We start from the raw sequence: 115343 nt of genomic DNA on the forward strand, positions 1-115343 counted from the left end.
AGAGTGCGGCTCAAGAACTATCCCTCTGATGCACGTTCTATTTGATATTTTCGAGTAAGGCTTTAGGAGGCGAGTGAACATGCGGTGATCTAGCCGTTATATTAGGCTAGCGGTTGTTTTGTGCTGTTTTAATTTTGGCAAAGTGGCGCGATTTGTCGCCTTAGTGGAGAGGAAGAATGGTGGCTATGCCTGTCCCTCTTACGCATAACTGCAAGAGGCGTCTCCCGCTTTCTTTTGCCCAACGCCGTCTATGGCTGCTTGATCGAAATGACGCGGCGCGCGCGATCTGTAAGCTTCCTCTTGCTTTGCGGCTGACCGGTCATCTGGATCCGGAAGCGTTGTGGAAGGCCCTCTGCGATTTGGTCGAGCGCCATGAGAGCTTGCGCACGATCTTCATCGAGGAGAACGGAACCCCGTTGCAGATGATCTTGGCGCCGGATGCTGCTCGTCCAGTGTTGACTGTAAGCCAGTGTACGGCCGACGAGCTTTGTGCAGCGCTGGCTCAGAGAGCGCAGCATGCGTTCGATCTCGCCAGCGAGCTTCCCATCCGGGCTTGGCTGCTGCAGCTCGACGAAGAGCAGCATATCCTTTTGCTTCTCATCCATCATATAGCGTGCGACGACTGGTCGCTCGCGCCGTTAGCGCGCGATTTTAATGCGGCCTATGGGGCGCGCTGCCAGGACCTAGTGCCGGACTGGCCAATGCTCGGCGTTAAATATGCGGATTACACTTTATGGCAACGTGAGCTTTTGGGTGATGAGGGAGACGAGCAGAGCTTGATCAGCCGTCAGCTTGATTACTGGAAGCAGGCTCTTGCAGGTCTTCCTGAGCAGCTTGATCTACCGGTTGATCGGGCTCGTCCGGCGGTAGCGAGCTATCGCGGTGCGAGCGTGCCGCTATGGATCGATGCGGAGCTCCACGGCAAGCTGCTGGGTCTGGCGCGTACCAGTCAGGCGAGCCTGTTCATGGTGCTGCAGGCTGGGTTGGCAGCGTTGCTGACGCGGGTGGGTTGCGGCACGGATATTCCGTTGGGGAGCCCGGTTGCGGGGCGCACGGATGATGCGCTCGACGATCTGGTCGGGTTCTTCGTGAACACCTTGGTGCTGCGCACCGACACCTCGGGCAATCCGCGCTTTGGCGAGCTTGTGGGGCGGGTTCGCGCGAGCGACCTGGAGGTCTATGAGCATCAGGACCTGCCGTTCGAGCGCCTGGTGGATGAGCTGAACCCGGCACGTTCACTGGCGCGGCACCCTCTGTTCCAGGTGATGCTGGTTCTACAGAACAATGTGCGGGCACATTTTGAGTTACCCGGGCTTGAGGCGAAGCCGGTGCCGGTAGGCATGGAGAGTGCCAAATTCGACCTTCAGTTTACGTTCAGCGAGCGGCGTGGGGAGGGTGGTGAGCCACAGGGTCTGCAAGGCGCGCTGGACTATGCGAGTGACCTGTTTGATCGAGAGACGGTGGAGCAGCTGGGAGCGCGACTGATCCGCCTTCTGGAAGCTGTTGCATCTGATCCCGAGCTTCGGATCGGCGAGATCGAAATCCTTGATGCTTCGGAGCGCCATCAGATCCTTGAGGCGTGGAACGCCACGGCTCATGCGGTTCCAGAGGCGACGTTGCCTGTGCTGTTCGAGGCTCAGGTGGAGAGGACGCCGGATGCGATCGCTCTGGTGTTCGAGGACACCTCCCTCACTTATGGTGAGCTCAACGACCGGGTCAATCGTTTGGCGCATCTGCTGATCGCGCGTGGCGTGGGTCCCGAGGACATCGTCGGTCTTGCCTTGCCGCGTTCGCTGGAGATGGTGATCGGGCTCTTGGGAATCCTCAAGGCCGGAGCGGCGTATCTGCCGCTTGATACCGACTATCCCAAGGACCGGCTCGCCTTCATGGTGGAGGACGCACGGCCTGCTTGCCTGCTGAGCACGAGCGAGGTAGCGGCCCGGCTGCCCGAGGCGGAGCTGCTGCAGCTCGATGATGCCAGCACTCTTGCCGCACTCGCCGCGGCTCCCGCCGGCAATCCGACCGATCGAGACCGCATCCGGCCGCTCAGGCCGAGCAACCCTGCCTATGTCATCTACACATCAGGCTCTACCGGTAGACCTAAGGGGGTGCTGGTGCCACATGCAGGCCTTCAGAACTACATCGCCTGGGCTCTAAATACCTATCCAGTCAACTACGGCTCCGGCGCGGCGATCAATACGTCGTTATCGTTCGACGCAACCGTTACCAGCCTTTTCATCCCTCTTGTATCGGGACGGATCGTCAATCTTCTGCCGGACGAGAAGGAGTTCGCAGCTCTGATAGAGCGGCTAGTGAGAGAATTGAGGGATTTTAGCTTTCTCAAGGTGACACCAGCCCACGTCGAGCTTTTTAATCAAATAGTTGCTCAGAATTCCCTTGCCAGTATTGCTCACTGCCTAGTCATCGGCGGGGAGGCCTTGAAGATGTCAACTCTGGCACCTTGGCGCAGTCATGCACCACAAACCCGCTTATTCAATGAATACGGGCCGACAGAAACTGTCGTTGGCTGTACCATCCACGAAATTGGACTGGAGGACGATGCCGGTGACAACGCCCCAATAGGCCGACCGATCTGGAACACGCAGGTTTATGTTCTGGACGGAGGCTTGCGTGTTGTCCCGGCTGGTGTTGCGGGCGAGCTCTATATTGCGGGAGCTGGCCTGGCGCGCGGCTATCTCAACCGTCCTGGGTTGAGTGCGGAGCGTTTTGTCGCGAATCCGTTTGGTCCTGCCGGGAGCCGGATGTATCGGACGGGAGACCTGGCGAAGTGGCGGGCGGACGGTGTTCTGGACTTCCTGGGTCGCGCCGACGACCAGGTGAAGATCCGTGGCTTCCGCATCGAGCCTGGCGAAGTGGAAGCGGTGCTGACCCGTCATTCGAACGTAGCACAGGCAGCCGTCATCGTACGCGAGGACGAGCCGGGTCGCCAACAATTAGTCGGTTATGTTGTGGCCTCAGGCGCTGCTGTTATCGAGGGGGCTGAGCTACGCCGGCATGCGGCAAGTGCATTGCCTGACTACATGGTGCCAACCGCCATCACTATGCTCCCGGCCTTGCCGCTGACGCCGAACGGCAAGCTTGACCGGCAATCACTGCCCGCGCCCAACTTCGCACCATCGAGTATCGGGGCACCGCGCACATCGCAAGAGGAGTTTCTAACTACTCTGTTCGCTGAAGTCCTCGAGCTCGAGCGCGTCGGCATCGACGACAACTTCTTCGATCTCGGCGGACACTCCTTACTAATCACCCGCTTGATAAGCCGTATCCGAACCACGCTTGGCGTTGAGCTGACGATCCGCTCGCTGTTCGAAGCGCCCACCGTTGCTCAATTGACGCATTACCTAGCCGGTGCCGGACAAGCCCGCCCGGCACTGCGGCTCATGGCTAGCTCACATAGGAATCAGCACTAAATAGATGGTCGCTGATCCTTCGGAATTATACCAACGGTCTTGAGGATTTGACTCAGACTTAGGATTCTCAATCAATGATTTCCGAATCGAGGATTGCTATTGAGGATCTGCATTGCAGGGTCGCGGCAGAGATCAGCTGCTTTTGAAATGGAATTTTGCCCCGCCGTAGGCTTCTGAATCTAGGGAGTTCGCTACGAATGAGCGAGGATCTCTTGCCGAGGGCCGCTGATATCTCTCGGGTAGTTTCTGATTTGCTACCTTCTAATGTATTCTTCTCTGGTGGCGTTAAGCGAGCCGGCACTGACCAGTTATGGCCACCGGAGTATAGGATAGTCCAAAACGCGGTAAAGAAACGCCAAGAAGAGTTTGCGACTGGCCGATTTTACGCGAGAAGCGCCTTACGAGGATTGGGGCTGATACCCGCACCGATCTTGGCTGATAAGAACCGCGTTCCAATCTGGCCATCTGGCATTGTCGGTAGTATTTCGCATTGCGATGCATTCTGCGGCGCGATCGTTGCTTATGCGAGGAACGTGAGGACCTTAGGATTTGACGTTGAAGACGCGTCTCCTCTTGAATCCGATCTCATTCCAATAATCTCTTCTACGAATGAACTCACCCAAGCCGAGGCAGGCTCAAGCTACGACAGAGGAAACGTTGCAAAGTGCTTATTCTCTATAAAAGAGAGCATCTTCAAAGCCTATTTTCCTGTAACGCGGCGTTTTTTGGATTTTAAGGACGTGCACGTCGAGCTCGATTGGGCTTCAATGACCTTCGCAGGATATTTTGCCGGTGAGAAGTCATTACTAGGTTCCTCTGTGGTAAGCGGCGGCTTCAATTTGAGCGCGGGCGTAGTTATCGCGACCACAGTGGTACCGGCGTCTGGAAGCGGGGAGCGTCCGCCAAATGTTCCTCATTGAGTTCGCTAAGACCGCCAAACGTCAGCGACTTCACAGTGAGTGCGACTTTTTTTGCAGACGACGTGCCTTGAGTACTCTGGCGCACAAAGTCCCACCGAAATAGGAGGATACTTTGTGATGGTCGACGATGACCAGTGCGGATTCCGACGAAGTCGCCCAGGCGTACCGATATGAAGTCGCCCGTGGATTCCCAGACGATGTCGCCCACCATTCCGATTTGATCTCGCCCGGCGGCGAGGCGTTCTGGCCGGCTGGTTCTCTGGCATCGGTCAAGCCGCGTGGTCAATCTGGAATCGCGACTTCAACCTGTTTTTCTTCTTCTGCGGTTGCTGTGGGCATGGTAAGCGCTGTTCAGCGGCCACCTACCGGATGACAGGGTGATCTGCGAGTCTGCGGTTCGGTTCGACCGTTAGGCTTAGAATGAACACAGTGCATACTGCTATCACGGAGCCGGTGCGGCGGCTTGAGGTCTTCACCGGAGCCGGTCGTCGGCGGAAGTGGAGCAACGAGGACAAGGCGCGGATTGTCGCGGAGATCGTGTCGAGTGGCGACTCGGTGTGTTCCGTGGCACGACGGCATGGCTTGTCACCGCAGCAGCTGTTTGGCTGGCAGCGGCAGTTGCGAGAAGCCGCAGGCGGTCATTTCGAGGCGGACGAAGTACAGTTTGTGCCGGCGGTGGTGGACGCCGTGGTGCCGGCGCCCGCTCTTGGCCGTGAGCGCAAAGGAATGCGGTGCAAGGCCAAGCCGGATACCGGGGTCATCGAGATCGAAGTTGACGGCATCACGATCCGTGCCGGTCGTGGTGCGGACCCAACGATGATTGCATCGATTGTCCGTAACCGGCATGAGGGCCTCACCTCGCAGTGACGAAGCTTGTCTGCGATACAGGCTGGCAAGAGCTGATCGGTGGAGGTGGCGCGATGGCAAATGCCATGCTTGATGCCAGGCAGGAAGGTGACTCTTATCGCCGCGTTGAGGTGATCACTGGGGAGCGCCGGCGGCGACGGTGGACGAGCGAGGAGAAGGCCCGGATCGCGGCAGAGAGCTTTGAGGAGGGGGCGAACATCTCCGAGGTGGCGCGGCGCAATGGCGTTTCTCGCGGACTGCTCACGGTGTGGCGACGCCAGGTAGCGGCGGCGCTGGCCGGCAAAGCCCAGAACTTCGTGCCTATCCAAATTGGCGCCGAGAGCGATGGCGGGAGGGTTGGCAAGTCCGAGTGTATTTCGCCGGTACAGACGAAGCCCGTGGAGATTGCCACGCCGCCGGCCAAGGTCTGTGGAGTGGTCGAGATCGAGGTGAACGGGGCGCGCATCCGGGTCGAGCCGGGGGTGGAACTGGCGACGCTTTCGGTGGTGCTATCGGCGCTTCGAGGGATCCGGTGATTGCTCTACGGTCAGACCTCAAGGTGGTGCTGGCGGCCCAGCCGGTCGACTTTCGTAAGTCGGTGCATACGCTGTCGGCGCTGGTGAGCGAAGCACTGCGCGCGAACCCATATTGCGGCGACGTCTTCGTGTTCCGCAGCAAGCGCATGGACAGAGTGAAGCTTCTGGCGTGGGACGGCAGCGGCATGGTGTTGGTAACGAAGTGGTTGCACCAGGGGCGTTTCACCTGGCCGCCGATCCGCGACGGCGTTGTGCATCTCAGTGCGACGCAGCTTGCGATGCTACTCGACGGGCTCGAGTGGACGCGTGTGTCGCCCAAGCCTGTGAAGCAGCCGGCCATTGTCGGCTGAGAAGTGAGGATTTCACTGGAGCATGGGTCGCACGGATGTATCGTCTGGTCATGGCGATTCGCCCCGACACTCTCCCGACCGATCCGGCAGCTCTGACCGAGATGGTGCTCGCGCTTGACGCTGAGAACGAGACGCTGCGCGTAGCAATGCAGACGTTCAAGGACATGATCTTCGGGAAGCGCTCGGAGCGGCTTGCCGCGCTCGTGGCCGAGCAGCTCGCGCTTGAGCTTGGCGATCTTGAGACCGACGTCACGCCGCCTGCAGCTGCCAACGACGATGCAGCTGCGGCAAAGCCGCCCGGCAAGCCACTGCGGAAGAAGGCGCGCCGCAACATCGGCGCGCTTCCAAAGCACCTGCCGCGCTGCGAGCATGTGCTGGAGCCGGAGGCGACCGCATGCCCGTGTTGCCAGGGCCAGCTTCACAAGATCGGCGAGGACGTCAGCGAGGTGCTGGACATCATCCCGGCGATCCTGCGGGTGCTGCGGACGGTCCGTCCCAAGTACGGCTGCCGCCGCTGCACCGATGGTGTGATCCAGGCGAAGGTGCTGCCGCGCCTGATCGAGAGCGGCATGGCTTCGACCGCACTCGTGAGCCACGTGGTAGTCTCGAAGTTCGCCTGGTATCTGCCGCTGTACCGACAGGTGCAAATTCTGGCCGGCCAGGGTGTCCATCTCGACCGGGCGACGCTTGCCGGCTGGGTGAAGCGTGCGGCCTGGTGGCTCAGGAGCCTCTATGCGCTTCAGCTGCGCACGATCCAGACCGCGCCGCGCCTGTTCTGCGACGAGACGCCGATGCCGGTGCTCGATCCCGGACGACATCGCCCGCGCATCTGCCAGTTCTGGGCGCATGCCATGGATGACCGGCCATGGGGCGGTCCCTCGCCGCCGGCGGTGGCCTACGTGTTCGCCGACGGCCGCGGCACGGCGGAGATCGCCAGACAGTTGATGGGCTTTTCCGGCATTCTGCAGGTCGACGGTTATGCCGCCTACAAAGCGCTCGCCCGCGATCATGGCGGCGCGATCCAACTCGCCTTTTGTCTCGCCCACGCCCGCCGCAAATTCGTCGAGGTGTATAAGACGACCCAGTCGCCGTTCGCGCGCGAAGTGATCGAGCGCCTGCAGGCGATCTATGCCATCGAAGCAGAGATCCGTGGCAGCAGTGCCGAGCAGCGGCTGGCCACCCGCGGCACCAGGTCCGCTCCATTGATGGAGGCGCTCAGGACGCGCCTGACCGCAATGGTCGGCCAGCTCTTCTCCCAATCGAAGCTGGCGGAGGCCATCAACTACGCACTCAATCACTGGGACGGGTTGACGCTGTTTCTCCGCGACGGCCGTGTCGAAGTTGACAGCAACACAGTCGAGCGTTCCATGCGCCCGATTGCGATGGGAAGACGCAACTCATTGTTCAGCGGCAGCGAAGGCGGCGCCGAGAGCTGGGCGATCCTGGCGTCGCTCGTGAACACGGCAAAACTCCATGAGCTCGACCCGCAGGCCTACCTGACCGATGTGCTGGAGCGCATCGTGTCCGGGCGAACCAAGAGCCATCAGCTGCACGAGCTGCTCGCCTGGAACTGGAAGGCGGCGCGCCGGCACACACCGCAGGCAGCGGCATGAGCCCACGTCGCCATAAGGCAGGATCGTCGATGGCGTCAGCCGCGATGTCGCTTGCGGAGCTCGAGCGATGGCTCCAGGATCGCGTCGATCGCCATCCTGCCGCCACCAGCATTCCCATGCTCGACGGCTATACCGCCGCGATCGTGGCCGGACCGGTGTCAATGAGCCCGCTCGATTGGATCTGCCCGCTGCTCGCGATCGATGCCGACGCTTTCAACCATGGCGGCACGCCGGAGTTCGCCGCGATCTCCGCCGTCGCGCTGCGCCACAACGACATCAGCAACACCCTCTCGACTGCCCCCGATCGGTTCGAGCCGATGCACCGGCGCGACCCCAGCGGCAACATCGATGCGCATCCCTGGTGCCAGGGTTTCTATGCCGCGATGCGGCTCAGACTGTCGGCGTGGGCGCCGTTGCTCGACGTCAACAACGTCAATCACGGCCTGCTGCTGCCCATCCTGCTGCATTGTCGCGACGATCAGGCCCGTCCGCTGCTCGGACCGCCACGAAACGGTCGCAAAACCGAGGATTTCCTCCGTAACGCCTACCTCGATATCCCAACCGTCGTCGAGGCGCTGCGCCAGCACTGGATGCCCATCCGCTACGCACGCGACCGCTAATCATCGCGGACGTGGGAGCTCATACCGGTTACGATTGTCCAAGCGCTGAAGGCGAGCCGGTGATCGGTCCGTCGGGTGCTGTCCGGGTGATGGTGGCGACCAAACCGGTAGACTTCCGCAAGGGCATGGACGGTCTTGCGCCCCTGGTGCGCGAGAGCATGGGAGCTAACCCGTTCTCGGGTGCGCATTCCAGGGATGATGATCAGTGGTTCCAGGCGATGGTGATCACGGATTCCAGACGATGGTGATCACTTGCGGAGGCGAACACGACTGACTGGTTTAATGTGTGCTGGAAATGATCCTCCTGGTCAAGACGGGCGGGAGGGTTTGAAGATCGTCCCAGCGGTCCATGGGAGGGCCCCGTGCGCGGCGCGGAGTGCCCCACGAGCGACGCAGCGGCGCGCGCGGGAGGGCCTGTGGGCCGGTGGGACGATCGGGCGCACGGTGGTCACGCTTTTGTCCTATCATCGGCCCGACGCCGCAGGCTGTCGCCTTTGAGCTCGATGCGGTGAGCGTTGTGAATGATGCGATCCAAGATGGCATCGCCAAGCGTGGGATCGCCGAACACGTCAGAGTACCCCTATTCTTGAGCGGGTCGTGTCTCACGTCACGATCACTGACCCGCATCATTTTCTTTTTGGGCACCGGCTTGAGGTGCTGAAGGAGCGGTCGGGGCGCGGTCCCGCCTACGTCGTTGTCGCGCTGCCGGACGGCCGGCCGCGGGCGATTCGGATCGCGTCGACGGATCTTGCCGAGACGATCACTTCCCGCCCGAACGCCGCCGATCTGCCGCGCATCAGTGCACGTACGCTGATCCCATTGATGCATTGATGCAACATTTGAGCGCGAGTCTGAGCCTTCTCGACGAGAAGGTGATTCGCGATGACCCACCGACCGCTTCCAGGTCGCGTTGCGTATCGACCCCTACCGACGTTGGCAAATCCACCTGGCCGTCCGGCCGACATTCCGCGCCTGTGGCCGAATCTATCGACCGCGACACAAACGCAGATTGCTCAAACCATCGCCGCGCTGATGCGGCGAATGCAAGCGGTTCCCGGCACGCCCGGAAGAGGACTGGGTCGTGCTGATCAGCTTGAACGTCGCTGACGAGCGGCTCACGACTGCGCACCGAGCCAAGTTGGCCTATGTCTACGTGCGGCAGTCATCCGTGAACCAGGTGCGCCAGCACCAGGAGAGCACGGAGCTGCAGTACCGGCTCGTCGATCGCGCCGTCGGTCTGGGCTGGCCGCCGGAGCGCGTCCAGGTCATTGACGAGGATCTGGGTAAATCCGGTGCTGGCGGTGTGGATCGTCATGGTTTCCAGAAGCTCATTGCCGAGATCGGCCTTGGCAACGCCGGTCTTGTGGTGAGCCTCGACGCTTCTCGCCTGGCCCGCAATAACCGGGACTGGCATCAGCTTCTCGAACTGTGCTCGGTGTTCGGCGTCCTCATTGCGGATGGTGAGCGGCTTTACGATCCGCGAGCCTACCACGACCGCCTGCTGTTGGGATTGTCCGGTATCATGAGCGAGGCGGAGTTGCATCAGCTTCGGATGCGTCTTCACCAAGGGGAGCGTCAGAAGGCGGCACGGGGCGAACTGCGGCTGCCCCTGCCGGCCGGGCTCGCCTACGATCGGGCGGGTACGATTGTTCTCAATCCCGACGAGGAGGTGCAGGCCCGTCTTCATCTTGTATTTGCCAAATTTCGGGAACTGCAAAGCGCTCGCCGTGTGATGCGTTACCTGGGCAGGAACGGATTGTCCTTGCCGGTTCGACCGCTGCTTGGGCCATCTCCACACGAGGTCGTCTGGCGTGCGTCAGAGAGTGGACGCGTCCTTAGTATCCTGCAAAATCCAGCCTATGCTGCGGCGTATGTTTATGGTCGCCGGCAAAAGGATCTGAGCCGATGCCAGCCGGGATCACTGACGGGAACGGTCAAGGTGGCGATCGGGGATTGGGCGGTTTGCCTCCACGCCGCTCACCCAGGCTATATCAGCTGGGAGGAGTTCATGGCCAACCAGGGGCGACTGGCAGATAACGTCTTCCGCTATGAGGCAGGACATTCTGGCGTACCGCGCAAGGGGGCAGCCCTGTTACAAGGAATTGCGATCTGCGGCCGTTGCGGACGGCGCATGAGCATGCGCTACACTGGCCCGAATGCCGACTATCCGGTCTATTGCTGCCGCTCGGATCGGGACCAGCAAGGCAGTGCACTGTGTCAGGAAGTCCGGGCCTTGGCGGTTGACGCGCTGGTCGAGCGGGTGGTCCTCGATGCCCTGGTGCCGGATCAGATTGAGATCGCACTCGCGGCGGCGGGCCAACTGGAGCAGGAGAGCCGTCAGCTCGAGCGCCAGTGGGCGCTTCGCGTGGAGCGCGCCCGCTACGAGGCCGAGCGCGCTCGGCGTCAGTATGACGCCGTAGAACCCGAGAACCGTCTTGTGGCGCGCTCACTTGAGCGGGCTTGGGAAGAGAAGCTGCGTGTCGTCGAGGCGGTCGAGCAGCAGCATGCGCGTTGGCGCGTACAAGAGCCGCTTCTGATTGGCCCGGCGGAACGCGCTGGGCTACAAGCGCTCGGCGAGAACCTGCCGCGGATTTGGAATACGGCCACCACGTCGGCAGCCGATCGCAAGCGCATTCTGCGATTTGTCATCCGCGAAGTCGTTCTTGATCAGAAGCGGACCCGAGGTCAAGTGTGGCTCAAGATCGTCTGGCACACCGGCGCAACCAGCGAGCATCACGTACAACGGCGCGTTCACACCTACCGCGATTACATCGACATTGATCGGTTGCGGCAACGGATCGTCGAGTTGAATGCTGAACACAAAATGGATGGCGAGATCGCGGCGATACTCAATCGGGAAGGCTTCGTCGCGGCCCGAGGCTGCGCCTTCAAAGGCGAGAACGTCTGGGTGTTACGCACCCGCTGGGGCATTCCCACCGTCAAAATCAACGGCATGGTCAAGAACCCAATGCGCTGGCCCGACGGTAGCTTCTCGATTCAGGGCGCAGCGGCTGAGCTTGGAGTAACCCCGCAGACGGTGTTCGATTATCTCGCGCGCGGATTGCTGGCAGGTCATCAGTTGGCCAAGGGCCAGCCATGGCAGATCGAGCTCTCAGACAAACAAATTACTCAGCTTCGCAACCGGGTACGACGCACCAAGCGTTCGAAGAAGGAGGCATCATGAAGTCATCGGCTCGGCAATCACGTCATGCCATTGCGGCACGGGGAGCTGACTTGTGATCAATAATGATCCCTTGTCGTAGCGATCATCGACGATCTCGAGCAGGTCACGGCGCTGGTCGGCGGTGAGCGGTTCGGGTCCCCAATCGTCAAGAACCAGAAGATTGACGCGCTCCAGCGCGGCGATCAGGCGAGCGAGACGGCCTTCGCCGCGCGCCTGCGCGAGATCGGCGAACAGGCGGGACACGCGCTTGTAGAGGACGGAGAAGCCATCGCGGCAGGCTTTGTTGCCGAGCGCGCAAGCCAGCCAGGACTTGCCGGTGCCGGTCGGGCCGACAATCACCAGATGATTGTGATCGCGGATCCATTGGCCGGAGGCGAGGGTCTGGAAGAGCGAACGGTCGAGACCGCGCGCCGTGCGATAGTCGACGTTCTCGATGGTGGCGGCCTGGCGGAGCTTGGCATTGCTCAAGCGGCGCGTGAGGCGACGGTTGTCGCGGGCGGTGACCTCGCGATCAACGAGGAGGCCGAGCCAATCGGGGTGCGGCATCTCGGCGGCCTCGGGATTGTTCTGCAGTTCGATGACGGTATCGGCCATGGCAGTGAGGCCGAGTGCGCGCAGGCGTTCGACGGTCGGATGAATGAGCACGATGATCTCCTGATCAGTTGTAGTAACCGCGGCCGCGGATGTTGGTGTGGAAGAGGATGGGTGCGTCCTGGGTCGGAGGCGCAGTTTTGTCGGTGCCGTTCTTGAGGATGGCAGCGACCGATTTGTAGGAACGGGCATTGAGCAAAAGGGCACGGGCGCAGGCGGCGTCGACGCGCTCCTGGCCATAGCGTTTGACCAGCCCGAGAATGCCGATGGCCGAGCGGAAGCCCTGCTCCGGATGCGGCCGCGAGCGCAGGATGACGTCGATCAGGGTCTCGGCGTCGGGCCCCACCTTGCCGGCTTCGGAGCGGATGCGCTCGTGGGTCCAGTCGCGGTAGCGGCGATGCGAGCTTGGCATATGCTCGCGGATCGTCGTCGGACGGTGCGGTAGGGTGCTGCGCAGATGCGAGGCGACACGCTTGCCGCGCAGGAAAATCTCGATGGTCTTGAGGGTGATCCGTGCCTCGACCTCCTGATGCACGAGGTGGTGAGGCACGCTGTAATAATGTTTGGCAATCTCGATATGATAGTCGAGATTGACCCGGCAGCGCTTCCACTCGGCATACTCGTAGGGCTCGTCCGGCAAGGGGGTCAGCGCCGGGCGATCGAGCTCCTCGAACAAGTCGCGCCGGCTTCGTCCCCAACTCCGGAGAGGTCGATCGTTCAGCTCGACAAGGAGCGCGTAAATTGCCTCGTTGAGGGCGGCGAGCGAGAAGAAGCGGCGGTTGCGCAGGCGCGCCAGGATCCATCGCCCGACGATCTGGACCCCCACTTCGACCTTGGCCTTGTCAAAAGTCGTCGACTGCAGGTCATGCGGGTACGGCCCGGCAAAAGGTGCGGATCACGCATCCGTTCCATCCGCTTTGCGGTCGCAAGTTCGAGCTGATCTGCCGACGCCGTCATTGGGGCGAAGACCGGGTGGTCTATGAGGGCCAGAACGGTCGACTTTGCACGATCGCGAGCGCGTGGACCGATATCGATCCACCCGATGAGTTCCGGCTGATCGCTACGGGCAGAGCAGCCTTTTGCGTGGCTGACCTGTTGGCGCTTTGTGACGCGCTGGACCGACTTGCCGAGAGCATAGGCGCCAGCGATGCGTAAATATAAATACGCCGCCTATGTAAAGATAATAATGCCATGCCGTCGACGCGATGCGGCGTATTACTTCGCGATTATTAGCGCAAAATCCTCATATAGCGTTGACGTTTCCATTGACGCCCAACATATAGAGGCGTATTTATATTTACGTCAGATTGAGACCGAGCATGGCCACGGCGAAGAAGCGGGATCCGAAGAGCGAGGCGTTGGCGCAAGACGGCGTTCTCAATCCAAATCCGGAAGCAGTCCGCGACACCTCGTTCGTCAGCAACCCATTCTTCGATGCGAAGGACCTGGTGCAGGTGCGCTACGAGATGGTGCGACGCCACCAGGTCGACGGCGTTGCGATCAGCGAGGCCGCCGAGACATTCGGCGTCACACGGCCGACCTTCTACAAGGCGCAGAGCGCCCTGCAGACCGTCGGGCTTGCCGGCCTGTTGCCGAACCGGCGAGGCCCCAAAGGCGGCCACAAGGTCTCCGCCGAGGTCGTTGCGTTCGTCGCCGCTCTCAAAGCTGCAAGGCCCGAACTGACCACGTCGCACTGCCTCGATGCGATCGAGGCGCGATTCGGCGTCAAGGTGCACCGACGCAGCCTGGAGCGGGCGCTGGCGCGCAAAAAAAAACGACTCAACCCAGCCTGATTGTCGCGCCGGACGCAACAGACAGCTACGAGAAGCTGCGCGCCGCCGCATTGCGTGCCGAGTTCACGGCCTGCCCGGGTCTCGCCATTCTTCGTCGACGGGGATTGGCAGCGTGGATCCGAGCACGCGGACAGGAGGTCGATGCCGAGGAGGCCTACCGCGACCATCGGCTCGCACACTCGGCCCTGGACGATCCGTCGCCTGCAACAAGCGACGTCACGCGCCTCATCGCCGGCATCCTCGTCGCCATCGCAATGGAGCCCTTCCATGCCTGAGCTTAAAGTCACCGCCGACCATCTCAAGCGCGACGCCTACCTCTATGTCCGCCAATCGACCCTTCGCCAGGTCGCCGAGCACGGCGAGAGTACCCAGCGCCAATATGGGTTGCGGGACCGAGCAGTTGTGGCCGGCTGGCCGGTCGAGCGCGTCCACGTCATCGATCGCGATCTCGGCAAGTCCGGATCAAGTATGACAGCACGCGACGGCTTCCAGCGACTGGTGAGCGAGGTGGCGCTCGGCAAGGCCGGTATCGTCATGGGACTGGAGGTCTCGCGCCTTGCGCGCAACTCGGCTGACTGGCACCGGCTCATCGAGCTTTGCGCATTGACGGCGACGCTCATCCTTGACGAAGACGGTATCTACGATCCAGCCAGCTTCAACGACCGCCTCCTGCTCGGCCTCAAAGGTACGATGAGCGAGGCCGAGCTGCACATCCTCAAAGCGCGCATGCGTGGCGGTCAGCTCAACAAGGCCCGGCGCGGCGAGCTCGAGATGTGCCCTCCGGTCGGGTTGGTTTACCGGAACGATCGGATCATCGGCCTCGATCCCGACCTCCAGGTGCAGAACGCAATCCGTCTGGTGTTCGATACCTTCGAGCAGACCGGAAGTGCGATGCAGACAGTCCGCTTCTTCCGGGAGCAAGGTTTGCTGTTCCCACGCCGGCTCCGGACAGGGCCGAACAAGGGTGACCTCCTATGGGCTGCGCCGCACCATGCGCGCGTCCTGCAGGTGCTCCACAATCCGCGCTACGCTGGCGCTTTTGCGTATGGCCGAACGCGCATACGGCACCGGCCCGATGGTGGCACCAGTGTCGTCAAGGTTGCCAGGGCCGATTGGCAGTTCGTCATGCCGGGAATGCACCAGGGCTACATCGACTGGGAGCGCTTCGAGGCCAACCAGCGGCGGCTCGCCGACAACGCTCGTGCCTTCGGTGGCGAGCGGCGGTCAGGGCCGGCGCGCGAGGGACCGGCGCTCCTCCAAGGTCGCGTAGTCTGTGGCCTATGTGGCGAACGCATGGGTGTGCGCTACAGCCAGGAGCACGGCCGCACCGTCCCAACCTATCTGTGCCAGGCGAACGTAATACGCTGCGCGGGAGCGACCTGCCAAACGGTTCCCGGGAAGATCGTCGATGCGGCGATCGCGAGCCTGATGATCGAGCTGATGACGCCGATGACGCTGGCCGTCACCCTTGAGGTGCAGCGCGAGCTTGAGGCGCGCGCCGCAGAGACCGACGCTGCGCGTCGCCAGCATGTCGAGCGGATGCGCTATGAAGCCGAGCTTGCGCGTCGACGCTACATGAAGGTCGATCCCGACAACCGACTCGTCGCCGATTCGCTCGAGGCCGAATGGAACGACAAGCTGCGCCGTCATGCCGATGCCGCTGAAGACTACGAGCGCCGGAGCAAACAGCAGGCTGCGGCACTCAGCGCAGAAGCCCAACGACGCATCCTTGACCTCGCCGAGCAGCTTCCGCGGATCTGGCAAGATCCGCGAGTTGACTCCCGTGAGCGCAAGCGCATCGTGCGTCTGCTCATCGACGACGTAACCTTGATCAAGTCGCAAATGATCACGGCCCATGTCCGCCTGTCGGGCGGCGCCACGCGTACCTTGGTGCTCGACCGGCCGCTACCCATCGCCCAGATCCGCAAGTTCAAACCTGAACTCGTCGCCGAGGTTGATCGTCTTCTTGACGATCATTGCGATCGCGAGGTCGCCGAGATTCTCAATAATCACGGCTGGCGTACATGGGAGGCGAAGGCGTTCAATCTGAAGAAGGTTGCCTTCATTCGCGGCGCCTACAAACTCGCGAGCCGATATGAGCGGCTGCGTCGACGTGGTATGCTTACGACGCGCGAGATCGCCGCCAAATTCTGCGTCTCCGAGACAGCCGTACACACGTGGGGTCGCCAGGGGCTCATCATAAAATGCTATACCGACAGTCTGAACCGTGGCCTGTGGGAGGTCCCGCCTGGCATGACGATCCGCAAGGGCTGTGGTGGGCGCGGCGCCCGCTCGGCGCAGCTCACCGCTATCACCGCGCCATCAAAGGAATGAGGTGCAGTATGAAGCGCTCGCCTTGTCGCGCGGACGATACGGCCGCGCCGGCACAATGGCGGTGCGGTAATGGCGGGCGAGATCGGCATAGGTCCGGTTCACCATCGGCTCGTGAAAGCAGGCCCGGGTGATGCCGGCCTTGAGATTGTCGCTGACCGTCTGCCGGGCCACGCCGCCGAAATAGGCAAAGGCGCGGACGTGCGAGGCGATCCAATCCGGCAGGCTCTGGCTGAGGCTGGCCTCGGCGTAGGTGTAGTTCGAGGCGCCGAGCACAGCGACGAAGATCTGCGCGCTGCGCACCTCGCCGGTGAGCCCGTCAACCACCTCCATGGTGTGGCCAGAATAGTCGACGAACAGCTTCTCGCCGGCGACATGAACCTGGCGCAGGGTCGGCTTGAGGCGGCTGGCCCACTCCCTGTAGCGTTCGCAGAACCACGAATAGCTGAAACTGTCGGAGTGGGAGCCGCAATACTCCTCCCACAACAACATCAGCGTGACGTTCCTCCGCCGCAGCTCGCGATGCACGAGCGCCCAATCCGGCTGCGGCCGCTCGTCGCTGGGCAAATCGGACGGTGGCGGAAACAGCCGGCTCTCGAGCCGGACATCGTCATCGAGCTCCGGCGGCAACGGCCAGGTCAGGCCGGCCCGGCGCGTTCGGTTGAGGTACTTGTTGACCGTGCCCTGGGCCAGGCCGAGGCTGCGGGCAATCGCGCGTTGCGACATGCCGACGCTGTGGTGCAGGCGCAAAACTTCGCGAATGTGGCGCATGGACAGTCTCTCTGTCGGCATCTCGATCCTCTGCTGCTGGGCAAAAGACCAAGCTACCTGGGTTGCAGACTGTCAGTGGTGTGCGCCTCGCTGTCCCTGATCACGATCCGCTGGAAATAGCGATCACAATCCCCTGGAATTGGCGATCACGATCCGCTGGAAACGGTGATCACGATGCTCTGGAATGAGTGATCACGATGGCCTGGAATTGGTGATCACGATCGTCTGGAACTCGCACTCGGGAGCTGTCTATGTGTTCCGGGCCAAGCGGGCGGATCGGATCAAGCTGGTGTTCTGGGATGGAACGGGCTTGTGCCTACACCTCCTTCAGCTTCAGTTGAGGGTTTTAGCACCAGTGACGTCGTGAGGGCGGCGGCTCGATCGACAAGACGATTCCATCGGCTGCATTGCTTGCGGGGCAGGTTCGATGTGGGAATCTCGTATAGGCAATAGTGTGCATTGTAGGCATGCCTGGTAACGAGTCCATGTTCAGCCCACCTTGCGAGGGTCGTTTCGTGGATGTTAAGGCGCGCCGCGGCTTCCCGTTTTGTCAGCATTCCGCGATCTCGCAGTCGGTCATAGCGCGAGCGCAAGCCATAGCGATGGACGAGATATGCGACCCGCAAGGCCGTGAAGCGGGTCTCGTGGCGGCCAGGGCGCGCTGATCCACCCGGGCGATATCCTTGCTGGTTGAGAAGTTCGGCAATCTCTGAATAGATGTGTTTGTCGAGGAGCTTGTCGACCAACTCGACGATACCGGGTTGCGTCTTGACCTGCTGCGCGGAAGATTTTGGGCTCATGGTGGTGAGCGTTTGGATTTTGCCGCCCTTGAAGCGAATATGAATTTTGGTGGTTCGTTCCGCCGGCATCTTGATGAGGGTGACATCTTCGATGATGTGGGCGAGCAGCCGTTTGCGTTCACGATCCGGCGTGTCTGGATCTGCCCAAAGCTTTTTGAAGTCGACGGTCATCGCGGTCAGCCGCTCGCGAACAGCTTCATCGAGGAAGAGCTGATCCTGCTCTCGCGCGCGCTCGCGATCGTCGCGGGCTTTGGCCAGCACGCGAAGCTTGTCATTCCATTCGCCGTCGAGCGTGTCGGCGACGAGACGATTATTGGGGTCGACCAACATGAAGCGGCGCTGAGCGAGATCCGCTTCGATTTGAGCCCGTTCGATCGCCCGACAGCGCAGCCGGTCTGCTTCCTCATACCTGGCTTCGATCTCCTTGCGGATGTCGAGCGTCAACTCGACGGCGGCCGGCGTCATCTGTTCGGCAATCAGCATGCCGATGGCTTTATCGATCTGAGGCCCGGCGATTGACTGGCAGTTTGGCTCGCCACGATAGCCGTGAGCGCGATCACAGACGTACCAGGCATCCAGCCGTCCGCGCCGGGCAGTGTAGCGGATGCGAAAATGTTTACCGCATTGCCCGCACACCGCCCGTCCTTGCAGCAGTGCCGTCCCCTCCCGAGGAGGCGATGCGCGCGCCACTTCATATCCTCGACCGTTGGTCTTGAGAATTTTGAGATTCTCCTGGAACTGCTCCCACGTGATGTAGCCGGGATGGGCATCCGGGATACAAGCCAGCCAGTCATCGTGGTCACGCCGCTGCAGAGTCTTCTTACCGTCGATGGTTCGTCGATAGCGCCGGCGTCCATAGGCGTAGGCGCCGGCATACCGCGGATTGTTCAAGACGCGTATCGCCGTTGACGCGGTCAGTGTCCGAAACACCGTGGTCTCGCTGTTGCGCAGACGCGAGGGAAACAGAAGGCCCTCCTTGCGAAAGGCCTTGACGGTCTGGCATGCGGAGCCCACGCGAGAGAACGTGTCGAAGAAATGGACGATTGTCTCCCTGATCTGCGAGTCGGGATCGAACGTCACGTTGCCGGACTGGTCATAGATCAGCCCGGTTGGCAAGACGCAGCGGTACTCGCCGCGCCTGACCTTGTTGAGGATTCCGCCGCGCAGCCTTGCTTTGATCACATGCAGCTCGGCTTCACTCATTGTGCCTTTGAGACCGAGCAGAAGGCGGTCATTGAAGCTTGTCGGATCGTACACGCCATCCTCATCGAGGATAAGGGTGTCGGCCAGTGCGCAGATCTCCAGCAAACGCTGCCAGTCAGCATTGTTCCGCGCCAGGCGGGAGACCTCCAGGCCGGACAAAAGAGGATTGGTGCGGCATTAATCACCTTACATTTGCGGCATAATCATCCTTACGGTTTGCGCGCGATCGCAACGCTGCCCCGTCGGAAAGGCGCTTCACCAGGCTGGCCAGCTCCATCAGGTCGAAAGTACGCAAAAGTGCCCGTCCATGACCCATGACGATCTCTGCGTCCGGGCTCACAAGGTCCGTCCATTGCGGAGGAACCGACCATACGGTCGCGCCGTCGCCCTGCAGCAAGAGGCGTTCGCCATACCGGTTGTATCGTTTGCCGACGCAGAGAAGCTGCCGCCCGAACAATGGGTGGAATGGATGCATCACCCGCACAAACTGCCGCGCTGCATCCGAAGAGTCTGCATTCTCAGTTGAGGTACAAGAGGCTTGAGGATGGGATCTTCCGCTGGCCGAAGATCGAGGACGGTGTGATGCGCCTGTCGGCGGCGCAATTGTCCGCGCTGCTGGAAGGACTCGACTGGCGCCTTGTGCACGAAGCACGGGAAACGCCGGCGCCAGCGCGGCCCGGATAGCTGTTGGCAGTGCTGCGGCGAAGTGAATCAGGAGCGTCGGGCGCGTCGCGAGATGGCGGCGAATATGCTCTGATTTGGGTGTGAAGGACACTCTGCCCGACGATCCCGAGACGCTGAAAGCGATGCTGCTCGCTGAACGGTGCGAGAGCGAACGGCTGCGTCAGATCATCAAGGAAATGCAGCGACACCGGTTTGGCCGTAAGCCTCCGAGGAAAACGCCTTGCGACGGGCTGGCCTGATGGTTGAGAACTGTACGTATGGACAGCCATACGATCAGTGCGCTGAATCGACTCGAAGTGGTGGAGACAGGCCGGCGGCGGCGTTGGTCTGAGGAGGAAAAGGCGCGGATTGTTTTGGAGAGCCTGTCCGAGCCGCGCCTGGTTGCGGCGACAGCGCGGCGATACGGCTTGTCGCGTTCTCTGCTGGTGACTTGGCGAAGAGCCTTCGCGGCGAACCGGACCAAATCCGAGGCTGCCTTCGTCAGGGCAGTTGTGGCCGAGGATGGGCCTGTAGCGTCGATGGCGACGTCATCGGATAGTGCGACAGCCCATTCGACGGAGCGTCGGATTGAGATCGAACTGACCGGCGGGCGGCGCGTCATTGTCGATGCGGGCGTCGACGTCGAGGCGCTTCGCCGGATCATCGAGGCTCTGGATCGGCGATGATCCCGGTTCCTACGGGAGTTCGGGTATGGCTGGCGACGGGCCATACCGACATGCGCAAAGGCTTCGCCTCTTTGGCGTTGCAGGTGCAAGAGCTGCTGCACCGCGATCCGCTGAGTGGTCATTTGTTCTGCTTCCGCGGGCGCCGAGGCGATCTCTTGAAGGTGATCTGGCATGATGGCCAGGGGGCCTGCCTGTTTACGAAGAAGCTGAAGAGAGGTCGTTTTATATAGCCATCGCTGGCGGACGGCGTGGTGTCGATCTCGCAGGCACAGATGAGCTATCTGTTGTCCGGCATCGATTGGCGCAATCCCCAAGAGTCCTGGCGCCCGACGAGCGTGGGCTGAGACTTTGTCATTTGAGGTTGGCAGCGAATGTGATTCCATCTGGTTATGGACTCCAGCGCCGACCTGCCGCCCGATCTTGCTGCCGCGCATGCAATGATTCTGGCCGAGCGCACGGCCAGGCTTGCGGCGGAAGCCAGGCTTGCTGAAGCGGCCAATGCCCAGGCGAAGCAATCGAGCACCGAAGCGCTGATTGCCCATCTCAAGCTCGAGATCGAGAAGCTGCGACGGACGATATATGGGAGCGCGCTCAGAGCGGTCGGCGCGGCTGCTCGATCAGCTGGAGCTTGAGCTTGAGGAACTCGAGGCGGCCGCGACTGAAGATGAACTCGCTGCCGCGAAGGCGGCCGGGAAGACGCAGACGGTGCGTTCGTTTGAGCGCAAGCGGCCGGTGCGCCAGCCCTTTCCCGATGACATCGAGCGAGAGCGCGTGGTCCTGCCGGCCCCGACGCAATGTCCCTGCTGCGGATCGGCCCGGCTGTCGAAGCTCGGTGAAAGCGTGACGTCGACGCTGGAGGAGATCCCACGCCGGTTCAAGGTGATCGACACGGTGCGGGAGAAGTTCAGTTGCCGGGACTGCGAGGCGATCACGAGGACTCTCGCGGATCGGATAAAGCAGATCACAGGCCGTGGCTGAACAAATTCAAGTCGTTCAGAACGTGGTACTTCGCTTTAGATAGATCCTGAAGCCGGCTCTGGTTTCGGAGAAACTGACTCGCCGCTCCGCGATTCTAACCAATTATCAGTCGGCCAAGGTTCAGCCTGGGATCCAGTCGTTCCGGTGGCCGGAGTGCGTAAAAATCGGTGGGTCTTTGCACTTCGATGCGAATCTGACGGACACGTCGGTGTAGGATATGACGGGAAGGAGGTGTTAGTCGATAGGGAAAGCTTTTCGCTTCGATCTGGCCCGGTAGATGTGTGGTTGGCCTCGCTCGTGCAGATCGATGATAGTAGGCGTCAGGCGGTGTTCGCGTCTCCTGAACTCGCGGATTTTCATCGCGCTGAGTTAGAAGATCGGCGATTCCGCTACTTTTCTTATTGGACTCTGAAGGTCTAGCTCGGACGGACATCGCAAAACCTCGCTACCACGATCGTCAAGCGAAGATGAATCGGAGTAGCGCTTGCGGGCCTCTTCGCGTGGAAGAATCAGAGACAATTGGCTACAACTAAAGTCTTCGAAAGACTGGACAGTAGGGGAAAAATGCGTATTCCAAGTACCGCTTGGCCGAAGAGAAGCATTTGCAATCTGCCATCCAACACTGGCAAACGCAAGGGCTATACTGTGGCAAAGCAAGGAACCGCGCAAACACAGAGGCCAGTGGTCTTGGTGTGCCGGTTACACCCAGAAACAGGTCAGGAAGTGCAGACCCCAATGGGATGGGGACTGATACCGCACTACGCTGACGACCGTCCGAGCTTTCAGCCAATGTATGCCCCAGCTGAGATGGTGTCTCAGAAGCGCATATTCCGCGATGCGTACCACAAACGACGATGCATCGTACCCATGAAAGAGTTCTATCAAAAAGATAGACACCGCAAGCGCAAGATAATTGCGCATGAGAAGGGCGACCATTTGTGCTTTGCGGGCATCTGGGAAAACTGGCGCGATCCAGACACGGGCGAGTGGGAGCGTACATTCGCAATACTGACCGTCAAGGCCGACGAACTAATCGCTAGAGTCCACCATCGAATGCCGCTTTTTCTGGATAAGCTCAGTCTCTATCGCTGGATGAGTGCAGACGGTAACCCGCACGATCTCTTGAGCTCTCGACCAGCAACGATTCCTATCGTAGTCTACGATGCGTAATCCAAACTAGCTTGCAACAACCCGCTTTACGATAGTCGGCGACATACCAAACTGTCGAGAAATGGTTGTGATCTTCACGCCTGCCGCAAAGGAGGCTTTTATTGCATTTATTTGCCCCTGCTTCAACGTGAGAGGCTGTTCTTGCTGAGCTTTGCAGGTTGCCACTTCGTCGGTATTGTGCGGCTTATCAGACGTAACTATCCCGCGCTTATGGTCGTTGCCAATCTCTGAGGCTCGCTTTCTACGTCTCTTTTCTTCGGCGACACCGTTGATCAATGTCTCAAACTCTGCTGCAGACAAAAACTTGAGTAATCCTGACAGATTATCTGGCAAGACCACCTTGCTAGTTTGACGCACATCGGACCCAACTTTACCGTCGACCCTTGCGCGGGCGCGCGCATCTTCTGGCGGCGAAGCTCTCTTTGGCATATTCAACACCTCAATCTCTCATCGAGATGTCTAAAAAAAATATCTGCGAGCCCTGCAAAGCAGAATACGGGAGAAGGCACAGAACTCAATTTCATTGTTGTCTACACCGTTCGTTCGCGATTGAGTGCGCTCTGAGTCACCGCTTTTTGGCGTCCGCCTGCTTCGCATGTTCTGCCAGCCTCACTCCGCGAGAGGAGGCACCCACGCCGCGAGATTCATTGTATTCTATCTGTTCAACTTCTGAAGGTCTAGAAACGAGTATAATCTTGCTTGTGACGTAGCCGCGTGGACGAAGAACATCTCCTTGCGGGACGAGTGCGTTTGTCACTAAGCCTTTGCGCTGAAGCGGGTCGTATTGGTCGATCCGCCGGCCGATCCGCAATCAATAAGCAGAACGCTTGGCAGCTCTCCTCGGCCTAAAGCGGACGCTCCGGAGCGAATACGTCCCAGCTCTCATCGTGAAGCCTCGTGTTGCTGACTCCGCTCGATGTTGCCCACCATTCCGGAATGATGTCGCCCCGGTGACGAGACCTCTTCTGACTCCGATACGGTCCCGCCTAACCATGTTAGAGCGCTTACCTATTGATTTTGTTGTTGTTCGCATAATGAAGATTATGGAATACTTTTGAACTTCTTGGAATACGGACGAAGATAACTTCGAATTACTTTAATATACTTTCTTTGATCTTCCGTCCATCCTCGCCGTTTTACGCCGGGTCGCACGTTCGTTCCAAGCATGGCGAATGGCGCTGGACGTAACCACGACGGGTTTTTCGTCTGAGCCAGGTCTCAAGGGCCTCGACGGCCTGGACCATCGAACAGATCGAGCCGCCGACGACCGCGCCCACCGAGACGGCCCCATTCACGCACCAATGCCGTATCGCCAAAGAGGGTCGGCTCGATCGTGAGCACATAGAACCGCGCCATGTTACGAGCCGGATCGCGACGCTCAAGTACGAGATATTGCACGGTGAGTTCGGACATGCGCCAGAATCGCAATTACCGAATCGACCGTCCAATTAAATAAATGAATCGATCCGCGCCAACGATTCAAAAATTTTATGCAGGCAATGTGGCAGTCGCGGTCAGCCTCGCAGTAGGCGGCTTGAGCTGAAGCCCCAAGCTCCAGTCTGACTGAGTGGCAGCGTACTAACTTGCCGCGCGTGCTCGACGGAGATCCCCTCCTCCGACCTCAGGCATTGCGCAAGACTTTCTCGAGCTGCGCGACGAGCTTCGCCCTGTGCTCGGCAGAAAGCTTGTCCAGATTGATCTGCTTCCAGCGCACCGCCGGCAGGTCCGCGGCGCCAGGGACGCCCAGCAGGCTCCAATCGGGCTCGCCGCGCTTAAACCCCAAGAGGAAATCCTTGTGAGCTTGCGGCATTTTTCCCGCGATTTCGGCGATCAGCGTTTCCCGGGCTTCGAGCAACTCGTCCAGGCTTACTTCATCTGCGGTCATGCCCTCGAAGCCGTGCGTGAATTCGTGCTCGATATCCTTGCGACGAGGAACCACGACCTCGGAAATCGGCCTGTCATGGCTGATGAGGTAGACGATGAACGCCTTGCGGAGATCGTCCGTGATGCCTTCGTTGGCGAGCAGATCGCGGACATCGAAGAGGTCGCGCGGATGCTGCCGGTCGAGCGCCGCGACGAGCTTGCCGGCGTATAGATCGGCGAACGAAACGACTTTCATCTGTGCGAAGCCGAATGTTTCTTCGACGCTCGGCGACACGTCACGCGTCTCCGGCTCGAAGACGCGGCCCCTGATCACCGGCGTGACCTCGATCTTGATCTGCGCATCGCCTTTCTGGATGGTCAGCTTGGTGACGATCTTTTCACGAGCGTTGACGACTTCCGTCACCCGCGCGCCCGGCAATCCTTTCCTGATGGCCGCTGCCACGCGCTTCATCGCTGCATCGATCGCGGCAAGAGATTCGGGGCGCGGAGCTACCGGCAGATATGTCAGGTCGATATCGACCGACAGGCGCGGCATGTCGCGGTGGAAGAGATTAATGGCGGTGCCGCCCTTGAGCGCAAAATCGGGTTCCGCCGCGACGAACGGGATCGTCTCGATCAACAAGGCCACTTGATGCCGATATTTTTCAGACAGGGGCATTGAGGTCGTCTGGGATGGTTATGAGATATTTGGTGTCGAGTTTGCCGCCCTTGACGAGCATGCGCTTTCCCGTACCGAGATTGACTTTCGACTTGTCGATCTGTTTGAGCCAGGCGTGCTGATGCCGCTCCGCGAACCAAAAAAAGAGTCGTTTGACCTTGACGCTCTTGCAGTCGTTCAGAAGCGTTTGCAGTCGCCGGGGACTCAGGCTCCTCAAGCCTTCCGCCAGTGCATCGACCTGATGGAAGCTTTCGTGGCGGGGCAATTCGTCGAGCAGTTCGAGGAACGCGCGTTCGGGCGCCGATACCGTGAGAGGCCAGTCGGATGGTCCCGGTATTTCTCGCGTCGTTCCCGACTTTGATCCGGGCAGGCTCACGTGCGTTTTGAATAGACTTTGCGTGCGGTGAACGCGGAATTTCGGTTTGAGCGGCAATTTGCCGAGCCAGCCGGGAGCACGCCGCGTTCCATATAGATGTACGGTCGAAGGGCCCGTCTGGCTCAGGTAGTGGCCGAGGCCTTGCGCTTCGATGGCGGTACGTCCGCCGACGACAAGATCGGAGCCGAGCAGTTGCTGGAGTGAAACGACGACGCTCTGCCAGGAGAGTTCGCCGAGCGGGCGCTTGAAGGTTCCCCGTGCCGGCTGAACCAGCCAGCCAGCCGATACGTATTGGCTGCGCAGGCTGGTGGAATATCCATGCCGTTCCATCCAGGCAGCATCGACCAAAAGTCCCTGCGGGAGGGTTCTTTCGAGCTTGTTTAGCTTTCTTTCGTTTTGCTCAGCCATACTAAGTGAATTAGCATTTTATCAAACCAATCTCAAGGTTTCAGATATATCCATTTTTCGCAGTCAGACTAAGTAAAACTATCACAATACAAACTCACCCCGGATTCAAAATTGACATTCTGTTCCTATTTTGTTCTAATCCAGGTTACCCTCCCGCGAGGCAGCTCGCGCTAACTCGACGTGTCGGTGGAAAACCCGCCGGCGAAGTCGAAATCGACAACGCGTATGTGGACATGAAGCCGAGCGATATCGCAATCGCGCACAGATCATGTTGAATCCGGTTGCAGGGATGATGGGGAGTTCATGAGTTTCAAAGCAACCGGCGCTTCGCACGAGGCGACCCTAAATTGCCCCAACTGCAATCACGAGATCCGGCTGACGCAGTCGCTGGCCGCTCCCCTCCTCGCTGAAACCCGTCAGCGCTTTCAACAGCAGCTGGCCAGCAAAGATGCAGAGATGGAGCGCAAGACAGAGGCACTGCGGCTGGAACGCGAGCAGGTCGCCAAGGACCGCGAGCAAATCGAAGACCACGTTGCGAAGCGATTGACCGCCGAACGTGCCCAGCTGGTCGCGGCCGAAAGCAAGAAGGCGCGAGAGGCGGCCGCAGCCGAGCTGCAGGCGAAGGAAGCGGAAGCCGCGGAGCTGCGAGCCAACCTGCTTACCAACAACGCAAAGCTTGCCGAGGCCCAAAAACAGCAAGCCGAACTGATGCGACAGCAGCGCGAACTCGAAGACGAAAAGCGCGAGCTCGACCTGACAATAGAGAAGCGCGTGCAGGCTTCAATCAGCGAAATCCAGATCAAGGCCAGGCAGGAAGCCGACGAGGCTGCGCGCTTAACGGGCCGCTTCCGTTGTCGTTCAGTCAGGAGCGGCTGTGGATTCTGGACAAGCTGGGTTTGGTCGGGACGGCTTACAACATCCCGGTTTCGGTTCGGCTGAGCGGGGAGGTAAACGTCGACGCCCTGCGTCGAGCGTTGAGCGCATTGGTGGAACGGCACGAGTTGTTGCGGACGCGCTTCGTCCAGGATGAGACGGGTGGAAAGCAGACAATCGACGCCGCCTCTTCCGTGGAGCTTCCCATTGATGACTTGTCTGACCTGGAGCCGGTGCAGCAAGATATCGAAGCGCGGCGACTGATGTCGATCGCGGCGCAGGACAGCTTTGATCTTGCGAAAGGACCGATGTTGAGGAGCCGTTTGCTGCGGTTGACGGCAACCGAGCACATTCTCCTGGTGGTCGTACATCACATCATCTCGGACGGCTGGTCGATGGGCGTTCTGGTCCGGGAGATGGGGGCGCTATATGCGTCATTCTCGCATGGCAAGCCGTCGCAGCTTCCGGAGCTGCCGATTCAGTATGCCGACTACGCGGTTTGGCAGCGCGAGTGGTTGCGCGGCGACGTCCTGGAGCAGCAGGTATCCTACTGGACGAAGCAATTGTCGGGCTCGCCGGCGCTGCTCGAATTGCCGACGGACCGCGTACGGCCGCCGGTGCAGAGCTATCGTGGCGGACGCTGCACAGTCGAACTTTCCAAAGAACTGACGTCGTCGCTCGCCCATTTGGCGCAAGCCGAAGGAGCGACGCTGTTCATGGTGTTGCTGGCGGCGTTTCAGATGCTGCTTGGGCGGTGGGCCAATCAGGATGACGTGGTCGTAGGAACTCCGATCGCCGGCCGTACGCGGCGCGAAGTCGAGGGCTTGATCGGCTTCTTCGTCAACACATTGGCCCTGCGTGGCGATCTGTCGGGCGACCCGACCTTCGTCGAGTTGTTGGCTCGCGTGAAGGAGGTTGCGCTCGGGGCCTTCGCGCACCAAGATCTGCCGTTCGAACGTCTCGTCGAAGTGCTGCAACCCCCCCGCGACCTGAGCCGATCTGCGATCTTCCAGGCATTCTTTGCATTGCAGAACGTGCCGGTCGAGAAGATCAGTCTTCCCGGGCTTCAGCTCGAGGGGCTGCCATTTGACACCGCGACGGCCAAATTCGACCTGTCGCTAAAGGAGACGAAGCTGTGCTTCATCGGGCACGGGCTGATGGAGAACCGCCACGGCTTGCTGGTCGACGCCTGCCTGACGCAGGCCGGTGGGCATGCCGAACGGGTGGCCGCGCTGCACATGATCGAGCCTCGTGCCGATCGACCGACAGCGATCACGCTTGGTGCCGACAAAGCCTACGATGCAGAAGACTTCGTCAACGAGCTGCGCTCGATGAACGTGACGCCGCATGTTGCGCAGAACACCGGCGGCCGTAGCTCTGCGATCGACGGGCGTACGACCCGGCACGGCGGTTATGCTGTCAGCCAGCGCATCCGCAAGCGGATTGAGGAGGCATTCGGCTGGATCAAGACGGTCGCCGGGCAAGAGAAGACCAGATTCCGTGGCCGTGATCGGGTCGGATGGGCCTTTACCTTCGCTGCGGCCGCCTACAATCTGGTGCGGCTGCCCAAGCTGATCGCGGAGACCGGTTGATGGCCAAGGTGCCCGGCTTTGCCACGGCCTTTGCCGGCCGCTGGCGCATCGTCGAAATGGACAACTGGGACAGCGACTTCCTCGATCTTGTCGGAGAGGCGCATCTCACCTTCCGTGGCAAGTCCGATGGCGAAATAGCGTTTGGGGCTCTCAAGGGCTTCCTGGATGCTCGCTACGGCACCCGCGACGGATCGGCCTGCGCCGAGTTCTCATGGGAGGGGCACGACGAGAATGATCCGTCCTGTGGTCGCGGATGGGCCATGATCGGCACTGCGGGCAGGCTCGTTGGCCACTTCTACATCCACAATGGCGACGATTCAGCCTTCGTTTGCGAACGCGGCTGAGTTCTTCAACGGCCTGCTAGTCTTACTGCGTCACAAACGACGATCTGTGTAGTGGTCGAACTTGATCGCACAACAAGGACATCTCGACAGCGTTCGGACGAGCCCATGCTCGAGCCGCCGTCGCATCGTCGCGATCGAGTTTGGAATGTGACGTTGGGTCCGCAGCGGCAGATCCGCGGGGTCTATAATCTGCGGGAAGGCGAGCGAGCGGGATCGGCTGGGCGCGCCGCGCGCCTGAGGGGGGAATCGTCTCCCGCTCGGAGATCAGGAATCCGTAGGCCACAATGCACATCGTTGCGTGATGATGAAAGCCGCGCCAGCCGCGTCCCTGGAAGTGGCCGAGCCCGACCTCCTGCTTGAGGTCCTGATAGTCGCGTTCGATGCGCCAGCGCAATTTAGCCGTCTCAACGAGCGTCCGGAATGCCACATCCTCCGGCATTGTCGAGAGCCAGTATTTGGTAGGCTCGTCCTCGCCTTTCGGCCATTCGATCAGCAACCATTCCTCCAATCGCCGGGTGGTTTGCCAATAATCACGATGCGCGGCACGAACCCGCACGCGGGCAAAGCGCGAGGTCAGCTCTTCGTTCGTTCCTTGCCGCCACGTGATGGTGCGCCAAGCTTGGGCCGGCAGGCCGATCGCGAGCGCCTTCACGGCGGCTGGCTGATGCTGACGGTTGCGGCGCATCAGTTTCGGTGGACGGCCGCGGCCCGACCATGGCTTCGGCGGCAAGGGACCGGTGCCGGGCGCCCATACCGTTGTGCTCGACAGAAGACCCGCCACATAGGTCAATCCCAGCGCCGTGATCTCCGTGCGCAGGTCGCTGTTGTTGCCATAGCCCGCGTCCATCAGCACGACACCACGTGGAAGGTTGCTCGCACAGGCCCACCGCAACTGCTCCAGCGCGATCTCCGGCTTGGTCCGGAAGCCGACTTCGGCGGGAATGCCCACTTTACGCCGCCGATCGCAATCCTCAGTCCATTCCTTCGGAAGATAAAGGCAGTAGGCGACAGGCAGGCTGGCGTGGTGGTTGGCAATCGACAGCGACACCGCCACCTGGCAATTATCCTGCTTGCCGAGCTGCCCGCAATATTGCCGCGCAACTCCAACCGAATGTCGCCCCTGCTTGGGAAATCCGGTATCGTCGATGATCCAGCCTTCGATGGGGCCCTGGCGTTCAATCGCCGGCAGGACCATCTCGCGTACCTTGCTCAGCACCTTCTCATCCGACCAGGCGCCGCTGCCGACGAAATGCAGCAGCGATTGATGCTGGGCCGCCGTCCGCTCCGGAGCCGTCACCGCCGCCATCGGCTCCACGCTCTTGCGACCGCCGCAGGCCATCAGGCCGACGCAATAGTCGCGCAGCGGCGCCTTCCGATCAGCATGACCGATGACACTGGCAAGCCCTTCCAAATACGCCGCAAATCGCTTCTCGCTCGTCCTGGTGCCACGCCCGCTCATGTCGGCCTCATCGGCTAATGGTCCATGCTGCAACCATCGCTGATTCTGGCCGGCTAGAGCCTGCGGTTTTGTGACTCAGTCAGACTAGTGGCCCGGTGCCGCTACTGTTGTTCCCCTCGCTTCGGTGCTTGGACGTTGGCGCCTCGCGATCTTCTACACCAGCCGCCGATCGAGCTCTTCTATCGGCTCCGGTTGGATCGCCACCGTCACCCATACCGCACTCGAAGCACCGACCTCCGGCGGGCCATCGCGGAAGGATCGAAGCAATCATCGCCAAACCGGCACGACGAGCGGATCATCGTCCCGTCAACGTCGATCTCTTTGACTTCGTCTAATACGTTGCCCGCTCATCAGACACGAGAACGAGCATTCGTCTGAGCCGAGCCACGCGACCATCCCGGCGCCTCCTCAGGCCTGGCCGTTATGGCCAAGTGTTCTGAGATGCTGCAGCATCGGCATGCGGCGGGCCACGGGTTATCGCCGTCATTTTGCGGGAAGCCCCATGGAGAGCCCGAGTGATGCCATGTTTTTTACAAATTATATAGATATTTCAATTATATACGAGTTCGCTGTTTTATTCTCGGTCCCAAACCACGAACGTTTTGGAGCGGACTGGGTTTACCGAGGATGGCTGCTCTGAGGGCTTCCTTGCTACCGACGATTTTGACCGATTTGTCGCCGACGATGATCGCTCCGATAAGGGTACGCAAATATGCCTTGCGTGCGGGCGTTTCGCCATTGTCGAGCAGATCTGTCATGAGCTTGCTGAACGCCGCGACCTTGTCCGGGTCGATGTTGGCTGATGGTGAGGCCTGCGCCGCCGCGTGGTCATAGGCTGCCTGAGCCTTCTCGCGATCAGCTTTGAGTTCAACGATCCGCTCGCGAAGAAGATCGTCGAGTTCGACGATACCCTCCTCGATCCCACGATAGAGGCGCTTGAGGCGATCCTCGGCATCAACGACCAGGGATTTCAGCGAGGCAAGGCGACGGTCAACGGCAGCGGTGCGCTCCTGCCGCCGGGCGGCAATTGCGGAAAGCAGCTCGGTCAGGCGCTCGGGCGTGAACATGTTTTCCCGGAGCGCCGTCAGAACCAGATCATCCAGGAACGCCATCCGGATCGTGTTCCCCCCCGACAGGCCGTTGGTCCCTTCTGCGCCCGGCTGGCGCAGGTGTAATAGGCGTAGATGCGCCCCGTACTGGAGGTTCCAGTCCACTGCGTCATTCCCCCGCCGCAACGCGCACATTTGGCCAGTCCGGTCAGGAGGATCGGGCCGGTGACCACGCGCGGGGCTGTGACCTTGGGATTGTTGGCCACAAGGCGGGCCTGGACGCGATCGAACAGATCTTGCTCGACAATGGCGGGCGTTGCGATCTCGACGACTTCCGAGGCGGGCTTCAGTTCGCCGGTCTTGGCCGAACGGACGTTGTATTGCCAGCGGCCGACATAGACGGTGTTGGTCAGGATATGATGCATGGGGCCGACGCCGAAGGTCCCACCCGCCTTGGTCCGGTAGCCCTGGCCGTTGAGCCATTTGACCAGTTGCTTGATACCGAGCGGCGGGGTGCCGGTTTTGGAATCACCCTCCGCATAAAGACGAAAGATTAAGCGGACAGTCTCGGCCTCGACAGGATCAATGGCGAGATGCTTCTTGATCTTCTGCCCGCGTCGTTCAGCCTCGACAATGGTGTAACCGAGCGGAGGCGAGGCACCGTTCCAAAAACCCTGCTTGGCATTCTCCTTCATCGCCCTGGTTACGTTCTTGTCATTTTCCTTCGAGGTGTATTCATCGAAGATGCCGATGATCTGGCGCATCATCTCCTGCGACGGATCGGTGCCGGTCGGTTGCGTCATCGAGACGACCTCGACGCCGTGACGGCGAAGCTTACGGATCGTCAGTTCCATCGTGGCCCCGTCGCGAAAAAACCGCGAAAAGGAGTGCACGACGATCACGTCATAGGGATGATCTGCATCGCAGGCACGTTCCAGCATCGCCTGAAACACGGGCCGCCGATCGTCAGTCGCGCTTGCTCCAGGCTCCACATACTCATCGACGACAGTCCAACCGTTCGCCAGACAATGCCGCGTGGTCAGGTCGCGCTGCGAGGGGATCGAAACCTCGCCCTCCGCCTGCTTGCCGGTCGAGACACGCAAATAGACGGCGGCTCTCAATGGCGCGAGGCGTTCCGTTGCGGCAAGACTTGTTCTTGATTGCAACTTCCGAGTCATTGACGACTCTCTACGGTCCCGCGCGATTTTGTCTGATTGCGCTGTTTCAATCTTACTATTGATACGGGCGGCGACGTCACGCCGCCATCATGTCGAATTCGACATGCACGCGGTCATAGGGAAATTCCACGCCCCCACTTTCCGTCCGCTCCAAAATCCCCGCGCCCAGTAGCAGCGTCACGTCGGAGTGGACCCCCTTGAAGTCGCGATCGACCCGACGTGCGACTTCCCGGATCGTCAGCGGGCCGGCTCCGGTCATAACGCGCACAATTTCCATGCGCTTGGGCGCCAGCACCCGCCAAAGATCGCTGACGCTCTCGAACGAAATTCGGTCGTCACCAGCCTTACGCTGCCCGTGCGCAGTCGCCAGGATGCGGCGCGTCAGGTCGTTTTGTGTCTCGACACCCAGGATAACCGTCCGCATGCTCTATCTCCGTTTATTCACGTCGCGCCAAAAATCCGCCAGCAGCCGCTCCAGCCCACGAAACGCATAAGGGCTTTCCTTGCCATCCAGGTGGCGATGATCGCCCTTGCCGCGCTCATTGTCGTAACGCACGCGGCAGACGCCGTTGACCACATAGGCGAGCCGGTATTTGTAGCTGTGCGGACTGCCCGAGACGGGCTCGGGAACTTCCCACACAACCAGCTCTGCAAAGCCGGGGCTGACGACAAGCCGGGTTCGCGTGATTTTACGTGCTTTGGCCACTGATGGAATATTTTACATCAAACGGATCGTGATGTCAATGAATACATCAACGCCTGACAATTCCGACGGATTTGTTTGTTTTCCGCGAGTGGAAGCATCGCCGTCCTGGGTAGTCATGCTGACCATCGAGCATCATCCGCTCAGCGGCCATACTATTCTTACATATTTTTCCCAAAAATGGAAACGCCTTCTTCCATTTTTGGGAAGTCTGCGCTAGTATTCGCTCATGCTGGTGATCGGCACGGACATTGTTGAACGATATTTCGCCGAACGGTCCGGTCATCGGGGCATCGATGCGGCGCGCGCTCAATACAGGGCGTGGTTGGCGATTGCGGAAGCTTCGGAGTGGCGGACGCCGCAGGACGTGAAGCGTTCGCACCCCAAGGCAAGCATTCTGAAAGGCGGACACGTGGTATTCAACATCAAGGCCAATGACTATCGGCTCATCGCCCTGGTGCAATATCGTGATGGCGTGTTGATGATCCGCTTTTTCGGCAGTCATGAAGAGTATGACAGGGTGGATGTGGAGACGGTGTGATGAAGGCAACTTTGATCATTATCCAGAACCAGGCCGATCATGAGGCGGCCAAGGCGCTTGTCGGCAAATTGATGCAATCGAGCGAGACCGCCGATCGTGCGCGCATGGTGGCGCAGGTGCGCCTTATCGAGGCGTATGAGCGTGCGCGCTGGCCGCGCAAAGCGCCGCCACTGCCTGATTTGCTGACCTATCTTGTGGAACAACATGGTTTGACGCGTGCTGATCTTGTGCCGCTTCTGGGGACTGCGAGCCGCGTCAGTGAAGTCATGTCCGGCAAGCGCGAATTGAGCATGACGATGGTGAAGCGCCTGCGGGAGCGTTTCCATATTCCGGCAGATGTGTTGATTTCGGCAAGCGAGAGTGTCGCGGCCTAGGGGGACAGGGAAGCGGGCGCGCTTTGCCGAAGCAGAGCGTGCGCCGGCTTGATGGGACGTCGCGTTTCCCATTGGCATCATCCCCGCCTCCGTATCGGTGAGTTTATCGGCTCATCGGGCTTGGCGATGTCGCCTTGCGGTCGATGAGTCCCCTCAAACAGTCCATCCAGATGTCTGCCCAGATACGCCTCCAGTACCTGGACCTCGGCATCGGTTACGCGAAGGGCGCGGTCGATCGCGAGCTCGACCGACCAGTCGGCCTCCTTGTCCAGATTTCTTCGCCGCGCCGCCGCCGGCCGGCGCGGCGGACGTGTCACTTTCCGCTCAACGGCCATGGTCCAGTTCGCGGTCACGCGTACGCGTTCTGGACGGCGGGGCAGATCGAATGGCCTCCCGGGCTGTTAGCGATTTTGCGGGCGGCTGCGTCGCCTGATCCATCGCTTGCCGGCTAAGGGGGCGACCGACCTGCTTCGCAGGGAGAGCGGTCTGTTGGATCACGGCAAGCCCTGCAGCCGAACTTGGATTGTCCTGTGGGAGTGTACGTGGGCGCAATGTCAACCGGCCCCACCCCACTTGACGGTCACGCCCCTGAGACTACCGGATCATCCTTTTCGTTGCCGATTTCCGCGTTGGCGTATCATCAAGACCGAGAAGATCAACCCAAACATTGATCTTAATGGCTCCCCCTTCAAATTGCAGACTGAGAATGAAAAATGGACGAACCCTTCTATGCTTGACGGATATAAGCAAGAAGTGCCGCTACGCGCTCTAATAAGTTCGAGCGGCATGATGGGTTACTACGGGTGTGTAATCGTGTAATCGTCGAAGAATCGCCAACGTACCTAGCAAAGACCGAGCAGTCCGCACGCCCTGTGGAATCGCAACTAGTCGTGCTTTCGGCGCACGCGACGAAGGGGCTCCACGTTAGAGCTTACCAATTGCACCGTTTCTTGAGCCAGAATCCTCAAACGAATTTGGCTGATCTAGCCTATACGCTTCAAATCGGTCGGGAACCGATGCCCCTACGTTGGGCGACGATCGTAAATTCGGTCGATCAATTGTTGGAAATTCTAAACAGCTACTTGAACCCAAAAGATGGCTCCGGCGAATACCCAGCAGAAGTCTTGGTATCAAAATCCGTCTCGCCGTCACTCTCGCTAAGGACCTTTGTAGACAAAGACGCTGAGGCATTGATCCTTAACAAGTACCTCGTCGACAGGAATCTAGGTAGACTCGGGCTTCTTTGGGTACACGGAGTCACGATTCCATGGGCGAAACTGCACGCACTAGAGCATTTTCCACATGATGTGGATCATCTGGTGTATCCAGCATGCCTAAAGTAGTTGGCACACATCTGCGGCGCAAACGACTTGACGAGTTTGCCGATGAGTTTGAGCAGGGCTTGGACCGTGCGGGTGGCGCCTTTGCGCAGCGCAGCTTTCAACCGGGAGAAGGCCTGTTCGATCGGATTGAGGTCGGGCGAGTAGGCCGGCAGATAACGCACGCGGGCGCCGACAGCCTCGATCGCCTCGCGGACACCGGCGATCTTGTGAGTGCGCAAGTTGTCCATGAAGACGATGTCGCCCTTGCGCAAGGTCGGCGCCAGGACTTGCTCGACATAAGCCAGGAACGAGGGCCCATCCATTGCACCGTCGATGACATAGGGCGCCGTGAGGCCATCGATGCGCAGCGCGGCGACAAGCGTCAGCGTCTTCCAGTGACCATGGGGCACGCCAGAGACGAGGCGCTCACCGCGAGGAGAGCGCCCATAGTGCCGGACCATCTTCGTCGTGACCGCAGTCTCGTCGATAAAGATGAGGCGCGGTGCACGCAGCTTGGGCTGCTCGGCTTTCAGCGCGGCACGCTCGGCAGCGACGTCAGGTCGATCCTGCTCGGCGGCGTGCAGTGTTTTTTTTGAAGGTGATGCTGTGACGGTCGAAGAAACGCCAGATCGAACCGATGCCGGCCTTTTGCTTTCTCTGAGAGCGCAGACGCGCGCGGATCTCCTCGAGCGTCAGGTCCGGCTCCGCGGCGATCAGCTCGATCAGCCACTGCTTGTGCTGCTCCAACGGCGAGCGGCTGTGCCCGGTGCCGGGCTTGGCCTCAACGTTTCCGGTCTTCCTCCAACGATCCATCCATCGGATCGTAGTCGAAGCGCCGAGATTGAGAATGCGCGCAGCCTCACGTGCGCTTTCGCCGGACTCAACAAGCTCAACCGCACGCACCCTGAGGTCCTTGGAGTATCCCTTCGCCATCGCATGCCCCGCATGTTGTCGCGGGCAACACCGAATCTGATTTGCGTGCCCGTGGGAATCCCCTTTGACTGTTCCGATTCACCTCAACTGGAAACCGCTCTAGCTAGACAGTCCTGCGACCTTTAGCACCGAGGCACCTGGACATACGTCACAGGCCCCCGGCCAATAGGTCAGAGGATCCTGATGCCGTCTCGGCCGGCACCAACCGCTAGACAGAGGTTTCCACACCTCCGGGCAGTGCGTACTGCCCTGTGATTCCTTATAGATCGATCGGGGGCCTGACGCCAGCCGTAGAGAATATGGCGAATTCAATCAAACCGGCTCAGTCTGAGCCGGCCAACAGCCGACCGAGATGAAAGGCGAGCCGGATGATTGACGGCGTGCGACACATGCAGATGAGCATCGGAAAAGAGTCCCCCGCGCCGGAACAGAGTTGGCTGGATCGCCGAGCGCCTGCATCTGAGCATTACGGAGCTGACGGGCGATAACGCTGCTTTGCAGCTCCCCTACACCGGGCCTGGCTGTCCAGCCCCCGATCGTCGCGTCCGGAGGTCGGCCTATTTCGGTTTGCTGACACCAATGCCGCTCAGATCGATCCGGATGCCCGCCTTGTTTGGATTGTCCGGCTCCTGCGGGGTCCCATTGACCGGACCGCTCGCGGACCTCGCCGCGTCATTCCCGTCCACGGGCTCGTCCCCAGAGTCGGGCTGAGGCTTGCGGGCTGGCAGGCTGCCGGGATCGGGCTCGTCGAATATATACCGCCCGTCGAAATAACCGGTCTTCCAGGCGTCGATGGCATCGCCGAACGCCTCGTCGACCGGTCCGCCATACCACTTCGTAACGATGCGATAGACTTTGCCGAAGAGTGCGGTTCCCATCCTGAGATTGGCACAGGCATCGACCAGATCTGGTTTGAGTTCGGCGACATCGTTGATGCCGAGTCCGGCCGGATATTGGGTTACGCCGACCCGGACCATAGCCTGACCGACGTAACGGCGGACCAACTCCATGGCGTCATCTGGCGTCTTGGGCGGTGCCACGAGGATGACGCGGTTTCCGGCGCGGATGGTGACGGCGAGCGGATCGGGCGATCCGACCGCGCCGATGAACTTCTCGATGATCGCAGGCTTCAGACCCGGATCGGCACATTGATGAATGGTGGCGGCATCGATCATGATGAACCCCTTCAGGTGTTGAACGAGAGCACGAGCGGCAGGGCGAACAGGCGCGCCCAGGCCTGTGTGCTCGCTCTCTGAATCGCGAGGACGTTGGTGCCGGCGGTCCACCAATCGTTACCGATCGCGACAAGCAGGTCGGGCGAATGGAGCATCGACTGCAGGACGGGCCAGACGAGTAACTGCTCGTAGCAGATCAGCGGCGCGACGCGCCGGCCGGCCGACTCCACGATGGGGCTGCCGAAGAACGTGGCTCTGGCGCCTCCGCCCTGCCCCGTCCATGCGAGCCAAGGTTGCCACATCGAGACCGGCACCGGCATTCGTTCGCCATAGAGCTGGCGTGCGCGGCCGGCGGCGATCTCCACCATGGCGTTCTCATAGCCTTCACGATCGACGATCGCCGCGCCGGCGATCACCGCGACGTCGGTGCCGCGAAGGCCGTCCGTCCAGAAGCCGCTCGTGGTCGGCGTCCACGGCCCGGCCGCGCTCTCGGGAAGCACGACAACGCGCGCTCCGGCGGCGCCAGCCTCGCGCACGCGCTGGAGAAGCGCCTTGGATTGATCGAGGTCGGGAGCCCGGCCGAGCGCACTCCCAAGCCTCGTATCGAGGCCAGCCCATCCGTCTGGTTGCGACGGCCGGGTCCAGTGCGCGGCCGACCAGGCCCAGAAGCTGGCCGCGACGATCGCCGCGATGGGCCACTTGCCGGTCGTCATGGTGAGCAGGATGGCTGCGGTCGCGCCCAGTCCCCACCATCCCCATCCGGGAAACAAAATGCCGGCCGCCGTGATCGGCTGCGCCCATCCGACGACCCCGAAAGGCGGCAGGCTCATCAAGATCGCCCCGAGCCCGAACCAAAGCGCCCTCTCCCAACCCGGCCGCCTTTGCCACAGCCCGGCGTGGACCAGGGTGAAGATCGCCGCCGCGCCGATCCACAAGGCGATGCCGACACCGAAATCTGTATCGTAGAAATTGACGACGCCGAGCGGCAGCCCGCGCGAAGCCGCAAGGAAATAGGCCGCGCTCACTGCCGCTGAGATCAACCGCGACGGCGCGAGCGCCCAAAGCGTCGGGAAGGCGCAGGCGAGCGGCAGAGCGAGTGGGTGACCGCACCAGGCAGCAGCCCCGACTGCAGCCGCGGCGCCGGCCATCGCCGCGCCGCGCCAGGGGCTATGGGCCGATGGCGAGGACCGGCCGGGCGAGGCCGAGAATGCCCGATGACGGGATCGGGCCAAAGTAGCGGGAATCATAGGAGCCTGCGAAGTCGGAGTGGAGATAGAGCTCGCCGGCGGGAATGACGCCACCGGCAAACGGCGCGAGAGGACGGCCGGCGGCGTCGGTATGCCGGACATCGGAATCGGGGAGCGGACGGCCGTCGATCGAGACGTGATCAGCCACATCGAGGCGTTGGCCGCCGATAGCGGCGACGGTCTTGATGAGGGGGCTTAAGCCCCCGGCGCAAAGTCCGCGCCGGAGGTAGCCGCGCGCAAAGGCGCGCTCGAACTCGGCCGTGTCCGGCGGACAGATGAAGACGAGATCGCCGACGGCGGCCTCACGATCCAGCGGCTCGATCCGCCAGAGCCCCCGCGGATAGCTCGGCGTCATGTTGATGCGCAGTCCGGCGCACCAGCCAGCGCCCGTGAAGGCAGCGACGAGTCCGGCGCCCGCCGCCAGGATCAGCAAGGGGAGGTGCCGAATGCTCATTTCAGGGTCTGCCCCGGGCTTTCGGTCAGACGCTGTGCCTCGGCCTGCTTGAGGGCCTGCGCGGCACGCTCCTGGGCGGCGAGTTGCTGTGCCGCACGCATCGCAGGCCAGGCTTCCGTGAGCTGGTCGCGACGCGCTGGATCCATGCCGGCCGCCGCCTTCTCGAAGGCCTGCCCCTTCGCCTCTCCGGCCGCGTTCGGCAGGAATGTGCGATCGCCAAAACGCTCTGCGACAGCCTTGTTGAAGCCGTCGATTTCCGCTTTCACCATCCGATCTGCGAGCGCGAATTCGAGCGCGCTGGGCAGGTCGTTGCGGTCGATGGCATCGCGCACGCGCTCGAGTACGCGACGCGCGTCGCGTGACAAGGCGGGGATGTCGATCCCAACACGCTGCCGGGTCGCGCGTTCCTCGGCTTCATGCTTGTGCTCGGCCTCGGCCCGAAGACGCAAGTAACGCTCGATGTCGCGCTTGAGCGCCGGCACATTGGCCTCGGCGCGCTGGCGCTCCTGTTTGTCGGCCTTGCCCGCCAGCAGGCCGGTCTTGCCGCGCAGCGCCCCGAATGAGTCCGGGCTCGAGGCGAGCAGGGCGAGCGTCGAAGTCGCCGCGGCGGAGTCCTTCAGCACGGCGTCGAAGTTCGTCGCGCGGAACGCGCGCTCGGGATTGACAAAGACCAGGCGGAAGCGAGTGGAGACTTGCTCCCACTGCTGCTTGATGGCGGGATCGGCGAGGATCCTGTCCTCGACGGTGTCGATGAGGGATTTCGGGAACGTCGTCACGGCGGCGACCATGGGCTTCTCCTCCTTGTGTGCGGTGCTGATGATGGGTTTGCGGCTGTCGATGAGGCCTAGTTTTTCGCCGAGCGCGCGCAATCGACGGCCGACGTCGGCAAGGCGCAGCTTCTGACGAACCGTCCAGCGCAGGCGGTCGTTCAAGAGCGTGCGCGCCACCTTGACGATGTGCAGTCCGCGGTTCGCGGCGAAACGCAGCGCATCGCGATAGAGACTGCCGCGTTCGTAATCGAGCGTAGTTTCCTTCGCCCGGCGCTGCGACAGGATCGGGATCAGGCCGCCTGCCCTCTGGAACGAACGCCGGCCGTAGTAGAGCGCCACATCCTCGCGATGGCGGGTTAGCGCGACATAAGTCAGGTGCTTGTCGAGGGACAGCGTTGCCAGCGCCTTGACCCGGTCGACCGTCGCTCCTTGCGCCTTATGCACGGTCGTCGCATAGCCGTGGTCGACATTGCGATAGAAGCGCTGATCGACCTCGACGCGGCGGCGGCCCTCGCCCTCACCGATCTCGGCGACCAGGCGCTCCGGCTCGGCGTCCACGACCTTGCCGATCATGCCGTTCTTGACGCCGAGCGAGCCCTCGTTCTTCAGGAAGACGATCTGGTCGCCCGGCGCAAACCTGCGCTCGCCATCCTCGGTCCGGAAGGCATATCCTGCTTCGACCAGACCGCGCTCGACGAGTTTAGCCCGCGCCATTTCGTTCAGCCCGCGGACGTCGCGGCGCAGATGCGCCAGGATCAATGTCGACTTGGACGGATCGTAGTCGCGATTCCAATCGGCGATCAGATTGTCGATCGCCTGTGCCTTCAACTCCGAGCCGAACAGACGTCCATGGTGACCATAGGCGGACAAGGCCTGCGCCGTCCGGCCACGGGCAAGATCGAGCGAGGCGTCACGCATCCATTGCTGGCGCTGGCGATAGATCGTTTCGAGTTCGGCATAGCCGATGCGCTCGACGATCGCGCGGAACGCCGCCCCCGCTTCGATCGGCTGGAGCTGCTCGGGATCGCCGACCAGGACGAGCTTCGCTCCTGCCTTTGATGCTGTTTCGACGAACAGCGCCATCTGCCGGGACGCGACCATGCCGGCCTCGTCCAGAACAAAAACCGTTCTATCATCGAGGCCATCGCGCCCGTTCTTCCAACGCAACTCCCACGAGGCCAGCGTGCGGGATTCGATGCCCGCCTCCTTCTCCAATCCCTCGGCCGCCTTGCCGGCCAAGGCGGCGCCAACGACCCGGTAGCCTGCGGCCTCCCACACCTCGCGCGCGCCCCGCATCATCGTGGTCTTGCCCGCCCCAGCACGGCCGACAACCGCCGCGATCCTCCCTCCGGACGCCAGATGCTCGATGGCGGTGCGCTGCTCGGCCGAGAGGTTGGCGTGCCGCGCGGACACGGCGGCGATGATTGGTGCATTCACCGCGAAATCCGCCCTGCCAGAGAGGTGAATCGCGCGCCGCGCCATCTCCGCTTCGAGCCGGATCAGCTCGCGTGTCGCGTATTTCGCCGGTACCCGCGCGCCGGTGGCGAAGTCGATGGTCTCGCTTTCCAGCCGCAGCGCATCCGGGCTTTGCAGCACCCGCGCCATCAACTGCTGGAAGGTTCCAACATCGTCGACATAGCGATGCAGGAGCTTGCCGACATCCCGCTCATCGAACACGCTCTTTTCCCGCGAAATCATGTCGAGCACGATCTCCGGACGGCGCTGGATTCGCCTGAGAGTTTCGGCGCGGTTCTCCTCGAAGACGCGCAGCCGTTCGAGGTCGGGATCGCGCCCCTCGCGCTCCGCCCGGCGCTGGATGGCCTTCGCCGCAACGCCGATATGGGTGGTCGGCGCGATATCGATCCCGCGCTCGGCGTAGGACCGCCCATCGACCCGAATCTCGTGACCGTTCAGGGCGAGATGCTGGTTCTGCAACTCGAGCCAGCCGTTGCGTTGCTCGAGGAACTCCTGTTTCTCGCCGGCCCAAAGCCGGTAGACGATCTTGCCGGACTTCATACGCAGCGGCTGCCCGTCCTCACCGATAACCGCGACCCGCTTTGGCCCGAATCCATCCTCAGTGAGAGGCCGCAGCGTCGTCATGAGGTGGACATGCGGATTGCCCGGCTCGTCATGATAGACCCAGTCCGCGACCTGTCCGCGCGACAGCACCTGTTCCGCCACGAACTGGCGCATCAGCGCGATGTTCTGCTCGGTCGTCAGTTCGACAGGAAGCGCGATGATGAACTCCTTGGCGAACTGCGCATCCGCGCGCTTTTCGAAGGCCTCGACCTTGTTCCAGAAGGCCTCCGACGCACCCGCGATGGAGCGATCGGCGATCATCGTCCGAAGCCAGGCGGGCGCGTTCGGCGGAACCTGAAATTCCTCGTGGATCATCCCGCCCTTGTTGGAATAGTCGACGGTTCGGCCCTCGGCCTCGAATTCCATCTTCGCGCAATGCCGGTAGGCGGCAGCCAGCACGGCGCTGCGGCCATCGCCGCGTCCGATGAGCTGGGGCGTGAAATGGGTGATGGCCACGGCTGGAGCGATCCCGAAACGAGTGAACATGCTGTTCGTCGGAACCGGCCGCCTACTCGAGGCGGGAAGCAGGACGTCGCGTCAGCGACGTATTACTGCGCCCTTGGAAGCCGCTCCTTCGGAACGGCGGGATGATCTTCCAAAGCGTCGGCTTCGCCGACCCCGTTAATTACCCGGGTCGCGCTTCGCGCTCTCCCTGGCTTTCTTGTCACGCGCTTCGCGCAGTTCGATGGGAAAGGTCTTCCGGAATGAAAAAGCCCTCGCGGCAAATCAGGGACGAAATCGCACGGCTCCAGGACCAGCTGAAGCAGGCTGAGACGCGGGAGGCCGAGCGCATCGGCCGCATCGCGCTCAAGGCCGGGATGGGAGAGATCGAAATCGAGGAAGGCGCGTTGCTGTCTGCGTTCGAGGAGATCGCGGGCCGGTTTCGCAAAGGCGGGAGCCGACCCGCCGAGGCGGCCACGGCCGTCCCGCCTGGCGCGTTTTCGGGCTTGGCTGAACAGGGCTGAACGCATGCGCCGCTCCGATGCCAATAACGCCCGCAAGAAGGACACACGGGAGAAGATCGAGCTCGGCGGCCTAATCGTGAAGGCCGGGCTGCGCTACGAGAAGCGCGCGCTGTTGCTCGGCATGCTGGTCGACGCCGCGGGCCGGGTGCGCGCGAGCGACGTCGAGCGAGAGCGCCTGAGCGCGATCGGAGCAAAGGCATTCGGCAATGAACGCAAATAGGGTCGCCCTCGCCATCGTCCCGTTCGCGCTCATGATCGGTGCGCTGATCGCACTGCGCGGGCACGAGCAATGGCTCGCGGATTTCGGTCGGACGCCGGCAGCGACGCTGATGCTGGGCAGGTGCGGGATCGCCCTGCCCTATCTCGGGGCTGCGGCCATCGGCATCATCGTCCTGTTCGCCAGCGCCGGCGCGCTCACCGTGCGGGCCGCCGGCTGGAGTGCCACAACGGCCGCAGCGGCGATTATCGCATTCGCGGTGTGGTTGGAAGCGAGCCGCCTGTTCGTTCTCTCAGCTCGTGTGCGGGACGGGTCGGTCCTTGCCTATGTCGACCCCGCCACGCTCATCGGCGGGCTCGCCGTTGCCGGATGCGGACTGTTCGCCCTGCGTGTGGCTTTGATGGGTAATGCCGCGTTCGCCGCGGCTGCGCCGCGCCGGGTCTTGGGCCAGCGGGCGATCCACGGCGATGCGCAATGGATGACCCTCGTCGAAGCGGCACGATTGTTTCCGGAGGCCGGCGGCATCGTTGTCGGCGAACGTTATCGCGTCGACAATGACGCCGTTGGGGACCAGGCCTTCAGTGCCCCAGCGCGCGCCAGCTGGGGCGCAGGTGGGCGCGCCCCGCTTCTGTGCTTCGAGGCCACCTGGGGCTCGACGCATGGCATCGTCTTCGCCGGATCGGGCGGCTTCAAGACGACCTCGGTGACCATTCCGACCGCGCTGAAATGGGGCGGCGCGCTCGTCGCGCTCGACCCTTCCAACGAGGTGGCGCCAATGGTGATCGAGCATCGCCGGCGGGCCGGGCGCGACGTCTTCGTGCTGGACTCCCATGTGGCTGAGGTCGGGTTCAACGCGCTGGATTGGATCGGCCGGTTCGGCGGCACCAAGGAGGAAGACATCGCGTCAGTCGCGTCGTGGATCACGACCGACGCGCCGCGCGCCCACTCGGTGCGCGACGATTTCTTCCGCGCCTCGGCCTTGCAATTGCTGACGGCGCTGATCGCGGATGTGTGCCTGTCTGGTCATACGGAAAAGAAGGATCAGCATCTGCGCCAGGTGCGCGCAAACCTGTCGGAGCCGGAGCCGAAGCTGCGCGAACGGCTGCAGGCGATCTACGACAACTCGCAGTCGAAATTCGTGAAGGAGAACGTCGCCGCCTTCGTCAACATGACGCCAGAAACCTTCAGCGGCGTCTATGCCAATGCGGTGAAGGAGACGCACTGGCTGTCCTATGAAAACTACGCGGCGCTGGTCTCGGGAAGCAGTTTCTCGACCGACGAGCTCGCGGCGGGAATGATGGATGTGTTCATCAATCTCGACCTGAAGACGCTGGAGAACCATCCCGGCCTGGCGCGGTTGATCATTGGGGCGCTGATGAATGCGATCTACAATCGCGGCGGCGAGGTATCGGGACGGACCCTGTTCCTGCTGGACGAGGTCGCGCGGCTTGGCTTCATGCGCATCCTCGAAACCGCGCGCGACGCCGGACGCAAATACGGCATCACCCTGCTCCTGCTGTTCCAATCGATCGGACAGATGCGGGAAGCCTATGGCGGACGCGATGCCGCCTCGAAATGGTTTGAGTCGGCGTCATGGATGTCGTTCAGTGCGATCAACGATCCGGAGACGGCCGACTACATCTCGCGCCGCTGCGGTGACACCACGGTCGAGGTGAGCCAGATCAGCCACAGTTCGCAAGCGTCGGGGTCGTCGCGCACCCGATCGCGCCAATTGTCACGACGTCCGCTGATCCTGCCGCACGAGATCACGCAAATGCGCAGCGATGAGCAGATCGTCTTCACACCCGGCAATGCGCCGCTGCGCTGCGGCCGGGCAATCTGGTTCCGACGCGCCGACATGAGCGCCTGCGTCGGGACGAACCGCTTCCAGGGTCAACGTGATGCGCGATGACCGACGTCGTGGACAGGTCGGCAAGGTGCGCGAGGACCATTCCTCGAGACGGCCGATCGATCCGGCAAGGCTCGGCCTGCGTGAGGATCGTCACCCGAATGGGCGGAGACCGCCTGCGGGCTCCGGGAGCGCCGCCTTGGCGGCGCGACTAGAGCCGTCCCCCGAAGGGGGCTCGCCCAAGTGTTTTTCCTAGACAGAAGCACCGCGGGCTAGCCAAGCGACCGTGACCCATCGATCGGCATATCCGCTCAAGACGACCGTCAGGGTAGACGTCCGCATTGAACGGAAGCGACAGCTCGCAGCTGAAGCGGTTCCCAAAAAGGAGGCAGAGTCACCGTCGAGGGCGACCCATGAGATCTGTGCTCGCTGGGGCCGTCTCATTCAGGGGGTTGGGTGCGTGCCCGGCTTTTGCCCACAACGGACTATCCGATCGGCTGATGTTCGCGATCACCGTGCTGCACAGGGACATGCTGGCGGAGACATTCCCCGTGTGCGGTAATGGGTGTCGTGTAATCTGCGTGGTCGGGGAGCATTCTCGCTCGTGACTGGCGTCAGGGACGAAGACCGGTACGGTCGCGAGCTGCGCACCGTGACGCGCGAGGGATCCTCTATCGGTGAGACCCGGCGACGGTAGGGTTCACGCGACCATGGGATCGAGCGCGGCGTCCCTTCGAGGTGATTGATGTATTAAGAAAATGAATCGAACCCCTTGATCGATTCATAGAAGTCATTGGACGTCACTTCCGAAGGAAGCCAGAATCCGTCCATGCTGAAACCCGAGCCAGGGCCGGTTCATCTTCGCCGCATCGATGCCGCGCGCAATATGCGGCGGTTCTATGTGCTGTCCATTCAGCCGACCTTGTTCGGGGGAATATCGTTGATCCGGAACTGGGGCCGGATCGGCACGAATGGCCAGACGATGGTGCAGACGTTTGATGGCAGCGACGAAGCGGGAGACGCATTCGAACGGCTGGAGCGCGCCAAGCGCAGGCGCGGATACGCTGCTGTGGAGGAGAAGGTCCGATAGTTCGTCAGTTTTCCGGGGATTGTGGCTCTGCCCGCGATATCGGCCCTACCCGTCCGGCGCCCTTCATGTCAGACGGGAGAAAATCACAGCAAGATGGAGCCGGTTCCATGGCCACCGCGAATGAAATCGCCGATAAAATCGCCGCCGAGAACAGCCTGACAAAGACACAGGGGAAAGCCATCGTCGACAGCGTATTCAAGGCTATCGCCGATGCAGCCGCGGGCGGGGCGGAGACGAGTATCGCCGGCTTTGGCAAGTTCAAGATCAAGGATACCCCTGCCCGCGAGGGCCGTAATCCGTCGACCGGCGCAACGATCGCGATCGCAGCGTCCAGGAAGCTGACCTTCACGCCAGCCAAGGCCATCAAGGACGCGCTCAACGGAGGATCGCGGCCCTAGCGGCGGTTGCACCGTCAGTCGGTAGATGAGGGGGCTTAAGCCCCCTCATCCTCAAGCGCGAGCGCTTCGTTGCGTTGCCGGATGAGGTCGGCCAGTTCGGCTTCGAGCGCCTTGCGCTCAGCGGGAGTGAATAGGCATTGCCGCAACTCGGCGCGCAGTTCCTCGATGACGTCGACGGTCATGAGCATGTCTCCGATTGATAAGGAAGAAGGCCCCGCCTTGCGGCGGAGCCCTCTGGCGTGAGCCTCAGTCCCGGTTCGGCCGGGACCAGATCAGCTGCAGGCCATCCTCGCCCTCCACCTCGATCAGGGTGGCGTAGATCGGAGCGGGGAAGCTCGGGTCGTCCAGCTTGATCGAGAGGTAGTCGCGGCCCTCGTTGGAGACCTTCTGCCAGGCGGCGCCCAGCTCGACATTGCCCGAGTAGATGCGGAAGTGGGGTCCCTTGTCGGAGGGGTTCTCGACGCGGGCCAGCTTGGCCTTGACGTTGAGGTTCAGGGTCTTGATGGCGCCGGAGAAACCGTTGCCCGTGGAGGTGAAGGTGCCGATGGTAGCCATTGTCTCATTCCTTTTGGTGTTCTCGGGCCGCGCCTATCGCGACCTCGATGGCGGTCGTGAGACCGGAGGCGATCGACCTGCACCCGAAGGGCCGAAACAAAGTGGAGGGCGGCCGGGAGCGACTTTCTTGAACCGCGAGGAATGGCGCGCAGCGCCAGGGGAAGAAAGTCGACGACGGACGTTGCGGGGACAAGATCGAGAGCCCGCGAAGCGGGATCGGCCTTCGGTCAGACCAGCCTCTATCGAGGACGCAGATGGGCGTGCCCGTCGTGAACGCACATGGAATGAAGACAGGCGCCTTTGGCCCACCGCATCACGAGGCAACGAGCGCAGCACATCGAGACGCAACCGTTCTCAACCAGGTCGGCGTTATAGCGTGTTCCCCGAGGCAACGAGACCGCTGATCTCTGCAATCTCGGGACTCCTGTCGAGGTCGCCGCCGCAAAGATCGACAACGAGACGCCGACGTTCCCGTGTGCTGGACGCCGCTTTCGCCGCGCCGAATCCATCCGCATGATCGTCGGCGGGTGCGGCAAGGCCGGCAATCAGGTCCGACCGCAAGCGCAAATGACATCCGCCAGAGGGATTCGCCGCAAGGCGGGTCTTCACCTTGGCGATCGGACGGGGCAGAGCGGCGTGCGCACCGCATCATCAGGTGATCAAGCAGGCCGCGGATTGCGGGAGAGAACGTACTGCGCTCCCACTCAACGGGTAGAGCATGGAGCATGAGGCGACGTTTCGTTCCGCGGATGCTGCCGCATGAAAGCGGCGATCGATGCCCGACGGCGTCCTTCCCTGCAAGTATCGTATTTGGGCGAAGGTCGGCGCCCGAAACGCTGTGGGAGGGGAACGGCAGGACGTGCGGGGCCATCGCGCAGAGGCTCGTAAACGGCGCTAGGATCCCAGCGCGCATTGGCGAACACGGGTCGGGGAGGGCTGAGTGCCCTCCCCTCAACGAGTCAAGCGCGCGACATCAGGCTGCATCCTGCTTGCGATCGTTCTGGGGCTGCAAGCTGTGGAGATAGGCAACGGCCCGCTGCGCATGGGCGGCGGCGGTGAAGATAGCTCGCCTGTCGTTGGAAAGAACGGTCAACCAGCTTGCCAAGTAAGCGGCGTGATCGGGCCTTGGCTCAAGCTCGGGAACGATGCCGAGATCGGCGCAGACCAGCGCGGAGCCTATTTCCGCGACGAGTTCTTCCCTCGCCCTGTCGCTGCGATCCTTCGCGTAGCGGTTGAGATCGCGACCAACGCGACGAGAATCCGCAGTCCAGTGAATATGCTCATGACTCAGGACCGCCACGTATGACGCTGCATCGCGGAAGCTCTCGAATATCGGCATCTGCACGTGATCGGTCGACGGCGAATAGAACGCCCGCGATCCGCCATGCCGGACCACGGAGCCGGTGTTGGCAAAGAAGCGATCGGCCTGCTCGATCCGAGCGACTGGATCGAGTACTGGCGTCGGCCGGTGATAATAGTGTTCCGGCAGACCGTCGACCTGCTCGACGTTGAACACGTTGTAGGCCTTGAGAAAAGGGATGTCCCGTTCGACCTCGCCGCCGTGATCGTCCGTCTCAGTTTTGGTGAACCGGCTTGCATAGATCACCGTCGAGCTCGTCTCGCCCTTGCGGACATGGCCGCCGAGTTCGATCGACTGCTTGAACGTCATCCAGATCGGCGACGTGAAGCCGCGCGCCAACCCCTCCGACCACAACAACAGGACGTTCATCCCCGTGTACGGCTCGCCGTTATGGCGCAGCGGACGGGTGATCCTGCCCTTGGCATTGCCGCTGCACCAGGGCTGCACCCAGGGCCGCACACCCTTTTGCAGATCGGCGACGATACGTTCAGTAATTCGCGCATAGACGTCAGCGCGTCCGTTTTCCTTATTCCTATTCATTTTCCAGAGCCTCCGTTTCAGAGGCCGCGCCCTTCGCGGCCGTCACGGCGGTCCGTTGCCGGGGAATTCAGGAGGACGGCGCACCCTCGGGCCGGAACGAAGTGGAGGGCGGCGAAGCCGCTGCGCCGGGCGCCGGCCCCGGCAGGACTGAGAGCCGGGACGGCCGCGAAGGGCGCAGAGACTTCCCTTCCTGTCCGCCTCTGGCCTTGCTTCCTTCCCCCATCAGAGACGGTCTCTATCTTGTTGCGTGTGGAGGACACGAAGCCGGCGGCGCGATGGCTGTTCGATTCGTCGAACGACAACGCAGGAGCTGTTTCCGCTGAGCCTACGTTCCGGGCGGTGCCGATAAACCTTCGCAATTCTGCGATTCGGCTCATCACAAGCGATTCTTTCCGGGGCGCCAAAGATTTGGCGTGTCGCTTCCTGGTGCGAACGACGGGGACAAAAGATAGCCTTGCGCGGCGGCACGCGCGATTCGGATGTGTCGCTGATTTCGATTGGCGCAGGGATCCATGGCTCAAGCGGCACACAGACTCGAACTGGCGGAGATCGAGCAATATCGCGCGATGCCGCACAACATCGAGGCCGAACAGGCGTTGCTCGGAGCAATCCTGATCAACAATGCCGCATTTTATCATGTGTCCGACTTCCTGAGGCCGGACCACTTCTTCGAGCCGCTTCACGGCACGATTTACGAGATCGCAAGCGGGTTGATCAGTGTGAACAAGACGGTCACCCCGATCACTATCAAGACCTTTCTTCCCGCCGATCTGGATATCGCCGGGTTGTCGCCATCCCAATATCTCGCCCGTCTCGCTGCGGAAGCGACCACGATCGTCAACGCAGCCGACTACGGGCGCACGATTTATGATCTCGCGCTACGGCGCGAGATCATAAATGTCGTAGACGACATGCGCAGTGCAGCCTTCGGCGTGGCCATCGATTCCCCGCCGGCGGAGCTCATCGAACGGGCCGAGCAATATGACGTCGCCGAGACCGGACGGTTCGGCGGAGGATTCGAGACCTTCGATTCGGCGCTCTCCCATGCCATCGACCGCGCGGCGCAAGCGTATCAGAGCGCCGGTAAACTCTCGGGCTTGCCGACCGGACTCAGGGACCTCGATGCGAGGATGGGCGGCTTGCAGCCATCCGATCTCATCATCCTCGCTGGTCGCCCGGGTATGGGTAAGACGGCGCTTGCGACCATTGTCACCTACAATGTCGCAAGTTCATATCAGCCTGCTGCGGCAGACGACGGCTCCCGGAAGGCTGCTGCCGGCGGGATCGTGGCGTTTTTCTCGCTCGAGATGTCGTCGGAGCAACTCGCCACGCGCGTCATATCCGAGCAAGCGGAGGTATCGTCATCAAGCATTCGTCGCGGCGTCATCGATGAACGGCAGTTCGAGCGGCTTGTCGACCGCCGCGATGGGATGCGGCGCACCCCGCTCTATATCGACCAGACCGGCGGCTTGAGCATTGGCCAGGTGGCGGCGCGCGCAAGGCGTTTGAAGCGGCAGCGCGGGCTCGATCTGATCGTGATCGACTATCTTCAACTGATGCAAGGCCGGACACAGCGCGCTGCGCAGAACCGCGTCCAAGAGCTCACCGAGATCACGACGGGCCTGAAGGCGCTGGCCAAGGAACTCAACGTGCCTATCATCGCACTCTCGCAACTCTCCCGTCTGGTCGAGAACCGGGAGGAGAAGCGGCCGCAGCTGTCGGACCTGCGAGAATCGGGTTCGATCGAGCAGGATGCGGACGTCGTGTTGTTTGTGTTTCGTGAAGAGTATTACCTGAAGAACAAGGAGCCGAGGCCGGGCACTGAGGAGCATCTGACATGGGAGGCCGATCTAGCGGCGGCACACGGCAAGGCGGAGATCATTATCGGCAAATAGCGTCACGGGCCCACTGGCACGGTGATGTTGTCGTTCCAGGGCGAGTTCACGCGCTTCGCCGATCTGGCGGATGATCGGGGATGAACAATTCGGTGCAAGAGCACGCGACATGACAAAGGCCGCTCGTTCGGAGCGGCCTTTGTCATGTCGGCGACGAGAGATAATTGGCGGGGCCGAAGCCCCGCCTGGGTAGTCAGCCGAACGCTGCCATCTGGAGCGTGGCCGCTTTGCGGTCGACGGTCTGACCGAGGTTCTCAACCGGGCGTTCAAAGGGCTTCCAGGCCTCGCCGACGACCTGCTCGTAGGCTGCAACGGCGCCTTCGGCCGCCATCCGCAGCGCGTGCGACTGCAGCGCCATGTCGGCGGCGAATTCCCGCTTGCGCTGCGCGGTGCTGTCGAAGCCGACCGGACCGTCGAGGTCCTCGTCGCGGGCGTCATTGGCGGCCTTGGCCGTGGCGTCGCGGGCTTCCGTCACCGCGCGGGAATAGAACTGGCCGGCCCCATGTGCGGAGCCGACATAGGCGCCGACGATGCGCTGAAGGTGGATCTGCATCGCCCGCTCGCCGAGGCCTCCGTTGAGGGCATCGGCGGTCTCGACGATCAGGCGCTCGTGGAGATGGCGGATGCCATCGCTGTCGAGGATGGGAAGGCCGAAGCTCTCGGAGATGAGGGTGGCCTGGGTGGCGTCCGGGCAGGCGAGCCGGACCATTTCGAGGTTGGCGCTCTTGCGGAGCTGGACGACCTTGGCGGGCTGGCGGGGAGTGCGAGCGGTCTTGGTCATGGGAACGTCCTTTCCTTCGGTTCTCCCGGAAGGCTTGGGCCGGCTCCTGCCGGTCCTCCCTTCGGGTGCGATCGGAAAAAACCGGCGGGATGACGGGCGCTTCCGGGTCCGGACCGCCAGATCGAGCGGAGCGGGTTTGCGCGCCAGCGGGGCCTTCAGGCCCTCGCGCAGCAAGCGGACCCGCTTTGCCGAGATCGGCGGTGACCCCGGCCGCAACGCGGCGCGACAGCGACCTGGAAGTGACCGGACGCCGGTTTACGAGCGCAACAAACCCGAGGGGAGATCCGGCGGACTGGAACGATGAAGAGGAGAACAGGAGGTAGGGACCTCCATGACCTGGCGCGATCCCATTCGTCGCCCCAGGTCGAGAGCGACGCGCGCGGCCACCTCGATGGACCTTTGCCCAGACCTCCGGCCGTCAGAGCTTGATGAGCTTCGCTATCTCGGCGCGGAAGGCCTTTTGGACATTCCTGACTAAAAATTCGACGAGACCACCGATGATCGTTGCCATGTCGCGGGCGATATCATGATCCACGGCGAAGATTCGGACAGGTCGAATCCGCCGAGTCTCCAGGACCCCCAGGATGAAGTTCGCGACATGACGCAACCGGCCGATGTCGCACCTCGCGATGTGGAGCAGGCGTTCGAACGCCGCGCGCGTGGCGTCATTCATGGTCGCACCACCTACGGCCCGCGCGATCGCAGCACAAGACGGCCGCGATGGCACGGGTCGACAGCATGTCCGCCCAAATCGTCGAGCCGGTCAGTGGAAAGTCCGCTACGTGTGCAGAACGCCGCGATGGCCGCATCCTGCCGCGCGAGCTTGCGGGACAGTGCGTCGATCTCCAGTTGGCGTTCCGCCGTGATTGCCGAAAGATGCGAGCGATACCGCTCGAGGAAGGCACTCGGGTCCGGCGCCCTGCCCGACCGATAACTGGCGCGTGTCGGCTTCAGCTGCGGGATCAGCGCCGTCATCCGCCGCGTGATCTGCCGGTTGATCAAGTCGAGCTGGCGCTGAATCTCCCGCCGCGCCTCCTGCATGCGGTGAAGGGGCGCCAGCCGATCCGCGGATGGGCTCATGTTGCCCTCCCGGGCTGCCAGCCGACGAAGTCCGATGGCCCGCCATAGACCTGGTGCCGGTTCGGATCGATGACGAAGCCAAAGCGTCTGACCTCATATTCGGCGGATGGAACCAGGAAGCGCCGCTCCTCCGTTCCAGCACCGCGCCTGCCGCCGGGCGTTGCAACGCACTCCACGAAGCCTTCGCAGCGACTTGAAGTGACCGCCGAGATCACGATCCAGTCGTTGGCATGTGCCAGCTCGAAGCTGCGGCGATCCTTCTCGTAGGACTCTCCCGGTACGAGCACGGTGCCGAAGATCGTCTCCCAGGCATCAGGCCATGAATCCTTGATCGTGCGTTCGGCGCAGCGGCGCTCGAACGTGGTGAAGAGATGCGGAAAGGTGATCGCGACGATCGCCCATTCCGAATCCTCCTCATACCAACCGCCCGTCGATCGCAGCGCGGGATGGACCTTGCGGTTTTCCTCGGCCGAGAGCTTGAAGCCTCCATGTCCGGCCGTCGAGTGTCGTTCAACGCCTTCGGCATAGACGGTCGCGCCCTGCGAGGCTCCCCAGGGCGTGTGGACACGCGAATACACCTCGACGCGGCCAAGCATCTTGTGCTCGCGCTGATGCTTGGCGTTCTCGAGCACGGCGGCGCGGAATGCCGCCTCGTCGGCGAGCTCGCCGGAATGGCCGTAGAAATCGCTACGCTTCCATTTGTCCATTGATCGAGGAATGCGCCAGGCGGTGGCGAGATAATGCCGGTCGTCGCGGCCGGGCGCCATCGCGAAAGCCGTCTCGCCGACAAGTGCGACGAGAAGGCCGTCAGCGCCGCGGCCGAAAGCGACTTCAGGAAATTCAGGCACGGTTTGGTTCTGGCGTGTGGGAGATGACGCATTCATGCTGCGGTCCTGTCCCTCGGTGACATGCGCGGACATCGTGTCCTCCGGTTTTTCGGATGTGCGGACCGCCGCCGGCTTGGCCGGCGGCGGCAGACGGTTCGGAACAAGGCGGCCGGCTGTTATTCAGCCGCCTCCCTGACCGCCTCGGCGTCATCCTCGGTCGGGTCATCGGCGATGCCCGCATTGTCCTCATGCACCTCGTCAGCGTCATCCGCGACCGTCGTGCTGGACGACAGCCATTCCGAAAGCTTCGTCGGGTCCGGTGCGAAGAGCGCCGCGGAGTGGACGAAGCGTCCGTCCTTGAAGTGCTCGGCGAGCGCGGCGCGGGTGTCCTTCGCACGCTGGCGCGGAAGGACCGGCGTGTCCTTGCACGATGCGTCCAACGCGGGGCGCGACAGGCACGAGAAAAAGTCCTCGGTGCCCATATTCGGCAGGAACTCGTCCGCGCCGATCGTCGCGCCGGCAATACGAGCAACGATGCCGCTGTTGGTGGCGTTCTCGCGGCACGAGAGCACGTCGATGAGCATGGCGCGCGCTGCAACGCGCAGCGTGTCCAGGTCGAAGGCGAGCTTGCCGTCGCTGTCGAACAACACCGCCGTGTGCATCGCCAGACGGCTATGACCGTTATGGAAACCGCCGCCTCCCAACGTGACGGAGACGTTCTGGCCGGCGAAGGCAAGGAGTAGCAGCGCCATCAACGTGTCGTCCTCGATCGGTGCGCGGTCGAGCGCTTCGCGCAGCGCGTCGGTCCGGTAATCGCCGATCATCTCGATACCCTTGCGCGTCACATCGGGACGGGATTTCGGCATCGCACCGGTGTCGTCCGATTCGATGTCCGAACCGGATGCGGCCCTGCTCTTCGGCTTCTTCGCTTCGGGCATGCGGTAATGCACCGTCTGCACACGACCCTCGCGGTCGAGATACATGGCAGCGCAATCGGACTTGGTCGGCTTACCGTGGACCCGCTCGGCCTTCGGCGGGAGCTTCACCTCGCCCCAGTTCGTGGTCTCGGCGATGACGCCCTTCTTTGGCAGGTTATTCGCCATCCACTCGTGCTGCGCGCCGAGAAAGGCTTCGACATCAGTGGTGTAGCGGCTGTCCTCGTCGGCCGGAGCAAACAGGTCCTCGACCCACTGGATTCCGTAAGCTTGCGCGAGCTCGTCGCCGAAGCTGGCGTGGCGGGCATACATGCGCGTCTTCTGCAGGCTCTGGGCGACACTCCACCAAGCCACCTGTGGGTCCGCCTTCGATGGCTTGTGCTTCTTCCAGACCTCCTTCTGTTCGTCGAGCGACGCGGCGGCGATGGTGCGAAGCTGCTGCTCGTTCGGCATATCGCCCTTGGCCATGTGGTCGAGCATGGCCGGCAGGACATTGGCGAGCAGGCGCAACTTCCTGATCTGACGAACCGAAAGCGCCAGCGCGACGCCGATCGCCTCCTCGGTCCAACCAAGCGCGACAAGGCGTTCGATCGAGCGCCATTGGTCAACCGGGTTGAGCGGCTCGACAGCGATGCTCTCGACCATCGAACGCATGGCGCCGTTATCGTTTGCCGGCTCGTCAACGAGCACATCGATTTCGGTGAGTCCCGCCGCGATCGCCTGCTTCACGCGACGATGCCCGGCATTGATGACAAAGCCATTGCCGCCGGCGCCTTCCGGCGTGATGAGGGGCGGCTGCACGATGCCGACGGCCTTGATCGTGGCCAGCAGCAGCGCGTCGGCCTGCGGGGTGGATTTGGTCTGGCGCAGACGGTCGCGGTTCTCCTTCAGCGCGCGCGGATCGATCTTCATGAGCTGCATGGGAATGACTCCTTTTGGGGTTGCGGACCGGCTCGACCGGCCCTTCTCGTCTTCTTTCCGAAGACATCCCCTCGACCCGCGGAGCGGACGGGCCGGTGCAACTGCGGCCGAGCATCCCCGCCCGGCAGGACCAGCAGGGCCAAAGCCCTGCGCAGGACGACGGGCTGGGATCGCGCAGGCGGCGGTTGAGCTTTAGCGCCGGCGGCCCGCCCGATCCGCGAGCGGGCCTTTCCTTTTTTCTCCTCTCAACCCCCTACCAGTTCGGCAGCGCGCACAGGACGATCGTGGGTGCCGGGTGTCTAAGCCGCGACGGCCCTCGCCTCGCCTGCGCCCTCGATGTCCGCGGCGAGCGTCTTCTCGATCTCGGCGAGTTGCTGGCGCTTGTCGGCGAGTTCACCGGCAAAGGCGAAGTTGCCGCCCTCGCGCGACTGATAGGCCGCAAGGCGCCGCTGTGCATCAGAAAGACGCTGCCGAAAGCGCTCCCGCTCCCCCTCGAAATCATCAAGCGCGTGCTCGAGGCGGGCGACCGCGCCAAGCGGCGTCACCGTGACCGGCAGCTCGATCTCGTATTCGGCGGCGGTGCGCAATAGCACGGTGGTGTAGCGATAGCCGTCGCGGCCAAAACGCTCGCCAGCATATACGAGATCAAAGCCCCCGATCGAGGCGATAACGGACTCGCCTTCCTGCTGAAGCTGGACGATGCTCAGAATCTCCTTCATCAGCGCGCGACCGGCCTCCTTACGTTCGGAATAGGGCCTGCCATTCACGCTCATCGCAAAGGCCTCGCCCGCCGTCGGCACAAGGCGCTCAATGTCCTGTCCGATCTCCGTGATGCGCCGGGTCGAGAACTCGATCTCGCACTCGGCGTCGCGAATCTGGCGGCAAACCGCATGCTGATCATCGACATGGGCGGCGCGAAGTCGTTCGAGCCGGGCGATGTCGGCCTCCAGCCCCGCCTTCTGCATCAGGCGCGGATCGCCCGAGGCGATCGCTTTGGCCATGGCAAACTGGTTCGCCTGTCCCTCGCCGAGATCTTCCAGCCGCCGAATCGAGGTGTCGCCCGAGAGCGCGGCCGCGATGAAGCGGGCCTTGCGCTCGTTGTTCTGCCACATCGTGGCATCGAGCGAGCCCTCGGTCGCGTAGGCGAAGATATCCACCTGGTCATGTTGATTGCCCTGCCGGACAATACGGCCCTCGCGCTGTTCGATCTGCGACGGCAACCAGGGCACGTCGAGGTGATGCAGCGCCTTCAGGCGCAACTGCGCATTGACCCCGGTGCCCATCGTGTCGGAGGAGCCGATCAGGAAGCGAACTTTCCCGGCGCGCACGTCGCTGAACAGACGCTGCTTCGCTTCGGACTTCTTATAGTCCTGCATGAAGGCGATTTCCGATGGCGGCACGCCCATGCGGATCAGTTCATCCCTGATCCAGCGATAGGCAGAGAAACCGCGGCTTTTCTCGACGCTGATCGTGCCGAGATCGGAGAAGATCATCTGCGCGGCGCCGGGACGCTCGAACGGCTTGCCGTCCGGGCGTACATAGGTGTTTTCCGCGGTCTCCCTCCAGATGCGGAAGGCGTTTGCGATCAGATTGTTGAGCTTGTTGTCGGGCTCATTATCATTGCCGGGTTCGACAAGCCGCAGGTCGATCGCCGCATGGCGACCGTCGGTGATGACGGAGAGCAGGATGTCGTCGCCGGGCTCCGGCGGCCGATCGCGCATCTCGATCGCCTTGATCCGCTGGTCGAGCAGCACCTGATAGCTCCTGAAGGCCGGCGATGGCTTGGAGGTCAGCATCTGGCGCCGGCCGGTCGAGAGTGCCGGCACCTTCACATATCGACGTAAGTCTTCCGGTACCACCACGTCCGCGAAGGAGCGGAACATGGCGATCAGCTCCGGCACGTTGACGAAGGTGGCGAAACGGGTGACCGGCTTGTATTTGCCGGAGGGCTGGAGCTCGAGCTCGGTCGAGACGTCGCCGAAGGTTGAGGCCCAGGCGTCGAACTCGTGTAGGCCGCGCTCGAGAAGCGCGGCGTAGCCGAGATAGCGCTGCACCGAGAACATCTCGCCCAACGTGTTGGTGATTGGCGTGCCGGAGGCGAGCACCAATGCCCGGCCGGGGTTCTTCGTCTCGATGAAGCGCGCCTTCACATAGAGGTCCCAGGCGCGCTGCGAGCCATTCGGATCGACACCCTTCAAGGTGCTCATATTGGTCGCGAAAGAGAGCTTCCTGAACTCCTGCGCCTCGTCGACGATGATCTGGTCGACGCCGATCTCGGAGATGGTCAGAAGTTCGTCTTTGCTGGTCGACAGCGATTCCAGCCGCTCCTTCAGGCCTTCCTTCAACCGTTCGAGCCGCTTGCGCGAGACACGGTCGTCGCTTTCGACCTTGGTCAGCAAGGTCTCGTACAGCTCCAGCTCGTCCTGGATCATCTGCTGCTCGAACGCCGAGGGTACAGCAATGAAACGGAATGCTGAGTGCGTGATGATGATTGCGTCCCATGTCGCCGTCGCTGCACGCGACAGGAAACGATGCCGCTTGTCCTTGGTAAAATTGGTCTCGTCGGCCACGAGGATGCGCGCGTTCGGATAGAGCGCGAGGAACTCGCGTGCCGCCTGCGCCAGGCAGTGACCCGGCACCACCAGCATCGCCTTGGCGATCAGGCCGAGCCGGCGCTGCTCCACGATAGCGGCTGCCATGGTCATGGTCTTGCCGGCGCCGACGGCGTGGGCGAGATAGGTCGACCCGGCCGACACGATGCGCCAGATGCCGCGCTTCTGATGCCCATAAAGAGTAAAGGCGCCAGAGGCGCCCGGGAGCTTCAGATGGGAGCCGTCGAAGGCTCTGGGCGCGATGTTGTTGAAGCGGTCGTTATAGAGGCGCGCCAGCCTGTTGGTCCGATCGGGATCGGACCAGATCCAGCGCTGGAAAGCGTCCTTGATCTTTTGCAGCTTCGTCTTCGCGGCCTCCGTGTCGACGACATTGAGCACGCGCCGCTCACTGTCGCCGTCCTTGATGATGTCGAAAATCTGCGGAACCCGGCTGTTCAGTGCATCCGCGAGCAGCTCCCCGGCATGCCGGCGGTCCGTCCCCCATTCCGACGTGCCGGCCGCCATCCATGCGAGCTGGCGCGCCTCCACCGTCCAGGAGGCCAGTTCCGGCATGTGATGGATCTTGATCTCGGCATCCATCGTCTCCTTGACGAAAGCGACGATGTCGGCGGCCGGAATCCAGGGCGCGCCGAGCCGCGCGGTGATGTCGGAGGGGCTGAGATCTGCAGGCTGCACGGCCCGCAGCGCCGTGACGTTGCGCTCATAGGACGGATCGAGCGCGGTCGCCGCTTCCGCCACCTTCAGCTTGTCGCGGACATGGCCAGACAGATAACCGTCCGCCGTCTGCCACGATCCGTCCGCGGGATCGCGAAAGATGGCGCTGCCGAGTTCGGCGACGACGTCCTGGGCGCCACGATGCAAGAGCTCTGCGATGTGCTCGACGTCGACCCGGCCACGCTCATTGAGCACCACAGCCAGCGCATCCGCCGCGCTGGTGATCACCGGCGGCGCCGGCGGCGAGATCACGCGATCGGTGAAGATCGGGCCGGGTTTTGCGGTATTGGTCTCGAGGTCATAGTCCTCGATTGACGCCACCAGCCAGCAATCGGGATCGTCGAGGAAAGGCTGGATGTTGGGGCGGCGGTGCGTCTCGCGGACTTCGCCGGTCTCCTCGTCCTCGACCATGGAGACCGTGGTGAAATTGATCGGGCCGAAGTCGCGCACGAAGTTCGACCAGGCGATGCGCAGCCTGACCTGGGCCTCCTTCCAGGGCCGGTCGAACTCCTGCGCTTTCAGCACCTCGCGTACGGCATCGCGGATCGGGATCAGCTTCCTGATGATACGGACATGTTTCTCCGGTACGCCGTCGCTACTGCGGCCCTGGCGGACCTTCACAGCGACAGGTCTGCCGTCAAGGATCTGCATCAGGCCGAGCGCTTTGTCGAAGAAATAGCTGCCCTCGCGCACATGCCGGTCGGACGGCAGATCGGCGCCGGCCGGATCGCCAGCGTCCTCCAGATCCAAGTCGATCAGATCCGGTTCGCCGTCGTAGATCGCTTCCGGAAGGAGAGCGATGACGGCCGTCAGCGCGATGTCGAGGTCCTCGCCATCGCGCTGACGGCATGTGTAGGTCTCGCCAAAGGGGCCGGAGGCGAGAGCGTGGGTGCCGAGCACATAGTCCGGATGGCCAGCGAACCAGCGGTTCACCCGAATGGAGCCTTCATCCTCGGTCGCGGGCCGGACGTCATCGACATCGAGCCAGGACCGGTCACCTTCCGCATCACCGATCTTGCGCTTTCGGAAGAACAGGATGTCGACGACGACGTCGGTACCTGCGCTGGCGCGGAAGCTGCCCTCGGGCAACCGGATCGCGGCGATCAGGTCGGCCGATTTGGCGATATGCTCGCGCGCCGACGCATCCGCCTTGTCCATCGTCCCCGAACTGGTCACGAAGGCGGCGAGCGCGCCGGGCTTCAGCAAATCGATCGCCCGCGCGATGAAGTAGTCGTGCAAGCGAAGGCCGAGAGACCGGTACGCACGATCCGATCGCACGGTGCGATCGGAAAACGGCGGATTGCCGATGGCGAGATCGAAGCTCGCCGGCAGCTCGGTGCGGGCGAAATCGGCGGCGATGATCCAGGCGCGCGGCTGCAACAGACGCACGATGCGGGCGGTGACCGGATCGAGCTCGATCCCGGTGACGTGCGAAATCTCGCGAAGTCCCTCCGGCATCAGCGCCGGAAACAGCCCCGTGCCGATGCCGGGCTCGAGTACGCGGCCGCCGTGCCAGCCGAGGCGCTGCAGTCCCGCCCAGATTGCGCGCACGATGAACTCGGGGGTGAAATGCGCGTACTGGGTGCAACGTGCGAGCGAGGCATGGTCGAGATCGGCGACCGCATCCTGCAGATCCTCGCCGATCGCCTCCCAGCCCTTGCGAAACTCGGCCTCGCCCGGACGTCGGAATACCGAGTTGGCGAGCTCGGACGCGCCGAACCCTGTGAAGCGGATTAGCTGCTCCTGCTCCGCAGGGGTCGCCGGCCGCTCATCGGCCTCGATGGCGGCGGCAAGCCGGATCGCCGCGATATTGTCGCGCGCGCGATCCTTCCAGCCCTTCGCCAGGCCGCGGTCGCTGGCGAGATGGAAGTTCGCGCCGCGTGTGCGGCGAGCAGATGACATAGAGACCGCGGCTGCCGCGACCCGCGTCGCGGGCGCCGGCGTCGATGGATCGGGATCGTCGTCGTCGTCCGGCTCGGCGGTAACGACGCCGGCGAATGCGGTGACGCCGAGGCCAAGGCCGGATGACAGCGCCGTGTTGCCGAAGAGGTCGAGGGTGAAGGGATCGTCTTGCGCCATGAGAATTTCTCCTTGTGATGAGGGCGCGTGCCGTCGTCCCGCCGAGTTGCCTCGGCGGGTGGTGCGGACGGTCACGTTGGATGGGGGACGGGAGGGGCTAGCGCACGATGCGCGACAGCGAGATGTCCGTCTCGCTCAGTTGCATGCGCAGATGCGTGTATCGAAAATCGCGATTGATGAGAGGGATGAGCCGCTCGGCCTCGATGAACTCGATGCCGTCATCGCCGCCGAAATGGCGGCGCTTGTAGTCGAACCAGTCCGGATTGCCGATCGGATGGCATTCCTCGGAATAGACCACAAGCGGGCGAGCGCCCTCACTGAGCTTGCCGTTCGACATAATGTAGACGCCGTTGTCCCCGACAAGCCAGAGGCCGGGCTTCTCGCCCTCACCAGGCTTGAGGCCGTAATAGGGATTGCGGAAACCGCCACTGGCAGCGGCGTCGGATTTTCCGCGCTCGATGACCGTGCGGACGGCGGGGATGGGAAACGTGAACATTACCACCTCCCTCACGCTGCGATCGCGTCAGGCAGGTGGCGCAGATGCACCGGCAGCTTCACGGCGATCTCCGCGTCGGTCAGCTGGTCGAGCAGCTTCAGCACGGTGCGGTGTTCGCCGCCGTAGATCAGTATCGTGCGCTCGCCGCGCAGATGCTCGGCCCAGCGTTCTCCGGCATAGCCGCGATAGTCGTCATGCGTGCTCGACCAGATGTGCTCGAGCCGCTCTTCGCGCGTCATTGCCTTCAGGGGCCGCGCTTCCCGTTCGATGATCGCTGCGCGCATCCGGTCCGGCGAGTTCTTGTCGCTAAGATCGCAATAACCGTGGAAGTAGCGTGGCTGGCCCTCGATCCTCAGCGCGAAGAACACGCCGGTGATGCTGCCGGTGAGGAATTCGCGCAACGCGAACATCTCAGCCTTCATCCAGAGTGGCGGCAGGATCTCGAACATATGGTCATGGTCGGCCTGGCCGATCTCGAACCATTCGCCGCAATAGAGAGCGCTGTCGTCATTCTCGGAGCGGTTCGGCCGCTGCGCGTGGCGATCAAACATGCGGAACATTTGCCGGCGGTCGGCGATGCCCTGATAGATCTTGCGGAACGGTGAGAGGGTCATGAGCGGGCTCCTTTCAGCCTCGTCGGGCTGAAGCGCGGCTCATCCTTCCGATTCCGCCATCGTCTTCAGCCCTTCCTGACCTCTCCTCCGCGGCCGCCTCTCCGACCGGCCGGGTCAAGGGCCGCGGTACGCGGGCGAAGCTTCACCCTTGACGCGGTCGGCGGGCATGCGGCAGCAGGGTTTTCGTTTCCCTCCTCTCCATCTTCATCTTGTTGCCGGGATGTACTTGTTCGTCCCAATCCTCGGCGGCAGGCCGTTGCCCGTCGACATGCACCGCCCACATGCTGCCATGCGTTCCTTCGCAATTCGTCATTACCGGATCACGGCACGGATAATGTCCGGCCGAAGCTTGTGATCACCTGATCAGTTCATCTACCGCTCGACCCCATCCATATCCACTGGCGAGAAACCGCCTGCCTTGTCACCCTCCGCTCTAACCCGATCCTGCGCAGTGCATCTCCTGGATTATCTCGATGTAGCTTCTTGAACTGGCTTGATGGGCCGATGTGTCGGTCGATCAGGCGTCGAAGTTCTTGCCTGAAGACCACGTTCAGCTCCCATCAGCACACCTGACGCGAAGCGTCTGCGGTGAATCGTGATTGTCAACGCGGCAATTTGCAGGCCACGTTTGCGGAACGTGAGTCGCAGGCTGGTCATCACCAGCCCGTATGATATGTGGACGGGCGGCGGCCTTGGCCAAAGCTCAGACACTTCGGGGCCGCTCTTTCGTCCATTCATTAGGGATTCTATGCCAAACTCCAAACAGAAGAAGCCACTCATTCGACGGGAATACACCAAGGATGATCTGAAGGCGCTCAAGGCTCACTCGAAGGCCAAGACGCCGATCGCCAAGATCTCGAAGCAGATGAAGCGTACGGTGCCGGCGCTTCGGGCCAAGGCCCACCAGCTCGGCATCGGGCTCGGCCACCAGCGCTGAGCCCTCGGCAGCAGGGAGTAGCTGAAGATCGACACGAAGCGCTGGCTACAATTCGCAGGCGTCGACCTCCTCGTCCGGGAACTTCTCGGACTCGAGGTCGAGCCTATCCAGCGCCTCTTCAAGCTCTTCGGTGATCAGGACATAGTCTTCGAACGTGCTCGACGAGCTGATGTGCTTTTCGATCAGCCGCCGCAGCTCGACCCTGAACTGATGTTTACTGAAGGTCATTCGTCGCCTCCGTGCCGCCCAACGCCGGGCCTGGTCCCTTAATAGCGCGAAGCGCTCGTCTCCGGTTGGCGTGGACGGAAGCGGACCGCCACCCACCATATGGCACCGATGAGCACCAGCGGCGGCGCAATCACGATCGCAATAGTGATCTGTCTACGGGTGGTCTCCCTACCGCTTGACTGGCCTTTCTCGCAGCCTATTGAAAAGTGGCAAACGATTCCCCAAACGATTTGCCGGAGAATGGACAAAACCGGTTAAGGAGTGGAGTCCTTGGAAGCAATCCGTTCACAACCATTTTGGGGCCTATTGCACCGACTGGACAAGCCCGCCGCGTCCAAAACAGCCGTAGCGGGCTAATATAGAGGCCCAGCCTCCGGTGTCTCCGAAAGCGCCTATCGAAATGCGGACGTGAGCAGGCACATCGTCGCGATCGATGGTGCGCCAAGCCCACCGGCGTCCTCTCCTGCAGAAGTCCGGGACGGGTGAAAGACCGCAAACGCAGGATTCCGTCATGTATCGCTCTTTAGGCGATATTCGTACAGCGTCGGCTCGCCGTAAATAAAGGTGACTTCGCAGCGCTCGATATAGCGCTTGCACTCACCGCGTTTGCCCATCCGGACGTAGAATCGGCCACCCTTTTCCATCCGCCGAACGAAGTGCCTGCTACGGTTTCCGCGGAAAACGTCGCCGCTGTGCACCATGACCCTGTTGTGAAAGTGGATGTGCTTGTCCACCAGTGGGTGGTCCAAGGCCATCGTCACCGTCCGCATAGCCTTCGCAAGCTCGTCCAGTTCAACCATCGGCGTCCTCATACGACCAAATTTGCCGGATACTCTATTTTTGCAGCTGGTCATTCCAGTCCTCCGTCGCCGGCCGCAGGCGGTCATAGTCGCAGCCCACCTGCTGCGCGATGGCCGCGAGGCGATCGGCATAGACCTCTCCCTGCCGATTGTTATCGGTCGCCGCGACGAGCCGCGCACCAGGCCGCGCGCTCAGCGCTCGAATGGCGGCGGCCGTGGCCGGCGCCCAGCCGCCGCCGGTGCTCAGATAATGAGTATCCGGCCGCTGGTCTTCGATCGCCGCCAGGCTCATGGCGTCGATCGCGGCCTCGGTGATGCAGAGCCGGGTCGTGTCCGCCGGTCCGAAGCGGAACAGCACCTTGTCGCCGCCGCTGGCGAAGCCGCGCCATTGCGGACCGCGCTCTTCCCAGCCGGTGACCATGCCGTCATTGTCGAGATGCGCCGCCCACATGCTGCCGTGAGGGCCTTCGCGCAACCGGTCATGCCTAATTACAGCGTGGATGATGGCTTCCGGAATGCCGCGCTCGTCGCGCAGATATCGCCAGGTCAGCGACCCTCGCCGAGGCTTGCGCCGCGCGCGCCAGCGATCAGCAGCAGCAGCAGGATCGTGCACGCGGGATTCTCGGGACCAAATGGGCTCCGTTGGCACAAAGCCGACCAGGTCGGACACTCGCCGCAGCACTTCGGGAAACGCGATGCGGTCGAGATGCTCCACCAGCGAGAACACGTCGCCTCTGGCGTCGGACAGTGCGTCGAACCAGCCTCTTCCTTCATGGATCACGATGATGATGTCGCCGCCACGACGATATTTGACAGCTTTGCGCGTGCTCTCCTTCAGATCGATCGCAAATCCGGCCTTCTCGAGCACGGCGGCGCAAGCCACGCGATTCTTCAGCTCTTCGATATCCTTCTTTTCCATCTCCGATTCCCGGCGCTGCTGCACTGGGCCTTTCCCGCTTGAATTTCTCATTTCCCGCACTTTGCGGGACCCGCTCGCCCCTGCCGCGAAGAGCGAAGGGGGCAAGGGCGCGGCTGGCAATTGATGAATCTTACGGGGCACACGACGTCGTCGCGGCCGCCAGCCGCGGCGCAGCCTCCCTTGCGGCCGCCCGCTCGCGAGCGGCACCCAAGGGAAAACCCGGCTCAATGAGCCGGGCTGAACTGGTAGGGATCGTATTCGTGCATCACGAGGACATCGGCATCGTCGAGTTCGTCGCTCGGCATCACGCCGTATTCGCCGTCGACCTTGAAGAGCGTGACCGGGACCATCAGGGTGCGGGCGAGCTCGAAGGCGTTGGACTGGGCGAGGGAAAGATCGTGCGACATGTGAGGGCTCCATCGTGAGCGAGGCCGATCCCCGCTCGATGGCGTCCGTCAGTGTCCTCAACCGGCCGCGATCACCGCGCAGCCGAAGGCGCAGCGGCGGCATGCTCGCATAGCCGACCCCTTGCGGGTTGATCGTGGAAGGCCGGACGGAGGACCAGGAAAGCCATCCATGGAGAGCGGGGTCGGGGCTTGCTCCGAATGGTCAGCGCCCTCTCGCGCGTTTTTCCCCGGCCGCAATTCAGCGGCATCGCCCTCGGCTGTTGGTCCCGCATCACGGATCAGGTCAAAGCGAGGAAATGGGTTGGCGACGGCAAGTGATATCGGCGCTGCCGTTCAATTCGCCGGCGCCGCGGACATCCATTCAGCATCGGAAGCAGTAAGCGGCAACGATCGTCACCCGAAAGGCGGAGACGCTTTGCGGCTCCGGCCGCAAGCGCATGCTTGCGGGTAGAGCGTGACCGACCGGCAGGGAGGGGCCGCCCAACAATACTTCCCCGCCCGCTTCATCCGCTGGAATTGGTTTGGCAACGGGTGCTTTCGGGAGGAAATGAGAGCTATCGGACGCCACTGACCAAAGTTTGGATATAAATTTAGGCCAGAGCCGCGACTGGAGATCCTGACGGCCTTCACTCGCTTCCCATCAACGGTGTCCCGCAACGAGGCCCCTGCGTCAGGGACGGACGGCCCGGATGGGGAAGACCCATCAGGGGCTTCGGCGTAGCCAACAGCTCGGCCCGAAAGGGGGACATCTTTCCTAACTTTGAGAGAAATACGTTTCGACAACTAATAATTGACAAATATCGAGATATATAAAGTTTCCACTCACGTAAAATTTGAATTTATGCCATAATGTCCAGCATGAATGGACAAAAAACAAAAAAGCTAAAGTTGCTTCTGCAGGCGGTTCCCCCGGGGTTCCTCGTGGATACGGGCTGGATGAGCCGTCACGCCATCTCGCGGCAGTCCGTCTCCGGTTACGTCAAACAGGGTTGGCTCGAACCCGTGATGACGGGCCTGTACCGCCGTCCATTCATGCCGGACACGCCTCCGGAAGCGAGCATCGGATGGAAGATCCCTCTGCTCTCGGCCCTCTGGCTCATGCGGCACAGATTTCATGTCGGTGGGGCCAGTGCTCTCTCCCTGCGCGGCCATACGCACTATCTTTCGTTCGGCGGCGAATTCGCGCTCTATCTTTATGGCGCCGACGTTCCCGCATGGCTGTCGAAACTGCACACCGACGCACGCGTGGTGGTCAGGAGCAACGCCCTATTTGGTGATGATACCGTCGGCATCGAGAATTCCGATTTCAGCCTCTCGAATGACGATGACCCGGGGCTCGCGCAGAACCCGTGGCGCTGGCCGATACCGATGTCGTCCCCCGAACGTGCAATCCTCGAGATGCTCGACGAGCTCCCGAAAGGCGAGAGCTTCCACACGATCGACATGGTGTTCGAAAGCCTCGCCAATCTGCGCCCAAAACTGCTGAGGACGCTGCTGGCCCAGTGCCGAAGCGTGAAAACCAAGCGCCTCTTCTTCGTCTATGCCGACAAGCACAATCATGCCTGGCGCAGGCACATCGACAGCTCGGCGGTCGATCTCGGCAAGGGTGACCGGGCGTTAAGCCCAGGCGGCCGGCTCCACCCCGTGTACCGCGTCACGATTCCAAACGATCTCATGCCGAAGGAGCCCCCGCATGGCGCGTGAGCAATATATGCGGCAGGTCGAACTGCTGGTGCGGACCCTTCCCTTCATCGCCCGTCACAACGCCTTCGCGCTCAAGGGTGGGACGGCGATCAACCTCTTCTACCGGGACATGCCGCGGCTGTCGGTCGATATCGATCTCGTCTATCTCCCGATCGAGGATCGCGAGACGACGTTGAAAGGCATCGACGCGACGCTCGAACGCATTCGCGAGGATCTGCAGCGCAGTCTCCGCGGCGTCACAGTCCAGAGGATTGCGGGCGGCGGCAACAACGACACGCGTGTCCTCGTCCGGCAAGGCAACGCCGAGATCAAGATCGAGACGTCGCCCGTCGCGCGAGGAACGGTCCACACGCCGGAGATACGGCGTGTCAGTCAGTTGGTCGAAGAGACCTTCGGTTTTGCCGAGATGCAAGTCGTCTCGTTCGAAGATCTGTTCGGCGGAAAGCTGCATGCGGCGGTTGACCGCCAACATCCGCGCGATCTGTTTGACGTGAAGCTGCTCTACGAGAACGAAGGTCTGACTGACGCGCTGTTTCGCACGTTCCTCATTTACGTCGCCAGCTCCGGCCGGCCGCCGCACGAACTGGTCAAGCCTTCCTTAGCGATGCTCGACGAAGCCTTCGTGAAGGAGTTCCAAGGGATGACGATCGAAACCGTCAGCCTGGATGAATTGAAGGCAGTAAGACTGAAGCTGACGGCCAATCTCCTCGCGCGGCTAGACGAGAAGGCGATGCGCTTCTTGCTGTCGTTGCACGATGGCGAGCCGGACTTCGAGGCGATCGGCCTACCTCAGGCCGCAAAGCTCCCGGCCGTTCGCTGGAAGCTGCTCAACATCGCGAAGCTGAAGGAGCAGAACCCGGCGAAACATGTCGACCAGCGGCGAGAGATCGAGGACATACTCTCATAGCCTCGCATCCATTCGCGCCAGCCCATTTCGGACGGGAGTCCCCGATCATCGTTCAGCAAAGATAGTCAGGTCATTTACATGCCCCATCGTTCGGACCTATCGAAGCGAAAAGAGAACATCCCACGAGCGGTTTTGCCCGACATCGAACCGCGACGATGGTTGTTTTGGATGTGGGATAGATATGTGTATTGTGATGGTATTAGCTTTGTTGGCCAGCAACCGGACCGAAAACGACTAAAACCATCAGATGTAGAGATAGGTGACGTTCTGCTCTGTGTGGGGAAGCGTGGACTAATCTCGCACCTAATTCAAACAGCCACTCACGGCCCATTCACTCACGCCGCCATCGTGGGTAACTATAATTTAGCTCATGAGTCTATGCCCAGCGGCATCGGAACGCGTCCAATCCGAAAATACGTCGAGAACTATGAATATGTCGTCGTTCTCAGTCATCATTTTCTTCGAGAGAAAAGCTCACAGAAGAATCTAATCTTGTTCCTCGAAGGTCAGAAGGGCTCGTATGGTCTTCTCGCCGCTCTGCGCGCAACGATACAGGGCGGAATGTTGGCACGCAAAGCCGGCCGGCAACGTTCGTCCTATCGCCCAGTTACTCCTACATGCTCAGGATTTGTCCGCCGAGCGCTTGTCGCTTGTGGTGTTTGGGCCCTTGATCAAAATGCCGACCTCGCGACGCCGACTGATATCGCCAATGCGGCATGTTTTGCTGTGCGCGGTATTCTATCTGATCACTGGCCGATAGTGCCTCATCTCAAGGATTCGACTTTCTCACTCTATGATGTACGAGAGTGCCCAGCCCATAAGATTGACAAGACTACGAAGAGAAAGGGCCAAGTACAGGATGTTAACCCGACGTCCGACACCCTCGACCGCATCCCGTGACCCGGATCTAGCCCCCAAACAGTTCCGGGGCACCGGGTGTTCTCGAGGGAGAAGGCCTATGTCCGAAAATTGCTTCATATTTCGGACATCCTTCGGCTGTGACTGGATCGTACGCACTCATACCGACCGCGGCAATGATCGACGAGCTGGTGCGGAACTATGCGAACGTGACGTCAATGATCTTCGGCAACGCCCCTCGGTTCGAGCACGTCCTGACGTCAATGAAAGAGATCGAACGCACCCCTAATAGGGCACGATGATAGGATCAAGAAATTGTCTATGCGCATTGGGCGCTCGACATTTACGACTACGACGATAACGGCACACATGAGGTCGGGTTCGTGCCGCGTCCGCTGCGTCTGCCGGAAGAAAGGCTCAACGCCGACGAGGCCTCGGTCCATATCCTGAAGGACCGTCGGATCGACGCGATTGCCGTGCGTCATTAGAAAAAACCAGCCGAATGGAAGGCCGACTTCGCGGTCAATCGCAGCGACATTCCCACCTGCCAGCCTCCAATTGACCAAGCCGCGATGGTGAGACTGTAGGCCCATCTCGCATCCGCGCGCATAGGGCCAAACGTGGATTCAGGTTGCCCGCGCTGTAGAGTGAGTCCTTCAGAACCGAGGCGGCGAAGGCTGTCGGCGCGCCACGCTGCATGGGACCAGGCTTTGCCGGAAAGACGAACTTCAGCCCGTAGGTGATGAAGTCGCGCAGGTTCCTGCGATTGGGATCCGGGCGGCCGGTCATCCGGTCCTTGATTGCCATGGCTGATGCAAGGCTGCGCTTGATCGAGGCGGCGATTTCCGTTTTGCTGATTCCGAGGGAGGCCTCGAGGCCCCGCACCGAGTACGGGTCTTCGCCGTCCTTGCGGAAGGGATCTATCCCGGCTGCGCGCTCATAATCCTGCAAGCACACGAGCTTCAGCAGGACGACAATATCTTGGCTCTTCATGGTTCCGTGAGTGTCCTCGGTCCTAGGACTGAGGACAGTAAGCACGCTCATGGGCCCACATGTCAATTTATCCGGGCCATATCAACCCGTTACGACCTCGACGGGTCCAGTTCAAATCATGAGTTCTGCGGAAAGGAACCACACGTCCGAAGAATGCCGCATGGTTCGGACATGGACATCCTTGCTCTGACCGAACTTTGCATCATATTTCGGACATGCTTAATCGAGCGACCACAGACATCCGGCCGCGACTTGTTGCCCGCATCGAGATGACACCGACAGAGTATGGACACCCGGCGACTTCGCGGATCTCGGCAGCCGCGCGGCCGTCGACAAGACGTTGCAGCGCCTGGTCGCGGCTGGTGAGTTGCGCCGCATCGACCGCGGACTTTACGACCGGCCGCGAAGGAGCAACATCACAGGCAAGCTGACGGTCCCCGACTATCGCGCGGTCATCAGAGCTGTGGCGCGCCGCGACCAGGCCCGTGTCGTGGTCGATGGGATGACTGCCGCGAATGATCTCGGCCTCACCACGGCCGTGCCGGCACGCATCGAGGTTCTGGTCGACGCTCGCCTAAAGCCGATCAGGCTTGGAAAGCAGGTGATCCATTTCAAGTCGGCGGCACCCAGCCGTCTTTATTGGGCGGGACGTCCAGGCATGCGCGTCGTTCAGGCGCTCTATTGGATGCAGGACAAGATGGGCGGGGGATGACGATCGACGCGCGATAAAGAACAGCCTCAACAGGCTGTTCACCAACCCGCAGCATGGAAAGAAGATTCGCGACGATCTCCGTGCGGGTCTTTCAGCTATGCCGATCTGGATGCAGGACTTTCTCAGGCCCTTGCTCGAGCCTAACGACGCAGTGGAGGATCACTCGTGAGGAGCGCAACCTACAAGGAGCTCATCGCCGGCGCACCCGGCGAAATCTCGATCTGTTCTTGACGATCGCGAACCGGCTCGGACGAAAAACCAGCAAGACTCGACAGGCCACAATGATAGGATCAAGGCATGGCTGAGGCTCCAGAGAACATCCCGGTGCGACTGCCCGATCCCGCTTCGATCGAGACGGTTCTCGCACGTCTTCCGGCCGGTGCTGACGAAGCGGCGCTGGCCGCCGCGCTAACTGCCGCGTTCCCTGGTTTCTCATTTTCGACGGCGAACATCGACGATCAGTATTGGCGCGACAAGCGCTCGGTGATCGCCGCGGACGGAACACGGATCGCAGAATACCGGCCGTGGATGGAAGCCGAGCTTGCCAAGGACAACGGCGACATTCGCGCACTTTGGACTCGATTGCGCGAGAGCGGCCTTCAGATTTCGGAATGGCACGGCAACACCGTGTACGCCTTCGCGCCGACTGGATCGGGCGCGGCGGACTATGTGCAAATCCGTCTCGGCCGGGAAGTTGAATGGCGCGCCGGGCCGATCGCCAATCCGAAATACTGCCCTTGGAGCAAGGACGAACTACTCGATGCGTCGTGGATCACGCACGACGATATGCCCGACGACAGGGTTATCGCCGGCCCGCTTTTTCGGATGCTGGGGCACGCGGGCAGCAGCGTCGTCCATGTCCGGAGTTTCCTGACGCGGCGCGCGCGCCTCGAGCGCGAGAAGCGCGACGCGCAGCGGACGGAGATGGAGCGCCGCGTGGTGCGGGAAGTGACGCGGGAGGGCACGACCGAGACGCCGTTCCTGGAGTTGGTGCCGGACTGGTTCGACTACGTGCCACGGGAGATTCGTTTCTTCCAGGATTGGGAAGAATCCAGCGCTTCGGCCGAGCGTGTCTACGCGCACTGGGCGCTCGACATTTACGACTACGACGATAAATGCACGCGCGAAATCGGATTCGTGCCGCGCCCGTTGCATCTGCCGGAAGAAAGGTTCATCGCTGGCGACGCCTCGGTCCATATCCTGATGGATCGCGTCGAAGCCATCGACCGTGAGGCCGGGGTCCCATTTGGCTGGTTCTTCCTGATGACCCATGGTAACCGGGTTGAGCCAGAGGTTGGTCAAGCAATCGCCAAGGGCCTGCGTGACCAGCGCGTGGTCTTACCCGATCGGGACGCGCGCGTACTGCTGCGCTGGGCTGAACGATCTTACGGCTTCTGATAGGACCTCGGCACCGGTCAGAACCCGGTCGCACTCCAAGAATTTTCGCTGGTATCGATATCGCCGTGTTCGGGAGAGAATATGGGATGAAGGACGATCGCGCGCGCTTCGCACGGCACGCTAACCGACATCGCGGGGCCGCTTATGCCAAAATCACAATAGGTTAGTTTGCCACAGGCTAGCCGTGCCTCAGCAGTAGCTTGTAACCGCGTTTGCTCATCCACTTGGCTCTTGCAAGGTGCGTTTCGTACGCAAGCCTGGCACGATCAGGTTCGCCTTTGGGGTCGATGCGCAGCACGATTTCCACGACTTCTCGCCAGTCAGCGCCTTCAGCGTCAGCGTCCAGCATGCGCAGGTACGTTACCGCATGGTCGTGGTCATAGGGCGTGAGCATCTCCTCCGCCGGTGCGGTGGCAGCGACTTTTGGATCAGACGGAATCTCGCACATCGTGCTTTCCTCAACGGTTGCACCAACCGTCTATTGCACGGCATTTGGACCGATTGATGTCTCGGTGATCGGTGCTGAGGTACCACGCAATGGGGCATCGATTATTCCGCAGTGGAAACCGCTGTACGAAACGGACAATCGGTTCGACGAACCGCGGAAGAGCGCGGCATGCGCGAGCGCAATTCATTGATTTGGCGATCTTTCGCGTTGCGCCTCGCGGCCCCTTCTGTCCGGCCTGGCGCAGCATCGGTCTTCCATGTACGTTCTTGCTGACGGGCCGAGCCTAAGCTCACTGCTTGCCGCCAGGGATCACGATCGGCTTCCATGGCTGGGTCTCCCTAATCGAAGCAATCATGGCGTCGACGCTGTCAGCGAGCAGGGGAGACAACTTCGCCGTTGCGGCGTCACTGTTGGCGGCTACGTCCTCCAGAAACCGGATGATGAGGTCCTTGCTGACTATTTCCTTGTGATCGAGGAGCTTGATCAATCCTACGAGGGTGAGTTTCTGCACGAGCAGTCGCGCGAATATTTCGCTGTCCATCTTCAACTCCGATCTTGAGCGCGACAGGACAGTATCAGTCAGCACGACGGTTTAGCTATCGGCGTCGTTCGCGAGGACCACTTCCCGCGTCCGTCTCAAATAACGAGAAGAAAAAGGGGCCGTTCGAGCGGCCTTCCTCCTATAACCACGAGTGCGATGGCAATATTGTGAGTCGTTTGGACACGCCCGTTAACCGTACTTATGCTATTGAAAGGGCTTTAGACGCGTACTGGGAGTCGGGAGATCGCTTGCTCTGGCGCTAAAACACCGGAGGCTTGCATTATATGAATGGCTACTGCCTTTTACGATGCAGATGTGCTGGCTTAGGTCGCTTGGGTGATGTCTTCAGAGTGTCCGCATGGTTAGACGGCTCGGCAAAAAGCTCGGACGGCTGGACGCCGAGCTTTTCGGCGATGCTGTCAAGAACATCAATCGTCGGGTTTTTCGATTGCCGCTCAAGACCGGCCAAGTAGGAGCGGTCGATCCCGGCCGCGCGAGCCAATTTCTCTTGCGAAATACCGCGTTTCAGGCGGATCCGACGGACGTTCCAGGCCAGCAGCGCGCGAGGTTTCATGCGTCAGAGCATGCCATTCGTCCGGCCGGTTAAAACACTGGCTATAGTCCACCATTTAAAATCTAAATCCTCGTTGTCGCCGCTCAATGCCGCCGGCAGGACAGCAACCTGCAGAACAAGTTCGATATGGCGTGCCGGAAACATGATCGAACGTTGGGCGGCGAGGACCTCCTGCAACTGCACCCGGGCCGAGCGATCTAACGGAAAAAGACCAACAGCGCTCTTCAAATACGCGGCGGGTCACCCACTCCACATTCGCAAGGTACGCTTCGTACGATCGCCCAGGCGCAGTCAAGTTCGCGCAGCCGATCGATAATCGCAGCACGGCTTCCATCAGGTCGCGCTATTCAGTTTCTTCGTGTCCGCTACGCTGCGCGATCTTCCGAACATCCGGAACGTTTATGGCCCCATCAATTCGCGATGAGAACAGACCGAGCAAGTGCGAACGGAACGACTCCATGGCGTTCAACCCGAACGGTAGCCCGCTTTCTGTGACGGCAACGGCTGCAGTCATCCCATTATATCCTTCCAAAAATATTCTCCCGCAGCTTCCCTTTCGTCAACAAGCGACGGAAAGAACTTTGGGGGGCGGCGATCATCAATCGCCAAGAGCGCAAGATTCTGGCAGGGCGTGTATCGTTACTCTTCCAATACAGCCGTTAGCGCGCCTTGGCGGCGGTATTCACCACTTGCAGGTTATCGAACGCCTGGAAGAGGCGCGTATCCGGCATGAGGAGACCAAGAATGGGAGCATCATCTAGCGAGAAGCCCGAACTATTACGGTCAATGTTCCTGCGGCGCGTCAGGCCGTCATACAGATCCGCTACGTTCTTGACGAATTGGATCGAGAACGCATGCATCGCTTTCAGCGAGCGAAAGGATTCCCAAATATAAGAAGGGTGGTATTTGTCCGTGATATTGATGATTTCCACTCATGTCGTTCCGCACGCTGCTGCTTCGACTCGGTTAGAGACACCCCGACGGCTGTTCGACGACTCTCGAACAAGCCGAGTTGATTGGGGGCCTGAGGGTAAGTCGGCTCACGGCCGACCAGAAAGACGCGCTTCGCTTTTATCTCCGCGACTTCAGCGCGCTTTTCGGCGGCTAGAACTTCGAGGTCGGCGGCAATGGCGAGATAGTCATCCCGGGAGCTTCCGCGGTGGGCTCATCGGCTGTCTTGAGCGCGTCATTCCGCGCCTCCTCCAGTTGCCTAAGCTCGACCTCGAGCGCCAGCAGCTCCGCGTTGAGATCGTCCAGCGACATCAAGAGTGAGGGTTTTCTTTAGATTGCTCAGGAATGCGGTCTGGACGACGGTCACAAGGCGTAGCAAACGTTCTAGCTCCGCACGCTGCGGCGTCGCTGGTCGCGGCAGCGAGGCGAGTCCGGACGCTGTCTTCCTTCGCCGCGTACGTCGCGAATTTCTGCTCGACTTCATTGCGGGTCATTCCCCCGATGAGGCCGATGGCGGGGCAACGTCAACGTCAGCAGCACCTTGATTGCGCACTGCGCAGGCGGCTTCAATAGTCCCTAGAATACTGCAACGAAAGGTTTGCCGGAGCGCAACAGCGCTCGCGAGATAACCCAATACGATATATTCTGACCACCTCTAATCGCCCACCGGAACACGAAATCAACTTCCATGCCACTCATCCTGCTAACAGGCGCCGGCTTTAGCCGCAATTGGGGCGGCTGGCTCGCCAACGAGGTGTTCGAATATTTGCTTGGACAAGACGGCCTCCACCTGCGCACGCGTGAACTGCTTTGGGATCACAAGGAGCGCGGAACCGGATTTGAAGGCGTCTACCAAGCTCTCCCACCCGGATTGTACAGGCCGATCGATGGTTCTTTCTCGGTGACCGACCGCCATCAACCTTATTTCAAACTGCACGGATCGAGCAACTGGACGTTGCCGGATCGATCCGATCTGATGCTGATCATCGGCGGTAACAAGGTTACCGGGATCAACAGTTCTCCTCTGCTGTCGTGGTATCGTGAGCAGTTCAGAAAGCTGTTGCATGGCGCGAGGGTCGTCATCATCGGATACAGCTTCCAAGACGAGCACATCAACGATGACCTTATGAACGCAGCAAAGACCGGCGCGCGTTTCTTCGTTGTCGATCCGTCGGGTGTCGACATCATCGACAAGCGCAAGCTGGCACAAATTCCCCAACCGCGAGAGCCTCTGATGGAGACACTCATGAGGAATATCGATGGCGCCTCGCGACGTCCGCTTCGCTCGACCTTTGACGGCGATGAAATCGAGTGGCGCAAGCTGGATCATTTTATGACGGCGGATTCGCGGGGGTTGAGGCCCTGATCGAGGGTGATTTCTTTCGTGAATCCAAGGAAGCCGCTGCGCGACCTCTTCAAGCCTCTAATCTACTCAGGCAACGCGTCAACCAAGCGAGAAAGCGCCCTCTCCCCGGAAGCGGAAAGGGCTGTCGTGGTTCAGACGGCGGGTTGCCGTTGCTTCGCTTCGAACAGTTCAACGATCGCGGTGTTGTCGGCACGCTGCTACGCATCGCCCCAGCACACAAGGTCATATTGCTGATGGTTTCGTGGGTATCGGTCGTGTGGGCTGTCCCCTCGACCAAGAGACCGTGAATCATAATTAGAAGATCTATGCAGTTAATTGAATCTGCGCTCAACGCTCACACGATGCAACAGATTTTTGTCGCTCATGCGGGCACTTGATCGATATCACGATTGGGCTCAAATCAACTGAAGCCGAGCAGGACGGTCCAATCTGAAATCGGATCTCGCCTGGTTCTGAGTGTGTTGATGGGATCTTCGTCTGCAAAGCCCAAGGCCATCCCGCAGAAGACCAATTCCTCGGCGGATAAGTCGAGCAATTCCGTTAGGGTTTTTGGGTAGCGTGACCAGTACTCCTGTGCACAGGTCGCCAGTCCTTCTTCGACCGCCAGGAGCATCATCGTCTGGATAAAGATACCGAGGTCCGCCCACTGCGGTGGGCCGAACCTTCGGTCGAGACAGAAAAACAGCCCGACAGGTGCGCCGAATAGCTGCCCGTTTCGAGCCAGATGCTGCAGCCGACCTGCCCGATCTTCCCTCGGAATGCCGATCACAGCATAGAGATCCTCGCCGTACTCCCAGCGTCGGCGCCGATAGGGGTCCCACAGCGAGTCTGGATAAATTTGATATTCCGGGGGCTCCCCAAGCGGATTTGCGCTCGCGCGCCTCTTGAGTTCATCGAGCGGGCTACCGGTGAGCGCGTAGACGCGCCATGGCTGGAGATTGCCTCCCGAAGGGGAGCGACGGGCCCTCTCCAGCAGCGAGCGCACCCGCTCTTTGGAAACTGGATCGGGCTTGAAGGAGCGGACCGACATGCGCCGCTCGAGGGCCTCGGAGACATTCATACGACCACCCATATTTCGGGCGCAAGAAAACTGTACCAGGCGCGCCACAATTTTCATGAAAGTTGTACCAGGCCTGTCCGCAGGGTCCTTCGTCGATGTAGGGCAACGAAAGGCGAATTTGCCAGCCACTTGACCGTCACGAGGCAGGACTTGCGGCAGTATCGCGCGGATCTTCTGACTTGCGCGAACGGATCATTTTGATCTTCTCTCCTGTGCCTTTCGCTTTTCTCAGAATCACCAGGAGCATTGATGCTGCCAACAGCGCAGCCAATTGGAACGCGCCGACCACGGCTGTCTTTGGGCTGATTTCCAGATGAATATCCTGCCACATCAACATTGCGAGTGGCGTTTTGGACGGCGAGCTCAAGAACATGCTCAAGACGAGATCGTCGAACCCGGCGAGGAAGGCGAAGAGGAAAGCGCTGGACAATGCGGGAATGAGAAGTGGCAGCGTAACGGTCAAGAATGCTGCCATCGGGGTGGCTCCCAAACCGACTGCCGCTCGCTCGACATCGATGTCGCTGTTTTGCAGGGCAGCGGTCATGATAATGACCACGTAGGGAAATCCTAGCACGGTAAAGCCGAGCCAGAAACCAACGATGGTGCCGTTGAGATTTAGCGCAACGGCGAGGAAGAACAACCCGATACCAAGCACGATTTGCGGAAGAATCATCGGGACAATCGCAGCCAGCCACATGATCCTGCGTGCACGCAAGGCGCCTCTGGTTACCGAAATGCTATAAGCTGTCCCGACCAGCGATGCCGTGGAAGCGGAAAGTACGGCCATACTGAAGCTGAACACTGCGGCGTCGCGCCAGCGCTGGTCGCCGAGCAGGGAGTTAAACCAACGTGTAGAAAAGCCCGGAGGCGGGAAGACGAGATAGGGCGCATTGCTGAACGCAATCATGACGACGACGATCATTGGTGCCAGCAGGAACAGTAGTACCAAGGCGGAGAGGATCAGAAGACAAGGACTGGCGAGAAAAGCCATCGCGTCGCACAAATCGACGAGCGCCACCGCCACCTGATCGATACCCGTTCGCCGATACCAGGCAGCACCGCGCAGGCCGCTCCCGGTTCCTGCGGACCGCCATCGATCGTTCGCGGCCGGCCCCAGAGGAACGACGTTTCGGCGAAACAGGACCAAAAACCCGCTGACCCCAAAAAACAGTATGCACGCCAGGGCGGCGGCGAAATCGAAATCCGCCAACGTCGAGACGCGGACTTCAATCGCCTGGGCCACCAGGTAGTCGCCGGGGGCCCCGAGCATGGCTGGCGTGATGTAAAAGCCAAGGGCACACAAAAAGACCAGTGCGCAGCCCGCTGCCAATCCCGGACGCGAGAGCGGAAAGACGACCGTCCAGAAGACGGTCGCTGGGCCACCGCCAAGGCTCTGCGCAGCTTTGATCAACGCCGGATCAAGTCTCCGCAGGGCACCGTAGAGCGGCAGGATCATCATCGGCAGAAGGATGTGAACCATGCCGACATAGCTGCCAAAGCTGCTGAAGACCAGCGGCAGCGGCTCGCTCGTCAGCCCGATGGAAATGAGAAGCCGGTTTACAATGCCGGAGCTGCCGAGGATCGCGATCCAGCTATAGGACCGGATCAGGACGCTGGTCAGATAGGGAATCACCACCAGCATCATGATCGGAGCGGCATACCGACGGATCCGGGTCGCGACGAAATAGGCATAGGGATATCCCAACAACGCACACAGCCCGGTGACGGAAAACGCCATCCAGAGGGTCTTGAGGAAAATTCCAAAAAAGACCGGGGCACGAACGATCTGTGCGTATGCTTGAGTGCTCCAATGCCCTTGATGCCGCAGGCTCATCCAGACGACGATTGCCATTGGCAAGGCGTAGCCCGCCGCGAGAAGCGCAACGCCCGGCAGAGGGAGAGCTAGCCGTTTCACTTGTCTGCATCCCCTGCCGGAGAAATTGGCGATGCTAGCCTCCGGCGACCCACCGTTCCCACTCTACGATGGCACGTCGCAGGCCGGTTTCTCCGGTGGCATCCACCGCATTCCAGAAGGCATAATCCTGCACAATCTGCCGCTCTTTGAGCCCAGGCGCGGTAGGCATCAACTCTGCCCGCTGTTTCGAGAGGTGTTCGAAAGCGCGAGCGTTGGTGGGTCCATAGGTGATCAGCTCGGAGAATCTCGCCTGAGGCTCCGGGCGGCTCATATAGGCGATGTATTTCTGTGCGTTCTCGCTGCTCTCGGCTCCTTTTGGAACAGCCCAGGCGGCCCATTGCAGAATGCCCTGGTCCCAGCTCTTGCCAATCCTTGCCCCCTGATCGTTCGCGCCATCGATGCGCCCATTCCAGGCGCTACCAACCGTTGCCTGTCGATCGACCTGGAGCTGCACCGATTCAGCACCACTGGCCCACCACTTGACGACGTTGCTTCGCAGATTGTCGAGGCTGCGGAAGGCTCGCTTCCAGTCCAGCGGATAAAGCTTTTCGGGCGGAACGCCGTCGGCCAGCAGCGCGATCTCATAGGTTGCGCCATCTGCGGCATTGGTCCCGGCGGCAAGTGTCCGCCGTCCGGGAAAATCCCGCGAATTCCATAGATCGGCCCAAGTCGAAGGAGTCCGGCTCCCCAACTTCTCGGCTTCATACGCAATCAGCATCGAGTAGATCATCGCCGGTGCGTAGTTCGTCTCGGCCGCAACGACGTCATAACCCTCTCTGTCCTTGCCCGCCCAGCGGTCGTAGTCAATGGGAAGCAGCAGCTTGTCCTTCTCGAAGTTAGCGATCGCGCCTCCGGAGAGCAGAGCGACGTCGTGTTTTGGGGCCCCCGCCAGGACTGTCGCCAACTGCACGCCGGAGGCAACGCCTGGCTGATGAATGACCTTGATTCCGGTTTCCGCTTGGAAAGGTTCAGAGTAGGCCTTCAGCTGAGCGATCCCCATCGACCCGCCGCCGTCATGGACGACCACGGTGCCGCTGCCTTTCAACGTTGACCCCGCAATGGCTGGTGCCGGAAAGGTGAACCGCCCGCCGCCGGCCAGCGCCGCGCCGCCTAGAAATGTCCGTCGGGAGAGCTTAAGCGGCATGGGACTTCTCCTGATTTGCGACCGGCGATTGGTCAAATAGACGAACGGTGCCCGTACGGAAGCGTAGCGCGGCCACCTCGCCCGGCCGCCAGGCACGCTCGCGCGCGGGCTGTTCGGCGATCAACCGATGTCCGCCCGCCTCCACCAGCACTGTCTGGGTCGAGCCGCTGAAGGCTGTCTCGATGATGCGGCACGCTTGGCCACCCTCGCGCTCGAGGCCGAGCAGGACGTCCTCCGGACGAACTCCGGCCCTTGCGCCTGTTCTCGGACTGTCCGTGGCAAGCGCATGGGCCAGTTCCGTTGCGAATCCATCGACGCGCAGACTGCTGCCGGCAAGCGGCAGGAAATTCGTGCGGCCGATGAAGTCGGCAACAAATGCATCGGCCGGCTGATGATAAAGAGCTGCCGGCGTACCCACCTGACGAAGGCGGCCTTGATCAAGCAGCGCAATCCGATCTGCCATCGACATCGCCTCTTCCTGATCATGGGTGACGAGAATAACGGTGGTCCCGAGCTCTCTTTGAAGCAGCTTGAGTTCGAGCTGCATATGCTGCCGCAGCTTCCTGTCCAACGCACTCATCGGCTCGTCCATCAGAAGCACCGTCGGCCTTGAGATCGTCGCTCGCGCGATCGCGACGCGTTGCTGCTGGCCGCCGGACAGTTCGCCAATCGACCGCGCGCCAAGACCGGTCAGCTTGACGAGATCGAGTGCCGCCGCAACCCGCTGCCGGATTTCGAGGTCGGAACAGCCCCGTCGCCGCAGCGAATAGGCAAGATTCTCTGCGACGGTGAGATGGGGGAATAGCGCATAGCGTTGAAACACCATACCGATGCCGCGCCTGTGGGCCGGCACACGGTCGATGGCTTGTCTGCCGATCAGGATCTGGCCGCGGTCTGCAGATTCGAACCCGGCGATCGTCATCAGAGCGGTGGATTTCCCCGATCCGCTCGGACCAAGAATTGCGAGAAACTCTCCTGCCCGCACGGTAAGGGACAGATCATCGAGCGCGACCGTGGAGCCGTAGGTCTTGCTCAGCGAGCGAACCTCGACGCTTTGCCCATTGATGATGCTCATATCAGGCTCTCACGCGATGAGCGGAAGTGAATGATCAAGCGTCGAAAGACGCTCGGGTGCTTCATCGGTCACGATGAACGTCTCGCCCAGGCTCATCGCAAGGCCAGCTTCGCTGTCGAGAAGGATCATGTGCAGGAAGATCACCATACCCGGCGCAATGGATACTGGATTGCCTGCATAGGCCATTGGCCACTCCATCCAGGTTGGTGGATAGGAACTTCCGAGGCTATAGCCGCATGCATTGAGTCTCGCGTGCTGGAATCCGTGGCGATCGAGTACCTCGGCGTGAGCATCGAACAAATCACCGAAAGTAGATCCCGGCTTCAGGCGCTGCTGGCAGGCGGAAAGCGCCTCAACCGCTGCGGCATACATGCGATGTTGCGTGGTGCTCGCCTGCCCGACCAACGCTGTTCGCATGAGGGCCACATGGTAGTGACGATATGCCGCCGCGAACTCCACCGTCACCTGATCGATCGCACCGATCGTTCCTTTGCCGGTGAAATAGCGACACTGCAGGGCGTTATCGCCGGCCCCGCAGACGAAACGTCCCGCCGCCGGATCGCCTCCCGCTTTGAGAACCGTGCCGTACAGTTCGGTCAGGATGTCGGACTCGGAATTTCCGGGTGCGCACTTGGCCCGTCCGTTTCGCCATGCCACATCGGCAATGCGGCCGGCCTCGCGAACATAGACTAGTTCGGCGGGAGACTTGATGAGACGCAGAGCCGAGATCAACTCCGACGCATCCTCCAGCTTTGCGTCCTTGGCAAAGGCGGCGTCCACCAACTTGCCGCGCTGCGCATTGAGCGTCGTGGCGCCATATTCAACACCTATCCGGCTGCCGAAGGCGAAGCGATCACGGATCTCGCCAAATAGCGTTTCTGCCGGATTTGCGCCATGCCGATCCACCCAGAGGCGCACATCGTCGATTGTCGACGTCAGCCGGGCCTGTCGGATGTCGGCAGAACGCGTCAGCAACACCATATCGCCGGCAGCACCGAACCATAGACACTGAAACTGAGAGTAACCGGATGTGTCATAGCCGGTGAGCCAATACATGCTCTCCTGTCGGAATATCAAAAGCCCCGACAGGCCAAGTCGGCTCAGCTCATTTTGCAGCCGCCGCTGTCGTGCCTCGTACTCGGAGCGCGTGAAGTGAAGCGCCATTTGATCCCCGCAATATGCCCGCCATTGTGAACTCCTCCCGATTCGTCTTGCCTGTCCGATTTCAGGCAAATCAAATCCGACTACTTACGCCCCGAAGCTCATCCCATCGATGGTATTTGGCCCGGATCGAAATCGACTAGGAGCACGAATGACAATTTTCGTGAACATCATGCCAAGCATGAGCGTCTCGTTTTTGCTTTGGTTGCTCGTATCCCGCAAATCCTCCCATCGTCAGACCTACGACGCATCCGACCTCTGGCTGATGGCCCAACCCCGCTGATCATCTCGTGGTCCCCATTCTCAAGCCCAGTTATGAAGGGGCGGATTTCGTTCGTTCAGCACATAATTTCCGATCAAATGGTACTTCCAACGCACCGGATCATGCAGCGTATGCGTGCGCGCGTTGCGCCAATGCCGATCGAGGTTGAGGCTTGTGCGAGCACTGCTTGCGCCGCCAAATTCGAATAGCTTGGATGAAGCAAACAGCGCCGTGTCATTTGCCAGCACCTTTGCCTCGGCAACCGCCACGGAGGCGCGCGCAACATCCGCCTCGTCATGATGCTCCCTCATACTATCCGTGATGCGAGCTGCCCGCTCCACCATCGCGCCGGCCGCGTGCACCCTGATTTGCAGATCCCCGAGCGCGGCGATCGTATGAGGGTCATCCTGCGGTCGCTCCACTCCACTGTCGATCCAGGGACGCGACGCCGCGCGCGCAAGCCGTACCGCCTCCGCAAAGGAAGCGCGCGCAATTCCGAGGTCGATCGCGGCATGCAACAGTTGAGCAAAGGGACCGCTCAAGCTTGGGCTGGAAAACGATTTGTGACGCTCCACGACATGCGCTGGATTGACCGCAACATCCTCGGCAATCACCGTGCCGCTTGCCGACGTTCGTTGTCCGAATCCGTTCCAGTCGTCGACGACGGATAAACCGACGGCATCGCGCTCGACATAGGCATAAACGATATTGCCGTCATCGTCGACGCCGGAGATGGGTATCCAGTCCGCAAACAAGGCGTTGGTGCAATAGACCTTATGGGCGTTCAGCCTGAGGCCCTTCGCCGTTCGGCTGATGCGGCTGCGGATATCCTGCACATCCCTTCCGCCGGCTTCGGCGAATGCATTGCCGATCACCTTACCTCGTAACACTTCAGCGAAGAAAAAGCGCTTCTGCTCCTCGGTGCCGATGCGATTGAGGTTCTCGAGCAACAGGTAGTTGTTCTGCGGAAGCTGCCCAATCGACGGATCAGCCTCCGAAATGGTCACCACCACCTCGACGATGGTTTCGAACGAAACCCCGGCTCCCCCGAATTCGGGCCGGATGCCGATGCCCCACAATCCGCTTTGTACAAATTGCCTGACCTCCTCGTGCGGCAGGCGGCGTTCACTGTCGCGTTCGGACGCGCCGGCGGCCAACGCCGGGGCAAGCTCCCGCGCAACGGTCAGCGCTTCCTCGGACGTACGGATTACGCGAGCCGCAGCGTACGAGGAGGCACGATCCAAATGCATGACGGAAGACGCTATATTCATGGCGGTTGCTACCTTTCAAACGGCCGCGCCGACGTCGCCAGGCCAACGAGAAACTCAAAGATCACGTGAGCGCAGAGAAACGCGGCAAGACCTGCGGCGTCGTGGGGCGGGCTGACGCAATTGATGTCGATTGCGACAATGTTCAGGCGGCGGAGCAGCCGTACGATCTGCAAGCCCTCACGCACAGTCACGCCATCCCAACTGGGTGTGATGACGCCAGGCGCCGCCGACGGATCGAAGAAATCCATATCCCAGCAAACATAGACGGGACGACCGGCGAGCCGACGGCTCACTTCGTCGAATACCGCCGTAATACCCCGATCCAGGAGCTCCGCGACCGTTATGAGCTGATAGCCAAGTTGGCGAGCATGCGCATAAAGCCCCTTTGAGGAGACCGGACCGCGCAGCCCGATATGGAACGATGCCGTCGGGTCAAGCAGCCGCGCCTCAACGGCCCGATGGAAGGCTGCCGGTCCAATATTTCCGGTCAGCGGATAGGCATCAGTGTGTGCATCCAAATGCACGACCGCGAGCTCCGGATAGCGGCGTGACACCGCGCGGAGCAGAGGCAGCGTGACGCTGCCGTCCCCTCCAATCATCACTGGAACCGCATTCGTGTTGACGAGAGTGCCGGCGAACACGGCGATAGCCCGCTGGGAGGCGTCGAGGTCACCGTGCTGCACGCGTACGTCCCCGACGTCGACCAGTCCGAGCGCGGCCACGACGTCACAATCGGTGTCGGGATCTACCGCGCGCAACTGGATCGACTGTTCGCGAACGCTCTGGGGGCCAAGCCGCGAGCCCAGGCGCGAGGCGTGCTGTCCGGCATCGAACGGAAGTCCGGCGATGACGGCTCGCGATGACCGCGGTACGCGAGTGACGAACGGCGCGCCCATGAAGGTGAGCGGCGCTGCGGCGTCAATTGGAGCCTCGTCCGCCATGCTCATGACGCGAGCGCGTCGAGATAGCGGTTCTGGACTTCGAAATAGTTTCTGGCGTACCACTCGGCATCGGTCGCCACCTGACGTGCGAGGTTTTCGGGCGAACCGGGATTTTGCTGCTGCAGTTCGGCTGGAACAAGCTTGTTCGCGGCCGGATTGATCGGTCCCCAGCCCAGCCGCGCGAGCAGCGCCACCTGAAGCGCCGGATCTTGCGACAGCGCCACCCAGCGCCATGCATCCTTGGCGTTCTTCGTCCCTTTCAGAACGTTCCACGCAGCAATCAAGAGAATGGCCTCATTGAAGTGATAATTAACCCGCCCCTTCGTGTCCTCCTTCACGCCTTGCGCCCGCGTATTCCAGAGGCTGCCGACCGAGACCTCGCCCGATCGGAGCAACTGCTGGGCCTCGGACGTGTTGCTGTAGAAGATCGTGTCCTTCTTGATCGCGCGGATCTTCTCCAGTCCGCGATCGACATCCAGCGGGTACAGCTTGTCCCGTTCAACGCCGTCCGCCAGCAGGGCCGATTCCAGCACACCCTCGACATTGTTGCGCAACGCACGCCGTCCCTTGAACTTCTGGATGTCCCAGAAATCTTTCCAGGTTCGCGGCGGTGCCGAACTACACTGCGCGCTATCGTAAGTGATGACGAAAGAGAAGAAGTACGAGCCGACGCCCCATTCGGTACGAAACTGGCTTGGCACCGCGTTGAGGTCCACAATGGAATCATCGACTTTTTCCAACAGGCCTTGGCGACCGAGCTCAAGCGCGGACAGGAGGTTGCGGTCGGCCACGTCCCAGGCAATATTGCCTGACTCGACCATTGCCTTGATCTTTCCAGGCGTGGGGCCCGTCGTGTCAAATGCGACACGGTTGCCCGGATAGCGCTTGACGAACTCTGCCGCGAGGACGTCGCGCTGGGCGGGCAGCGCGTCGCCACCCCAATTGGCAACCACAAGCTCGTTCTGCTGCGCAATCGCAGAAGATGAGAAGGTCAGCGAGCCTGCACCGATGCCCAGTGCTGACAAGAGCTGGAGAAAGTGGCGGCGATGGACAGTCTTGCCTTGTGTCACCATCCGGAGCGACCGTTCGAGGTTCTGCATATAATCGGCATCTTGCGAAAAATCAGGCATCACATCTCCTTTCAATTCAAGCGGACCTCTTGGCATCTGACAGCAAAAGGCCGGGCGCGGCGTAACGACAGGGCTAAAAGCACCAGCAATGTTGCGGCCAACGCCAGAGTGCCCAACGCTGCAACGATGGGACCAACATTGAGGAAGAGGCTCTGCCAGATTTGCTTCGGCAACGTGTTGACGTTGCGGCTCGTGATAAACAGCGTCACAACGATCTCGTCCCAGGACGTAACAAACGCGAGCACAAAGCCTGCCGCAGTGCCATAACGAATCTGCGGCAACAGCGCCTTCAAGAGCGCTTGGATCGGCGAAGCCCCAAAGCTGCGGGCGAGTTGCATCGTTGCCGGATTCACCGAGGATAACGCGGCGGAAATCGAGAGTATGGCAAACGGCAGGCCCTTGATCGCATGAACGAGTATCGTTCCCGTGAAGCTGTCGAACAGCCCCACGATCGACAGGGCGCGATGGTAGGCAACGGCGTGAACGATCCCGGGCACGATCAGTGGTCCGAGCATCAGTACCCGCAGGAAGCGAACCGCCCCGCCCTGTCGCTGCCATGCACCGAGGCAGAATGCGAGACCGAGCAGGACGGCAAGGCTTGCAGCCGGAAACGCAATGCTGAGGCTATGCAGTAGGCTATCGCGCCATGTCGGGTCGCCGAATAGGCGCTGATAGTGCAGCGTGGACAAGCCATTGTGCGGTAGCGACAGGAAGCGCGTGGCGCTGAACGACATCGGCACGATCGCGAGCAGCGGTAGCACGAGGAATGCTGCCACCAGAAGGGCCATGTACCGCGCGGGCCCGAACGGAACCGCGATTACGGGTGATCGCGCGCTCATGTCTTCGGCTTGGCCGTGGCCAGGTCTAGCAGGTAGCTAAAACGCCATACCAGCCCGCCTGTGACGAGGAGGAGCAATGTGCTCAGCGTCGTTGCGATATCCCAGCGCAGTGTTTCCGTCACCTGGACGGATATGAATTCCGCCACCATGACGGTCTTGCCACCGCCCAGAATGGCGGGCGTCAAATAGAAGCCCAGCGACATGATCGAAGTAATGAACGCCGCGGCTGCCAGCCCGGGACGCGAAAGTGGCAAAAAGATGCGAACGAAAGCTTGGAGGCGACTTGCACCCAGCGACCGCGCCACTCCCGGCAGAGCTCCCTCGATCTGCGCCATCTGGGCGTAGATCGGCAGGATCGCGTAAGGCAACATGTAGTGCACCATGCCCAGCACGACGCCGAATGTATTGCGCACCATCGACAAGGGGTGATGCAGCCAGCCCCAGTGCAGCAGGATGTTGTTGGCGATTCCGCCGGGCGCAAGCAAGGCTATCCATGCGTAGTTTCGGACAAGCACGGAGATCCATAAAGGCAGCAGCACACTGGTAAGCATGAGTCTTCGCGCCGCCGGACTGGCCTGTACCAACCCGTAGGCAGTCACGTATGCCAGGAGCAGCGTAATGCCGACAGTCAGGCAACTGATCCAAAGAGTGTTTCCGACGACCGAACGAACCGTTGGGTTCGCAAGGACAGCCAGATAATTTCCAAATCCAGGCTTCGGCACCAGAAGGCTCAAGCCGACCACCCACGCCAACGGAACGAGGTAAGACACCACAAGCACACAAGCGGAGCCGACCAGCATCCAATCTTGGATGGACCGATCGCGCACGGATGCCACCGGAAGGCAGGGGCGCGGCAGCCCCTTCAGTACCGTCAGCGCAGAGCTCATGCCGCCAGCTCCGACGAAATCGCGGCGAGTTGGGACGGACGCGCATCGCCGTTAGGCAAACACCAGAGCCGTTCGCTGTCGAAGACCAGCCAAACGTCTTCGCCGGCCCCTGTGGGCAATGTGGCGGTAGCAGGCAACGTGACCGACAAGGTGTCATCACCGACAGCAACGACAACGTCAGTCGACGATCCCAGAAAAGTCCGGCTGACGACTTTCCCACGAATTCGGTCGTCGGAATGCGAGGCTCCGCTTCGAACCGCGTCAAGGGTGATGTTCTCGGGACGAACCGCAAGAATGCAGGGACCGGCGGGCGGCGGAACCGCTCCAGGCCTCGCCGCAATCCTGTGGCCGTGCCAGTAAAACTGGATCCGGCCGTCGGCCCCGACGAGCACGGTCGCTTTCAGCAAATTATTCTTGCCGAGAAAGCTCGCAACAAAACGGCTGGCTGGGCGGTCGTAAATCGCGCGGGGCGAACCAATCTGCTCGGCCCGGCCTCGATTCAAAACAACGATGCGGTCGGACAGGGCGAGCGCTTCCTGCTGGTCGTGCGTGACATGGATGAACGTTGTCCCCACCTGCCGATGAAGCCGAACAAGTTCAGCTTGTAAGTCGCGCCGCAACGACGCGTCGAGCGCGCTCATCGGCTCGTCCAGCAACAACAGATCTGGCTCGAAGGACAGTGCGCGTGCCAACGCGACGCGTTGCTGCTGCCCGCCGGAAAGATGCATTGGAAGGCGGTTGCCCACGCCTTCAATTTGCAGGAGCTCCATTACCTCCTGAACACGGTTGTCGATGCGTGTTCCGAGGGTACGGCGGACCCGCAATGGGAAGGCGATGTTTTCATAGGCCGTCAAATGAGGAAAAAGGCCGTAGCCTTGTGGCACGACGCCAAACTTGCGCTTTTCCGGCGGGAGACGCGTGATATCGGCCCCGTTCAGATGGACACAGCCGCGGTCCGGCGCGGTGAAGCCAGCGAGAACTGCAAGCAGCGTCGACTTGCCTGATCCGGATGGTCCCAGCAATGTCAAGAACTCGCCCCGAGCAACGTCGAGCGAAATCGCCTCCAACGCATTCAGCTCGCCGTAGCGCTTGCTGACGCCATCAAGTTTGAGGCAATTCGGTGACATCACGACTCGCTCGCCTTCGTGCGCGGGTCCGACCGAAAGCATGACCGAGGCGACATTCGGATGATCTCGAAATGAATAGGGTTGGCTCAAGAAGCGCCAATGATGTTGTCGCCGATGCGTAATGTCGAGGGCTGCAAGGAAAAAGCGATGAACCCACCACGCTCAGGCTGCGAACACGTTTTCTGTTTCGCGTTTAATCCATTCTTGGAAATGCCGTTGCGTATCGTGCCGCGACAAATGCTGAGTTCAGCGGACCCGACGTAGCAATCGTGTCGACGGAAGGCTGCTCTCGCCGCCACGTGCACGACTACGTTCACGAGCTCGGTCGTTGCATGCCGCCCGTTATGATGACGCCTCATCGCGATCAGCCAAACAGAATGGCATGATATTCACGACAAATGTCATCCCTGCCACTGGCCAGCGCGTATGCGCGCGAACGATCATTCATTACTGTAGGCACACCATTGTCTTTCGATGCTGGCGTCGCCTGAGCCGCAACCTCGAAATCAAGCTCACGAGGAGTACATCTATGAAACTGAGGCTTTTGCGCAATGCCACCCTAAAACTAGAAGTGGCCGGTCGCACGGTCTTGATCGATCCTTTCTTTGCGCCGAGGCACAGTCGGCCTGCAAATGCTGGGCGATCGCGGAATCCGCTGGTCGATCTCCCGACCAGCACCGATGACATTCTCGACGGCGTCGAGCTTGTTATCGTTTCCCATCTACACTCGGATCATTTCGATTCCGTCGCTCAGTCCCTGGTGCCGAAGCAACTGCCGCTGATCAGCCAGCCGGGCGACGAGGACAAGATTCGCTCCTTCGGCTTCGAGAACGTGACGCCACTGACCGACACTATTGATTGGCAAGGCATCAGGCTGACGCGGCGCGACGGACAGCACGGTTTCGGCCCCGTTATCAAGAAGATGGGCCCCGTGATTGGCTTCAGCATCGAAGCTTCGCGCGAACCGACGCTCTACTGGTCGGGCGATACGGTTTTTTATCCGCCCGTCGAAGCGACGATACGCGACACCCGGCCCGACATCATTGTCATCCATCCCTGTGGCGCTCTGTGGGAGGGCGAGCAGATCGCAATGGACGCCGAGCAGGCTGTTGCGGTGTGTAACGCCGCGCCTGAAGCCATTGTCGTCGCAACTCATCTCGATTCGCTGGACCATGCAACGGTCGGCCGCGCCGATCTGCGACAGCATGCGCTCACCCGCGGAATATCTGCCGCGCAACTCCGTATCCCCGACGACGGGCAGACCCTGGAATTCGGCGCCACCATCGGGGCCCGCCATGCCGCAGCAAGCTAACTGGAGCTTGCGGTCGCGCCGATAGTTTCGCAGGCGTACTGCGGGCGTCGGCTTTTGCGGGGAGCCGCCGTACTTCAAACCGCTTCGAGAGGCCCACGTTCTTCGAGCGAAGGTTCAAATGCCTCCCATGCCTTTATGGCCGCATCGCGCTTGCCGCACACATAGGCCATCGCGGTAGCTCCCTCGACAAGAAGCATGATCTGGGTTGCCAATCGCTTGGATGACGCAATTCCCTGGTCGGTCAGGACAGACGCAATATATCGTTCCATGTCACGCTTGTAACGAAGCACGACGCGACGGACTGCAGAATTCCCGTCGTGAATTTCGCCCGCAACGTTGTTGAACACGCAACCTTCAAAATTGGCACGGCGAAACCATTGATCATGCCAAAGGAATATCGCCCTCACCTTGCCGCGCGGGGAGCGGCTCTTGTCAACAAACGCCTTTAGGGACTGCATCGAGCGTCGAGCGCACTCCTCGAGCGCTTCAACGATCAGAGACTCCTTGGATCCGAACTGATTGTACATCGTCATCTTCGTGACGCCGGATTCCGCGATGATGCGCTCGATGCCGATGGCTTGAATGCCTTCGAGCTCGAACAGGCGGATGGCCGTCTCCAGGATTTTTTGTCTCTTCGACTGCATTAGACAAGAACGGATGAGTTTCACTAGCTCAAGACTAGAGTAAGAATGCGCCGGACGCCATAGCAGGCCAGGTCCGTCTTTTAGTATCCTGCGTCGGGGTTTCGCGTGCGCCCCGCAGGCAGCGGGACACGCTAGGGCGAGGCACTCTTAAGGCTATGCGGTTCTCGCGGTCGGTAGCTACGGCGCTTTTCCGGGACGGCCTTCTGAAAGCAGGCCCGATAGCGCGTTGGGCTCGTCGCAAGGTGCGCACGAAAATGGTGGCGCAGCGTATCGACCGAGCCAAATCCTGACATCTCGGCAACCTGTTCGATAGAGACCCGCGTATCCTCGAGCAGCGTCTTCGCATGGTTCATCCGCTCGAGCGTGATCCACTCTCCCGGCATAGTGCCTGTTGCATCCATGAACCGCCGGATGAAAGTCCGGCGCGACATGCGCGCCCGCTCTGCCAGCCTCTCGATCGTCAGGTCTTCTTCGAGATTCTGCGTGATCCAGACCAGAAGCTCACCCATAGCATTGCGCACCGGCCGGGTGCGACGCGGAATGTACTGGGCCTGGCCTCCCTCCCGATGCGCCGGAACGACCAATCGGCGCGCAACATCGTTGGCGACGCGGGTCCCGAAATCACGCTCGACGATGTGAATACAAAGATCCAATCCGGCGGCACGGCCCGCAGAACTCAGGATGTCCCCATCGTCCACGTATAGGACGCGGGAATCGACTTCAATATCCGGATACTTTCGCTTGAGCGCTTCGGCCTGAGCCCAATGCACCGCTGCGCGACGTCCCGACAACAGGCCCGTTGCCGCCAGCACGAACACACCCGCACAGATCGTCGCAATCCTCGTGCCGCGGGCATGCGCCGCCTTCAGGCGCTGAAGAATGTTGCGCGGAGGCAGCGCGTCGATATCCTGCCATCCGGGCACGATCACGGTCCCTGCGTCGTTCAGCGCGTCCAGCCCTCTGCTGGCTTTGATTTGAACGCTGCACGAACTCGATGTCGCGCCGCGCTTTTGATCGCCGCAGACCGCCACATCGTACCAGCCGGGCCCCATGTTGGGCAGACCAAACACCTCCATGGCGATTCCTAACTCGAAGGTATTGACCCCGTCATAGGTCAGAATGGCAATCTTCGGAGAGTTCATGCCCGGCACTCCGGTTGACACGATGTTCATGATATTCGGCATTTGTGCCAGTGGTCAACCAAGCAACGCCGCGTCAGGATCGTCCGCAGATGTGTTGCTCAACGCTGAACGCGTAGCGCCGTGATGCGGCGCACATTTACGCGTGACCAACGCTCGGCGCTACGCATAACGCCCGCTGATGAACTGCAAAATCCGCCACACATCCGGCGTCGTCCCTAATCGAAAGTATTCGCAGACGCCATACGAGCAGCAATCTGACGAACACCGCATCCAGGGGAGCTCCCAATGACACTCGCGTCGACCGACCAGAATGCAGCCCAGGGACAGCTCGTCGCTGTTGGGCTTGTCGAAGCTCAAGGCGAGCCTCGACGTGACCGCTGGTTCTCGCTGGCAGTGCTGGTGTCAGGGATATTCATGACGACCCTCGACCTGTTCATCGTCAACGTCGCGCTGGAGCGCATCCGGCAGAACCTGCATGCGAGTCCCGCTGATTTGCAGTTGGTGATGGTTGCTTACAGCGCGGCCTACGGCGTGTTTCTCATGAACTGCGCACGCCTCGGCGATCTGTTTGGCCGAAAGCGGCTGTTTCTGATCGGAACTTGCGTATTCACGGTCGCATCGGCCCTGTGCGGCGCGGCACCATCAGCTGCATTCCTCGTCACAGCGAGGGTCCTGCAAGGGATCGGCGCAGCGCTCCTGATGCCGCAGGTCCTGGCGACCATCCGCGTGTTGTTCGAGGGCGAAGCGCGGCCAAAAGCCTTTAGCATCATGGGTATCGTCCAGGGCCTCGCTTCGCCGATCGCCCAGATCGGCGGAGGCCTGCTCGTCACCTACGATCTGTTTGGCCTCGGCTGGCGCCTGGTCTTCCTGATCAACGTGCCAGTTGGTCTCGCAATGCTCCTGCTCGGCTCGATGTGGATCATCGAAACCCGTGCCCCGGTTCCTGCTCGATTGGACATCAAGGGAGCAATCATCCTTGCCTCGGGTCTGCTAGCCCTGTTCGTGCCGTTCCTCGAAGGCCAGGATCGCGGCTGGCCATGGTGGTCGATCGTCCTTCCCCTCAGTTCGGTGGCCATCTTCTATCTGTTTGCACGCTTCGAGGCCGCACTCGTCCGTCGGGGTCAAGTACCGATATTCGATATCACCATGCTGTCCAATCACCGGCTGCTCGCCGGCGTGATCGGAGTATTCTTGTTCTTTGCTTCTATCAGCTCGTTTTTCCTGTCGCTGACGCTGCTCTTGCAAGCAGGTCTCGGCTACACCCCGCTTGTCGCTGGACTGATCTTCACTCCGACCGCGCTCGCATTCATCACCGCCGCGCGTCTCAGTCCCGCTATCGTGCGGCAAATGGGCGGCCGATCCCTGCTACTCGGTGTCGGCGCCTTTTTCATCGGTCTCACTCTATCCGTGCTCGTCGCTTTCTTCGTTCCGACCAGCGCGCCGTTGTTGGTGGCTTCATTGATCTTCAATGGCTTCGGCCAAGGCCTGACCATTCCACTCGCGCTCAACGCCAATCTCTCCACGGTTCCCGACGCGCAGGCCGGCATGGCCTCCGGTATGGTCGGTACCATGCAGACACTGGGAGCAGCATTTGGCGTAGCGATCGTCGGCGTGATTTTCTTCGCCGATTTGTCGGAACCGCTTGCGCTCACGCTGGAGGCAAGGGCCCACCACTACGGACACGCTCTGGGCACGGCGACCTATTTCAATTTATTCGCCACGGCGCTGAGCGCGCTTTGCTTTCTCTATCTCATCCGTACGAAGCGTACCTAAGCGCAAGCCAGCGGCAAGCGCGCAAGAGCCGTTGTCATCGCAATCGGCGATGTGAGCGCGCGACCTATGTGACATTCATCATTTGAAATTGCGTCACCTACTTTTGTCGCGCAGCTGATTCACGACAATGCAGCAATACGCTGTCCGATTGGACCTCGGCGCTGTTCACCCGCGTGAGCGACAAAGAACATTCATGCTCTACCCGCATAGGCTTGCAGCATTAGAGGCGCAGCGAAGCACGGCATGATTGAAGCAATATTGCAATCTTCCTTTGATTGACTATCGTGCCTTGACTCTGAGCATCGCTCTCAGCAGATTAGACTGACCGGTCTATCTAGATCACTTCAGAACGGCCGAGCGGGGCCGCAAACATATCTCTTATCAACTCGAACTACGGATGGGCCGGCGGCACCGCTTTGGCCGCCGCCCGGCTTGCTATGCAACGATAGGATGGCCGATGCAAAGTTGGTTGGCTCAAACAATCCAAGCCCGACGCCCGGCGCGCGGTGCGCAACGCCGAGCAATCAGGCTCATGCCCGCCGGATGATCGGCGAAACCTTCTGCCGCGCCGTCCACTAGCACCGGACATCTCACCACAATCACGTTCGACTCCCCTGGAAACAGCGAAAGGGACTATTAATGAATCGTCTCAATGACGCCTTCCCTGCCGTCGACAATGTCGCGACCGCGCCTCCGATTCTCGAGGCAGACCGGCTGGATGCGATTGACAGGCTTCGGGACTATCTGCGCTCCGAGCGAACCGCGGTCCTGGACATCTTGACCGAAACGGCAACGTTCCAAGCGGCTGAAGCCGAGATCCAGGCCTCTGAACGCGCGTTGTCGGGCGCTGCGGATGAAGTGATCAACAATCGCCCGAAGACTCTGAATCATCTCGCCGCGTTTATGCCGTCCAATGTTCTGCTCTACTCCTACGTGCTGTACGCTGTCGTGCCATCACTCTACATCCGCAAGATCTCGCTGCGGCCGTCGAGCTATGTAAAAGAGCCGATGGAGCGTCTGCACCGACTGCTCGCGCCGCGGCACCGACTGCCGATTGATGTTGTGAACTACGAGCAGAAAGTCTTCGTCGAACGGGTTGCGCGGGACGCGGATGTCGTGGTGTTCACCGGAACGTTCGGAAATTCGGAGAAACTGCGAAAGTCGCTGCCACGCGAGCAGCTCTTCGTCTTCTTTGGCCAAGGAGTTAACCCATTCATCGTTGGCCCCAAGGCGGACTTCGACAAGGCGATCCGCGATCTGATCCAAGTCCGGCTGTTCAACTCGGGGCAGGACTGCATGGGTCCCGACGCGATTTTCGTGCCGAGAACCCACAGCACCCTCTTTCTTGAACGGCTTCAACTTGCCCTGGAGAAGCTGAAATTCGGATCGCGCAAACATGCCGATGCCGATTATGGGCCGCTGTTCTACGGTTCGGCGCTGGACGAAATCTCCAAATACCTGCTGGAGAACGAGCGGCGGATCGTCCACGGCGGTGCCGTGAGATACTCCACGCGGCACGTGGAGCCCACGGTTATTTTCAGTTCGTTGCACAATCGTGCCGACATTGTCGAGTTCTTTGGGCCGATCTTCAACGTCATCGCATACGACACCCCCGAGGACCTCGTTCGCGAGCTATCGCTCGACATCTATACTGAACGCGCGCTGGGCGCGAGCGTTTACGCCGTGCCGGAAATAGAGGATTTCCTGCGCAAGCGGCACATGGTGTCCGTCGACTGCACGCTTTTCGACATCGAAGACGGCAATACGCCGTTCGGTGGTTACGGCCGGATGGCCAACTACGCATGGCGCAACGGCGACCTTCGTATCGAGCCGATTCTGCTGTCCCAGACCATCGCCCGCATGGTGGGGCAACGACCATGAGTCAGGCGCTAACGGCGTGGACCGAGGTCGCCCGGTTCATCGAAGCTTCCGGCACCAATCCGGTGTTCGGAATTCCGGGCGATGACCTGAGCATTCTGAGGGCACTGGAGGGGCGCAACATCACCTTCGTCGTCGCCAAGGACCAGCGCAATGCGATGTTCATGGCGACAGGCTATGCGCTGGCTGCGCGCAAGCTCGGCATCTGCATCGTAGGTAAAGGACCGGCTGTCACCAACACGTTGACCGGTGTGCTGGAAAGCCGTGCTTCGTGCGCGCCTGTGGTGCTGCTCGCCGTCGGCACGGCGCGCCATCGCCTCGGCGCGCGCGCGTTCCAGGAGTTCGATCAGATCGCGGTGGTCAGGCCGCTGGTAAAGTGGGCGTACCGAGTCGAGCACGCGAGCCAGCTTCAGTGGGCGATCCAGCGGGCGGCCTTCATTGCCACGAACGATAGCCCCGGGCCGACCTATGTCGAAATTCCGGAAGACCTCGCCGACGTCCCGGCGACGGACGTCGCCTACGATCCGCCGATCCGGCATCATCCCTATCTGTCTGCCTCGGCTGCCGCGGAGGTCCAGAGGTTCATCCGACGCTTGGCACGACCGCTCTTCCTGCTCGGTGGCGGCGCACTCGATGGAAGCAGGACGGTCGGCTACGACGAATTGGCGGCCAGAGTCGGCGCTGCGGTGTTCACCACCGCGTCGGGCCGCGGCGCGGTCAACGAGCAGCATCCGCTGTTCTGCGGCCTGGCCGGCCTCTATACGGCAAAGCCGCTGCGCGAGCTGTGGGAGCACTGTGACGGCCTGGTGAGCTTCGGTAGTCGTCTGGAGGAGACAGCCACGCTGCTGCTGGATTCCAAGCGCCTCCACGGACGCGTACTCCAGATCAATATCACCAGCGAGGAGATGTCGACGGCATATTCCGGCCCGAAGATCGTCGCGTCGTGCGATGGCATCACCGACCGGCTGTTGCAGGATGATGATTTCGGCAGTCGGCCAGCTTGGCTGGAGCAGATCCGGCGCAGCAAGGCCATCAGCTTCGAGACACGAACGGCCTCCCTCAAAGAAGTCAGGCAGACTGACGCCGTTTCCCTGCCGGCGGTGATGGATCAACTCGAAGCCGCACTGCCGCACGATAGCATTCTGGTGCAGGAGAATGGTCTGCTCGACATGTGGTCGTATTTCTATCCCTCGTTCGCGCTCGGCTGCGACCAGCGATCCATCGTCCCGAGCGAACAGACCAGCCTTGGCTTCGGGGTCGCCGCGGCGATCGGCGCAAAGGCTGCGAGGCCCGATCGGCCGGTCGTCGCGCTGGTGGGCGACGGGGCCTTCAATATCGCTCGCGCCGATCTGTTCACATCGATCCATTACGGCCTGCCCGTCACCTACATCGTTCTCAACAACCAGGGTTTCGGCTGGCTGGAATATCAGTGGCGCAAGCATGGCTTCGAGAACACGAGATTCGGGCTGGAGAGCAGCTTCGCCACGATCGCGCGAGGCGTCGCGCACCTGCCCGTGGAGAATATCGAAAGGTTTCGCGGCCAACTCGCCGCGGCGCTCGAGCGCAACAGCCAAGGACAGACCGCGATCGTGGACGTGCGTGTGACCAGCCTCCAGCCCGCGCCGGGTGTGGAGGACTTTGAAAGCACCTAACCCGGTCTGAGGAGCAAGGATATGGCAAGGACAGCGAACACCGATTACCCGTTCTCTAATGTCCATAGCTGCCGGATTCATCCGGGCATCGGGATCGCGCGCGTAGGTAACAGCCCAGACAGCTTCTACGTCGCCGCGGATACTCCCGAGGGGACCAGAGATGCCCCCGCCGGCGGCTACAAGGATACGAACGGTCGCGTCCGGCGGCAGGCTGCTCTTTTCAGGCTCTACGGCTACGACAAAGATGGCAACAATCTCGGCGAGCTACCGTTAAGGTCAGCCAACGGCGAACCCGCCGTCGAAGTCGAATGGAGCGCTCATCTCGTCAACAAGAAAGGCGCTGCACATCGGTTTCAAGACGGCCTTGTAAGCAACGCGCCGACGCGGCTGCGCAACAGTAACGGCGCTTCCCATCACTATCCCGACACGCGCAGCCCCGACGAGCGCGCGGAGCTGATCATCGACCCTGGCGTACGGGCCATCTCTTCCTCGGGTGCATCTGACAATCCACGATTCGACACCGGCGCGTTTCTCGGCGTGCCCGTTTACCTTGGCGAGCTCCAGGTGGACGATGGTGGGCGGCTGCTCGTGCTTGGCGGGCTCGGGCGGGCGGGATCTACGATTCCGGATAATCCGATTGGCGCAGACGCGCGAAGCACCGACTACTGGGCTAACAACGATTACTGGTATGATGACGTCTCTGACGGTCCGGTGTCGGCGGCCGTCACGCTGCCTGACGGACGTCGGATCGACGTATCCGATCCCAAGGATGCGGCTTGGGTGGTGGTGGGGCCACCGAACTTTGCTCCTCCTATTGATGCACTGGTCACCCTCCACGATGTGGCAGAGGAGATCGCCATCAACGCCGGATGGCTGAGCGAAAGGGCCGAAGCCGACAACGAGCGTCTGCAGTCGTTGCTCTCCCGCATGGACAGCATCGGTTGGGTCAGTAATGACGCCCGCAGAGGCCATCGATTCTCGTTCGCACATTGTCAGCCCGGCACTGAGCGCGCCCGCATTTTCGCCATGCTGCGCGATCCGACGGCAGAAGGCGGTGTGGCCATCAAGCAAGCGACCGCGCGGTATATGCCGCCGCTCTATGGCGATCGAGGGCCCGGCCAACCCGGCGTCCCTGCGAGTTGGTTCTCGCTGCTACCGCGGCAATATCGTCTGCTAGAGAAATGGAAGCAGGCGACTGCCGCCACTTCGGAAGCCGCGGATCAGCCGCCACGGACTTCCGCTGGCCAGACGCCGGACGAGCGCGTGAGCGAGTTGCAGCGTATCGTGTTGGACCGGGCAGTCGGCGGTCCTTTTGCCCCTGGGGTCGAAGTCGGCCAGCGGGCAAAGGATCCCGCCACCTATGCCGGCGCCTTTCGGATCAACCGCGGCCCGATCAAGGCCGGTGATCTGACGTCCAGCCTGAGCTTACCCTGGCAAGCCGGGCTCTTTCTGCGCCGCGAAAACTGGTGGCCTTCCGCGCGGCCTGACGACGTCATTCCGCAGGACGTCTTCGACGAGGTCAATTCATTGTGGCAGCCGGGAGGCAAAAGCGTCCGCGAAGGCCTGGAAGGGCGCGTGAAGTGGGACCGGGGCCTGGGTGTTAGCACGCTGTTGCGCCGACCCTGGCAGAATCCCGCTGCGACACGCGATGATCCGCGAGACGCGGCGCGCCGCGGCGCCGACGACATGGTGCGCTATTGGCACGAGCTCGGTTTCGTGCAGCGGATCCGAGCCGCCAGCGGCGAGGATGTCTATGTCGAGACGGAGCGCCTGCCTTACGCGGGCATGGACATCCGTTACCTGTTCCATGCACTGCTCAATCTGGAGAACCACCGCGGCTGCGTCGGCAAGGCGCAGGAGTATGTGGAGAGCGTCCTGCAAGCGGCACGCGACGTGCAGAAGTTGCCGAGCGCGTTCAACTTCATGAACAACGTGCGGCCCTTCCGGTACTCAGAAGAAGTGTTCGAAGCGCGCATGAAGGACATCTATGACGACTGTATGGAGTTCGGCCTGACCCAGAACGGAAGGCCCTACAACGCTGCGAACGAAGAGCACAACCCCTACTTTGCGACCCGTGAAAACGTCATCGAGCGGATCAAGCAGCTTACGCCATTCAATTTCCTTGATGGCGCCTGGCTGCGCAATGTGCACCGCATGGGACCGATGGATGAGGTGAATTCGACGCTGTTCTCGATCTTCAACGAAGAGCTTGGCGACGGCGAGGTCTCGCAGAATCACGCAAACGTCTACCGCGACCTCTGCCACTCCTTCGGCTTCTATCCGGCACCCGTTGCAAGTACTGCGTTCGCCTTCGATCCTCAATTTCTCGACGCCGCCTTCGAGAGCGCCACATTTCAACTTGGAATCTCGGAGTTTCCGAGCCTGTACTATCCCGAGATCATTGGCATGACGCTCTGGCTCGAGTGGACGGCACTCGAACTGCACCGTGCCGCATCAATCATCGAGAATGTTGGCCTCAGCTCTAAGTTCCACCGTCTCCATATCGCCATCGACAACGCCGAGGATGGACACGCGGGACAAATCCTCCGAGCGGTGAAGATCTATCTCCACAATGTCAAGCTGCATGGCGGAGAGGAAGCGGTGCAAGAGCAATGGTCCCGCATCTGGGACGGTTACGTTGCTTACGCACTTACCTTCGCCATCCTCATGCAGCAGATCATCCATATCCTCAGAGAACCGCGTACCGTCGAGGATCAGCTCCTCCAGCTGATTGGCGCGAAGAAGCTCTACGGACAATATAACCACGGCACCAAGAAGCTGGGCAGCGTACCGATCAACCAGTTCTTCAACGATCCGAAAGCATTCCTCGATGGCCTGATCGAACATGGGTACATCGTACCCGGCAATCCCGACGCGAGCCGCTTCTTCAAACTGCTCGAGTTCGACGGGGCTATGTTCCGCGTATTCAACGATGCCGAAATCAAGCTGTGGCGCGACTGGGTGCAGGATGAAGCGCCATCGTTCAAGCGGCGAGACCGACAGCGGCCAAAATCCTTGGACGAACGCCGCCTTGATGAGGCGTGCCGAACCAAATTCAAATTCGTGGAGCAGATCGCCGATGAGCGGTTTAGCGGCCTGCGGCAGACCGCGTCGCCGCGTCGGGTATTTCTCTGGCTTGACGCTATCGACAAGACTCGCGCAAGAACCGGAAATGGGGCCTCGCCCCACAGCGAGGTGGATCAGGCCCGCGCAGTCGTCACGAAATACGATAACTGGCTTGCCTGGGCGATGGTGCGCTCCGTCTATCACATGACGACTCAACTGCGCGTCACTGATCGGCAGGCCGGGCAGGACGCTCTCGTGAGCGGTCTATTGAGCATCCGGGACGCGTCCGACTTTTCGACGGCCGCGGCGCGCTTTCTCCAATCGCTCAAGGGAAAGCTCGCTAGTTCAACGAATGGAGAAGTGCTGTCCGAGCTGGAAGCCAGCCCGTTCGGTCAACTTTTAGATGCGATCCCGCCGGGCGGCGATGGCAACACCATTCGCGCGTTGTTGTCGGCCTGGATCGGACAAGGCATGCCGCTGCCGAACGTCGCCGACAAGAACCCTAAAGCTCTACGGCTGGAAGCAACCGTTGAGGAGGAGGAGTTTCATCCAACAGGTATAGCTCTCGGATACGGTGCAGTGCATTAGGACCAAACGCAACCTAGTCGCGAACGGCAGCGCGGCTCATTGCCGCCGGGCACCTTCCATGACGTTCGCGCCGCCAGTTTCGACCGCCCATTCGTAGATGAGTACCAGGACTGTTCGATCCGCCAGCACGCACCTCGTCCGGTCGGGTGCGGCTGCCGCGCCGCTAATCTTGGGCGGCCCCTCTCCCTTATCGAGAAAGCGGCCGTCAGATTTGAAGCGCGGTCACTTCCCCATTCGACATGCGCTGGACGCCAAGGCATGCTTCTGCCGGCCGTCCGTACAGCTCTGGCGCGGCCCATCAGACCGATGATGCTGATCGCTATTGTCGAGCTGCGCCGCTGTCTTGGCTTCACGGTTAGATCGCCAGCGCGCCACCTCACCGCGTTCACGCACTGTGCCATCGAGTGGTGTGATACGGGGGCGCTTTTTAGCCCCGACGTCGGCGCAGCGCATTTGCGTAAGTTTGGGTCGCCGCGATGAGCGCCTCGACGCCGCGCTTTGAACGAGCGCGATTGGGCTTGGCGAGCTCCTGCAGAAGGAGGCCGTCCATTCCCGCCAGCATGAAACGGGCAATCGTCCTGCATTCCTCAAGTGAGAGCCCGCCTTCGCGCTCAGGAATCTTTCTGAGAAACTCGACATAAGGCTGCACATAAGCATCATATTGCCGCTCGGCCAACCAGTCGGCATCCTCACGAAGCGCGTAGAGCGTTAGTTCGTATTGAATGAGTTGCAACGGACGTGTGCTCATCAACATTCGCCATACGACCTGCAACAATTGGTCGATGCACTCGTTGATATCTGTGACGCTCTCCAGGTGAGCTCGCTGCCAGGAAACCATTTCTTCGATCAGCGCTTCGAGGACTGCGAATAGTAACGCGCTCTTGCTGTCGAAATGATAGTGCAACGTCGATAGTTCAACCCCGGATTCTGCCGCGATTTTTCGCGTTGTGATTCCGGCGACGCCCGCTTCTGACAACGCTCGAATCGCGCCCTCGATGATCTGCGTGCGCGTTCTATCGCTTTTCGTTCGCGCCATTTACTTAGCTTCTTCTGTTGGGATAACTTTGGATCAGGTAGGTGTCATAAGCTTTCAGGAGCGAATGTCCTGCTTCCAGACGGTAAGGCGCCGTTCCAGCGCGACGAGACCCCAATTGCTGAGGATGCCCAGCAACGCGACAAGAATGACACCGACGTAGAGAAGATGAATGCTCAGCAAGTACTGCGCGTTGACAATGAGGTAGCCGAGGCCGCTGGTCGCGCCCACCATCTCGGAAACAACGAGCATCAGGAAAGAATAAGTCGCCGCAAGCCGCGCTCCCGTGATGATCGAGGGGACGGCCGAGGGCAGCACAACTTTGAGAAAGATTTGCCAATCCGGCAGACCAACCGAGCGAGCATATTTGACCAACGCCGGATCAGCCTCACGAACACCGTTGACCGTCGCAAGCAGGATCGGCCACACTACCACCCAATAGATGATGACAACGTTGGTCGCGTAGCCAATGCCGAAGAACAGGATGAAGGCCGGAAACAGCGAGACGGGATTTGTCTGTCGCAGAAGTTGCAGCAGCGGGTTCAGATAGGCTTCCAGTGACCGGTACCAACCCAGCAGGAGGCCAAGTGGTATGGCAGTGACAACACCGAGCGCGAAGCCACCCGCGGCTCTCTCGACGCTCACGAGGATTTGCGGCAGCAGCTTACCGGCCCACGCGTATTCAGCACCTCGCACGATGACTTCGGAAAACGGCGGCAGGAAGGTCCGATTGATCAGACCGAAGCGAGGAGCCAGCTCCCATAGGGCCAGAAAGATCAAGATGGCGATCGAGTTTCTGATGGCAGGCTCGATGGCGCGCCAAGCCGATTGAGTGATCGATGTCCAAACGAAACCACCAGGGGAAGCCATAACGCCCGGCTCCTTACGATGAACTAGCATTTTTCCTCCACTGCCCTTCCCTCCTACCCGCGGCCATTGAAGCTTAGCAGATGATCCATTTACGTCTATAATTCCATCGAGCGGCCCTTCGATCGGAGCGCTGGCTCGTGTCGCAAGAGGTACGATGCCGACATCAGCTCACCTGCCTCGGGAATCGCGACTCCCGATGTGCTTGCGGGACTGAGCCCTGCCTCAGATCGGCAACTTACGTGATCCGCTCACGGCAGCTTGCCCTGCTAACGGATCATCACACATTCACCCGAGGAGCAAGACGTTGGCCGCGCAGACCATCGGCCAGCAATGTGTCCCTCGCGAGAGGAGGCGAAAATGTCAGTCCCGCGTTGCCGACGTCCAGCGTAGTCGCGGGCCGGGCAAACTCTCCCAACCCAACCAAACAATCCGCCGCCCCGCCATTCAATCGGTGCAGCACCGGCAGGGCTGGGCTACACATACACCGGCGGGGTTGCTCCGAACCATTCTGGCTTTGAGCTCTCCAATTGTGTTGCGATCTGCAACAGCAGATCTTCCCGGCCCCATTTGGCATGCAGCAGAACGCCGATGGGAAGTCCTTCGTGGTCGAGCCCGGCCGGTACGGAGATGCTTGGCATTCCCGTTTCATTTCCTGGCATCAAATAGCGGCAGGCGTCGCAAAGCCGGGCGACCCAGGGCTCAAGCTCTTGATCTCTGAGAAGCGAATAGGGCCCGTTCGCTTTCTGAGGTCGAATTGCAAAGGTGGGGGTTAGGAGCAGATCAAACCCGCTCATGAACCGCCCGAACTCGCGGGTGACTTGATTGTTGCGCTCCATGATTCGCCAAATATCGAATTTGTCGTATCGCTCTGCCGCCAAATAGTGCCGATAGACCATCGGAGTCAGATATCGCTCGAGGTCCTTCTCGTTGATGCCGCGTTTCTCGGCGTGTTTGCGAAGCTGTGCGCGGCTCGAGATCCACGTCGCAACATGCCCCTCCCACAAGGCCTCCCAATCGCAAATCAGGGCATCGTCGATCTCTTCAACGGCGTGGCCGAACTTATCCAGTACCGTCCCAACTGCTCGAACACGTTCCGATACTTCGCTATCCGTATCCGTACCGCGGCCCCAGCGGCCAGTCGAAAGGCCAATCCGGAGCTTGCCGGGCTCGCGAGAAGCCAATTCCAGGTAAGAGCCAACGGGCGGCGCGATCGGTATGAACGTCCCGCCTTCGGGTATGCGTGTGATCAAGTCGTAGGTGACAGCCGTATCGCGGACGGTGCGGGTGATCACACCATCGATGGTAAGCCTGCTGATATATTCGCTTTCTGCAAGCGGCCGCGCCACTCGCCCGCGGGACGCCTTGAGCCCCACCAACCCCGAGAACGACGCTGGAATGCGGGTGGATCCCCCGCCATCCGACGACGTCCCGATAGGAACGATGCCAGCAGCCACGGCGGCGGCAGACCCTCCCGATGAGCCGCCTGGTGTGCGCTCCAAATTCCAGGGGTTTCGGGTCACCATGACCTTGCCCAAATAATCAGTCGTGGTGTCAAACGACATCCCGAATTCCGGCGTGGTCGAGCGCCCGATCGGGATCAATCCGGCGCTCAGGAAGTTCTCAACTACCGGATCAGTCGCCGTTACCACGTTGTCCCGGTAGAGCTTCGATCCGTACTCTTGTGTGCGTCCCTTGAGTCCCAAGCCGATATCTTTCAGGAGCATGGGCACGCCATAGAGCTTGCCGGCTCTATCGGGGCCATCGACATCGGCGTTTTCAAGGCTATTTTCATAGACTTCAATAACCGCGCCGAGCTGCGGATTAAGGCGCTCAATCGCCGCAGCCGCCTGCGCCACAATCTCGCGAACGGACACCTCTTTCGCTCTGATCAGCTCGGCAAGGGCGATGGCATCGTGCTTGCCCCACTCTGCCCAACTCATTGCAAGCCTGTTTGACGCCGCCATTCATCGCCTCCGCGGGACATCTGCAATCGGAATTGTGGTTTCCAGTGCTTGCATCGCCAAGCTCGTTCCAGTTCGTCGGGGATTGAAGCGAGGTGCGCTCATCGTCAGCGAGTGGCAGCACAACAGCGCTCCCGGCACGAGCAATGTCAGCGAGTTCTCGTGCCATTATCACTTTCCTTGCGACCACCTCTCGGGCAAGCGCGTCGAATGAGAAGCGCCTAGTAAACGCGACGAGAACAATCGATTCAATCGTACATCCTGTCACCCGACCGACGAAATGGCTTGATCAAAGACGTCAACCATCACGTCGACGTGCTCCTTCTTTAAAGTAAGTGGCGGCGAGATGATGAAGGTGTCGGCGACATTGCGCAAGAGCACGCCGTTTTCGACGCAGCGCTCCCAGATTCTTGCTCCGAAGCGTTCGCTGAGATCAAACGAGCGCTTGCTCTCCTTGTCGGCGACCAATTCGATGCCGATCATCAACCCCTTGCCGCGAACGTCGCCGATGTGAGGATGACGTGTCGCCATCTCCTTTAGGCGATCGAGAAAATAGGCGCCAACCTCTTTGGCGTTGCTCGCAAGGTCCTCCTGTTCGACGATCCGCAAGTTGGCAATCGCGGCGGCACAGGCAAGCGGGTGGCCAGCATAGGTGTTGCCATGCATGAAGGCGCGCGGCGTGTATTCGCTGTCATCTTCCGTTTCAAACGCCTGAGCAACCCGTTCATTAATCATGGTGGCGCCCAGAGGAACATAGCCGCTATTGATCCCCTTGGCGAAGGTCATGACGTCAGGCGCTACGCCGAAGGCTCGACAGCCAAACATACTGCCCGAGCGCCCGAAGCCTGTGACCACCTCATCGGAGATGAGAAGCACACCGTGCCTGTCGCAGACTTGCCGTACCAGCGGCCAGAAATTCGGCGGCGGCACAACGACGCCGCCCGCCCCCTGGATCGGCTCTGCGATGAATGCGGCGACGCTGCCGGCACCTTGATAGATGATCTCTCGCTCCAGAAGGTCCGCACAGCGCCGACCCAACTCGGCCGTATCCGAGGTGAACGGATTGCGGTAAAGATGCGGACTCTCGACCTGATAAAAACCGGGCAGCAACGGCTCGTATTGCTCCCGATGAGCCGCTCGGCCGTTCAGTGACAAGGCGCCGAGCGTGACACCATGATAGGCGAGCCGCAGAGAGATGAATTTGAACCGCTCGGGATGGCCAGAGAGGCGCCAATACTGCCGAGCGAGCTTGATTGCCGCCTCGACGGCCTCGGATCCGCCGGACGAGAAGAACACGCGCCGCATGCCCTCCTTCTCGGCGAGCCGGCACATAAGCTCGGCAAGCTCGACGGGCGGCAATGTGGTGGTGCCGCCAAACATCGAATAGTAGCTTAGCTTTTCGAGCTGGTCGACGATGGCTTGCTTTATCTCAGGCCGCCCGTGTCCGACGTTGACGTTCCAGAGTCCTCCTTGCCCGTCGAGATAGCTCTTTCCGCGTTCATCGAAGACGTAGACGCCGTCACCTCGCTCGAGGCAGAGTGGCGGATTTTTTGCCATGAAAGAAGCATTGGCGAACGGATAGACGAGATTGCTTGTGAGCCGATCATTGGAGAGGGGTCTAGCGCTGCCCATTGGTGACACTCCGTCTGTGGCCGACTGCCGTTGCTTCAGGACTCCTTTGAAAATAGCCAGCGAGACGATACTCGGTCAATCGACCGAATTTGGTCGATCGACCTTTTTTCGCTTGTGTCTGCAAGCGGAGATGTTACGATCTTTGGTCGACGCGGAAGGATGCGCAAAAGTGTTCTACGATTCCGCGACACGGCAGCAGCCTTCTGTCTCTATCGTGGAGAAAACCATGCGCCTGTCCTTGGTCTCATTATCCTTGAAGCATTTCGTATCCGTCGCCGCGCTCGTGATCGTCGCCGCAGCGGGAATGGAGGCAATGACGCCCGCGAGCGCCGCTGAGGAGTTGAAGACCGTCAAGGTCTTCTTTCCGCCCCTGAACGTCGGTTGGACGCGTGGCTTTGAGCTGATCGAAGTGGCCCGCGCGCAGGGCTATTTCAAGAAGTACGGTCTGGACGCTCAACTCGCCGCCGTGCCCTGGGCCCAGTTTTCGGTTGCGCTCGACAGCGGCTCGGTCGATTTTGCGCCCTTCGCTGACTATGCTTATTTGGTCAATGCCCGCGACAAGGGACTGAAGGCAAAGGTGATTGTGTCATCGTCCCTGCCGTTTAATCCCGAAGCGGCGGGCGGCCAGGCTCTTGTTGTGCGCGCAGACGGTCCGATCAGGAAGGCGCAAGACTTGAAGGGCAAGAAGATCGGCACAGAGTATCCAAGCTTTTCAGGCGCTTGGTACGCGCTCGACTGGCTCGCGAAAAACGGCGTGGCCAAGGACGAGGTTCAGATCGTTCCGGTGCCGGATCCGCAACTGCAACAGGTGCTCGATCAGGGCGGGGTTGATGCAATCATCGCCTATGCACCCCTTTATATCTCGCTCGAGCGAAGCGGCTACCGATCTCTGTTTTCTGTTGCCGATATCGCCGGGCGGTTGATCGCCCGGGGCGGCACGATGGCATCCGACAAATTTGTCAGTGAGCATCCCGACCTCGTCCGCGCCTATGTCTCCGCCATCGCGGACGCTGCCGAATGGGCGAATGCCCATCCCGGCGACGTGATCAAGCTCGGCCTCGACAATGGGCGGCTTGAGCAGCAATACTTACCCGATCTCTACACCAAGAACGGCAGCAAGGATTACAGCGCCCTGCGCTGGTCGAAGTATGCACTAAATGATGATACGGACGTCGCCTTCTGGCTAAAACTCGTTGAAGACGCTGGAATTGTGCCGCCCGGCAAATACAAGCCGAGCGACTTTTATACAAACGAGTTCAACCCGCACGTCAAGGAAAGCGCCACGGCCAAGTAAGCTTTTCATTGCCGGTCCTCTTCGGGGTCGTCAGCGGAAGTCGCGCCAATTGTTCGACCTCCGCTGATCGTCACTGCAAACGGCTGACAAGGACAACCGCATGAGCGGCGCCATCGAGCTCCAGAGCGTGGGCAAGATTTTTGAACCCAGGTCAGCGTCTCGCTGCTCCGGGGACACGGCTTTCGTTGCGCTAGAGGACGTCAATCTGCAGATCAAGGCAGGCGAGTTTTTCGTAATCGTCGGCCCGAGCGGCTGTGGAAAATCGACGTTGCTTGACCTGCTCAGCGGGCTGACTTTGCCGACGAGCGGCCGCATTCTCATCGGCGGCGCGCCCGTCACAGGCCCAGCGTTAGATCGGGGGGTTGTTTTTCAGCAATACGCGCTTTTCCCGTGGCGTACCGCGCTCAAGAACGTCGAGTTCGGGCTGGAAGCCAAAGGGATCGCCCAACGCAAACGCGCTGACATTGCTATGCGCTTCCTCGCCATGGTGGGTCTTGCAGAGTTCGCGGAGCGATATCCGCATGAGCTTTCGGGCGGTATGAAGCAGCGCGTGGCGATCGCGCGCAGCCTCGCTTACGATCCCGATGTGCTTCTAATGGATGAGCCGTTCGCCGCACTTGATGCGCAGACCCGCGAAACGCTTCAGGGCGAACTCGTTCGCATTTGGGAGGAATCCGGCAAGACCATCGTTTTCATCACGCACGGGATCGATGAAGCGATCTATCTCGGCCAGCGCGTTGCGGTTATGACGTCCCGTCCGGGGCGGATCAAGAAGGTGATCGACACGTCCTTGCAATCGCGTTCCTGCGAGAACGACGTTCGCGGCACGCCTGAATTCGCCCGCTTGCGTCAGGAAATCTGGACCCTGCTGCGAGACGAGGTTCACCAGGCCGAAGTTTCCGAGCGCTTTCGTCTTTCGGCCAGTAGCGCTCCTGCCTAGGAGGAACTGTTTCTTTCGGCAGCGCCAAGCAGGTCCGCAAATTGCCGCCAAGCCGCTGATGCTTGTCAGCGTTGGCCATACAGTTCAACCACTAAGGGGCCGCGCGCGTTCGACCGCGCTGGTCTTGCTCGAAAGCTCAATATGTCCATCATCGGAGTTGTTCCTTGACCATCGCTACGAAAGCCGACGTGGGGACCGGATCCTTGTCCCAATCTGGCCGGATCATAAAGGCTGAGTGCATACTCGTTGCTGTGCCGTTTCAGTTGGACGCAAAGCCAGTTTGGGCGTTCACAAGCGCGCCCGCGAATACTTTCGATACGTTGTTTGTGCGACTGGAAACAGACACCGGTCTCGTCGGCTGGGGCGAGGCCTTCTCACGTACAGAGGACCGCTCGCTCAAGAATCTTATCGAAACCCGCATCTTGCCGCTGGTTATTGGTGAAGAGGCACGCCGTATCGGCAAAATCAAACACAAGCTCGAGTACGGCTTGCAGAATTTCGGACGTGTCGGACCAACCATGTACGCGATCTCGGCGATCGATATTGCGCTGTGGGATATCGCAGGCAAGGCCGCCGGCGCGCCCTTGGTTGATTTGCTTGGCGGGCCTTTCGGGAATGAAGTTGAGGTCTACGCCAGCCTTTTGCGCTACGACAGCGAGGAGGGTGTCGCTGCCGCCGTCCGGCGAGCTATTGCGGAGGGATATAGCTACATCAAGCTGCACGAGATCAGGTATCGGGAGATCGCGGCGGCATGCGCGGCCGCGGCCGGCCACGCAACTGTCATGCTCGACGTGAACTGCCCCTGGTCGGTGGCCGAGGCGCTGGCGATGGATGCGCGGCTCGCCGGACTTGACCTTCTCTGGCTTGAGGAGCCGGTCTGGCCCCCGGACAATTATCGTGGCCTTGCGAGAGTACGCGCTGCGAGGCACCACCGCATTGCGGCGGGCGAGAATGCCGGCTCGCTGCAGGATTTCGTCGCGATGGCAGACGCTGGCGCTATCGACATAGCTCAGCCCGACGTCGCGAAGACTGGTGGCGTTACCGAGCTGATGAAGATTGCAGCCTTTTGCGAGGCAAGCGCGATCGAATTTGTGCCCCATTGTGCGCTATTCGGCCCCGGACAGATTGCCACCCTTCACATCAACGCCGCTCAGCGCACCATACCATTTCTTGAGCGACTTTACTGTCAGTTCGAGGCCGAACTCTATAATGGCGCAACACTACCAGTCCACGGCAAGCTCACCGTCCCAACCGCACCTGGTCTTGGTATAGAGCCGGACCCAACCGTGATCGACCGCTACCGCGTCATCTGACGAGAGTCGTCTCCTGGTCTTCGGCACTAGGGTTTCGGCATTTTTCTTGCTGTCGACGCGTAGAATAGCAAGAGGCGAATCGGCCCCTCCTTGTTGAGCGCCGTTCCGCCGCGGAAGCGAAGCTCTTTGCGCAGGAATGGGTCGTTGAGGAGCTCGACCGGCGCCCGCGCGATGATAAGGTCCTGCTCGATTTGCCGCTGCTCTGCCCACGGGGCATGCTTTGACCAAGCGATGATGTTCTGAGCGGGGATCATTCATCGATGTCCAGATAACGCCGCACAATCACGCGCCAACGCTCGTTGCGCTCGACAGGCGTGCGGCGCGCCGTCCCATCCTTTCGACGCTCCGGTTCGAGCGTGACCCAGGGCATCGCTCCTTCTTCCAAGAGCCGATCGTGAAGCGGGTTGGCGCGCTCGGCGTGACCGAGCCGATCAAGCAGATAGCCGAGCCTCTGGCCGCAAGCGCGCTCGAAATGCGCCGACATGGCCGCCAGCTTTTGACCATCAATGCTTTCCGCGAGGTCCGTCATGACGGTCGCGACAGCATCGATGCCGCCCGCCGCGTGCATGTAACGGAAGAGGTCAAGCGCCGTCAGTTCGGGCCCTGAAATTTTCATGCTGCCCGTATCCGTCTTTCGATCGACGACACCCTCACGGACGCTTTCCAGGTCTTTGCGGAAATAGAACGCGACCCAAGAGCGCCCCGCCCGGATCATGCGGAGTTGCTTGTCAGTCACGACTTGGAATTCCATGACGGCATGATGCGTAGCGCCGTGCAGCTCAGCCGCCTTGAGCAGACCTACATAGTAGGAACGCTGCTCGTGCCGCATCAGCGCGTCGATGTACCAGGGGGGCGGTGGTGCCTCCCAGTTCATGAATTGCGGCGGGACGGCCACATAGAAACCGTGCCGGGGATTGAACAGCATGTGGCGTTTTTGAAGCCGCGCGGCGGCTTTGAGGAAGGCACCCTCCGTGACGCCGAGGGCTGCGATGGCCTCGGCGCGCGTGAATGTGATGCGCCCCTCCGACTGGAGGGACGTAACGAAATTTGGGAGGCTGGAACTGCCTTGTAGCATCATATTCAAAAATAGGTTATAAACGTCCATTTTTCAATATGAGACTCCATTGATCCATACGATGTATGCAAATTTCGCCCAAAAATGTCCATTTTACAATATAATACTAATAAGCGAGGACCTCGCCTATGACGGCCGCCCCCGTCACGCGCCGATTTGCCTTCGGCGCCGTGCTCTACGACAGCGCTGATTTCGTCCCCACCGGCGCTAAGCTGGTCGCGGCGACCTTGTCCTCTTTGTGGAGCTGAGCGGCATGGGCCAACCCACAAGATCATCCCGCACGCGAATCGGCTCCCCGGTCGAGTCCGCTTTGGGATGGAGCTATCTATCGCGAGAGGCGCTCGCCCGCGCCAAGGCGCAGATGGATGAAGAATCCATGGGCGTGCGCGATGAGATCGGCTTTCTGACGATCCATCAGCGTTATGCCGATCGCTTTTTTCCGGGCACATCGGTGCTGCATACCCGCGCCCGCTATGCCATCTTCGTGCCCTGGCTGTTCGAGGATCTGGCGGGACTTACGGGGCTGGCCGCTGTAAGGGCTTTGCGCGAACGCGAACGGGAGCTTGCTGGACGGCTGAAAGACGCAAAGGAATCCCAGGTGATCGGCAGCCGTGTCTATCCCAAACCGTCAAGCCAGCCGCCATCGACCGTGTATTGGAATGCGCTCGCGGCGTGGGGGATATTGCGTCCGCGTCCGGACGGACGGACGATTTCGCGAGCGCAAGCGCATCGGTTGCTGAAGAGCGCGGGCGCAGCGACTGATGACGATGGGCAGCCGCTCCTCAGGTCAGAGCCGCCATTCGCGTCTCTGCCCGACAGGCCGGACAGTTGGCATGGCGGTCCCATCACCCTACGGCTTACGGCCGCGGAAGCGGCATTTCTTCGCGAGCGGCTCGCTCAGTTGCGCCGGAATGGCGGCCATGAGCTGTCTCTCCTTGCGCGGCTGGTCCGGACCGAGGTTGCGGCACCATCAGCTATGTGGGCCGACGAGACTCGTGCGATCGCCAACTCTGATCAAGCATCGCTTGTTCGGGCGCAGCAGGCCGCAAGCCTCGCCGCCGTCGGCCGCGCCGTCTACGACGCGGTTCTCGAACAAATCGTCGAGGCGAACGACAAGCGGGAGACCTCGACCCGACATCGCGACCACTTGGCCACCATTGTCGAAGAGCACGGGTCCATTTCAGCCAAGCTCGATGTCGACGCGCTCGAGGCGGACATTGGCGTGCTACCATCCAGATTGCGCGCAGTCCTAACTGCCACAAAGGCGTGGATCGCGGCCAAATCGGAAAATCCCGGCTCGCTCTTCGATGTATATGCTGCGGCCGAAGCTCGTAAAGGGCCGCGCGCCCGGCTTGCGCCGACGCCCAACGGCCGCGCGCGGCGCCTTGAATGGTCGAGCGACGAACACGGTCTTGCAGGGCCTCTCCACTATCGATGGGAGCAGGTCAGCACGCTCCTCAATGATCTGGCGGACGCAAGATGAGCGGACCTGTCGATAGTTGGCCGGCGCTCTCGTTCCTCGAAGGCTTGCGCCCACGGCCGGATGAGAGCGTCGAGCTGGCGCTGCTGGCCTCCTATTCGGCGGATCTGGGATCGATTGGTGCTACCCTGCTCGCCCTGGTGGGGAAGGACACCGACGCCGGCCGAGGCAGCCCGTCCGATTTCGCCGACGCGGTCGAGCGACTACGTGGGAAGGTGCGCATTATCATCCAGCGCGGCCGCCTCGCGAAGGTGCGCAAGACACCGCGTATCGCGGCGGTGCTGGATCAGTTCGTGCGCGAAGTCGATTTCGATGAGGCGACGCACAGCTGGCACCCCAAGGCCGCGCTGGTCCGAACGCGCGGAGCCGATGGCGAAATCGGCTGGCGGCTCTGGATTGGGAGCCGAAATCTAACTGAATGCGTGAATCGTGACATCGGGCTTTTGCTTGTTTCTGGCGCGAAAGGCGGCGCTCCGGTTCTCGGTGCGGAGGAGCTGGCGCGGGCCCTGGCTGAACGGGCCGCACTCAAGGCGCAACGCCCCGCCTCGCTGGCGGCGGCCGTTGCAAAGGTGGCTTGGCGGCCACCGTCGGGTGTGCGCGTGGAGCGGATTCTCTGGTCGGCCGGATCGGGCGGTCAGACCGTTCCCGTCCCGCCGGCAGAAACGGATGAAGTCGTGGTGGTGAGCCCCTTCGTCGACAAGAATTTCCTTTCGCGACAGGCGCCGCCGCAGGCGACGAAGTCAACGCGGCGGCGGCTCCTGACGACAATGCGCGAGATCGAGCGGATCGGTCCGTCTCTGGCGGTATTCGACGATCTGTTGGCGTTGGACGCGCCTGACTATCCAATTGGCGATCCCGAGCCTGATCCGCAGAGCGCGTTGCCCACTCCTGACAGCGGCGGCGCCGAAGACGAGGAAGAAGAGGTCGGCCGCGGTCTACATGCGAAGTTGCTGTTTATGCGATCCGGGCAGAAGCGTCGGCTCTGGCTTGGAAGTGCGAACGCCACCATGCGCGCCTGGACCGGGCGCAATGCCGAGGTAACGGTCGAACTACTCGTGACTGAGCAGGTCGAGAAAGGACTGAGAGCGCTTCTCGATTCAGCCCGGCTGGTTAAAGCGCCCAGCATCGAACATTCGCCGGATGCGGTAGCCCTGGAAGAGGAAGCGCTCGAACGAGCACGTGCCCAGGTCGCCGCGCGATGGGCGGCGCAGCTCAGCATCGACGATACGGGAGCGCGGCTCACCCATCGTTCCAGTGTCCATCCCGGGGGCCCTCATCCTGATGAGTCAGACATCGTACTTGAGGTGGGCACGCTTCACGGCGAGCTCATAGCCTGGCCCGCCCAACAAGTCGTGGTGGAGCTGGGGCCCGTCGCTCCCGCCGAGCGGAGCGAGTTCGTTCGCTTGCGCGTCAGCCGCGGTGGGAAAGGCCTGTCGTGGCTGCAGCGCGCGCCAGCGGAGCCGCCTTTCGGAGAGGATCGCGACCGCACAGCGTTCGTGCACTTTCTAGGCGCAAGAGGCTTCCTCATGTGGCTGGCCGGATTGTTGGCGGACGACGGGCGCGAGGGTGAAGGCGACTGGACGAATGACGAGCCGCAGCAACGAGCGGGCACGGTAACGAATCCCACGCTCGATTCCTCATTGCCAACGCTCGAAGAAATGTTGGCGGCATGGGCGCGCGACCCGAACAAGTTCCTGGAGATCGAGCGGCGGGTTTCTCAATATCTGCCAGCCGTACTTGAGCAGGCTAAACAGGAGGAGCCGCAAACCGCGGAGATGCTGGAGCGCTTTGATGATCTGTGGCGCAAGCTCCGGAGCGGGCTCGGCCTCGCTGAGATCAAGGACAAGCGTCGGTGAGTGCGCCAAAACCATTCCAAGAGGCCGCCGTCGATGCGGCGCTTGCGATCTTCGCAGCACCCGGAGGCCGTCGGCGCTTTCTGGTTGCCGATGAGGTCGGTCTCGGAAAAACGGTCGTGGCGAAGGAGCTTGCTCGCCGCATGTCCGATGATGGCTGCCGGCCCTTCGTCATCTGCTATATAGCCAATGGTCACGCGGTTTCGCATCAGAACAAGGGACGTGTCGTCGGGTTTCTTGGCGATGCACAGCGCAAGGCCGCAACCGCCACACCGGATCGGCTTTCGCTGATTGCGGTTGCAAAGCGGCCGGACAATCCGGTTCTGATTTACGCGTTGACCCCGGCAACGTCCTTTCCGGGTGCACGAGCACGCCTGACCGGAGGACGCAAAGAAGAGCGGGCATTCCTTAAGGTCTTGCTCGAGCAAGCATACCCCGCTTTCGCCCGCGATCTTGATCCCGACATATTGCGGCTGAGCGCACGTGGGTCGTGGGATTGGGCGGTGGCGGACGCGGAGACGAAATTCGCAACCTCGCCACCTCATCTGCGACAGCAGTTCCGCGACGCGCTGGCGGCGGAATTTGGTGAGCCGGTACGCACGATGCTCGATCTAGCCGTGCACGGCGACGCCGAGCGGTGTTAATGGCTGCGACGAACCGCGCATAAACGGCGCAGTCTCGGTGGGGCGCGTATGCGCGTTGCCGGCCAGCCCCGGGCGAGCCGAGTGGGTTGCCGTCAAGGTGGGTGGTCAAAACGGCGCCGGCGGCGACCAACATGGCGACGCGGCAGGACCGAGAGGCGCACAAGCGCCGACGCCGATCGCGAACAACGATGACAGAGTTCGAGGTGAGGTGCGTTACCGCGAGGTGGATCGCTCGAAGCAGTGTTGACTATGGACAAACGGCGCTCTGACCTGGTCACCAAAGGACCATGGTCCGTCACGTATCGCCGTCGAGCGCGATACCGGCGGTTCCGATCGGCGTGCATAGCCCGGCCACGGTCAGTTGCCTGATAGCGCCGCCGGGCCTCCCTACGCCGCTCACGCCGTGCTTCCTGTGCGCAGGCCCCGAAGCAGTAAATCTGACCGCGATCGCATCGGCGGCAGACAAGAACCTGAACCCGGCAACGGGAGCACAAAAATAACCTGCAGATGCCATCAGAGCATTCCGAGTGGCACGCTTTGCGTGCTCGTACTGTCGCTGCGTTTTGCAACATCCGCACCGCGACCTGCTCAAGAACCTCTTGCATGGAAGCCATCGACCCTCGGTGGGAGGATGGCTGGGCCGGTCGCCGCTGTAAAGGCTGGCCTACGGCCACCGCCTTCGGCGGCTGGCGGCCTTGACAACGGCGGCCAGCCCAGCCGTCGTTGGCCACCATCGGTTCGACGACTTAGACCGCCCGGATGCTCTGCCCGCGCACGATGTCGCCAGATTTACGCGGTTCTCGAA

General features: G+C 61.1%; 109 protein-coding genes and 5 pseudogenes (1 of these 114 running past the window's edge). 52 read left to right on the top strand and 62 right to left on the bottom strand.

Annotation, left to right across the window (positions count from 1 at the left end):
- The first annotated feature begins 176 nt into the window (after positions 1-176).
- The 8 genes from J2R78_RS42360 (at position 177) to tnpB (J2R78_RS42395) (ending at position 8564) form a co-directional block, all read left to right on the top strand.
- Positions 177-3431: an amino acid adenylation domain-containing protein gene (locus J2R78_RS42360; RefSeq protein WP_253610195.1), complete on the top strand. Its 3255-nt coding sequence runs from the start codon at positions 177-179 to the stop codon at positions 3429-3431.
- Between the two features lie 197 nt (positions 3432-3628).
- Positions 3629-4351, top strand: coding sequence for a 4'-phosphopantetheinyl transferase (locus tag J2R78_RS42365; RefSeq protein WP_253610194.1), 723 nt, complete (start codon positions 3629-3631; stop codon positions 4349-4351).
- Between the two features lie 420 nt (positions 4352-4771).
- The gene (locus J2R78_RS42370; protein WP_253610193.1) at positions 4772-5218 is read left to right on the top strand and encodes a transposase; all 447 of its coding nucleotides are present in this window, start codon (positions 4772-4774) and stop codon (positions 5216-5218) included.
- A 53-nt stretch (positions 5219-5271) separates the two neighbouring features.
- A complete protein-coding gene (locus tag J2R78_RS42375) occupies positions 5272-5733 on the top strand; it encodes a transposase (protein WP_141343522.1) in 462 nt (153 codons plus the stop codon).
- A complete protein-coding gene (gene tnpB / locus J2R78_RS42380; protein WP_069279868.1) occupies positions 5730-6083 on the top strand; it encodes an IS66 family insertion sequence element accessory protein TnpB in 354 nt (117 codons plus the stop codon). The genes J2R78_RS42375 and tnpB (J2R78_RS42380) overlap by 4 nt, the downstream gene beginning before the upstream one ends.
- Before the next feature lie 50 nt (positions 6084-6133).
- A complete protein-coding gene (locus J2R78_RS42385) occupies positions 6134-7696 on the top strand; it encodes an IS66 family transposase (protein WP_253610192.1) in 1563 nt (520 codons plus the stop codon).
- Positions 7697-7725: 29 nt separating this feature from the next.
- Positions 7726-8316 (top strand): UPF0149 family protein, encoded by a 591-nt coding sequence (locus J2R78_RS42390; protein ID WP_076825176.1) that lies wholly within the window; start codon positions 7726-7728, stop codon positions 8314-8316.
- Between the two features lie 59 nt (positions 8317-8375).
- Positions 8376-8564 (top strand): IS66 family insertion sequence element accessory protein TnpB, encoded by a 189-nt coding sequence (tnpB, locus tag J2R78_RS42395; protein WP_253636052.1) that lies wholly within the window; start codon positions 8376-8378, stop codon positions 8562-8564.
- Positions 8565-8764: 200 nt separating this feature from the next.
- On the opposite strand, the pseudogene J2R78_RS42400 reads toward tnpB (J2R78_RS42395), so the two are convergent.
- A pseudogene (locus tag J2R78_RS42400) lies at positions 8765-8884 on the bottom strand (ATP-binding protein); the annotation flags it as partial.
- A gap of 29 nt (positions 8885-8913) precedes the next feature.
- Between J2R78_RS42400 and J2R78_RS42405 the strand changes: the two are divergent.
- Positions 8914-9147 carry a hypothetical protein gene (locus J2R78_RS42405; protein WP_253610190.1) on the top strand — a complete coding sequence of 78 codons (234 nt, stop codon included), beginning with the start codon at positions 8914-8916 and terminating at the stop codon, positions 9145-9147.
- 250 nt (positions 9148-9397) lie between these two features.
- A complete protein-coding gene (locus J2R78_RS42410; protein ID WP_253610189.1) occupies positions 9398-11500 on the top strand; it encodes a recombinase family protein in 2103 nt (700 codons plus the stop codon).
- On the opposite strand, the gene istB is transcribed toward J2R78_RS42410, so the two are convergent.
- Positions 11495-12145 carry an IS21-like element helper ATPase IstB gene (gene istB, locus J2R78_RS42415; RefSeq protein WP_253610188.1) on the bottom strand — a complete coding sequence of 217 codons (651 nt, stop codon included), beginning with the start codon at positions 12143-12145 and terminating at the stop codon, positions 11495-11497. The two genes, J2R78_RS42410 and istB, sit on opposite strands and share 6 nt — an antisense overlap.
- Before the next feature lie 13 nt (positions 12146-12158).
- Positions 12159-12917 (bottom strand): hypothetical protein, encoded by a 759-nt coding sequence (locus J2R78_RS42420; protein ID WP_253610187.1) that lies wholly within the window; start codon positions 12915-12917, stop codon positions 12159-12161.
- A 62-nt stretch (positions 12918-12979) separates the two neighbouring features.
- Here J2R78_RS42420 and J2R78_RS42425 point away from each other — a divergent pair, with 62 nt between their 5' ends.
- The 4 genes from J2R78_RS42425 (at position 12980) to J2R78_RS42440 (ending at position 16218) form a co-directional block, all read left to right on the top strand.
- Positions 12980-13246, top strand: a complete 267-nt coding sequence (locus J2R78_RS42425; protein ID WP_253610186.1) for a DUF5372 family protein — start codon at positions 12980-12982, stop codon at positions 13244-13246.
- Between the two features lie 164 nt (positions 13247-13410).
- Positions 13411-13884, top strand: a complete 474-nt coding sequence (locus tag J2R78_RS42430) for a helix-turn-helix domain-containing protein (RefSeq protein ID WP_253603675.1) — start codon at positions 13411-13413, stop codon at positions 13882-13884.
- Between the two features lie 104 nt (positions 13885-13988).
- A complete protein-coding gene (locus tag J2R78_RS42435) occupies positions 13989-14159 on the top strand; it encodes a hypothetical protein (protein WP_253603673.1) in 171 nt (56 codons plus the stop codon).
- Positions 14152-16218, top strand: coding sequence for a recombinase family protein (locus J2R78_RS42440; protein WP_253610612.1), 2067 nt, complete (start codon positions 14152-14154; stop codon positions 16216-16218). The genes J2R78_RS42435 and J2R78_RS42440 overlap by 8 nt, the downstream gene beginning before the upstream one ends.
- Here J2R78_RS42440 and istA read toward each other — a convergent pair.
- A complete protein-coding gene (istA, locus tag J2R78_RS42445; protein WP_253610185.1) occupies positions 16207-16986 on the bottom strand; it encodes an IS21 family transposase in 780 nt (259 codons plus the stop codon). The genes J2R78_RS42440 and istA overlap by 12 nt on opposite strands.
- A 184-nt stretch (positions 16987-17170) precedes the next feature.
- Here istA and tnpB (J2R78_RS45510) point away from each other — a divergent pair, with 184 nt between their 5' ends.
- Positions 17171-17353, top strand: coding sequence for an IS66 family insertion sequence element accessory protein TnpB (gene tnpB / locus J2R78_RS45510; RefSeq protein WP_375167151.1), 183 nt, complete (start codon positions 17171-17173; stop codon positions 17351-17353).
- Here the strand turns inward: tnpB (J2R78_RS45510) and J2R78_RS42450 are convergent.
- A complete protein-coding gene (locus J2R78_RS42450; RefSeq protein ID WP_253610184.1) occupies positions 17268-19148 on the bottom strand; it encodes a recombinase family protein in 1881 nt (626 codons plus the stop codon). The genes tnpB (J2R78_RS45510) and J2R78_RS42450 overlap by 86 nt on opposite strands.
- 22 nt (positions 19149-19170) lie before the next feature.
- The gene (locus J2R78_RS45515; protein WP_375167152.1) at positions 19171-19464 is read right to left on the bottom strand and encodes a DUF5372 family protein; all 294 of its coding nucleotides are present in this window, start codon (positions 19462-19464) and stop codon (positions 19171-19173) included.
- Between J2R78_RS45515 and tnpB (J2R78_RS42455) the strand changes: the two genes are divergently transcribed.
- The 6 genes and pseudogenes from tnpB (J2R78_RS42455) (at position 19455) to J2R78_RS42480 (ending at position 22486) form a co-directional block, all read left to right on the top strand.
- Positions 19455-19673: a transposase gene (gene tnpB / locus J2R78_RS42455; protein WP_253610183.1), complete on the top strand. Its 219-nt coding sequence runs from the start codon at positions 19455-19457 to the stop codon at positions 19671-19673. The genes J2R78_RS45515 and tnpB (J2R78_RS42455) overlap by 10 nt on opposite strands.
- Before the next feature lie 80 nt (positions 19674-19753).
- Complete coding sequence (locus J2R78_RS42460; protein WP_253610182.1) at positions 19754-19912, top strand: hypothetical protein; 159 nt, start codon at positions 19754-19756, stop codon at positions 19910-19912.
- Between the two features lie 18 nt (positions 19913-19930).
- Entirely contained in the window at positions 19931-20338 is a 408-nt protein-coding gene (locus J2R78_RS42465; RefSeq protein ID WP_253610181.1) for a transposase, read from the top strand.
- A complete protein-coding gene (tnpB, locus tag J2R78_RS42470) occupies positions 20335-20568 on the top strand; it encodes an IS66 family insertion sequence element accessory protein TnpB (RefSeq protein WP_375167153.1) in 234 nt (77 codons plus the stop codon). The genes J2R78_RS42465 and tnpB (J2R78_RS42470) overlap by 4 nt, the downstream gene beginning before the upstream one ends.
- Before the next feature lie 159 nt (positions 20569-20727).
- Positions 20728-21274 (top strand): annotated as a pseudogene (locus J2R78_RS42475) (IS66 family transposase zinc-finger binding domain-containing protein); the annotation flags it as partial.
- A gap of 606 nt (positions 21275-21880) precedes the next feature.
- On the top strand, positions 21881-22486 hold the full coding sequence (locus tag J2R78_RS42480; protein WP_253610180.1) for an SOS response-associated peptidase: 606 nt from the start codon (positions 21881-21883) through the stop codon (positions 22484-22486).
- 6 nt (positions 22487-22492) lie between these two features.
- Here J2R78_RS42480 and J2R78_RS42485 read toward each other — a convergent pair whose 3' ends face one another.
- The 4 genes from J2R78_RS42485 to J2R78_RS42500 all read right to left on the bottom strand — a co-directional run bounded on the left by J2R78_RS42485 (position 22493) and on the right by J2R78_RS42500 (position 25812).
- Positions 22493-22921: a hypothetical protein gene (locus J2R78_RS42485; protein WP_253610179.1), complete on the bottom strand. Its 429-nt coding sequence runs from the start codon at positions 22919-22921 to the stop codon at positions 22493-22495.
- Between the two features lie 783 nt (positions 22922-23704).
- Entirely contained in the window at positions 23705-23899 is a 195-nt protein-coding gene (locus J2R78_RS42490) for a WGR domain-containing protein (protein WP_309145056.1), read from the bottom strand.
- A 208-nt stretch (positions 23900-24107) separates the two neighbouring features.
- A complete protein-coding gene (locus J2R78_RS42495) occupies positions 24108-25028 on the bottom strand; it encodes a nucleotidyl transferase AbiEii/AbiGii toxin family protein (RefSeq protein ID WP_253610178.1) in 921 nt (306 codons plus the stop codon).
- Positions 25015-25812 carry a type IV toxin-antitoxin system AbiEi family antitoxin gene (locus tag J2R78_RS42500; protein ID WP_253610177.1) on the bottom strand — a complete coding sequence of 266 codons (798 nt, stop codon included), beginning with the start codon at positions 25810-25812 and terminating at the stop codon, positions 25015-25017. Before J2R78_RS42500 ends, J2R78_RS42495 begins: the two co-directional genes overlap by 14 nt.
- A gap of 303 nt (positions 25813-26115) precedes the next feature.
- Between J2R78_RS42500 and J2R78_RS42505 the strand changes: the two genes are divergently transcribed.
- The 4 genes and pseudogenes from J2R78_RS42505 to J2R78_RS42520 all read left to right on the top strand — a co-directional run bounded on the left by J2R78_RS42505 (position 26116) and on the right by J2R78_RS42520 (position 28621).
- Positions 26116-26751, top strand: a complete 636-nt coding sequence (locus J2R78_RS42505; RefSeq protein WP_253610176.1) for a hypothetical protein — start codon at positions 26116-26118, stop codon at positions 26749-26751.
- Positions 26709-27749, top strand: a pseudogene (locus J2R78_RS42510) (condensation domain-containing protein); the annotation flags it as partial. The gene J2R78_RS42505 and the pseudogene J2R78_RS42510, both read left to right, overlap by 43 nt.
- 57 nt (positions 27750-27806) lie before the next feature.
- Positions 27807-28277, top strand: a pseudogene (locus tag J2R78_RS42515) (transposase); the annotation flags it as partial.
- Complete coding sequence (locus J2R78_RS42520) at positions 28277-28621, top strand: hypothetical protein (RefSeq protein WP_141343480.1); 345 nt, start codon at positions 28277-28279, stop codon at positions 28619-28621. The pseudogene J2R78_RS42515 and the gene J2R78_RS42520, both read left to right, overlap by 1 nt.
- Positions 28622-28643: 22 nt before the next feature.
- On the opposite strand, the gene J2R78_RS42525 is transcribed toward J2R78_RS42520, so the two are convergent.
- The 5 genes from J2R78_RS42525 to J2R78_RS42545 form a co-directional block, all read right to left on the bottom strand.
- Entirely contained in the window at positions 28644-30080 is a 1437-nt protein-coding gene (locus J2R78_RS42525; RefSeq protein ID WP_253610175.1) for an IS701 family transposase, read from the bottom strand.
- A 554-nt stretch (positions 30081-30634) separates the two neighbouring features.
- Positions 30635-31192: a hypothetical protein gene (locus tag J2R78_RS42530; RefSeq protein WP_253610174.1), complete on the bottom strand. Its 558-nt coding sequence runs from the start codon at positions 31190-31192 to the stop codon at positions 30635-30637.
- Positions 31165-32307 carry a recombinase family protein gene (locus tag J2R78_RS42535; RefSeq protein ID WP_253610173.1) on the bottom strand — a complete coding sequence of 381 codons (1143 nt, stop codon included), beginning with the start codon at positions 32305-32307 and terminating at the stop codon, positions 31165-31167. The genes J2R78_RS42530 and J2R78_RS42535 overlap by 28 nt, the downstream gene beginning before the upstream one ends.
- A 76-nt stretch (positions 32308-32383) precedes the next feature.
- Positions 32384-32731 carry a transcriptional regulator gene (locus tag J2R78_RS42540; RefSeq protein WP_253610172.1) on the bottom strand — a complete coding sequence of 116 codons (348 nt, stop codon included), beginning with the start codon at positions 32729-32731 and terminating at the stop codon, positions 32384-32386.
- 3 nt (positions 32732-32734) lie between these two features.
- Positions 32735-33013: a DUF6516 family protein gene (locus J2R78_RS42545; protein WP_253610171.1), complete on the bottom strand. Its 279-nt coding sequence runs from the start codon at positions 33011-33013 to the stop codon at positions 32735-32737.
- A 226-nt stretch (positions 33014-33239) separates the two neighbouring features.
- Here J2R78_RS42545 and J2R78_RS42550 point away from each other — a divergent pair, with 226 nt between their 5' ends.
- Both J2R78_RS42550 and J2R78_RS42555 read left to right on the top strand, forming a co-directional pair.
- Positions 33240-33551, top strand: coding sequence for a type II toxin-antitoxin system HigB family toxin (locus tag J2R78_RS42550; RefSeq protein ID WP_253610170.1), 312 nt, complete (start codon positions 33240-33242; stop codon positions 33549-33551).
- Complete coding sequence (locus tag J2R78_RS42555; protein ID WP_253610169.1) at positions 33551-33925, top strand: type II toxin-antitoxin system HigA family antitoxin; 375 nt, start codon at positions 33551-33553, stop codon at positions 33923-33925. Before J2R78_RS42550 ends, J2R78_RS42555 begins: the two co-directional genes overlap by 1 nt.
- Before the next feature lie 77 nt (positions 33926-34002).
- Here the strand turns inward: J2R78_RS42555 and J2R78_RS42560 are convergent, their stop codons facing one another.
- Positions 34003-34278, bottom strand: coding sequence for a hypothetical protein (locus J2R78_RS42560; protein ID WP_253610168.1), 276 nt, complete (start codon positions 34276-34278; stop codon positions 34003-34005).
- A gap of 537 nt (positions 34279-34815) precedes the next feature.
- On the opposite strand from J2R78_RS42560, the gene J2R78_RS45520 reads away from it, so the two are divergent.
- The gene (locus J2R78_RS45520; protein ID WP_375167154.1) at positions 34816-35268 is read left to right on the top strand and encodes a hypothetical protein; all 453 of its coding nucleotides are present in this window, start codon (positions 34816-34818) and stop codon (positions 35266-35268) included.
- Here the strand turns inward: J2R78_RS45520 and J2R78_RS42565 are convergent.
- From J2R78_RS42565 to traA, 5 genes are all read right to left on the bottom strand, one after another.
- Positions 35238-36180 (bottom strand): IS630 family transposase gene (locus tag J2R78_RS42565; RefSeq protein ID WP_141343507.1). Its coding sequence is split into 2 segments (ribosomal slippage): positions 35238-35840 and positions 35842-36180, totalling 942 coding nucleotides; the frame shifts between segments, so codons are not numbered across the junction. The two genes, J2R78_RS45520 and J2R78_RS42565, sit on opposite strands and share 31 nt — an antisense overlap.
- Positions 36181-36737: 557 nt before the next feature.
- Positions 36738-37355: a TraH family protein gene (locus J2R78_RS42570; RefSeq protein WP_253610167.1), complete on the bottom strand. Its 618-nt coding sequence runs from the start codon at positions 37353-37355 to the stop codon at positions 36738-36740.
- Between the two features lie 11 nt (positions 37356-37366).
- Positions 37367-38602, bottom strand: coding sequence for a conjugal transfer protein TraB (locus J2R78_RS42575; RefSeq protein WP_256559075.1), 1236 nt, complete (start codon positions 38600-38602; stop codon positions 37367-37369).
- Positions 38523-39056, bottom strand: coding sequence for a conjugative transfer signal peptidase TraF (gene traF / locus J2R78_RS42580; protein ID WP_375167155.1), 534 nt, complete (start codon positions 39054-39056; stop codon positions 38523-38525). The genes J2R78_RS42575 and traF overlap by 80 nt, the downstream gene beginning before the upstream one ends.
- A complete protein-coding gene (gene traA, locus J2R78_RS42585) occupies positions 39053-42361 on the bottom strand; it encodes a Ti-type conjugative transfer relaxase TraA (RefSeq protein ID WP_253610164.1) in 3309 nt (1102 codons plus the stop codon). Before traA ends, traF begins: the two co-directional genes overlap by 4 nt.
- 248 nt (positions 42362-42609) lie before the next feature.
- On the opposite strand from traA, the gene traC reads away from it, so the two are divergent.
- From traC to J2R78_RS42615, 5 genes are all read left to right on the top strand, one after another.
- Positions 42610-42870 (top strand): conjugal transfer protein TraC, encoded by a 261-nt coding sequence (gene traC, locus J2R78_RS42590; protein ID WP_253610163.1) that lies wholly within the window; start codon positions 42610-42612, stop codon positions 42868-42870.
- Positions 42871-42874: 4 nt separating this feature from the next.
- Entirely contained in the window at positions 42875-43090 is a 216-nt protein-coding gene (gene traD, locus J2R78_RS42595) for a type IV conjugative transfer system coupling protein TraD (RefSeq protein WP_253610162.1), read from the top strand.
- Complete coding sequence (gene traG, locus J2R78_RS42600; RefSeq protein WP_253610161.1) at positions 43077-44999, top strand: Ti-type conjugative transfer system protein TraG; 1923 nt, start codon at positions 43077-43079, stop codon at positions 44997-44999. The genes traD and traG overlap by 14 nt, the downstream gene beginning before the upstream one ends.
- A 766-nt stretch (positions 45000-45765) precedes the next feature.
- Positions 45766-46026, top strand: a complete 261-nt coding sequence (locus tag J2R78_RS42610) for a WGR domain-containing protein (RefSeq protein ID WP_253610160.1) — start codon at positions 45766-45768, stop codon at positions 46024-46026.
- Between the two features lie 107 nt (positions 46027-46133).
- On the top strand, positions 46134-46424 hold the full coding sequence (locus tag J2R78_RS42615; RefSeq protein ID WP_253610159.1) for an HU family DNA-binding protein: 291 nt from the start codon (positions 46134-46136) through the stop codon (positions 46422-46424).
- Positions 46425-46459: 35 nt separating this feature from the next.
- Here J2R78_RS42615 and J2R78_RS42620 read toward each other — a convergent pair whose 3' ends face one another.
- The 3 genes from J2R78_RS42620 to J2R78_RS42630 form a co-directional block, all read right to left on the bottom strand.
- A complete protein-coding gene (locus J2R78_RS42620; RefSeq protein WP_253610158.1) occupies positions 46460-46606 on the bottom strand; it encodes a hypothetical protein in 147 nt (48 codons plus the stop codon).
- Between the two features lie 64 nt (positions 46607-46670).
- Positions 46671-46979 carry a DUF736 domain-containing protein gene (locus J2R78_RS42625; RefSeq protein ID WP_253610157.1) on the bottom strand — a complete coding sequence of 103 codons (309 nt, stop codon included), beginning with the start codon at positions 46977-46979 and terminating at the stop codon, positions 46671-46673.
- 973 nt (positions 46980-47952) lie between these two features.
- The gene (locus J2R78_RS42630) at positions 47953-48879 is read right to left on the bottom strand and encodes an ArdC family protein (protein WP_253610156.1); all 927 of its coding nucleotides are present in this window, start codon (positions 48877-48879) and stop codon (positions 47953-47955) included.
- Positions 48880-49391: 512 nt separating this feature from the next.
- Between J2R78_RS42630 and J2R78_RS42635 the strand changes: the two are divergent.
- Positions 49392-50858: pseudogene (locus tag J2R78_RS42635) on the top strand (replicative DNA helicase).
- A 109-nt stretch (positions 50859-50967) separates the two neighbouring features.
- On the opposite strand, the gene J2R78_RS42640 reads toward J2R78_RS42635, so the two are convergent.
- From J2R78_RS42640 to J2R78_RS42675, 8 genes are all read right to left on the bottom strand, one after another.
- Complete coding sequence (locus J2R78_RS42640) at positions 50968-51555, bottom strand: hypothetical protein (protein ID WP_253610155.1); 588 nt, start codon at positions 51553-51555, stop codon at positions 50968-50970.
- A gap of 418 nt (positions 51556-51973) precedes the next feature.
- The gene (locus J2R78_RS42645) at positions 51974-52228 is read right to left on the bottom strand and encodes a hypothetical protein (RefSeq protein WP_253610154.1); all 255 of its coding nucleotides are present in this window, start codon (positions 52226-52228) and stop codon (positions 51974-51976) included.
- A gap of 11 nt (positions 52229-52239) precedes the next feature.
- Positions 52240-52635, bottom strand: a complete 396-nt coding sequence (locus J2R78_RS42650; RefSeq protein WP_253610153.1) for a hypothetical protein — start codon at positions 52633-52635, stop codon at positions 52240-52242.
- On the bottom strand, positions 52632-53519 hold the full coding sequence (locus tag J2R78_RS42655) for a DUF7007 domain-containing protein (protein WP_253610611.1): 888 nt from the start codon (positions 53517-53519) through the stop codon (positions 52632-52634). The genes J2R78_RS42650 and J2R78_RS42655 overlap by 4 nt, the downstream gene beginning before the upstream one ends.
- A 119-nt stretch (positions 53520-53638) precedes the next feature.
- On the bottom strand, positions 53639-55318 hold the full coding sequence (locus tag J2R78_RS42660) for a ParB N-terminal domain-containing protein (protein ID WP_253610152.1): 1680 nt from the start codon (positions 55316-55318) through the stop codon (positions 53639-53641).
- A 299-nt stretch (positions 55319-55617) separates the two neighbouring features.
- Positions 55618-60723, bottom strand: coding sequence for an Eco57I restriction-modification methylase domain-containing protein (locus tag J2R78_RS42665; protein ID WP_253610151.1), 5106 nt, complete (start codon positions 60721-60723; stop codon positions 55618-55620).
- Between the two features lie 97 nt (positions 60724-60820).
- Positions 60821-61219, bottom strand: coding sequence for a DUF3085 domain-containing protein (locus J2R78_RS42670; RefSeq protein ID WP_253610150.1), 399 nt, complete (start codon positions 61217-61219; stop codon positions 60821-60823).
- A gap of 11 nt (positions 61220-61230) precedes the next feature.
- Complete coding sequence (locus J2R78_RS42675; protein WP_253610149.1) at positions 61231-61833, bottom strand: DUF1419 domain-containing protein; 603 nt, start codon at positions 61831-61833, stop codon at positions 61231-61233.
- 748 nt (positions 61834-62581) lie between these two features.
- Here J2R78_RS42675 and J2R78_RS42680 point away from each other — a divergent pair.
- Positions 62582-62770, top strand: coding sequence for a hypothetical protein (locus J2R78_RS42680; RefSeq protein WP_253610148.1), 189 nt, complete (start codon positions 62582-62584; stop codon positions 62768-62770).
- A 45-nt stretch (positions 62771-62815) separates the two neighbouring features.
- Here J2R78_RS42680 and J2R78_RS42685 read toward each other — a convergent pair whose 3' ends face one another.
- The 4 genes from J2R78_RS42685 to J2R78_RS42700 all read right to left on the bottom strand — a co-directional run bounded on the left by J2R78_RS42685 (position 62816) and on the right by J2R78_RS42700 (position 65124).
- The gene (locus J2R78_RS42685) at positions 62816-62998 is read right to left on the bottom strand and encodes a hypothetical protein (protein WP_253610147.1); all 183 of its coding nucleotides are present in this window, start codon (positions 62996-62998) and stop codon (positions 62816-62818) included.
- Between the two features lie 509 nt (positions 62999-63507).
- Positions 63508-63798 carry a hypothetical protein gene (locus tag J2R78_RS42690; protein WP_253610146.1) on the bottom strand — a complete coding sequence of 97 codons (291 nt, stop codon included), beginning with the start codon at positions 63796-63798 and terminating at the stop codon, positions 63508-63510.
- A gap of 34 nt (positions 63799-63832) precedes the next feature.
- Positions 63833-64717 (bottom strand): DUF3991 and TOPRIM domain-containing protein, encoded by an 885-nt coding sequence (locus J2R78_RS42695; protein WP_253610610.1) that lies wholly within the window; start codon positions 64715-64717, stop codon positions 63833-63835.
- A 224-nt stretch (positions 64718-64941) separates the two neighbouring features.
- A complete protein-coding gene (locus tag J2R78_RS42700; protein ID WP_253610145.1) occupies positions 64942-65124 on the bottom strand; it encodes a hypothetical protein in 183 nt (60 codons plus the stop codon).
- 858 nt (positions 65125-65982) lie between these two features.
- Between J2R78_RS42700 and J2R78_RS42705 the strand changes: the two genes are divergently transcribed.
- Together J2R78_RS42705 and J2R78_RS42710 are read left to right on the top strand one after the other, a co-directional pair.
- Positions 65983-66828 (top strand): type IV toxin-antitoxin system AbiEi family antitoxin domain-containing protein, encoded by an 846-nt coding sequence (locus J2R78_RS42705; protein WP_253610144.1) that lies wholly within the window; start codon positions 65983-65985, stop codon positions 66826-66828.
- Positions 66818-67735: a nucleotidyl transferase AbiEii/AbiGii toxin family protein gene (locus J2R78_RS42710; protein WP_253610143.1), complete on the top strand. Its 918-nt coding sequence runs from the start codon at positions 66818-66820 to the stop codon at positions 67733-67735. The genes J2R78_RS42705 and J2R78_RS42710 overlap by 11 nt, the downstream gene beginning before the upstream one ends.
- Positions 67736-69115: 1380 nt before the next feature.
- On the opposite strand, the gene J2R78_RS42715 is transcribed toward J2R78_RS42710, so the two are convergent.
- Positions 69116-69586 (bottom strand): hypothetical protein, encoded by a 471-nt coding sequence (locus J2R78_RS42715; protein WP_253610142.1) that lies wholly within the window; start codon positions 69584-69586, stop codon positions 69116-69118.
- 340 nt (positions 69587-69926) lie between these two features.
- On the opposite strand from J2R78_RS42715, the gene J2R78_RS42720 reads away from it, so the two are divergent.
- Both J2R78_RS42720 and J2R78_RS42725 read left to right on the top strand, forming a co-directional pair.
- Positions 69927-70298: a DUF6088 family protein gene (locus J2R78_RS42720; RefSeq protein WP_253610141.1), complete on the top strand. Its 372-nt coding sequence runs from the start codon at positions 69927-69929 to the stop codon at positions 70296-70298.
- Positions 70299-70595: 297 nt separating this feature from the next.
- Complete coding sequence (locus J2R78_RS42725) at positions 70596-71696, top strand: hypothetical protein (protein ID WP_253610140.1); 1101 nt, start codon at positions 70596-70598, stop codon at positions 71694-71696.
- Positions 71697-71874: 178 nt separating this feature from the next.
- Here J2R78_RS42725 and J2R78_RS42730 read toward each other — a convergent pair whose 3' ends face one another.
- The 6 genes from J2R78_RS42730 to J2R78_RS42755 all read right to left on the bottom strand — a co-directional run bounded on the left by J2R78_RS42730 (position 71875) and on the right by J2R78_RS42755 (position 74522).
- Entirely contained in the window at positions 71875-72144 is a 270-nt protein-coding gene (locus tag J2R78_RS42730; protein ID WP_253610139.1) for a DNA -binding domain-containing protein, read from the bottom strand.
- A gap of 289 nt (positions 72145-72433) precedes the next feature.
- Positions 72434-72685, bottom strand: coding sequence for a hypothetical protein (locus J2R78_RS42735; protein WP_253610138.1), 252 nt, complete (start codon positions 72683-72685; stop codon positions 72434-72436).
- A 292-nt stretch (positions 72686-72977) separates the two neighbouring features.
- Positions 72978-73259, bottom strand: coding sequence for a helix-turn-helix domain-containing protein (locus J2R78_RS42740; protein ID WP_253610137.1), 282 nt, complete (start codon positions 73257-73259; stop codon positions 72978-72980).
- A gap of 3 nt (positions 73260-73262) precedes the next feature.
- Entirely contained in the window at positions 73263-73487 is a 225-nt protein-coding gene (locus tag J2R78_RS42745) for a hypothetical protein (protein ID WP_253610136.1), read from the bottom strand.
- Positions 73488-73918: 431 nt separating this feature from the next.
- Entirely contained in the window at positions 73919-74191 is a 273-nt protein-coding gene (locus tag J2R78_RS42750) for a hypothetical protein (protein ID WP_253610135.1), read from the bottom strand.
- Positions 74192-74363: 172 nt separating this feature from the next.
- Complete coding sequence (locus J2R78_RS42755; protein WP_253610134.1) at positions 74364-74522, bottom strand: hypothetical protein; 159 nt, start codon at positions 74520-74522, stop codon at positions 74364-74366.
- Positions 74523-74898: 376 nt separating this feature from the next.
- On the opposite strand from J2R78_RS42755, the gene J2R78_RS42760 reads away from it, so the two are divergent.
- Positions 74899-75576 carry an SIR2 family protein gene (locus J2R78_RS42760; RefSeq protein WP_253610133.1) on the top strand — a complete coding sequence of 226 codons (678 nt, stop codon included), beginning with the start codon at positions 74899-74901 and terminating at the stop codon, positions 75574-75576.
- Positions 75577-75976: 400 nt separating this feature from the next.
- Here J2R78_RS42760 and J2R78_RS42765 read toward each other — a convergent pair whose 3' ends face one another.
- The 11 genes from J2R78_RS42765 to J2R78_RS42815 all read right to left on the bottom strand — a co-directional run bounded on the left by J2R78_RS42765 (position 75977) and on the right by J2R78_RS42815 (position 88478).
- Complete coding sequence (locus J2R78_RS42765) at positions 75977-76693, bottom strand: nitroreductase (RefSeq protein ID WP_253610132.1); 717 nt, start codon at positions 76691-76693, stop codon at positions 75977-75979.
- Between the two features lie 79 nt (positions 76694-76772).
- Complete coding sequence (locus J2R78_RS42770; protein WP_253610131.1) at positions 76773-78551, bottom strand: ABC transporter permease subunit; 1779 nt, start codon at positions 78549-78551, stop codon at positions 76773-76775.
- Positions 78552-78585: 34 nt separating this feature from the next.
- Positions 78586-79695, bottom strand: a complete 1110-nt coding sequence (locus tag J2R78_RS42775) for a polyamine ABC transporter substrate-binding protein (RefSeq protein ID WP_253610130.1) — start codon at positions 79693-79695, stop codon at positions 78586-78588.
- On the bottom strand, positions 79685-80770 hold the full coding sequence (locus tag J2R78_RS42780) for an ABC transporter ATP-binding protein (protein ID WP_253610129.1): 1086 nt from the start codon (positions 80768-80770) through the stop codon (positions 79685-79687). Before J2R78_RS42780 ends, J2R78_RS42775 begins: the two co-directional genes overlap by 11 nt.
- 9 nt (positions 80771-80779) lie before the next feature.
- Positions 80780-81934 (bottom strand): Xaa-Pro peptidase family protein, encoded by a 1155-nt coding sequence (locus J2R78_RS42785; protein WP_253610128.1) that lies wholly within the window; start codon positions 81932-81934, stop codon positions 80780-80782.
- Between the two features lie 300 nt (positions 81935-82234).
- The gene (locus J2R78_RS42790) at positions 82235-83464 is read right to left on the bottom strand and encodes an SfnB family sulfur acquisition oxidoreductase (protein WP_253610127.1); all 1230 of its coding nucleotides are present in this window, start codon (positions 83462-83464) and stop codon (positions 82235-82237) included.
- An 8-nt stretch (positions 83465-83472) separates the two neighbouring features.
- The gene (locus J2R78_RS42795) at positions 83473-84411 is read right to left on the bottom strand and encodes an arginase family protein (protein WP_253610126.1); all 939 of its coding nucleotides are present in this window, start codon (positions 84409-84411) and stop codon (positions 83473-83475) included.
- A complete protein-coding gene (locus J2R78_RS42800; RefSeq protein WP_253610125.1) occupies positions 84408-85535 on the bottom strand; it encodes an ABC transporter substrate-binding protein in 1128 nt (375 codons plus the stop codon). Before J2R78_RS42800 ends, J2R78_RS42795 begins: the two co-directional genes overlap by 4 nt.
- A gap of 11 nt (positions 85536-85546) precedes the next feature.
- Entirely contained in the window at positions 85547-86323 is a 777-nt protein-coding gene (locus tag J2R78_RS42805; protein ID WP_253610124.1) for an ABC transporter permease, read from the bottom strand.
- Between the two features lie 47 nt (positions 86324-86370).
- Positions 86371-87261, bottom strand: a complete 891-nt coding sequence (locus J2R78_RS42810) for an ABC transporter permease (protein ID WP_253610123.1) — start codon at positions 87259-87261, stop codon at positions 86371-86373.
- Positions 87258-88478 carry an ABC transporter ATP-binding protein gene (locus J2R78_RS42815; RefSeq protein ID WP_253610122.1) on the bottom strand — a complete coding sequence of 407 codons (1221 nt, stop codon included), beginning with the start codon at positions 88476-88478 and terminating at the stop codon, positions 87258-87260. Before J2R78_RS42815 ends, J2R78_RS42810 begins: the two co-directional genes overlap by 4 nt.
- A 439-nt stretch (positions 88479-88917) precedes the next feature.
- Between J2R78_RS42815 and J2R78_RS42820 the strand changes: the two genes are divergently transcribed.
- Entirely contained in the window at positions 88918-89700 is a 783-nt protein-coding gene (locus J2R78_RS42820) for an MBL fold metallo-hydrolase (RefSeq protein WP_253610121.1), read from the top strand.
- A gap of 74 nt (positions 89701-89774) precedes the next feature.
- Here the strand turns inward: J2R78_RS42820 and J2R78_RS42825 are convergent, their stop codons facing one another.
- Both J2R78_RS42825 and J2R78_RS42830 read right to left on the bottom strand, forming a co-directional pair.
- Entirely contained in the window at positions 89775-90344 is a 570-nt protein-coding gene (locus J2R78_RS42825) for a TetR/AcrR family transcriptional regulator (protein WP_253610120.1), read from the bottom strand.
- A 131-nt stretch (positions 90345-90475) separates the two neighbouring features.
- Positions 90476-91486 (bottom strand): helix-turn-helix domain-containing protein, encoded by a 1011-nt coding sequence (locus J2R78_RS42830; protein ID WP_253610119.1) that lies wholly within the window; start codon positions 91484-91486, stop codon positions 90476-90478.
- 285 nt (positions 91487-91771) lie between these two features.
- On the opposite strand from J2R78_RS42830, the gene J2R78_RS42835 reads away from it, so the two are divergent.
- From J2R78_RS42835 to J2R78_RS42850, 4 genes are all read left to right on the top strand, one after another.
- The gene (locus J2R78_RS42835; protein WP_253610118.1) at positions 91772-93259 is read left to right on the top strand and encodes an MFS transporter; all 1488 of its coding nucleotides are present in this window, start codon (positions 91772-91774) and stop codon (positions 93257-93259) included.
- Between the two features lie 639 nt (positions 93260-93898).
- Positions 93899-95140, top strand: a complete 1242-nt coding sequence (locus J2R78_RS42840) for an aldehyde dehydrogenase family protein (protein WP_253610117.1) — start codon at positions 93899-93901, stop codon at positions 95138-95140.
- Complete coding sequence (locus J2R78_RS42845; protein WP_253610116.1) at positions 95137-96789, top strand: thiamine pyrophosphate-binding protein; 1653 nt, start codon at positions 95137-95139, stop codon at positions 96787-96789. Before J2R78_RS42840 ends, J2R78_RS42845 begins: the two co-directional genes overlap by 4 nt.
- Before the next feature lie 21 nt (positions 96790-96810).
- Positions 96811-100443 carry a LodA/GoxA family CTQ-dependent oxidase gene (locus tag J2R78_RS42850; protein ID WP_253610115.1) on the top strand — a complete coding sequence of 1211 codons (3633 nt, stop codon included), beginning with the start codon at positions 96811-96813 and terminating at the stop codon, positions 100441-100443.
- Between the two features lie 427 nt (positions 100444-100870).
- On the opposite strand, the gene J2R78_RS42855 is transcribed toward J2R78_RS42850, so the two are convergent.
- The 4 genes from J2R78_RS42855 to J2R78_RS42870 form a co-directional block, all read right to left on the bottom strand.
- Positions 100871-101479, bottom strand: a complete 609-nt coding sequence (locus J2R78_RS42855) for a TetR/AcrR family transcriptional regulator (protein WP_253610114.1) — start codon at positions 101477-101479, stop codon at positions 100871-100873.
- A gap of 54 nt (positions 101480-101533) precedes the next feature.
- A complete protein-coding gene (locus J2R78_RS42860) occupies positions 101534-102346 on the bottom strand; it encodes an ABC transporter permease (RefSeq protein WP_253610113.1) in 813 nt (270 codons plus the stop codon).
- 473 nt (positions 102347-102819) lie between these two features.
- Positions 102820-104310: an amidase gene (locus J2R78_RS42865; protein WP_253610112.1), complete on the bottom strand. Its 1491-nt coding sequence runs from the start codon at positions 104308-104310 to the stop codon at positions 102820-102822.
- Positions 104311-104571: 261 nt separating this feature from the next.
- The gene (locus J2R78_RS42870; RefSeq protein WP_253610111.1) at positions 104572-105939 is read right to left on the bottom strand and encodes an aminotransferase class III-fold pyridoxal phosphate-dependent enzyme; all 1368 of its coding nucleotides are present in this window, start codon (positions 105937-105939) and stop codon (positions 104572-104574) included.
- 169 nt (positions 105940-106108) lie between these two features.
- Between J2R78_RS42870 and J2R78_RS42875 the strand changes: the two genes are divergently transcribed.
- The 3 genes from J2R78_RS42875 to J2R78_RS42885 all read left to right on the top strand — a co-directional run bounded on the left by J2R78_RS42875 (position 106109) and on the right by J2R78_RS42885 (position 109486).
- A complete protein-coding gene (locus tag J2R78_RS42875; RefSeq protein WP_253610110.1) occupies positions 106109-107233 on the top strand; it encodes an ABC transporter substrate-binding protein in 1125 nt (374 codons plus the stop codon).
- Positions 107234-107333: 100 nt separating this feature from the next.
- Positions 107334-108173: an ABC transporter ATP-binding protein gene (locus J2R78_RS42880; protein ID WP_253610109.1), complete on the top strand. Its 840-nt coding sequence runs from the start codon at positions 107334-107336 to the stop codon at positions 108171-108173.
- Positions 108174-108337: 164 nt separating this feature from the next.
- On the top strand, positions 108338-109486 hold the full coding sequence (locus J2R78_RS42885; RefSeq protein WP_253610108.1) for a mandelate racemase/muconate lactonizing enzyme family protein: 1149 nt from the start codon (positions 108338-108340) through the stop codon (positions 109484-109486).
- A 26-nt stretch (positions 109487-109512) separates the two neighbouring features.
- Here J2R78_RS42885 and J2R78_RS42890 read toward each other — a convergent pair whose 3' ends face one another.
- The gene (locus tag J2R78_RS42890) at positions 109513-109740 is read right to left on the bottom strand and encodes a hypothetical protein (protein WP_253610107.1); all 228 of its coding nucleotides are present in this window, start codon (positions 109738-109740) and stop codon (positions 109513-109515) included.
- Positions 109737-110591, bottom strand: a complete 855-nt coding sequence (locus tag J2R78_RS42895; RefSeq protein WP_253610106.1) for a type IV toxin-antitoxin system AbiEi family antitoxin — start codon at positions 110589-110591, stop codon at positions 109737-109739. Before J2R78_RS42895 ends, J2R78_RS42890 begins: the two co-directional genes overlap by 4 nt.
- A 223-nt stretch (positions 110592-110814) precedes the next feature.
- On the opposite strand from J2R78_RS42895, the gene J2R78_RS42900 reads away from it, so the two are divergent.
- The 4 genes from J2R78_RS42900 to J2R78_RS42915 all read left to right on the top strand — a co-directional run.
- A complete protein-coding gene (locus J2R78_RS42900) occupies positions 110815-112044 on the top strand; it encodes a DUF6361 family protein (RefSeq protein WP_253610105.1) in 1230 nt (409 codons plus the stop codon).
- A complete protein-coding gene (locus J2R78_RS42905; RefSeq protein ID WP_253610104.1) occupies positions 112041-113897 on the top strand; it encodes a phospholipase D family protein in 1857 nt (618 codons plus the stop codon). The genes J2R78_RS42900 and J2R78_RS42905 overlap by 4 nt, the downstream gene beginning before the upstream one ends.
- Complete coding sequence (locus tag J2R78_RS42910; RefSeq protein ID WP_253610103.1) at positions 113894-114538, top strand: hypothetical protein; 645 nt, start codon at positions 113894-113896, stop codon at positions 114536-114538. Before J2R78_RS42905 ends, J2R78_RS42910 begins: the two co-directional genes overlap by 4 nt.
- Positions 114539-115233: 695 nt before the next feature.
- On the top strand, positions 115234-115343 hold the beginning of the coding sequence (locus J2R78_RS42915) for a helicase-related protein (protein ID WP_253610102.1). The gene runs 2551 nt beyond the window's last position; only the first 110 of its 2661 coding nucleotides appear in the window; it begins with the start codon at positions 115234-115236; its stop codon lies off the right edge, out of view.

Origin of the sequence: Bradyrhizobium sp. USDA 4538 (genome assembly GCF_024171045.1) — a bacterium.
Classification (GTDB): domain Bacteria; phylum Pseudomonadota; class Alphaproteobacteria; order Rhizobiales; family Xanthobacteraceae; genus Bradyrhizobium; species Bradyrhizobium australafricanum.

Coding starts and splice junctions, on each gene's coding strand:
- J2R78_RS42615 (WP_253610159.1), top strand. CDS start 46,134: ATGGCCACCGCGAATGAAATCGCCGATAAAATCGCCGCCGAGAACAGC.
- J2R78_RS42835 (WP_253610118.1), top strand. CDS start 91,772: ATGACACTCGCGTCGACCGACCAGAATGCAGCCCAGGGACAGCTCGTC.
- J2R78_RS42375 (WP_141343522.1), top strand. CDS start 5,272: ATGGCAAATGCCATGCTTGATGCCAGGCAGGAAGGTGACTCTTATCGC.
- J2R78_RS42385 (WP_253610192.1), top strand. CDS start 6,134: ATGGCGATTCGCCCCGACACTCTCCCGACCGATCCGGCAGCTCTGACC.
- J2R78_RS42505 (WP_253610176.1), top strand. CDS start 26,116: ATGAGTTTCAAAGCAACCGGCGCTTCGCACGAGGCGACCCTAAATTGC.
- J2R78_RS42645 (WP_253610154.1), bottom strand. CDS start 52,228: ATGAATGACGCCACGCGCGCGGCGTTCGAACGCCTGCTCCACATCGCG.
- traF (WP_375167155.1), bottom strand. CDS start 39,056: ATGAGCATTCGGCACCTCCCCTTGCTGATCCTGGCGGCGGGCGCCGGA.
- J2R78_RS42845 (WP_253610116.1), top strand. CDS start 95,137: ATGAGTCAGGCGCTAACGGCGTGGACCGAGGTCGCCCGGTTCATCGAA.
- tnpB (WP_375167153.1), top strand. CDS start 20,335: ATGATCCCGGTTCCTACGGGAGTTCGGGTATGGCTGGCGACGGGCCAT.
- J2R78_RS42630 (WP_253610156.1), bottom strand. CDS start 48,879: ATGAATAGGAATAAGGAAAACGGACGCGCTGACGTCTATGCGCGAATT.
- J2R78_RS42570 (WP_253610167.1), bottom strand. CDS start 37,355: ATGATCGATGCCGCCACCATTCATCAATGTGCCGATCCGGGTCTGAAG.
- tnpB (WP_375167151.1), top strand. CDS start 17,171: ATGAGTGATCACGATGGCCTGGAATTGGTGATCACGATCGTCTGGAAC.
- J2R78_RS42805 (WP_253610124.1), bottom strand. CDS start 86,323: ATGGCCCTTCTGGTGGCAGCATTCCTCGTGCTACCGCTGCTCGCGATC.
- J2R78_RS42480 (WP_253610180.1), top strand. CDS start 21,881: ATGCGTATTCCAAGTACCGCTTGGCCGAAGAGAAGCATTTGCAATCTG.
- J2R78_RS42365 (WP_253610194.1), top strand. CDS start 3,629: ATGAGCGAGGATCTCTTGCCGAGGGCCGCTGATATCTCTCGGGTAGTT.
- J2R78_RS42790 (WP_253610127.1), bottom strand. CDS start 83,464: ATGAATATAGCGTCTTCCGTCATGCATTTGGATCGTGCCTCCTCGTAC.
- J2R78_RS42620 (WP_253610158.1), bottom strand. CDS start 46,606: ATGACCGTCGACGTCATCGAGGAACTGCGCGCCGAGTTGCGGCAATGC.
- istA (WP_253610185.1), bottom strand. CDS start 16,986: ATGCGCCACATTCGCGAAGTTTTGCGCCTGCACCACAGCGTCGGCATG.
- J2R78_RS42465 (WP_253610181.1), top strand. CDS start 19,931: ATGGACAGCCATACGATCAGTGCGCTGAATCGACTCGAAGTGGTGGAG.
- J2R78_RS42525 (WP_253610175.1), bottom strand. CDS start 30,080: ATGAGCGGGCGTGGCACCAGGACGAGCGAGAAGCGATTTGCGGCGTAT.
- J2R78_RS42890 (WP_253610107.1), bottom strand. CDS start 109,740: ATGATCCCCGCTCAGAACATCATCGCTTGGTCAAAGCATGCCCCGTGG.
- traC (WP_253610163.1), top strand. CDS start 42,610: ATGAAAAAGCCCTCGCGGCAAATCAGGGACGAAATCGCACGGCTCCAG.
- J2R78_RS42865 (WP_253610112.1), bottom strand. CDS start 104,310: ATGGCGGCGTCAAACAGGCTTGCAATGAGTTGGGCAGAGTGGGGCAAG.
- J2R78_RS42655 (WP_253610611.1), bottom strand. CDS start 53,519: ATGAATGCGTCATCTCCCACACGCCAGAACCAAACCGTGCCTGAATTT.
- J2R78_RS42430 (WP_253603675.1), top strand. CDS start 13,411: ATGGCCACGGCGAAGAAGCGGGATCCGAAGAGCGAGGCGTTGGCGCAA.
- J2R78_RS42820 (WP_253610121.1), top strand. CDS start 88,918: ATGAAACTGAGGCTTTTGCGCAATGCCACCCTAAAACTAGAAGTGGCC.
- J2R78_RS42370 (WP_253610193.1), top strand. CDS start 4,772: ATGAACACAGTGCATACTGCTATCACGGAGCCGGTGCGGCGGCTTGAG.
- J2R78_RS42705 (WP_253610144.1), top strand. CDS start 65,983: ATGAATGGACAAAAAACAAAAAAGCTAAAGTTGCTTCTGCAGGCGGTT.
- J2R78_RS42670 (WP_253610150.1), bottom strand. CDS start 61,219: ATGTTCACGTTTCCCATCCCCGCCGTCCGCACGGTCATCGAGCGCGGA.
- J2R78_RS42775 (WP_253610130.1), bottom strand. CDS start 79,695: ATGCCGCTTAAGCTCTCCCGACGGACATTTCTAGGCGGCGCGGCGCTG.
- J2R78_RS42780 (WP_253610129.1), bottom strand. CDS start 80,770: ATGAGCATCATCAATGGGCAAAGCGTCGAGGTTCGCTCGCTGAGCAAG.
- J2R78_RS42555 (WP_253610169.1), top strand. CDS start 33,551: ATGAAGGCAACTTTGATCATTATCCAGAACCAGGCCGATCATGAGGCG.
- J2R78_RS42795 (WP_253610126.1), bottom strand. CDS start 84,411: ATGAGCATGGCGGACGAGGCTCCAATTGACGCCGCAGCGCCGCTCACC.
- J2R78_RS42725 (WP_253610140.1), top strand. CDS start 70,596: ATGGCTGAGGCTCCAGAGAACATCCCGGTGCGACTGCCCGATCCCGCT.
- J2R78_RS42690 (WP_253610146.1), bottom strand. CDS start 63,798: ATGGTTGAACTGGACGAGCTTGCGAAGGCTATGCGGACGGTGACGATG.
- J2R78_RS42860 (WP_253610113.1), bottom strand. CDS start 102,346: ATGGCTTCCCCTGGTGGTTTCGTTTGGACATCGATCACTCAATCGGCT.
- J2R78_RS42650 (WP_253610153.1), bottom strand. CDS start 52,635: ATGAGCCCATCCGCGGATCGGCTGGCGCCCCTTCACCGCATGCAGGAG.
- J2R78_RS42840 (WP_253610117.1), top strand. CDS start 93,899: ATGAATCGTCTCAATGACGCCTTCCCTGCCGTCGACAATGTCGCGACC.
- J2R78_RS42755 (WP_253610134.1), bottom strand. CDS start 74,522: ATGTCGCTGGACGATCTCAACGCGGAGCTGCTGGCGCTCGAGGTCGAG.
- J2R78_RS42830 (WP_253610119.1), bottom strand. CDS start 91,486: ATGAACTCTCCGAAGATTGCCATTCTGACCTATGACGGGGTCAATACC.
- J2R78_RS42550 (WP_253610170.1), top strand. CDS start 33,240: ATGCTGGTGATCGGCACGGACATTGTTGAACGATATTTCGCCGAACGG.
- J2R78_RS42535 (WP_253610173.1), bottom strand. CDS start 32,307: ATGACTCGGAAGTTGCAATCAAGAACAAGTCTTGCCGCAACGGAACGC.
- J2R78_RS42855 (WP_253610114.1), bottom strand. CDS start 101,479: ATGGCGCGAACGAAAAGCGATAGAACGCGCACGCAGATCATCGAGGGC.
- J2R78_RS42700 (WP_253610145.1), bottom strand. CDS start 65,124: ATGTCGCACGATCTTTCCCTCGCCCAGTCCAACGCCTTCGAGCTCGCC.
- J2R78_RS42625 (WP_253610157.1), bottom strand. CDS start 46,979: ATGGCTACCATCGGCACCTTCACCTCCACGGGCAACGGTTTCTCCGGC.
- J2R78_RS42785 (WP_253610128.1), bottom strand. CDS start 81,934: ATGGCGCTTCACTTCACGCGCTCCGAGTACGAGGCACGACAGCGGCGG.
- J2R78_RS42520 (WP_141343480.1), top strand. CDS start 28,277: ATGGCCAAGGTGCCCGGCTTTGCCACGGCCTTTGCCGGCCGCTGGCGC.
- J2R78_RS45515 (WP_375167152.1), bottom strand. CDS start 19,464: ATGCATCCATTCCACCCATTGTTCGGGCGGCAGCTTCTCTGCGTCGGC.
- J2R78_RS42665 (WP_253610151.1), bottom strand. CDS start 60,723: ATGGCGCAAGACGATCCCTTCACCCTCGACCTCTTCGGCAACACGGCG.
- J2R78_RS42825 (WP_253610120.1), bottom strand. CDS start 90,344: ATGCAGTCGAAGAGACAAAAAATCCTGGAGACGGCCATCCGCCTGTTC.
- J2R78_RS42440 (WP_253610612.1), top strand. CDS start 14,152: ATGCCTGAGCTTAAAGTCACCGCCGACCATCTCAAGCGCGACGCCTAC.
- J2R78_RS42490 (WP_309145056.1), bottom strand. CDS start 23,899: ATGTCCGAACTCACCGTGCAATATCTCGTACTTGAGCGTCGCGATCCG.
- J2R78_RS42810 (WP_253610123.1), bottom strand. CDS start 87,261: ATGAGCTCTGCGCTGACGGTACTGAAGGGGCTGCCGCGCCCCTGCCTT.
- J2R78_RS42695 (WP_253610610.1), bottom strand. CDS start 64,717: ATGGAAAAGAAGGATATCGAAGAGCTGAAGAATCGCGTGGCTTGCGCC.
- traG (WP_253610161.1), top strand. CDS start 43,077: ATGAACGCAAATAGGGTCGCCCTCGCCATCGTCCCGTTCGCGCTCATG.
- J2R78_RS42905 (WP_253610104.1), top strand. CDS start 112,041: ATGAGCGGACCTGTCGATAGTTGGCCGGCGCTCTCGTTCCTCGAAGGC.
- J2R78_RS42495 (WP_253610178.1), bottom strand. CDS start 25,028: ATGCCCCTGTCTGAAAAATATCGGCATCAAGTGGCCTTGTTGATCGAG.
- J2R78_RS42530 (WP_253610174.1), bottom strand. CDS start 31,192: ATGGCGTTCCTGGATGATCTGGTTCTGACGGCGCTCCGGGAAAACATG.
- J2R78_RS42575 (WP_256559075.1), bottom strand. CDS start 38,602: ATGATTCCCGCTACTTTGGCCCGATCCCGTCATCGGGCATTCTCGGCC.
- J2R78_RS42675 (WP_253610149.1), bottom strand. CDS start 61,833: ATGACCCTCTCACCGTTCCGCAAGATCTATCAGGGCATCGCCGACCGC.
- J2R78_RS42500 (WP_253610177.1), bottom strand. CDS start 25,812: ATGGCTGAGCAAAACGAAAGAAAGCTAAACAAGCTCGAAAGAACCCTC.
- J2R78_RS42660 (WP_253610152.1), bottom strand. CDS start 55,318: ATGCAGCTCATGAAGATCGATCCGCGCGCGCTGAAGGAGAACCGCGAC.
- J2R78_RS42730 (WP_253610139.1), bottom strand. CDS start 72,144: ATGTGCGAGATTCCGTCTGATCCAAAAGTCGCTGCCACCGCACCGGCG.
- J2R78_RS42360 (WP_253610195.1), top strand. CDS start 177: ATGGTGGCTATGCCTGTCCCTCTTACGCATAACTGCAAGAGGCGTCTC.
- J2R78_RS42540 (WP_253610172.1), bottom strand. CDS start 32,731: ATGCGGACGGTTATCCTGGGTGTCGAGACACAAAACGACCTGACGCGC.
- J2R78_RS42740 (WP_253610137.1), bottom strand. CDS start 73,259: ATGAAACCTCGCGCGCTGCTGGCCTGGAACGTCCGTCGGATCCGCCTG.
- J2R78_RS42680 (WP_253610148.1), top strand. CDS start 62,582: ATGCCAAACTCCAAACAGAAGAAGCCACTCATTCGACGGGAATACACC.
- J2R78_RS42880 (WP_253610109.1), top strand. CDS start 107,334: ATGAGCGGCGCCATCGAGCTCCAGAGCGTGGGCAAGATTTTTGAACCC.
- J2R78_RS42800 (WP_253610125.1), bottom strand. CDS start 85,535: ATGCCTGATTTTTCGCAAGATGCCGATTATATGCAGAACCTCGAACGG.
- J2R78_RS42390 (WP_076825176.1), top strand. CDS start 7,726: ATGGCGTCAGCCGCGATGTCGCTTGCGGAGCTCGAGCGATGGCTCCAG.
- J2R78_RS42895 (WP_253610106.1), bottom strand. CDS start 110,591: ATGGACGTTTATAACCTATTTTTGAATATGATGCTACAAGGCAGTTCC.
- J2R78_RS42715 (WP_253610142.1), bottom strand. CDS start 69,586: ATGAAGAGCCAAGATATTGTCGTCCTGCTGAAGCTCGTGTGCTTGCAG.
- J2R78_RS42900 (WP_253610105.1), top strand. CDS start 110,815: ATGGGCCAACCCACAAGATCATCCCGCACGCGAATCGGCTCCCCGGTC.
- J2R78_RS42710 (WP_253610143.1), top strand. CDS start 66,818: ATGGCGCGTGAGCAATATATGCGGCAGGTCGAACTGCTGGTGCGGACC.
- J2R78_RS42760 (WP_253610133.1), top strand. CDS start 74,899: ATGCCACTCATCCTGCTAACAGGCGCCGGCTTTAGCCGCAATTGGGGC.
- J2R78_RS42765 (WP_253610132.1), bottom strand. CDS start 76,693: ATGAAAATTGTGGCGCGCCTGGTACAGTTTTCTTGCGCCCGAAATATG.
- J2R78_RS42850 (WP_253610115.1), top strand. CDS start 96,811: ATGGCAAGGACAGCGAACACCGATTACCCGTTCTCTAATGTCCATAGC.
- J2R78_RS42735 (WP_253610138.1), bottom strand. CDS start 72,685: ATGGACAGCGAAATATTCGCGCGACTGCTCGTGCAGAAACTCACCCTC.
- J2R78_RS42870 (WP_253610111.1), bottom strand. CDS start 105,939: ATGGGCAGCGCTAGACCCCTCTCCAATGATCGGCTCACAAGCAATCTC.
- tnpB (WP_253610183.1), top strand. CDS start 19,455: ATGGATGCATCACCCGCACAAACTGCCGCGCTGCATCCGAAGAGTCTG.
- traD (WP_253610162.1), top strand. CDS start 42,875: ATGCGCCGCTCCGATGCCAATAACGCCCGCAAGAAGGACACACGGGAG.
- J2R78_RS42610 (WP_253610160.1), top strand. CDS start 45,766: ATGCTGAAACCCGAGCCAGGGCCGGTTCATCTTCGCCGCATCGATGCC.
- J2R78_RS42640 (WP_253610155.1), bottom strand. CDS start 51,555: ATGACCAAGACCGCTCGCACTCCCCGCCAGCCCGCCAAGGTCGTCCAG.
- J2R78_RS42685 (WP_253610147.1), bottom strand. CDS start 62,998: ATGACCTTCAGTAAACATCAGTTCAGGGTCGAGCTGCGGCGGCTGATC.